The sequence below is a fragment of the Streptomyces sp. NPDC049687 genome (assembly GCF_044465285.1).
GTDB lineage: Bacteria > Actinomycetota > Actinomycetes > Streptomycetales > Streptomycetaceae > Streptomyces.
The window spans coordinates 632398-744270 of the sequence record NZ_JBITLN010000002.1; the positions used below are offsets into that span (position 1 = coordinate 632398).

Annotated in this window: 100 protein-coding genes and 1 pseudogene (1 of these 101 only partly in view); 41 read left to right on the top strand and 60 right to left on the bottom strand. The window is 72.2% G+C overall.

Features of this window, described 5'->3' with window-relative positions:
- Positions 1-93 precede the first annotated feature (93 nt).
- The 3 genes from ACIBVL_RS07955 to ACIBVL_RS07965 all read right to left on the bottom strand — a co-directional run bounded on the left by ACIBVL_RS07955 (position 94) and on the right by ACIBVL_RS07965 (position 3416).
- The gene (locus ACIBVL_RS07955; protein WP_399093608.1) at positions 94-1539 is read right to left on the bottom strand and encodes an aldehyde dehydrogenase family protein; all 1446 of its coding nucleotides are present in this window, start codon (positions 1537-1539) and stop codon (positions 94-96) included.
- Positions 1540-1648: 109 nt separating this feature from the next.
- The gene (locus tag ACIBVL_RS07960) at positions 1649-2698 is read right to left on the bottom strand and encodes a LacI family DNA-binding transcriptional regulator (RefSeq protein ID WP_399093611.1); all 1050 of its coding nucleotides are present in this window, start codon (positions 2696-2698) and stop codon (positions 1649-1651) included.
- 61 nt (positions 2699-2759) lie between these two features.
- Positions 2760-3416, bottom strand: a complete 657-nt coding sequence (locus ACIBVL_RS07965) for a TetR/AcrR family transcriptional regulator (protein ID WP_399093614.1) — start codon at positions 3414-3416, stop codon at positions 2760-2762.
- 118 nt (positions 3417-3534) lie between these two features.
- Between ACIBVL_RS07965 and ACIBVL_RS07970 the strand changes: the two genes are divergently transcribed.
- Complete coding sequence (locus ACIBVL_RS07970; RefSeq protein ID WP_399093617.1) at positions 3535-4095, top strand: NADPH-dependent FMN reductase; 561 nt, start codon at positions 3535-3537, stop codon at positions 4093-4095.
- Positions 4096-4168: 73 nt separating this feature from the next.
- Here ACIBVL_RS07970 and ACIBVL_RS07975 read toward each other — a convergent pair whose 3' ends face one another.
- Complete coding sequence (locus ACIBVL_RS07975; RefSeq protein ID WP_399093620.1) at positions 4169-5050, bottom strand: LLM class F420-dependent oxidoreductase; 882 nt, start codon at positions 5048-5050, stop codon at positions 4169-4171.
- Positions 5051-5223: 173 nt separating this feature from the next.
- Between ACIBVL_RS07975 and ACIBVL_RS07980 the strand changes: the two genes are divergently transcribed.
- Positions 5224-6228: an FkbM family methyltransferase gene (locus tag ACIBVL_RS07980; protein ID WP_399093623.1), complete on the top strand. Its 1005-nt coding sequence runs from the start codon at positions 5224-5226 to the stop codon at positions 6226-6228.
- Here ACIBVL_RS07980 and ACIBVL_RS07985 read toward each other — a convergent pair.
- A complete protein-coding gene (locus ACIBVL_RS07985; protein ID WP_399093626.1) occupies positions 6218-7189 on the bottom strand; it encodes a TerC family protein in 972 nt (323 codons plus the stop codon). The two genes, ACIBVL_RS07980 and ACIBVL_RS07985, sit on opposite strands and share 11 nt — an antisense overlap.
- 250 nt (positions 7190-7439) lie before the next feature.
- On the opposite strand from ACIBVL_RS07985, the gene ACIBVL_RS07990 reads away from it, so the two are divergent.
- From ACIBVL_RS07990 to ACIBVL_RS08010, 5 genes are all read left to right on the top strand, one after another.
- Positions 7440-8414, top strand: coding sequence for an alpha/beta hydrolase (locus ACIBVL_RS07990; RefSeq protein WP_399093629.1), 975 nt, complete (start codon positions 7440-7442; stop codon positions 8412-8414).
- A gap of 153 nt (positions 8415-8567) precedes the next feature.
- The gene (locus ACIBVL_RS07995) at positions 8568-9560 is read left to right on the top strand and encodes a helix-turn-helix domain-containing protein (RefSeq protein ID WP_399093632.1); all 993 of its coding nucleotides are present in this window, start codon (positions 8568-8570) and stop codon (positions 9558-9560) included.
- A gap of 172 nt (positions 9561-9732) precedes the next feature.
- Positions 9733-10881, top strand: coding sequence for an ABC transporter substrate-binding protein (locus ACIBVL_RS08000; RefSeq protein ID WP_399093635.1), 1149 nt, complete (start codon positions 9733-9735; stop codon positions 10879-10881).
- 87 nt (positions 10882-10968) lie between these two features.
- The gene (locus ACIBVL_RS08005) at positions 10969-12231 is read left to right on the top strand and encodes a sensor histidine kinase (protein WP_399093639.1); all 1263 of its coding nucleotides are present in this window, start codon (positions 10969-10971) and stop codon (positions 12229-12231) included.
- Positions 12228-12878, top strand: coding sequence for a response regulator (locus ACIBVL_RS08010; RefSeq protein ID WP_399093642.1), 651 nt, complete (start codon positions 12228-12230; stop codon positions 12876-12878). Before ACIBVL_RS08005 ends, ACIBVL_RS08010 begins: the two co-directional genes overlap by 4 nt.
- A gap of 51 nt (positions 12879-12929) precedes the next feature.
- On the opposite strand, the gene ACIBVL_RS08015 is transcribed toward ACIBVL_RS08010, so the two are convergent.
- Positions 12930-14426 carry an MFS transporter gene (locus ACIBVL_RS08015; RefSeq protein WP_399093645.1) on the bottom strand — a complete coding sequence of 499 codons (1497 nt, stop codon included), beginning with the start codon at positions 14424-14426 and terminating at the stop codon, positions 12930-12932.
- 65 nt (positions 14427-14491) lie between these two features.
- Here ACIBVL_RS08015 and ACIBVL_RS08020 point away from each other — a divergent pair, with 65 nt between their 5' ends.
- Both ACIBVL_RS08020 and ACIBVL_RS08025 read left to right on the top strand, forming a co-directional pair.
- A complete protein-coding gene (locus ACIBVL_RS08020; protein WP_399093648.1) occupies positions 14492-14947 on the top strand; it encodes a MarR family winged helix-turn-helix transcriptional regulator in 456 nt (151 codons plus the stop codon).
- Between the two features lie 187 nt (positions 14948-15134).
- Positions 15135-15704, top strand: a complete 570-nt coding sequence (locus tag ACIBVL_RS08025; RefSeq protein ID WP_399094833.1) for a hypothetical protein — start codon at positions 15135-15137, stop codon at positions 15702-15704.
- A 97-nt stretch (positions 15705-15801) separates the two neighbouring features.
- On the opposite strand, the gene ACIBVL_RS08030 is transcribed toward ACIBVL_RS08025, so the two are convergent.
- Positions 15802-17190: a glycoside hydrolase family 43 protein gene (locus tag ACIBVL_RS08030; protein WP_399093651.1), complete on the bottom strand. Its 1389-nt coding sequence runs from the start codon at positions 17188-17190 to the stop codon at positions 15802-15804.
- Between the two features lie 205 nt (positions 17191-17395).
- On the opposite strand from ACIBVL_RS08030, the gene ACIBVL_RS08035 reads away from it, so the two are divergent.
- The 4 genes from ACIBVL_RS08035 to ACIBVL_RS08050 all read left to right on the top strand — a co-directional run bounded on the left by ACIBVL_RS08035 (position 17396) and on the right by ACIBVL_RS08050 (position 21078).
- Positions 17396-18820 carry an amidase gene (locus ACIBVL_RS08035; protein ID WP_399093654.1) on the top strand — a complete coding sequence of 475 codons (1425 nt, stop codon included), beginning with the start codon at positions 17396-17398 and terminating at the stop codon, positions 18818-18820.
- A gap of 20 nt (positions 18821-18840) precedes the next feature.
- Positions 18841-19065 (top strand): hypothetical protein, encoded by a 225-nt coding sequence (locus ACIBVL_RS08040; RefSeq protein ID WP_399093657.1) that lies wholly within the window; start codon positions 18841-18843, stop codon positions 19063-19065.
- A gap of 137 nt (positions 19066-19202) precedes the next feature.
- Complete coding sequence (locus tag ACIBVL_RS08045) at positions 19203-20585, top strand: flotillin family protein (protein ID WP_399093660.1); 1383 nt, start codon at positions 19203-19205, stop codon at positions 20583-20585.
- A 46-nt stretch (positions 20586-20631) separates the two neighbouring features.
- Positions 20632-21078 (top strand): type II toxin-antitoxin system PemK/MazF family toxin, encoded by a 447-nt coding sequence (locus ACIBVL_RS08050; RefSeq protein WP_399093664.1) that lies wholly within the window; start codon positions 20632-20634, stop codon positions 21076-21078.
- On the opposite strand, the gene ACIBVL_RS08055 is transcribed toward ACIBVL_RS08050, so the two are convergent.
- The gene (locus tag ACIBVL_RS08055) at positions 21063-21899 is read right to left on the bottom strand and encodes a TIGR02452 family protein (protein WP_399093667.1); all 837 of its coding nucleotides are present in this window, start codon (positions 21897-21899) and stop codon (positions 21063-21065) included. The two genes, ACIBVL_RS08050 and ACIBVL_RS08055, sit on opposite strands and share 16 nt — an antisense overlap.
- A gap of 298 nt (positions 21900-22197) precedes the next feature.
- Here ACIBVL_RS08055 and egtA point away from each other — a divergent pair, with 298 nt between their 5' ends.
- Genes egtA through egtD form a run of 4 tightly spaced genes read left to right on the top strand, consistent with a single transcriptional unit; the run spans position 22198 to position 26577 of the window.
- A complete protein-coding gene (gene egtA, locus ACIBVL_RS08060) occupies positions 22198-23511 on the top strand; it encodes an ergothioneine biosynthesis glutamate--cysteine ligase EgtA (RefSeq protein ID WP_399093670.1) in 1314 nt (437 codons plus the stop codon).
- Positions 23508-24827: an ergothioneine biosynthesis protein EgtB gene (gene egtB / locus ACIBVL_RS08065; protein WP_399093673.1), complete on the top strand. Its 1320-nt coding sequence runs from the start codon at positions 23508-23510 to the stop codon at positions 24825-24827. The genes egtA and egtB overlap by 4 nt, the downstream gene beginning before the upstream one ends.
- Positions 24827-25618 carry an ergothioneine biosynthesis protein EgtC gene (gene egtC / locus ACIBVL_RS08070; RefSeq protein ID WP_399093676.1) on the top strand — a complete coding sequence of 264 codons (792 nt, stop codon included), beginning with the start codon at positions 24827-24829 and terminating at the stop codon, positions 25616-25618. The genes egtB and egtC overlap by 1 nt, the downstream gene beginning before the upstream one ends.
- Positions 25615-26577, top strand: a complete 963-nt coding sequence (gene egtD / locus ACIBVL_RS08075) for an L-histidine N(alpha)-methyltransferase (protein WP_399093679.1) — start codon at positions 25615-25617, stop codon at positions 26575-26577. Before egtC ends, egtD begins: the two co-directional genes overlap by 4 nt.
- Positions 26578-26581: 4 nt before the next feature.
- Here the strand turns inward: egtD and ACIBVL_RS08080 are convergent, their stop codons facing one another.
- Complete coding sequence (locus ACIBVL_RS08080; RefSeq protein ID WP_399093682.1) at positions 26582-28072, bottom strand: glycosyl hydrolase family 28-related protein; 1491 nt, start codon at positions 28070-28072, stop codon at positions 26582-26584.
- Between the two features lie 40 nt (positions 28073-28112).
- On the opposite strand from ACIBVL_RS08080, the gene ACIBVL_RS08085 reads away from it, so the two are divergent.
- On the top strand, positions 28113-28814 hold the full coding sequence (locus ACIBVL_RS08085; RefSeq protein ID WP_399093685.1) for a CDP-alcohol phosphatidyltransferase family protein: 702 nt from the start codon (positions 28113-28115) through the stop codon (positions 28812-28814).
- Between the two features lie 21 nt (positions 28815-28835).
- Here the strand turns inward: ACIBVL_RS08085 and ACIBVL_RS08090 are convergent.
- The 5 genes and pseudogenes from ACIBVL_RS08090 to ACIBVL_RS08110 all read right to left on the bottom strand — a co-directional run.
- Positions 28836-29252 (bottom strand): annotated as a pseudogene (locus ACIBVL_RS08090) (adenylyltransferase/cytidyltransferase family protein); the annotation flags it as partial.
- Complete coding sequence (locus ACIBVL_RS08095) at positions 29249-30832, bottom strand: fibronectin type III domain-containing protein (protein WP_399093688.1); 1584 nt, start codon at positions 30830-30832, stop codon at positions 29249-29251. The pseudogene ACIBVL_RS08090 and the gene ACIBVL_RS08095, both read right to left, overlap by 4 nt.
- Before the next feature lie 81 nt (positions 30833-30913).
- Complete coding sequence (locus ACIBVL_RS08100; protein ID WP_399093692.1) at positions 30914-32461, bottom strand: oligosaccharide flippase family protein; 1548 nt, start codon at positions 32459-32461, stop codon at positions 30914-30916.
- Positions 32458-34035 carry a hypothetical protein gene (locus ACIBVL_RS08105; RefSeq protein ID WP_399093695.1) on the bottom strand — a complete coding sequence of 526 codons (1578 nt, stop codon included), beginning with the start codon at positions 34033-34035 and terminating at the stop codon, positions 32458-32460. The genes ACIBVL_RS08100 and ACIBVL_RS08105 overlap by 4 nt, the downstream gene beginning before the upstream one ends.
- Positions 34032-35504 carry a hypothetical protein gene (locus ACIBVL_RS08110; RefSeq protein ID WP_399093698.1) on the bottom strand — a complete coding sequence of 491 codons (1473 nt, stop codon included), beginning with the start codon at positions 35502-35504 and terminating at the stop codon, positions 34032-34034. The genes ACIBVL_RS08105 and ACIBVL_RS08110 overlap by 4 nt, the downstream gene beginning before the upstream one ends.
- A gap of 187 nt (positions 35505-35691) precedes the next feature.
- Here ACIBVL_RS08110 and ACIBVL_RS08115 point away from each other — a divergent pair, with 187 nt between their 5' ends.
- Positions 35692-36672, top strand: a complete 981-nt coding sequence (locus ACIBVL_RS08115) for an NAD-dependent epimerase/dehydratase family protein (protein WP_399093701.1) — start codon at positions 35692-35694, stop codon at positions 36670-36672.
- 10 nt (positions 36673-36682) lie between these two features.
- Entirely contained in the window at positions 36683-37882 is a 1200-nt protein-coding gene (locus tag ACIBVL_RS08120; RefSeq protein WP_399093704.1) for a glycosyltransferase family 4 protein, read from the top strand.
- 40 nt (positions 37883-37922) lie between these two features.
- Here the strand turns inward: ACIBVL_RS08120 and ACIBVL_RS08125 are convergent, their stop codons facing one another.
- The 3 genes from ACIBVL_RS08125 to ACIBVL_RS08135 form a co-directional block, all read right to left on the bottom strand.
- The gene (locus tag ACIBVL_RS08125) at positions 37923-39059 is read right to left on the bottom strand and encodes a glycosyltransferase (protein ID WP_399093707.1); all 1137 of its coding nucleotides are present in this window, start codon (positions 39057-39059) and stop codon (positions 37923-37925) included.
- On the bottom strand, positions 39056-39622 hold the full coding sequence (locus ACIBVL_RS08130) for a putative colanic acid biosynthesis acetyltransferase (RefSeq protein WP_399093710.1): 567 nt from the start codon (positions 39620-39622) through the stop codon (positions 39056-39058). Before ACIBVL_RS08130 ends, ACIBVL_RS08125 begins: the two co-directional genes overlap by 4 nt.
- 133 nt (positions 39623-39755) lie before the next feature.
- Positions 39756-41117 carry a sugar transferase gene (locus tag ACIBVL_RS08135; RefSeq protein ID WP_399094836.1) on the bottom strand — a complete coding sequence of 454 codons (1362 nt, stop codon included), beginning with the start codon at positions 41115-41117 and terminating at the stop codon, positions 39756-39758.
- A gap of 299 nt (positions 41118-41416) precedes the next feature.
- Between ACIBVL_RS08135 and ACIBVL_RS08140 the strand changes: the two genes are divergently transcribed.
- Entirely contained in the window at positions 41417-41632 is a 216-nt protein-coding gene (locus tag ACIBVL_RS08140; protein ID WP_399093713.1) for a dodecin, read from the top strand.
- Between the two features lie 91 nt (positions 41633-41723).
- Here the strand turns inward: ACIBVL_RS08140 and ACIBVL_RS08145 are convergent, their stop codons facing one another.
- The gene (locus ACIBVL_RS08145; protein WP_399093716.1) at positions 41724-42215 is read right to left on the bottom strand and encodes a hypothetical protein; all 492 of its coding nucleotides are present in this window, start codon (positions 42213-42215) and stop codon (positions 41724-41726) included.
- Positions 42216-42286: 71 nt separating this feature from the next.
- Between ACIBVL_RS08145 and ACIBVL_RS08150 the strand changes: the two genes are divergently transcribed.
- Complete coding sequence (locus ACIBVL_RS08150; RefSeq protein WP_399093719.1) at positions 42287-43300, top strand: LLM class flavin-dependent oxidoreductase; 1014 nt, start codon at positions 42287-42289, stop codon at positions 43298-43300.
- Here ACIBVL_RS08150 and ACIBVL_RS08155 read toward each other — a convergent pair.
- From ACIBVL_RS08155 to ACIBVL_RS08185, 7 genes are all read right to left on the bottom strand, one after another.
- The gene (locus tag ACIBVL_RS08155; RefSeq protein ID WP_399093722.1) at positions 43252-44346 is read right to left on the bottom strand and encodes an NAD-dependent epimerase/dehydratase family protein; all 1095 of its coding nucleotides are present in this window, start codon (positions 44344-44346) and stop codon (positions 43252-43254) included. The two genes, ACIBVL_RS08150 and ACIBVL_RS08155, sit on opposite strands and share 49 nt — an antisense overlap.
- A 59-nt stretch (positions 44347-44405) precedes the next feature.
- Positions 44406-46592 carry a bifunctional polysaccharide deacetylase/glycosyltransferase family 2 protein gene (locus ACIBVL_RS08160; RefSeq protein ID WP_399093726.1) on the bottom strand — a complete coding sequence of 729 codons (2187 nt, stop codon included), beginning with the start codon at positions 46590-46592 and terminating at the stop codon, positions 44406-44408.
- 903 nt (positions 46593-47495) lie between these two features.
- A complete protein-coding gene (locus ACIBVL_RS08165; protein WP_399093729.1) occupies positions 47496-48359 on the bottom strand; it encodes a lysophospholipid acyltransferase family protein in 864 nt (287 codons plus the stop codon).
- Entirely contained in the window at positions 48356-49129 is a 774-nt protein-coding gene (locus ACIBVL_RS08170) for a GNAT family N-acetyltransferase (protein WP_399093732.1), read from the bottom strand. Before ACIBVL_RS08170 ends, ACIBVL_RS08165 begins: the two co-directional genes overlap by 4 nt.
- Positions 49130-49356: 227 nt before the next feature.
- A complete protein-coding gene (locus tag ACIBVL_RS08175) occupies positions 49357-50106 on the bottom strand; it encodes a succinate dehydrogenase/fumarate reductase iron-sulfur subunit (protein ID WP_399093735.1) in 750 nt (249 codons plus the stop codon).
- Positions 50103-52052, bottom strand: a complete 1950-nt coding sequence (locus tag ACIBVL_RS08180; RefSeq protein WP_399093738.1) for a fumarate reductase/succinate dehydrogenase flavoprotein subunit — start codon at positions 52050-52052, stop codon at positions 50103-50105. Before ACIBVL_RS08180 ends, ACIBVL_RS08175 begins: the two co-directional genes overlap by 4 nt.
- 1 nt (position 52053) lies before the next feature.
- Positions 52054-52725: a succinate dehydrogenase gene (locus ACIBVL_RS08185; protein ID WP_399094839.1), complete on the bottom strand. Its 672-nt coding sequence runs from the start codon at positions 52723-52725 to the stop codon at positions 52054-52056.
- A 120-nt stretch (positions 52726-52845) separates the two neighbouring features.
- Between ACIBVL_RS08185 and ACIBVL_RS08190 the strand changes: the two genes are divergently transcribed.
- On the top strand, positions 52846-53730 hold the full coding sequence (locus tag ACIBVL_RS08190; protein WP_399093741.1) for a LysR family transcriptional regulator: 885 nt from the start codon (positions 52846-52848) through the stop codon (positions 53728-53730).
- Positions 53731-53737: 7 nt separating this feature from the next.
- Here the strand turns inward: ACIBVL_RS08190 and ACIBVL_RS08195 are convergent, their stop codons facing one another.
- Complete coding sequence (locus tag ACIBVL_RS08195) at positions 53738-54631, bottom strand: NAD(P)H-binding protein (RefSeq protein WP_399093744.1); 894 nt, start codon at positions 54629-54631, stop codon at positions 53738-53740.
- A gap of 125 nt (positions 54632-54756) precedes the next feature.
- Between ACIBVL_RS08195 and ACIBVL_RS08200 the strand changes: the two genes are divergently transcribed.
- Entirely contained in the window at positions 54757-55602 is an 846-nt protein-coding gene (locus ACIBVL_RS08200) for a LysR family transcriptional regulator (protein ID WP_399093747.1), read from the top strand.
- 1 nt (position 55603) lies between these two features.
- Here the strand turns inward: ACIBVL_RS08200 and ACIBVL_RS08205 are convergent, their stop codons facing one another.
- From ACIBVL_RS08205 to ACIBVL_RS08220, 4 genes are all read right to left on the bottom strand, one after another.
- Positions 55604-56017: a DUF4440 domain-containing protein gene (locus ACIBVL_RS08205; RefSeq protein ID WP_399093750.1), complete on the bottom strand. Its 414-nt coding sequence runs from the start codon at positions 56015-56017 to the stop codon at positions 55604-55606.
- Positions 56014-58149 (bottom strand): putative bifunctional diguanylate cyclase/phosphodiesterase, encoded by a 2136-nt coding sequence (locus ACIBVL_RS08210; protein WP_399093753.1) that lies wholly within the window; start codon positions 58147-58149, stop codon positions 56014-56016. The genes ACIBVL_RS08205 and ACIBVL_RS08210 overlap by 4 nt, the downstream gene beginning before the upstream one ends.
- Positions 58146-58958, bottom strand: coding sequence for an SAM-dependent methyltransferase (locus tag ACIBVL_RS08215; protein ID WP_399093756.1), 813 nt, complete (start codon positions 58956-58958; stop codon positions 58146-58148). The genes ACIBVL_RS08210 and ACIBVL_RS08215 overlap by 4 nt, the downstream gene beginning before the upstream one ends.
- Before the next feature lie 326 nt (positions 58959-59284).
- Complete coding sequence (locus ACIBVL_RS08220; RefSeq protein ID WP_399093759.1) at positions 59285-60259, bottom strand: SCO0930 family lipoprotein; 975 nt, start codon at positions 60257-60259, stop codon at positions 59285-59287.
- A 432-nt stretch (positions 60260-60691) separates the two neighbouring features.
- On the opposite strand from ACIBVL_RS08220, the gene ACIBVL_RS08225 reads away from it, so the two are divergent.
- The 3 genes from ACIBVL_RS08225 to ACIBVL_RS08235 all read left to right on the top strand — a co-directional run bounded on the left by ACIBVL_RS08225 (position 60692) and on the right by ACIBVL_RS08235 (position 62779).
- Positions 60692-61165, top strand: coding sequence for a hypothetical protein (locus ACIBVL_RS08225; protein WP_399093762.1), 474 nt, complete (start codon positions 60692-60694; stop codon positions 61163-61165).
- A gap of 101 nt (positions 61166-61266) precedes the next feature.
- Complete coding sequence (locus tag ACIBVL_RS08230) at positions 61267-62031, top strand: hypothetical protein (protein WP_399093765.1); 765 nt, start codon at positions 61267-61269, stop codon at positions 62029-62031.
- A gap of 214 nt (positions 62032-62245) precedes the next feature.
- The gene (locus ACIBVL_RS08235) at positions 62246-62779 is read left to right on the top strand and encodes a hypothetical protein (RefSeq protein WP_399093768.1); all 534 of its coding nucleotides are present in this window, start codon (positions 62246-62248) and stop codon (positions 62777-62779) included.
- A gap of 90 nt (positions 62780-62869) precedes the next feature.
- On the opposite strand, the gene ACIBVL_RS08240 is transcribed toward ACIBVL_RS08235, so the two are convergent.
- Positions 62870-63376 carry a hypothetical protein gene (locus ACIBVL_RS08240; RefSeq protein ID WP_399093771.1) on the bottom strand — a complete coding sequence of 169 codons (507 nt, stop codon included), beginning with the start codon at positions 63374-63376 and terminating at the stop codon, positions 62870-62872.
- A 332-nt stretch (positions 63377-63708) separates the two neighbouring features.
- Between ACIBVL_RS08240 and ACIBVL_RS08245 the strand changes: the two genes are divergently transcribed.
- Positions 63709-64380: a class F sortase gene (locus tag ACIBVL_RS08245; protein WP_399093774.1), complete on the top strand. Its 672-nt coding sequence runs from the start codon at positions 63709-63711 to the stop codon at positions 64378-64380.
- Positions 64381-64414: 34 nt separating this feature from the next.
- On the opposite strand, the gene ACIBVL_RS08250 is transcribed toward ACIBVL_RS08245, so the two are convergent.
- Positions 64415-65257 carry a polysaccharide deacetylase family protein gene (locus ACIBVL_RS08250; protein ID WP_399093777.1) on the bottom strand — a complete coding sequence of 281 codons (843 nt, stop codon included), beginning with the start codon at positions 65255-65257 and terminating at the stop codon, positions 64415-64417.
- A 167-nt stretch (positions 65258-65424) separates the two neighbouring features.
- Between ACIBVL_RS08250 and ACIBVL_RS08255 the strand changes: the two genes are divergently transcribed.
- Positions 65425-65910, top strand: a complete 486-nt coding sequence (locus ACIBVL_RS08255) for a universal stress protein (RefSeq protein WP_399093780.1) — start codon at positions 65425-65427, stop codon at positions 65908-65910.
- A 37-nt stretch (positions 65911-65947) separates the two neighbouring features.
- Here the strand turns inward: ACIBVL_RS08255 and ACIBVL_RS08260 are convergent, their stop codons facing one another.
- A complete protein-coding gene (locus ACIBVL_RS08260; RefSeq protein WP_399093783.1) occupies positions 65948-66763 on the bottom strand; it encodes an alpha/beta fold hydrolase in 816 nt (271 codons plus the stop codon).
- 74 nt (positions 66764-66837) lie between these two features.
- Between ACIBVL_RS08260 and ACIBVL_RS08265 the strand changes: the two genes are divergently transcribed.
- A complete protein-coding gene (locus ACIBVL_RS08265; protein ID WP_399093786.1) occupies positions 66838-67329 on the top strand; it encodes a MarR family winged helix-turn-helix transcriptional regulator in 492 nt (163 codons plus the stop codon).
- A gap of 7 nt (positions 67330-67336) precedes the next feature.
- Here ACIBVL_RS08265 and ACIBVL_RS08270 read toward each other — a convergent pair whose 3' ends face one another.
- Positions 67337-68674 carry a CapA family protein gene (locus ACIBVL_RS08270; protein WP_399094842.1) on the bottom strand — a complete coding sequence of 446 codons (1338 nt, stop codon included), beginning with the start codon at positions 68672-68674 and terminating at the stop codon, positions 67337-67339.
- Positions 68675-68907: 233 nt separating this feature from the next.
- On the opposite strand from ACIBVL_RS08270, the gene ACIBVL_RS08275 reads away from it, so the two are divergent.
- The 3 genes from ACIBVL_RS08275 (at position 68908) to ACIBVL_RS08285 (ending at position 70926) form a co-directional block, all read left to right on the top strand.
- On the top strand, positions 68908-69456 hold the full coding sequence (locus tag ACIBVL_RS08275) for a sigma-70 family RNA polymerase sigma factor (RefSeq protein ID WP_399093789.1): 549 nt from the start codon (positions 68908-68910) through the stop codon (positions 69454-69456).
- 157 nt (positions 69457-69613) lie between these two features.
- Positions 69614-70126, top strand: a complete 513-nt coding sequence (locus ACIBVL_RS08280; RefSeq protein WP_399093792.1) for a hypothetical protein — start codon at positions 69614-69616, stop codon at positions 70124-70126.
- 140 nt (positions 70127-70266) lie between these two features.
- Positions 70267-70926: a zf-HC2 domain-containing protein gene (locus ACIBVL_RS08285; protein WP_399093795.1), complete on the top strand. Its 660-nt coding sequence runs from the start codon at positions 70267-70269 to the stop codon at positions 70924-70926.
- An 18-nt stretch (positions 70927-70944) separates the two neighbouring features.
- On the opposite strand, the gene ACIBVL_RS08290 is transcribed toward ACIBVL_RS08285, so the two are convergent.
- The 3 genes from ACIBVL_RS08290 to ACIBVL_RS08300 form a co-directional block, all read right to left on the bottom strand.
- On the bottom strand, positions 70945-71868 hold the full coding sequence (locus ACIBVL_RS08290; protein WP_399093798.1) for an endonuclease/exonuclease/phosphatase family protein: 924 nt from the start codon (positions 71866-71868) through the stop codon (positions 70945-70947).
- Positions 71869-72074: 206 nt separating this feature from the next.
- A complete protein-coding gene (locus ACIBVL_RS08295; RefSeq protein ID WP_399093801.1) occupies positions 72075-72938 on the bottom strand; it encodes an Fpg/Nei family DNA glycosylase in 864 nt (287 codons plus the stop codon).
- Between the two features lie 21 nt (positions 72939-72959).
- Positions 72960-75050, bottom strand: a complete 2091-nt coding sequence (locus ACIBVL_RS08300; RefSeq protein WP_399093804.1) for a SpoIIE family protein phosphatase — start codon at positions 75048-75050, stop codon at positions 72960-72962.
- 199 nt (positions 75051-75249) lie between these two features.
- On the opposite strand from ACIBVL_RS08300, the gene ACIBVL_RS08305 reads away from it, so the two are divergent.
- Positions 75250-76671 carry a lipase maturation factor family protein gene (locus ACIBVL_RS08305; RefSeq protein ID WP_399093807.1) on the top strand — a complete coding sequence of 474 codons (1422 nt, stop codon included), beginning with the start codon at positions 75250-75252 and terminating at the stop codon, positions 76669-76671.
- On the opposite strand, the gene ACIBVL_RS08310 is transcribed toward ACIBVL_RS08305, so the two are convergent.
- From ACIBVL_RS08310 to ACIBVL_RS08330, 5 genes are read right to left on the bottom strand one after another with little or no spacing between them, the layout of a single operon-like run.
- Positions 76659-77495, bottom strand: a complete 837-nt coding sequence (locus ACIBVL_RS08310) for an amidohydrolase family protein (protein ID WP_399093810.1) — start codon at positions 77493-77495, stop codon at positions 76659-76661. The two genes, ACIBVL_RS08305 and ACIBVL_RS08310, sit on opposite strands and share 13 nt — an antisense overlap.
- Positions 77480-77794 carry an L-rhamnose mutarotase gene (locus tag ACIBVL_RS08315; protein WP_399093813.1) on the bottom strand — a complete coding sequence of 105 codons (315 nt, stop codon included), beginning with the start codon at positions 77792-77794 and terminating at the stop codon, positions 77480-77482. The genes ACIBVL_RS08310 and ACIBVL_RS08315 overlap by 16 nt, the downstream gene beginning before the upstream one ends.
- Positions 77791-78759, bottom strand: a complete 969-nt coding sequence (locus ACIBVL_RS08320; protein WP_399093816.1) for an aldo/keto reductase — start codon at positions 78757-78759, stop codon at positions 77791-77793. Before ACIBVL_RS08320 ends, ACIBVL_RS08315 begins: the two co-directional genes overlap by 4 nt.
- A complete protein-coding gene (locus ACIBVL_RS08325) occupies positions 78756-79514 on the bottom strand; it encodes an SDR family NAD(P)-dependent oxidoreductase (protein WP_399093819.1) in 759 nt (252 codons plus the stop codon). Before ACIBVL_RS08325 ends, ACIBVL_RS08320 begins: the two co-directional genes overlap by 4 nt.
- Complete coding sequence (locus ACIBVL_RS08330) at positions 79511-79642, bottom strand: hypothetical protein (RefSeq protein ID WP_399093822.1); 132 nt, start codon at positions 79640-79642, stop codon at positions 79511-79513. Before ACIBVL_RS08330 ends, ACIBVL_RS08325 begins: the two co-directional genes overlap by 4 nt.
- 159 nt (positions 79643-79801) lie before the next feature.
- Here ACIBVL_RS08330 and ACIBVL_RS08335 point away from each other — a divergent pair, with 159 nt between their 5' ends.
- Positions 79802-80518, top strand: coding sequence for a FadR/GntR family transcriptional regulator (locus ACIBVL_RS08335; protein ID WP_399093825.1), 717 nt, complete (start codon positions 79802-79804; stop codon positions 80516-80518).
- An 86-nt stretch (positions 80519-80604) separates the two neighbouring features.
- Entirely contained in the window at positions 80605-81951 is a 1347-nt protein-coding gene (locus ACIBVL_RS08340; protein WP_399093828.1) for an amidase, read from the top strand.
- 5 nt (positions 81952-81956) lie between these two features.
- Here ACIBVL_RS08340 and ACIBVL_RS08345 read toward each other — a convergent pair whose 3' ends face one another.
- A complete protein-coding gene (locus ACIBVL_RS08345) occupies positions 81957-82130 on the bottom strand; it encodes a hypothetical protein (protein WP_399093831.1) in 174 nt (57 codons plus the stop codon).
- Between the two features lie 456 nt (positions 82131-82586).
- Here ACIBVL_RS08345 and ACIBVL_RS08350 point away from each other — a divergent pair, with 456 nt between their 5' ends.
- Positions 82587-83036: a hypothetical protein gene (locus ACIBVL_RS08350; RefSeq protein WP_399093834.1), complete on the top strand. Its 450-nt coding sequence runs from the start codon at positions 82587-82589 to the stop codon at positions 83034-83036.
- A 25-nt stretch (positions 83037-83061) separates the two neighbouring features.
- Positions 83062-83820 (top strand): SDR family oxidoreductase, encoded by a 759-nt coding sequence (locus ACIBVL_RS08355; RefSeq protein ID WP_399093837.1) that lies wholly within the window; start codon positions 83062-83064, stop codon positions 83818-83820.
- A gap of 3 nt (positions 83821-83823) precedes the next feature.
- On the opposite strand, the gene ACIBVL_RS08360 is transcribed toward ACIBVL_RS08355, so the two are convergent.
- The 5 genes from ACIBVL_RS08360 to ACIBVL_RS08380 form a co-directional block, all read right to left on the bottom strand.
- Entirely contained in the window at positions 83824-85320 is a 1497-nt protein-coding gene (locus ACIBVL_RS08360) for an SDR family NAD(P)-dependent oxidoreductase (RefSeq protein ID WP_399093840.1), read from the bottom strand.
- Positions 85321-85423: 103 nt separating this feature from the next.
- Positions 85424-86782, bottom strand: a complete 1359-nt coding sequence (locus tag ACIBVL_RS08365) for a wax ester/triacylglycerol synthase family O-acyltransferase (protein ID WP_399093843.1) — start codon at positions 86780-86782, stop codon at positions 85424-85426.
- 102 nt (positions 86783-86884) lie between these two features.
- Positions 86885-88105: a glucose-1-phosphate adenylyltransferase gene (gene glgC, locus ACIBVL_RS08370; RefSeq protein ID WP_399093846.1), complete on the bottom strand. Its 1221-nt coding sequence runs from the start codon at positions 88103-88105 to the stop codon at positions 86885-86887.
- A 53-nt stretch (positions 88106-88158) separates the two neighbouring features.
- On the bottom strand, positions 88159-89310 hold the full coding sequence (glgA, locus tag ACIBVL_RS08375; RefSeq protein ID WP_399093849.1) for a glycogen synthase: 1152 nt from the start codon (positions 89308-89310) through the stop codon (positions 88159-88161).
- A gap of 39 nt (positions 89311-89349) precedes the next feature.
- The gene (locus ACIBVL_RS08380) at positions 89350-90117 is read right to left on the bottom strand and encodes a (2Fe-2S)-binding protein (RefSeq protein ID WP_399094845.1); all 768 of its coding nucleotides are present in this window, start codon (positions 90115-90117) and stop codon (positions 89350-89352) included.
- A gap of 209 nt (positions 90118-90326) precedes the next feature.
- Between ACIBVL_RS08380 and ACIBVL_RS08385 the strand changes: the two genes are divergently transcribed.
- Entirely contained in the window at positions 90327-91481 is a 1155-nt protein-coding gene (locus ACIBVL_RS08385; protein ID WP_399093852.1) for a DMT family transporter, read from the top strand.
- Here ACIBVL_RS08385 and ACIBVL_RS08390 read toward each other — a convergent pair.
- Positions 91471-92634, bottom strand: a complete 1164-nt coding sequence (locus tag ACIBVL_RS08390) for a transglycosylase family protein (RefSeq protein WP_399093855.1) — start codon at positions 92632-92634, stop codon at positions 91471-91473. The two genes, ACIBVL_RS08385 and ACIBVL_RS08390, sit on opposite strands and share 11 nt — an antisense overlap.
- A gap of 163 nt (positions 92635-92797) precedes the next feature.
- On the opposite strand from ACIBVL_RS08390, the gene gndA reads away from it, so the two are divergent.
- Complete coding sequence (gene gndA / locus ACIBVL_RS08395) at positions 92798-94237, top strand: NADP-dependent phosphogluconate dehydrogenase (RefSeq protein WP_399093858.1); 1440 nt, start codon at positions 92798-92800, stop codon at positions 94235-94237.
- Positions 94238-94689: 452 nt separating this feature from the next.
- Here gndA and ACIBVL_RS08400 read toward each other — a convergent pair whose 3' ends face one another.
- The 6 genes from ACIBVL_RS08400 to ACIBVL_RS08425 all read right to left on the bottom strand — a co-directional run bounded on the left by ACIBVL_RS08400 (position 94690) and on the right by ACIBVL_RS08425 (position 104240).
- Positions 94690-95037 carry a GNAT family N-acetyltransferase gene (locus ACIBVL_RS08400; RefSeq protein ID WP_399093861.1) on the bottom strand — a complete coding sequence of 116 codons (348 nt, stop codon included), beginning with the start codon at positions 95035-95037 and terminating at the stop codon, positions 94690-94692.
- Between the two features lie 37 nt (positions 95038-95074).
- Positions 95075-95494 carry an aspartate 1-decarboxylase gene (gene panD / locus ACIBVL_RS08405; protein ID WP_399093864.1) on the bottom strand — a complete coding sequence of 140 codons (420 nt, stop codon included), beginning with the start codon at positions 95492-95494 and terminating at the stop codon, positions 95075-95077.
- 301 nt (positions 95495-95795) lie between these two features.
- Positions 95796-97094 carry a TIGR02679 family protein gene (locus ACIBVL_RS08410; RefSeq protein ID WP_399093867.1) on the bottom strand — a complete coding sequence of 433 codons (1299 nt, stop codon included), beginning with the start codon at positions 97092-97094 and terminating at the stop codon, positions 95796-95798.
- Positions 97091-101302 carry a TIGR02680 family protein gene (locus ACIBVL_RS08415; RefSeq protein WP_399093870.1) on the bottom strand — a complete coding sequence of 1404 codons (4212 nt, stop codon included), beginning with the start codon at positions 101300-101302 and terminating at the stop codon, positions 97091-97093. The genes ACIBVL_RS08410 and ACIBVL_RS08415 overlap by 4 nt, the downstream gene beginning before the upstream one ends.
- Positions 101299-102636 (bottom strand): TIGR02678 family protein, encoded by a 1338-nt coding sequence (locus ACIBVL_RS08420; protein WP_399093873.1) that lies wholly within the window; start codon positions 102634-102636, stop codon positions 101299-101301. Before ACIBVL_RS08420 ends, ACIBVL_RS08415 begins: the two co-directional genes overlap by 4 nt.
- Positions 102636-104240, bottom strand: a complete 1605-nt coding sequence (locus ACIBVL_RS08425) for a TIGR02677 family protein (protein ID WP_399093876.1) — start codon at positions 104238-104240, stop codon at positions 102636-102638. The genes ACIBVL_RS08420 and ACIBVL_RS08425 overlap by 1 nt, the downstream gene beginning before the upstream one ends.
- 259 nt (positions 104241-104499) lie before the next feature.
- On the opposite strand from ACIBVL_RS08425, the gene ACIBVL_RS08430 reads away from it, so the two are divergent.
- Positions 104500-105720 (top strand): metallophosphoesterase, encoded by a 1221-nt coding sequence (locus tag ACIBVL_RS08430; RefSeq protein ID WP_399093879.1) that lies wholly within the window; start codon positions 104500-104502, stop codon positions 105718-105720.
- Between the two features lie 100 nt (positions 105721-105820).
- Here the strand turns inward: ACIBVL_RS08430 and ACIBVL_RS08435 are convergent, their stop codons facing one another.
- The 5 genes from ACIBVL_RS08435 to ACIBVL_RS08455 form a co-directional block, all read right to left on the bottom strand.
- Positions 105821-106987: an NAD(P)/FAD-dependent oxidoreductase gene (locus tag ACIBVL_RS08435; RefSeq protein ID WP_399093882.1), complete on the bottom strand. Its 1167-nt coding sequence runs from the start codon at positions 106985-106987 to the stop codon at positions 105821-105823.
- Between the two features lie 36 nt (positions 106988-107023).
- Positions 107024-107737, bottom strand: coding sequence for a GntR family transcriptional regulator (locus ACIBVL_RS08440; RefSeq protein WP_399093885.1), 714 nt, complete (start codon positions 107735-107737; stop codon positions 107024-107026).
- Between the two features lie 566 nt (positions 107738-108303).
- Positions 108304-109179, bottom strand: a complete 876-nt coding sequence (locus ACIBVL_RS08445; protein ID WP_399093888.1) for a universal stress protein — start codon at positions 109177-109179, stop codon at positions 108304-108306.
- Between the two features lie 179 nt (positions 109180-109358).
- Positions 109359-111077, bottom strand: coding sequence for a GAF domain-containing protein (locus ACIBVL_RS08450; RefSeq protein ID WP_399093891.1), 1719 nt, complete (start codon positions 111075-111077; stop codon positions 109359-109361).
- Positions 111078-111206: 129 nt separating this feature from the next.
- A protein-coding gene (locus tag ACIBVL_RS08455) for a helix-turn-helix domain-containing protein (protein WP_399093894.1) crosses the window boundary here: on the bottom strand, positions 111207-111873 show its 3' portion. Its footprint extends 8 nt past the window's final position; only the last 667 of its 675 coding nucleotides appear in the window; its start codon lies off the right edge, out of view; the stop codon is at positions 111207-111209.

Below are 111873 nucleotides of genomic sequence, written 5' to 3' on the forward strand. Positions count from 1 at the left end.
CCATTCTTTGCGCGCCCGCCCCCCCCCCCCCCCCCCCGGGGGGGGGGGGGCCCCCCCCCCACCGCCGGGCAGGCGGGACTTTCACAACACGCCCTAGAAGGGGTACGGCGCGACGTCCCCGCGTACCGTCGTCCAGCGCACGTCGGTGAAGGCCTCCAGGTTGGCCTCGCCGCCGAAGCGGGCGCCGGTGCCGGAGGCGGCGACGCCTCCGAAGGGAGCGACGGCCTCGTCGTTCACCGTCTGGTCGTTGATGTGGACGATACCGGTGGGGATGCGTTCGGCGAGGTCCAGGCCGCGGGCGGAGTCGCGGGTGACGATGCCCAGGGAGAGGCCGTAGGCGCTGTGGGCGGCCAGGGCGGCGGCCTCGTCGGGGGTGCTGAAGGGGCGCACGGGGGCCACCGGGCCGAAGACCTCCTCGGCGTACGCGGGGGTGTCGTCGTCGACGCCCGCGAGGACGGTCGGCCGGTAGAAGAGGTTGTCGTGGTGCCCGCCCGCCGCGAGCTTGGCGCCGGCGGCCGTGCTGGCCTCGACCAGGCCGTGCACCTTGGCGAGCTGACCGCCGTCGATGAGCGGGCCGAGGTGGACCTGCGCGCGGTGCGGGTCGCCGACGGCGAGGGACTCCGCCTTGGCGGCGAGCCGCTCGACGTACTCCTCGTAGAGAGAGGCGTGCACCAGGTGGCGGCCGGTGGTCATGCAGATCTGGCCCTGGTGGAAGAACGAGCCCCAGGCGGCCGTGGAGATCACGGCGTCGAGGTCGGCGTCCTCCAGGACGATCAGGGCGGAGTTGCCGCCCAGTTCCAGGTGGGCGCGCTTGAGGTGGCGTCCGGCTGCCTCGCCGACCGCGCGCCCCGCGGCGGTGGAGCCGGTGAAGGAGATGACGGGGACGCGCGGGTCGGCCACGAGCGCGGCGCCCGTCTCAGCGCCGCCCGGCAGGACGTGCAGCAGCCCCTCGGGCAGTCCGGCCTCGGCGAAGACCGCGGCGAGGGAGAGACCGCCGCAGACCGCCGTGCGCGGGTCCGGCTTCAGGACGACCGCGTTGCCGAGCGCGAGGGCGGGCGCGACCGAGCGGATGGAGAGGATCAGCGGCGCGTTGAACGGGGAGATCACCCCGACCACCCCGACGGGGACCCGCCGGGTGTACGACAGCCGGGGCGCCTCGCTGGGCAGTACCTGGCCGGCCGGGCGGGAGGCGAGGGCGGCGGCCTCGTAGCACTCCTGGGCGGCGACGTGGAGTTCGAAGTCGGCCTTGCCCGGGATGGAGCCGGACTCGCGGACGATCCACTCGCGCAGCTCCTCGGCGTGCGCGGCGAACAGGTCACCGGCCTTGCGCAGCACCCCGGCGCGGACGAAGTGCGGGAGGCGGGCCCACTCGGCCTGCGCGGCCCGGGCGGCCTCGGCCGCCGGGGCCACGTCCTCGGCGGCGGCCAGGACGACCGTGCCGAGCGTCTCGCCGGTGGCGGGCTCGGTGACGGTGTGCTCCCCGCCCGTCAGGGCGCGGGACGGCGAGGTCTGCCAGGTCTGGGGGTCGAGCAGCGGCATGGATGGCTCTCCGATCGGTGACCCGCGGGACGCACGGCTCACAGGGGAGCAGAGGTCCCATCTGGTTGAGCATGCAACATCCTAGTCCTGTCAGATGACAAGCCCCTGGTCAACTCGATTCGCGGTGCACGATACTTGCTCCGTACAGGTCGTGCGACTCGGGCTCGGCGCTCGGGTTGCGCACCGCACGGTCGACGATGGAGGCCAGGTCGCGGCCCGAGGGCAGCGCTATGCGGACCGTGCTGAGCCGGGGCCGCAGCAGCCGGCCGAGCATCAGGTCGTCGGCGCCGATGACGGCCGTGTCCTCCGGGACGCGTATCCCCTCGTCCTGCAGGGCCCGCATCAGCAGCATGCCGTATTCGTCGTTGTAGGTGAACACGGCGTCCAGACCGAGATCCGTCCAGCGGGCGGCGAGGGCGGCCGCGGACTCCTCCGTGTAGGCCAGGGACAGCTCGGTGACGGCCGCGTCGGTGCCGTGCAGGGCCTCGCGGGCGCCGTTCAGGCGGGGCCCGGAAAAGATCTCCAGGCCGGGTTCCGCGGGCACGACGACGCCGATCCGGCGTCTGCCGCGGGCGTACAGGTGCTCGGCGGCGCTGCGGCCGACGCCCGCGTGGTCCAGGAGCAGCGCGTGGGCGCCCTCGACGGGCACGGCGCTGAGGGTCACCACGGCCCGGGCGCCGGACCGCTTGAGGACGGCGACCCCTTCGGGGCCGATGCCGGGGCCGGGCACCAGCACCGCCACGGGCCGCAGTTCGGCCCAGGCCCGGGCGGCGTCGTCGCCACGCAGACCGGTGGCGCCGTACTGGACGACGGTGTAGTCGAGGCGGCTGAGCGCGCCCTGGAAGTCGTGCACGAACTGGCTGTAGAGCGGGCCCGCCGGGACGGGCAGGGTGGGCATCAGGACCATACGGCTGTGTCCGGCGCGCAGGCTGCGGGCTGCCGCGTGCGGCACGTACCCGAGCTCCTTGGCGGCCTCGTGGACCCGGCGGCGGGTGGGCTCGCTGATGCGTACGGCGCTGGTGTTGTTCAAGACGTAGGAGACGGTCGCGCGCGAGACGCCGGCCAGGCGGGCCACGTCGGCGCTCGTGGGCACGGAGCGCGGCGCCGGCGACTTCGTCGGCGTGGGCGTGTTGGGTATCTGCACCATGACGTACGGCATCTTGGCAGAAGCTGTGAGTGGGGGCCGCGCGGGGGGCACGGGTCGGCGACCCCCGGCCGGCTCAGGGCCGAGGGGCCGTCACCCGGTCCACCAGGTCGCTCCAGCCGTCCTCCAGCCGCGCCAGGGGCACCCCGCGCTGCCGGGTCAGATGGTGGACCAGGGCCGGGTTGAGGTAGCCCATCAGCGTGTGGGCGAGGAGTTCGTGGTCCGCGCGGGGCAGCGCCTGGCGCAGGAGCAGCAGCAGGTGGCTGTGGTGGACGCGGTGGACGGGCAGCGAGTAGCGGCGGTCCGGGCCGGGCTCGGCCGCCAATTGCAGGTCCAGCTGGTCGACACAGCGCCGCAGCATGGCGGTGCCGAACGCCCGCAGCCGCTCCACGGGCGGCGCGCCCGGGCCCAGCGGCGGGGGGCCGCTCAGGAAGGCGGCCTGCATCTTCTGCTCGGAGTGGTCCAGAAGCGCCGTCAGCAGTCCGGTGCGGTCGCCGAAGCGGCGGAAGACCGTCCCCTTGCCCACGTTCGCCGCGGCCGCCACCGCCTCCATGGTGACCCCGGCCACGCCGTGCTCGGCGATCAGCCGGGCGGCGGCATCCAGCAGCCGGGCGCGGTTGCGGGCCGCGTCGGCCCGCAGGCACGGCTCGTCGCCGGTCGTCCCCAGCTGGAGCAGCTCGGGCTCACCGGTCCTCTCTTCGGGCTCCGGGCGTGGGGGCAGAAGCATGGACATGAACTCAGCGTAAAGCACTGGGAATGAAACTGGACCGCGGTCCGGTTAGGGTGCTAGAACATTAAACGGACCTCGGTCCGGATCGTAAACGCCGTGTTTCAGCTTCCTGGGAGTTCCCATGTCTGTCCGCATCCTCGCGCTCGTCGGCAGCCTCCGCGCCGGTTCGACCAACCGCCAGCTCGCCGAGGCTGCCGTCAAGGTCGCTCCCGAGGGCGCCGAGGTCGAGCTCTACGAGGGCCTGGCCGATGTCCCGTTCTACAACGAGGACATCGACGTCGAGGGCAGCGTCCCGGCCGCCGCCGCCAAGCTGCGCGAGGCCGCGCAGGCCGCCGACGCGTTCCTGCTCTTCTCCCCCGAGTACAACGGCACGATCCCGGCCGTCCTGAAGAACGCCATCGACTGGCTGTCCCGCCCGTACGGCGCCGGTGCCTTCGGCGGCAAGCCCGTCGCCGTGGTCGGCACCGCCTTCGGCCAGTTCGGCGGCGTGTGGGCCCAGGACGAGGCCCGCAAGTCCGTGGGCATCGCCGGCGGCAAGGTCATCGAGGACCTCAAGCTCTCCATCCCGGGCTCCCTGACCCGCTTCGCCGAGACCCACCCGGTCGACGACGCCGAGGTGGCCGCCCAGCTGACCGAGGTCGTGGCCCGTCTGCACGGCCACGCGAGCGAGGTCGCTGCCTGACGTCCGGGACGTCCCAAGGGGCCGTGGCGCAGCCGCCGCGGCCCCTTCGCCGTGTCCCGGTACGCGCCGCCCCTCAGTCCAGCTCGGCCAGCCGCTCCACGGCCGGGGCCACGAACCGCTCGATCCAGGCGGACGTCTCCCCCAGGCGGGGCGCGAGGATCACCGTGTCGATGCCGAGCTTCGTGTAGCCGGTCAGGTCGCGCAGGAAGGCGTCGAGGTCGCCCTCGGTGGCCGCCTCGCCGGAGTAGGTGATCGTCTTCAGTACGGTGTCGTAGTCCCGCCGCTCGGTCTCGCAGTGGCCGCGCAGGACGCCGAGCTTGTGCCGGACCTCCTCGGGCGAGGAGGCGAACAGGTTGCAGGCGTCCGCGTGCCGGGCGACCAGCCGCAGCGTCTTGCGCTCGCCCATGCCGCCGATCAGGATCTCCGGGCGCGGGGTACTGACGGGCGCCGGGACGCACAGGGTCTCCGCCAGCCGGTAGTGGCGGCCCTCGAAGGGCCCGTTGTCCGCCGGGTCCCACATCCGCAGACAGATCCGCAGGGTCTCCTCCAGCCGCTCGAACCGCTCGGCGAGCGGCGGGAACGGCACGCCGAGCCCCTCGTGCTCACGGTCGTACCAGGCCGCGCCCAGGCCCAGGGAGGCCCGTCCCCCGGAGAGCACGTCGAGCGTGGTGGCGATCTTGGCGAGCAGACCGGGGTGCCGGTAGGTGACGCCGGTGACCAGGGCGCCGAGCTTCACCGTGGAGGTGTGGGCCGCGAGGAAGGCCAGGGTCGTGTACGCCTCCGGCATGGGCTCCTCGGCGCCGCCGTTGAACTCCATCTGGAAGTAGTGGTCCATCACCGACAGCCGGCTCACCCCGGCGGCCTCGGCGGCCCGCCCGGCCGCGGCGAGCTCGGCCCCGAGCGCGGGCGCGCCCCCGGAGTTCCCGAACTGGTTGATGTGCACACCCACGCGCATGTCCGTCTCCACTCCCGCGGCGCCTTGACCGATCCTGGTGACGCTAGACCTTGGAGCGCTCTCGAAGTCAAGGCTGCCGGTCGGGGACGGCGCGCGTTTCCACTGGGTAACCAGTTGCCCAATGTCGTCCAAGGCGCAGACCGCGGCCCACCTCGTCTGATAAGGCTTGAGGGATGCAGACCCTTTATCGACGACTGCTCGAACTGATGCCCCGTATCGGCTTTCAGGTGACCGACCTCGGCCCGGGTACGGCGGTGGTGTCCCGGCGCGGCGGCCCCTACCAGGTGACCGACGTCGGCCAGGGGACGAAGGTGCTCTCCCGACGCGGCGGCCCGTACCGGGTGACCGGTGTGGACAAGGACACCTGGATCCTGCGGCGGACGCGCGACGGTGCCCGGAGCGAGGTGTCGAAGAAGGGCGTGGTTCCGCTCGGCGACACCGGTGCCGTGCTCCTCATGGAGGACCCGGAGCACCAGGACGAGCGCAAACTGCAGCTTTCCGCTGCCGAGTACCTGTGCGTCCAGCATGTCACCGCCATGCTCCAGCTGTACGGCGTCAACTGCGTCTTCGACGTCGGCGCCAACACCGGCCAGTACGCCAAGCGGCTGCGCAGGGCCGGGTACACCGGTCGGATCGTGTCCTTCGAGCCCACGTCCGAGACGTTCGCCAAGCTGGAGAAGGCCGCCGGGAACGACCCCGACTGGCGGGTGTACCAGTGCGGACTCGGCCGGGAGGAGACGACCGCCGAGATCCACAAGAGCTGGATGACGATGAATTCGCTGCTGCCGCCCAGCGACTACGGCAAGGACCGCTACAGCCGGTTCAAGAAGTCCGACACCGAGGAGATCCGCATCCGCCGCCTCGACGAGGTGATGGACGAGGCGCTGGACGGCCTCGCCGACCCCGTGCCGTATCTGAAGATGGACACCCAGGGCTACGACCTGGAGGTGTTCGCCGGGGCGGGCAAGCGCGTCGGGGAGTTCGTGGGCATGCAGTCCGAGGTCGCGTGTCTGCGGCTGTACGAGGGCAGCCCGGGAATGGCCGAGGCGGTCGCCGCGTACGAGGCGGAGGGCTTCGGCATCACCGGGATGTACCCGGTGACGCGCGAGGCGACCACCGGGCGCGTGATCGAGTTCGACTGCGTGATGATGCGGGCGGAGGCCGCGCCTAAGGCGTAGCGGCCGCCTGTGCCTCCTGTTCCCGCCGCTTGGCCGCCCGCAGGCTGGTGACCGTCGTGACCGCGAGGACCAGCACGATGAAGCCGAGCGAGACCGGGATGCCGATCTCGGGGACGTGGACGCCGGACTCGTGCAGCGCGTGCAGCAGCAGCTTGACGCCGATGAAGCCCAGGATGATCGACAGGCCGTGGCTGAGGTGCACCAGCTTCTCCAGCAGGCCGCCGATGAGGAAGTACAGCTGCCTGAGGCCCATCAGCGCGAAGGCGTTGGCGGTGAACACGATGTACGGGTCCTCGGTGAGCCCGTAGACGGCGGGGATGGAGTCGAGGGCGAAGAGCACGTCGGTGGAGCCGATCGCGAGCATCACGACGAGCATCGGGGTCATGACCCGCTTGCCGTCGCGCTCGATCCACAGCTTGGTGCCGTGGTAGCGGTCGGCCACACCGAAGCGCTTCTCCACCGCCTTGAGCAGCTTGTTCTCCTCGTACTCCTCCTCGTGCCCGCCCTTCCTGGCGTCCTGGACCAGCTTCCACGCGGTCCAGATCAGGAAGGCGCCGAAGAGGTAGAAGACCCAGGAGAACGTGGAGATGATCGCCGCGCCGGCGGCGATGAAGAGCGCGCGCAGTACCAGCGCCATCAGGACGCCCACGATCAGCACCCGCTGCTGGTACTGCGGGGGTACCGCGAACTTCCCCATGATCAGGACGAAGACGAAGAGGTTGTCCACGCTCAGCGACTTCTCCGTGATGTACCCGGCGAAGAACTCGCCCGTCGGCCTCCCGCCCCCGAAGAGGAACACCCCTAGCCCGAAGAGACAGGCCAGCACCACCCAGACGATCGTCCAGGTGCCGGCCTCCCTCACCGAGACCTCGTGGGGTTTGCGGCCGATGAGGAAGTCGACGGCGACGAGCGCGCAGAGGGCGGCCACGGTCAGCAGCCAGACGGTGAGGGAGACGTTCACTGGGTTACTCCTGATGCCTGTGTGGGGAGGGGAAATCGTTGTCACGACGGCCGCGCGTTTCCACCCCTCACAGGTGAACAAGAGGTCATGCCCAGGCAAGGTGCGGAGCCGAGTGGAGGGCGCGGGGAGGGCGCGGGGGGGCCACCCGCCATACGGCGGGCAGGTTCCGCCGGACGGCGGAGCTCCGACGGACGGCTGATGTGCGGATCATGGCCGCACGAGCCGCCGCGTTTCCACGTGAGGAGAAGCCATGACGCCCATTCCCCCGCCGTTCGATCCGGAACTCGCCGCCGCGCTGGAGCTGATCAAGGAGATGATCCAGCCGGGGATGGCCCCCGAGGACATCGAGACCGTCCGGCAGGGGCCGGGCATCGCGATGATGGCCGACCTGGACCTGACCGTGGGCGGTGCCTTCGAGGCCGAGGACCGGACGGTGCCGGGGCCCGCGGGCTCCCCCGACATCTCGCTGCTGATCTGCCGTCCCACCTCGCCGGCCCCCGACCGTCCCCGTCCGGTCGTCTACCACGTGCACGGCGGCGGCATGGTCATCGGCAACAACCGGGTCGGCGTGGACGTGCCCCTGGAGTGGGCGCGGGAACTGGACATGGTCGTGGTGTCCGTGGAGTACCGCCTCGCACCCGAGCACCCGCATCCGGCACCGGCCGAGGACGTGTACACCGGTCTGCTGTGGACGGCGGAGCACGCCAAGGAGCTGGGCGGGGACCCGGAGCGCATCCTGATCGCCGGTGCCAGCGCGGGCGGTGGACTCACCGCGGCGCTCGCCCTGCTGCTGCGCGACCGGGGCGGCCCGCAGCCGATCGGACAGATGCTGCTGTGCCCGATGCTTGACGACCGCAATGACACCGTCTCCTCCCACCAGATGGCGGGCATCGGCATCTGGGACCGCACCGCCAACGCGACCGGCTGGGGCGCGCTGCTCGGCGAGCGGCGCGGCGGCCCGGACGTCTCCCCCTACGCGGCGCCCGCCCGCGCCGAGGACCTCGCCGGGCTGCCCCCGGCCTTCCTCGACGTCGGCTCCGCCGAGACCTTCCGGGACGAGGTCGTCGCCTACGCCTCCCGGATCTGGCAGGCCGGCGGAGTCGCCGAGCTGCATGTCTGGCCGGGCGGCTTCCACGGCTTCGACGGGTTCGCCCCGCAGGCCACGCTGTCGAAGTCGGCGCGGGCGGCGCAGCTGGACTGGCTGCGACGGCTGCTCGCGGAGTAGGCCCCGGAGCGGGGTCAGCGGCAGGAGAACTCGACGGGACCGGCGTTCACCTCGACGGTCCCGTCCGGGTGCAGAACCGCCGGCGCTCGGTTGTCCGGTCCGGCTTCGACGGCGGGACTCCTCATCGACGTACGCGTGGCGCATGATGGCCGTATGAAAGAGCTGGCCGGGCGTCTGACCGCACTGGACCCCGACGCCGGTGCCGCCGTGCAGGTCATCGCCTACTTCGACCGGCTGGCCGAGGCGCGGGCCGGAGTGGAGGCGCTGGTGCGCGGGGCCGCCGTTCTGGCCGGGGTGCCCGCGCGGCTCGTCGACGCCGACCGGCGGGTGCGGGTCCGGGTGGAGGCCGACGGCGCCCGGCGGGACTCGGACCTGCCGCCGGACCCGGGGTGGCCGTCCGCCGCGCTGACGCCGGGCGGTGCGCCCGCGCTGTGGCTGGAACGCGCCGACGCCGCACCCAGCGTGGTCGACGCGGTGATCCTGGAACGGGCCGCCGGAGCGGCGCGCCTCGTCCTGGACCGCACACGCGGTCGGGCCCCGCTCGACGATCCCGCCCTGGTCGAGACCCTCCTGGACGCCACGGCCGCCGAACCGGCCCGTCTGCACGCGGCCCGGCGCCTCGGCCTCGACCCCCTCGCCCCCGCCCGGGCCGTCGCCACACCGGGCGGGCGGCCCCGGGTCGTCCCCTCGGAGCGGCCCGCCCCCGGGGCACCCGGCGTCCGGACCGGTGTCGGTCCCGCCGTGGCCGTCCTCGATCTGCCCCGTTCCTGGGACGCCGCCCGTACCGCGTTGCGGTTCACCGCCGAGGGGACCGCGCAGGACCCCGGGCCCCGGGTCGTGTACGCCGACGAGCTGGGCGGGATCGCCCTGCTGGCCGAGCTGGTCGTGCCGGGCGCCGAGCCGCCGCCGGACGTAACTGCGGTGGAGGCGGCCGCCGCGGACGCGCCCTGGCTGCTCGGCACGCTGTACGCCGTCACCGCGACGGCGAGTCTGCGGGCGGCGGCGGCCGAGGCCAATGTGCACCACTCCACGCTCCAGGACCGGCTGGCCCACGCCGAGCACCTGCTGGGCTGGCCGGTGCGTACCCCGCAGGGCCGGCTGCGGCTGCACCTCGCGCTGACCATGCGGCGGCTGGCACGGCCGTAGAGCCGTGCCCCGCAGGGGGTGTTCAACCGTTCGGTTGAACGGGGATTCCACCGGACGCCTGTCATCCGGTCCGTCCGGACGACGCGCGGCACAGCTCGGGCACAGCAGAATCGGCAGCGACCGCGGCGCCCGGTCCCCCACCCCCCTCAGAGATCAGAGAGGTCTCCGCACCATGCCCAGCTCTCCCAGCAGAAGGCGTGTCCTCGCGACCGGCGCGGGTGCCGCCCTCGGCCTCGGCGCCCTCGGCACGCCCCCCGCCTCGGCGTCCCCGGCAGCCGCGAAGCCGGCGTCCTCCCGGCACGCCTCCGGTGCCGAGGAGACCCGGTCGCTCGACGAGCTGTACCAGGCCGCCCTCGCGGAAGGGGGCAAGCTCGTCATCTACGCCGGAGGGGACACCCCGACCCAGCAGGACGGCACCAGGGCGGCCTTCCTCAAGGCCTTCCCGGACATCGACCTCACGCTGATCGTGGACTACAGCAAGTACCACGACGTGCGCGTCGACAACCAGTTCGCCACCGGCACCCTCGTCCCCGACGTCGTCCAGCTGCAGACCTTGCAGGACTTCGTCCGCTGGAAGTCCCAGGGCCGGCTGCTGCCCTACAAGCCCGCCGGGTTCTCCAAGGTGTACGACGCCTTCAAGGACCCGCAGGGCGCCTGGGTCGCGATCGGCGCGATCGCCTTCAGCTTCATGTACGGGACGGCCGCGGTCGGTTCGGACGCGCCGCGCACCCCGCTGGACCTCGTCGACCCCAAGTGGAAGGGGAAGATCGCCTCGTCCTACCCGCACGACGACGACGCGGTCCTGTTCCTGTACTCGCTGTACGTCAAGCACTACGGCTGGGACTGGGTGGCGAAGCTGGCCGCGCAGGACGTGCGGTTCGCGCGCGGCAGCAACTCCCCCGGTGAAGCCGTGCGCGCCGGCACCCACGCCATCGGTGTCGGCGGCTCCGGGGCTCCCCTGGCGACCGGACCGGTGAAGTTCGTCCTGCCGGACGGCGCCCCCTTCATGGCCTGGGGCCAGCGGGCGGCGATCCTCAAGGCGGCGAGGAACAGCACGGCCGCCAAGCTGTACCTCAACTGGCAGCTGTCCACGGCCACCCAGCGCAACTCCTTCAGCGGCTGGTCGGTACGGACCGACATCACTCCCCCGACCGGGCTGAAGCCGGTCTGGGAGTACCCCAACGCCAACGTCGACGGCTTCCCCCGCTTCATGTCGGACCGTGCCGAGGTGGAGCGCCTGAAGCAGACCTTCGCCCTGTACTTCGGCGAGGTGAAGGGCGACCCGACACCGGGCTTCCTCGGGCTGCACCCGGGCGCCTAGGACCGGAGGCGGACGGTATTCACACCGTCCCTCGACGGATAGACTCGGACCCCCTGTTCGAACAGATCATCGTCCAAGGGGTCCGTCGTGTCCGATCGCGCTCCCGTCCGTACCCTTGCGAGGGCCGTCCGCGGGAGCCGGCCGACGCCCGCCCTCCTCGCCCATGTGACGTTCTTCGTCGTGGTCGGCGCCGGGCTGGTCCGGCTCGTGCAGCTGAGGATCGGGCTGTGCTTGGAGATCGTCACCGTCAGCGGGCTGCTGGCGCTGGTGTACGCGGGCGGGCTCGCCGCCGGGACGCGGCTGGGGCGGATCGGCGGGCATCTGTGGGTCGCGGCGCTGCTGGGGCTGTGGACCACGCTGGTCCTCCTCGCTCCCTACTCCCTCACGGGCGCCTATGTGTGGGGCGCCCTGCCGCTGGCCTGTGCGGCGCTGCGGGTGCTCGAGAGGCGGGCGGCCGGGGTGACGGTGGCCGCCCTCACGGTCGTACTCGCCGGGCAGCTCGTCCGCAGCGCCGGGCGGTTCGATCCGGAGATCGTCCTGATCCCGGTGGCGGCCGTGTGGGGCACGGTCGCCCTCTACCGCTCCCAGCAGCGTGACTCCGCCGAACGGCTGCGTCTGGTCGAGGAGTTGCGCGGGACACGCGATGTCCTGGCCCGGCAGCAGCGGCAGGCCGGGATGCTGGCCGAGCGGGCCCGGATCGCCCGGGACCTGCACGACACGCTGGCCCAGGAACTCTCCGGCGGCGTCATGCTGTTGCAAGCGGCCGACCGGGACTGGGACGCGCGCCCGGAGGTGGCGCGCGCCCGGATGCGGGCCGTCGCCGACGGGCTGCACGCCAATCTCGCCGAGACCCGCAGGATCATCCGCGACCTGACACCGTCCGCCGTGGACGAGGCCGGTCTCGAGGGAGCGCTGCGGCTGCTGTGCGCCCGGGCCGAGGCGGAGGGCGCGGCGGCCCGGGTCCGGTTCAGCACCGTCGGTGCGCGGCAGCCGGCTCTCGACGCGCGTGCGGCGGCGACCCTGTTCCGGGTCGCGCAGAGCACGCTGGCCAATGTGCGCGAACACGCGCGCGCGGTGAACGTACAGGTCACCCTGCAGGCCCAGGCGGACCGGGTGGAGCTCGAAGTGCGGGACGACGGCGCGGGGTTCGAGGCCGGCCGCACGGGCATCCCGTCCCAGGCCGCCCGGGGTCTCGGACTGCCCGCCGCCCGGGCGCGGCTGCGCGAGTGCGGGGGCGACCTCGACGTCGGCAGCTCGCCGGGTCGCGGGACGTGTGTGCGGGCGACGGTGCCGACCCGGTCGGAGAGCCGCCCGGGCGCCCGCCCGGCCGTCCGAGCGGCCGCCCGGTGAGCGGCCCTCCGTTGCGTCTGCTGGTCGCGGACGACCACGCCGTCGTACGGGCCGGGCTGCGCGCGCTGCTGGAGGGGGCACCGGACCTGGAGGTGGTCGCCGAGGCGGGGTCCGGGGAGGAGGCCGTACGGCTCGCGGTACGGCTGGCGCCGGACGTGGTGCTGATGGATCTGCGGTTCGGCGGCGGGGGCGGGCCCGGGATCGACGGGATCGAGGCGGTGCGCAGGCTCGCGGCCGAGGCGCCGGGGATCCCGGTGGTGATGCTGACGAGTTACTCGGGCCGGGCCGACGTCGTGCGCGCGCTGGAGGCGGGGGCCCGGGGGTATGTGCTGAAGGCGGGTCCGCCGGATGAGCTGTTCCGGGCGGTACGGGGTGCCGCCGCCGGTGCGCTCGGACTCGCGTCGGAGGTCGTGGGCGAGCTCGTGGCTCAAGCCCCGTCGCCCGAGCGGGAGTTGAGCGGGCGGGAGGTCGAGGTGGTGCGGCTGCTGGCGGAGGGGCTGAGCAACCGGGCGATCGCCGAGGCGCTGTTCCTGAGCGAGGCGACGGTCAAGACGCATCTGGTGCGCGTGTACCGCAAGCTCGGCGCGGACAACCGGGCGGCGGCGGTGTCGGAGGCGGTGCGCAGGGGGTTGCTGGACCTCGCGTGACACGGCGCGGGGGGGGCGTCCGTTGGTGCGGACGCCCCCCCGCGCGGTGTCTCAGACCTTGGCCTGCTCGGGTTCGGCGGCCGGGTCCGTCTCGTCCTTGCCCGCCGCGACGGCGCGGGCGGCCGGGATGACGGCCGCGATGGCCGCGGAGACCAGGGCGAGGGCGCCACCGACGAGGAGCGCGGTGCGGAAGCCGTCCTCGGAGGCGAAGGTGTAGCCGCCCATGGTCGTGGTCATCTGCGAGAGGATCACGCCGATGACGGCGGAGCCGATCGAGGTGCCCAGCGAGCGCATGAGGGTGTTGAAGGCGTTGGCGGCGGCGGTCTCGGTCAGCGGCACCGAGCTCATGATCAGGGCGGGCATGGCGCCGTAGGCGAGGCCCACGCCGCCGCTGGTGATGAGCGTGACCAGCATGACGCCCCAGGCGGAGCCCATCAGGGCCAGGGAGACGAAGTAGCCGGCGGCCAGCACCAGGGCCCCGCAGACCAGCGTGAACTTCGGGCCGCGGGCGTTGGTGAGCTTCCCGCCGAGCGGTGAGACCAGCATCATCATCAGGCCGCCCGGGGCCATCCACAGACCGGCCGCGAGCATCGACTGGCCGAGGCCGTAGCCGGTGGCCTCCGGGAACTGCAGCAGCTGCGGCATCACCAGCATGCTCGCGTACATGCCGAAGCCGATGAAGACCGAGGCGAGGTTGGTGAGGAGCACCCGGGGGCGGGCCGTGGTGCGCAGGTCGATCAGCGGGTCGGTGGTGCGCACCTCCCACACGCCCCAGCCGACGAGCGCCACGACGGCGCCGGCGAACAGGCCGAGCGTGGTGCCGTCGGCCCAGCCCCAGTCGGCGCCCTTGGAGACACCGAGCAGCAGACAGACCAGGCCGACGCCGAGGCCGATCGCGCCGGGCAGGTCGAAGCGCTGGCCCTTGGCGCCGGCGGGGACGTCCGGGACGAGCGTGAAGATCAGCACCGCGACCACGGCGGCCAGGGCGGCGGAGCCCCAGAACAGCACGCGCCAGTTCGCGTACTGGGCGACCGCGGCGGCCAGCGGCAGGCCGATGGCACCGCCGATGCCCATGGAGGCGCTGACCAGCGCGATGGAACCGCTGAGCTTCTCGGCCGGTACGACGTCCCGCAGCAGGGCGATGCCGAGGGGAACCATGCCCATGCCCATGCCCTGCAGACCGCGGCCCACGATCATCGTCACGACGTCGGAGGCGAGGGCGCACACCACCGAACCCACGACGAGCGGCACCGAGCAGGCGAGCAACATCCGGCGCTTGCCCACCAGGTCGCCGAGACGGCCGACGACCGGTACGCAGACGGCCGCCACCAGCAGGGTGACGGTGATCACCCAGGCCGCGTTCGAGGAGGAGGTGTCCAGGATCTGCGGCAGCTCGGCTATGAGGGGCGTGACCAGCGTCTGCATGATCGCCGCCGTGGTGCCGGCGAAGGCCAGTGTGGCGATCACGGCACCTGAGCGGGCCGGGGGCTGGGGAGCGGGGGCGTCCAAGGGGGACTCCTCGATGAAGTGTGCAGGAAGGATGTGCATCGTACATGCCGTGTGTATCAAGCACATGATGTGGTCCCTGCACACCCGTATGCCAGGATGACCCCATGGAGACGCCCACCCATGAGGTCGAGTACGAGCAGATGCTGCTCAGCCGTCACACGTTCCTGAACCAGCGGGGCGGCCGCCGCAAGAACAGCCTCATGGAGCGCAGCGCCTACATCCTGCTGAGCCGGATCAGGGTCCAGGGGCCGATGTCGATCGGGGAGCTCAGCGAGGCCTTCGGCCTGGACGCCTCCACCCTGAACCGGCAGACCGCGGCGGCGATGCGGGCCGGCTTCATCGAGCGCATCCCCGATCCCGAGGGCGGGGTGGCCCGCAAGTTCCGGCTCACCGACGAGGGCATGCGACTGCTGGACGCGGAGCGGGAGGGGATCGTCGAGATCCTGGACCAGGTGATGAACGACTGGTCGGACGACGACATCGCCGCCTTCGCCGGCTACCTGCGGCGCTTCAACAACGGCATCGAGGCCATCGGCGGCCGCCCCTGGCCGCGCCCGTAGCGGCGTACGTCGGCTCGGGCGGGCGTGAGTTCCCCGGCCCGATGCGCCGGGTGGAGCGCCGTTCACGGGCGGGCGGGCCGGGGCATGCTCGCTGCCGGGGCACTCGTCACCGCACGGCGCCCCGCAGGGTGTCCGGGGGAACCCGGGCCGACCGGACCTGACGCAGGGGGGAAGATCCGTGGGGTGGATGACCGAGCAGTTCGGGGAGTCACACGAAGGGATCGCGGGCGCGGTTCTCGCCGGGGGCGACGAACCCAAGCCGGTGTACCTGGGCTTCGGCGGCGGCACGGACAGCGGTGTCGAGACCGGCGAATGGTGGGCCTACGACGGTCTCTCGAACCGGCCGAGGGCCGCGGCCTTTCGCGCGGCGTGCGCGTGCGGCTGGCGGGGCGAGTCGTATCCGATCGACTGGGAGGAGCCGGCGGACGGCCCCCGGCCCGACGTGGACACCGGTGACGCGTACCGCGACTGGAGTGAGCACATCCGTGCCGTGGAACGCCGGACCGTCCCCCTTCCCGACGAACTCACCCAGCTGATGGACCAGTTGGAGGACCTGCTGGCCGCACTGGCGGAACAGGCCCCGGTCGCCGCCCTCAAGGCCGCGACCGCCCTGGAACGCCTCACCGCCGACATCGCCCAGGAGGCGGCCTACGCGATCCAGGAGGACGAGGTGCCGTGGGAGAGGATCGGCACGGCCCTGGGCCTGAGCCCGGACCGGGCCGAGTCACTGCTCACGCACTACCTGCTGCGCCCGTAGGGCGGCGGTCACTTGCCCGGGAACGCCAGGGGCGCGGTGTTGACCTCCTCGGCGCGGGTCCGCGGCGGGCCGTGCGGCCCGGGCACCTGGTGATCCGTCACGCCCAGGCGGTCACCGGCACGAACGAGCTGTCCTGGCGGAAGAGATCCGTCCCGTCCGAGCGCTCCACGCGCAGTTGGTAGTTGTAGTGCCGCAGGTAGTAGCCCGGATAGTTGTACGACTCGAAGCGCACCGCTCCGCTCGTCGTGCCGGTGCGGGCGACGAAGGTGGCGTCCTTGGCGAACGTGGAGGTGCCGTCGTTCGCGTCGAAGCGGGCGCGGAAGTCGTAGTGGCGCAGGTAGTTGCCGGCCGCGTCGCGGAAGGAGTAGCCGTTGGAGTCGGCAAGGCCCGCGACGACCGTGAAGGTGGAGGCCTGCTTCTCGGCGGTGGTGCTGGAGCCGGTGACCACCGGGAGGTTGAGGAGGGAGGACTGCTCCTGCCAGTAACGGGTGGAGTAGTTGGCCGACCGGAAGGAGCGGGTGGCGTTCTTGGTGATGCTCGGGCCGCCGGACACCGTCTCCTTGACGACGGTGAAGTGGCGGGCCGTGCCCGAGATCGCCGGCAGGGCCTTGGGCGCGCTCCAGGTGGCGAAGGTGTCGTAGCTGTCGCTGTAGTAGTAGTTGCCGTCGCCGTAGCCGTCGAAGAAGATCCGCCACGCGCCGTTGTCGAGCTGGATCACCGAGGGGCCTTCGCGGTAGCTGCCCCAGCCGGCCCAGTCGCCGGTCCTGGAGATCGTGTAGGGGCCGGTGAGGCTGGACGCGGTGGCGTACTCGATGTACTTCGCCGTCTCGTTCTTGGTGAAGGCGTGGTACGTCGAGCCGGTCTTCACGATGTACGTGTCGATGTGATTGGAGCCGATGCCCGAGAGGGCGACCGGCGAACTCCACGCCGTGAGAGTGGAGTTGGTGGCCTTCAGCAGATACGGCGTGAAGATCCACTCGTCGCTCGTCACCGAGCAGGACACGATGATGTTGACGCTGCCGTCGCTGTCGACGAACCACTCCGGCGCCCAGGCACGGGAGAGGCTGGCGATCGGGACGGTGTAGTCGTACAGGAAGGTCCAGTTGACCCGGTCGGAGCTGCGGGCGAAGCCGATCGTGGTGCTGACGTCCTGCCAGGTGTGGGTGGTGTAGGTGAGGTAGTAGTAGCCGTTGGTGTGCTTGAAGACGCTCGCGTCACGGATGCGGTTGGCGGGCGGGGTGTACGCGGAGGACTGCACCAGCCGGAAGTCGGTCGCGTCGTCGGACTGGTAGACGTTCACCGTGCCGTCGTTGCTGTTGAGGAACGGCACGATCGTGTACCGGGTGGCGGAGCCGCTCGGGGGTGCGGCCGCGGCGGCCGTGCCGAGAAGCCCGGGCAGCTCGCCCAGGGCGAGGGCCGAGACGGGAAGGGCGGCCATCGCCCGGAGCAGGGCGCGGCGCGAGGGCGCGGGGGGACGTGTGGTCACGGGCGGCTCTCCCTGGGACTCGTGCATTATTCGTACGTCCGACATGTCGAACAAGGTTCGAGAAGTCGTGCAGAAGGTAGAGGCGAGGCAGGTGCACGTCAATGGTTTCAACACGCCCGGACGCCACCTGTGCGAAACCTGTCCGGCTCCGCCCGTTCGGGAGTTACTCTCCGGTAGACGCCATGCACCCGGAGGTGATCCCGCCATGACGCTCGACCGTGCCCAGGGCCTGGCCGAGTCCGCCCGCGCCCTGTCCGCCGGGGAGGTGACCTCCCGTCTGCTCGTCGAGCAGACGCTCGCCCGCATCGCGGCCACCCAGGACACCCTCAACGCCTTCCGGATCGTCCGGACCGAGGCCGCGCTCGCCGAAGCCGAGGCCGCGGACCGGGAACTGGCGGCGGGCGTGCGCAAGCCCCTGCTGGGTGTGCCCGTCGCCGTCAAGGACGACATGGACGTGGCCGGTGAGCCGACCGCCTTCGGCTGCGCGGGCACGCACCCGGCGGTCGCCGCGGACGGGGAGGCGGTACGGCGGCTGCGCGCGGCCGGAGCCGTCATCGTGGGCAAGACCAACACCTGTGAGCTCGGTCAGTGGCCGTTCACCGAGGGTCCGGCCTTCGGCGCGACCCGCAATCCGTGGAACACCGAGCACACCCCCGGCGGCTCCTCCGGCGGCTCGGCGGCCGCGGTGGCGGCGGGCCTGGTGCCGGCCGCGCTGGGCTCGGACGGCGCCGGTTCGGTCCGTATCCCGGCCTCCTGGACGCATCTCGTCGGCGTGAAGCCGCAGCGCGGCCGGATCTCCACCTGGCCGCGCGGCGAGTCCTTCCAGGGCATCACCGTCAACGGCACGCTCGCCCGCACGGTCGCCGACGCCGCGCTGCTCCTCGACGCGGCGAGCGGCAACCACGACCTCGACCCGCACCGGCCGCCCGCGATCGACGCCTCGGCGGCGGTGGGCCGCGACCCCGGCCGGCTGCGGATCGCGCTCTCGCTGACGCCGCCGTTCACCGCGGTGTCCGCGCGGCTCGCGCCGGAGGTGCGGGTGCGGGTCGTCGAGCTCGCCGCGCGCCTCGCCGACCTGGGACACGAGGTCGAGGAGGCCGACCCGCCGTACGGGCGGATCGGACTCACCTTCGTGCCCCGGGCGACCGCGGGGATCGCCGAGTGGGTGGCCGAGGCACCCTTCCCCGACCTCCTCGACCCGCGCACCCGGGGCGCCGCCCGGCTGGGCCGGCTGCTCGCCGGGGCACCCCTGCGGGCGGCGCGGCGCGCCGAGGAGGTCCTCCACCGCCGTATCGGCGCGTTCTTCACGTCGTACGACGTCGTCCTCGCGCCGACCACGGCCACTCCCCCGCCGCGCATCGGGGCCATGATGCACCTGGGCGGATTCGCCACCGACCGCGCGATCATCGCCGCCTGCCCCTACGCCTGGCCGTGGAACGTGCTGGGCTGGCCCGGCGTCAACGTCCCCGCCGGCTTCACGCCGGCCGGCCTGCCGGTCGGGGCGCAGTTGCTCGGCCCCGCCCACAGCGAGCCGCTGCTGCTGTCGCTCGCGGCGCAGCTGGAGGCGGAGCTGCGCTGGCACGAGAGCCGGCCGCCGGAGACGGCGACCGCGGAAACCCCGGCGGTGTGACGGCGTTCGGCCCCTACTCTGTGACCATGGACGATACGTCGATGGTCGGGCTCATGGGGCGGGTCACCGGAACGGTCGGGCCCGGGCTCGTCGGCGAGGTGATCGTCCGCGTGCGCGGCGGCGCCGAGCACTTTCTCGCCTATCCCGCTTCCGGCACGGACCGCATCGAGCGCGGGACGATGGTCACGGTGGTGGAGTACCTGCCGCCGCGGACCGTCTACGTCTCGGCGATGTACGGCGGTTGAAGCCGTGTGTGCCGGTTCGGCACCGTGTGTACCAAGCGGGCAACAGCGGTTCACCGTGTCTGTACACGGCTCGTGCGCGGGCTCACACTCCCGTTTACGTTCGGTGCCCCGAGGGGCACCCCGCACTGGGGGAGTGCATGCTCATGGAAGTCGGATTCATCGTCGGGGCGGCGGTCGCCGCCGTCCTCGTCGTGATCGGCGCCTTCAAGTCGATGTGGCGTGTCGCGGAGCCCAACGAGGCGCTCATCATCTCCGGTTCGAAGCACAAGCTGGAAGGCCTCGAGGAGGGGATGGGATTCCGCATCGTCACCGGGCGGGGCACGCTGGTGACGCCCGGTATGCAGGCGGTCCGCAAACTCTCGCTCGACCTCAACCAGACGGAACTGCACGTCGACTGCGTGACCCACCAGGGAATTCCGCTCAAGGTGCGGGGCGTGGTCATCTTCAAGGTGGGCGACGACTTCGTGTCGATCGCCAACGCGGCCCGCCGGTTCCTCGACCAGCAGAAGCTGATGGCGGAGCGCGTGCACACCGTGTTCGCCGGTCATCTGCGGGCCATCGTGGGCGGGTTGACGGTCGAGGACATGATCCGCGACCGGGAGAAGCTGACCGGGCAGGCCCGTGCCGCGTGCGGCACGGAGATGGAGAAGCTGGGCCTGATCGTGGACTCGCTGCAGATCCACGAGATCGAGGACCCGACCGGGTACATCAAGAACCTGTCCGCCCCGCACCTGGCGGCCGTGCGGCGGGACGCTCGTATCGCTCAGGCGGAGGCCGACCGGCTCGCCACCGAGGCCGAGCAGCTGGCCTTCGGCCGGATGGCGGAGGCCACCCGGGACAGCGAGATCCTCAAGGCCGGATACCAGGCCGAACAGGACAAGGCCGCGGCCAAGGCCCGGCAGGCCGGGCCGCTCGCCGACGCCGCGGCCCGCCAGGAGGTCGTGGTCGAGGAGACGCGGGTCGCCGAACTCGAGGCGCGCCGGCGCGAACAGCAGCTCCAGGCGGACGTCCGCAAGCCGGCCGACGCCAAGGCCTACGAGAAGCGGACACTGGCCGAGGCCGAACGCGACGCCCTGATCTCGGTCGCCGAGGCCAAGGCGGCGGAGACCCGGGCCACCGGTGAGGCGGAGGCCGCCGCCACCCAGGCGAAGGGCCTCGCGCAGGCCGAGGCGAACCGGGCCAAGGGGCTCGCCGAGGCCGAGGCCATCAAGGCCCGTGCCGCCGCCCTCGCCGAGAACCAGGAGGCCGTCGTCGCCCAGCAACTCGCCGAGAAGTGGCCGGAGATCGTCCAGGCGGGCGCCTCCGCGTTCGGCAACGTCGACAACATGGTGCTGCTCAACGGCGCCGACGGCATGGCCGATCTGTTCGCCAAGGCACTCACCATGGGCGGGACGGGGCTGGGTCTCGCACGCCAGCTGCTGGCGTCCATGAACCAGAACGGGCAGGCGCCGGGCGGGACTTCGCCCCTCAACGGGGTCGCCGTCCCGCCGTCGCAGAAGGTGCCGGTCGAAGGGGAGTGACCCACTGGTGAGAGGTGCTCACGAGGGCAGCCCGTAAGGTGCCCCCGTGAGCACCTCTACCGATGGATACGTCCCGGGCCGCTTCGGCCCCACCGCCACCACCGAGGCCGACCCGCGCCAGGTGGGCCGCGTCCGTACGGAGTACTCGCCCGCCCACGACGGCGACCCCGACCCCGGTGAGATCGTCTGGACCTGGGTGCCCTTCGAGGAGAACGACGGCCGGGGCAAGGACCGTCCGGTGCTCGTCGTAGCCCGTGAGGCGGGCGGCACCTTCCTCGCCGTACAGCTCTCCAGCAAGCGCCACGACGGCGACCGGGAGTGGGTCTCGATCGGCAGCGGGCCCTGGGACACCTCCGGGCGGGACTCCTGGGTGGACGTCGACCGCGTGCTGCGACTGCACGAGGACGGTATGCGCCGCGAGGCCTGCGCGCTGGACCGTATGCGCTTCAACCTCGTACGCCATCGGCTGCACGAGCGTTACGGCTGGACCTGAGCCGACCTGTCCTCGAACGCCTTCTCGAAGGCGCCCCGCACCACACCGCCCGGCGTACGGTCCAGCACCCCGAACACCACGTGCTCGAACGTGCGCCCGAACCGTCCGCCGGGAGCGAGGAGCGCCCGGAACGCCTCCGCCACCTGCGCGGGGTCGTTGCGGAACACCCCGCAGCCCCAGGCGCCCAGCACCAGCCGCCGGTAGCCCTGCGCGGCGGCCGTCTCCAGGACCCGCTCGGCACGGACGGCGAGGGCGCGGGGCAGTTCGGGCGCACGCTCGGGCGCCCTGCGAAGCACCACGCCCGCGTTCGGCGCGGCGGCGGTCAGGAAGCCGGCGGTGTACGGCTCGTCCAGTAGTCGGCCCCGGTCGTCACGGAAGACGGGCACGGCCGGTGAGTGGATGACCCGATCGGTGTAGAACGGGTCGCGGTGGGCGCGGTGATGGTCGTAGAACTCCCGGGCCTCCAGGAGGCAGGCGTACAGCGCGGAGGCGCGGCACAGTGCCTCCTCCTGTGCCTGCGCGCCGTTCAGAAAGCCGCCGCCGGGGTTGCGGGCGGAGGCGAAGTTCAGGACGGCGACCGGGACGTCCGCGAGCCGGCGGGCGGCCTCCAGGCTGCTCTCGCCGGTGACCTCGACGGCCGTGGCCTCGACGGCGGGGGCGTCCGGCACCCGGACCGGTTCCGGCCCCACCATCCTTGTCCCCGCCCGGGCCGCCCGGACGGCCTCCGTGAGGGGCACCTCGCGCCCGTGGGACGCGCGGTAGCCGCCGGCCGCGACGATCTCCTCCGTCTCGCGGGCGATCCCCCGCAGCCGGGCGCTCATGGCGCCACCCCCGTGGACTCCGTGACGGTGCGGATCTCCCCCGTTGTCGTACTCATGCACGCATCGTGAGCGCTGACGGACAGGCGGTGCAACGCGTTTTCCCAGGGCCGGAACGCGCGGGGAACGCCCAGGGAACAGCGTGCAACCAGCACGGATTCGAAGCTCCACGGACCTTTGTGCACCGATTTGTACCCTTGTGTGTTTTGGGTCGAGGGTCTTGGGTGGGACAGATGTGATGCCTGCCCGGCGGCCCCGAAGCCGGTCCGGTGGCATGGTGGAACCTCAGGAGGATCCCGATATGTCCGATTCGGTCAGCGACTGTCCCGACAGTCCCGGCGACTGTATGGAGCACCGCGACACCCTTTCCGAAGCCGAGGTCGAGGCCCTGGTCAGGGGCATCTGCTTCAAGACCGGTCCGCCCCGGACGCTCGGCGTCGAACTCGAATGGCTCATCCACGAGCTGCACGGTCCGCGGCTCCCGGTGACCCCCGAACGGCTCGAAGCGGCCTACGCCGCTCTGCGGACCGTGCCCCTGGAGTCGGCGCTCACCGTCGAACCCGGCGGCCAGCTGGAGCTCAGCTCGCCGCCCGCCGCCTCCCTGACGGAGTGCGTGGGCACCCTCTCCGCCGACCTGGACGCCGTCCGCGCCGTCCTGCGCGAGCACGACCTCGTCCTCGCCGGCTTCGGCACGGACCCCTGGCAGCCCCCCCGCCGGTTCCTGCGCGAGCCGCGCTACGACGCCATGGAGACCTGCCTCGACCGCACCGGCCCCGCCGGCCGCGCCATGATGTGCACCTCGGCCTCCGTCCAGGTCTGCCTGGACGCCGGGTACGAGGAGCCCGGCCCGCTGGGGCACGGGCGGCGCTGGTGGCTGGCGCACACGCTGGGCGCCGTCCTGGTGGCGGCCTTCGCCAACTCCCCGCTCCTCCACGGCGAGCCCACCGGCTGGCAGTCCACCCGGCAGCTGCTGTGGATGGAGATCGGAGCGGGCCGCGCGGGCGCCCCCGCCCTGGACGGCGAGCCACGCGACGCCTGGGCCCGGCATGTGCTGGACGCACCGGTGATGTGCGTACGGCGCGGCAGCGGGCCCTGGGACGTGCCCGAGCGGCTGACGTTCCGCGAGTGGACCCGGACGGGCGAGCCGACCCGGGCGGACCTCGACTACCACCTGACCACGCTGTTCCCGCCGGTCAGACCGCGCGGGCACCTCGAACTGCGCATGATCGACGCGCAGCCCGGCGACGACGGCTGGATCGTGCCGGTGGCGGTGGCGACGGCGCTCTTCGACGATCCGGAGGCCGCCGAGTGCGCCTACCGCGCCGTGAAGCCCCTGGCCGAGCGGGCCCGGCCGCAGCCCGCCCCGCACAACCCGCTCTGGTCCGACGCGGCCAGATACGGCCTGGCCGACCCGGAACTGCACGAGACCGCCGTCGCCTGTTTCACGACGGCCCTCGGGGCCCTGCCCCGCCTCGGCGCCACCGACGCCGTCGTGGAAGCCGTCGCCGCCTACCGGGACCGCTATGTGCTCAAGGGCCGCACGCCCGCCGACGACCAGCTCGACCGCCTGCGGGGCACGGACACCCGCGCGTACGGGAAGGACCTCCGCCGATGACCACCGAGCCCACCCTGGACGCCGACACGCTGCGCGAGCGCGCGCTGACCACCCTGACCACCGCCCGCGCGCGCACCACGCTCCTGACGACCTGCGTCGAGGACCCCGACCTGACCGCCCAGCACTCCCCCCTGATGTCCCCGCTGGTGTGGGACCTCGCGCACATCGGCAACCAGGAGGAGCTGTGGCTGCTGCGCACGGTGGCCGGCCGTGAGGCGATGCGTCCCGAGATAGACGGCCTCTACGACGCCTTCGAGCACCCGCGTTCCGAGCGGCCCTCGCTGCCGCTGCTGCCGCCCGCGGAGGCCCGCCGGTACGCGGCGGAGGTGCGCGGCCGGGTGATGGACGTGCTGGAGTCGGCCGACTTCCACGGCACCCGGCTCACCGAGGCCGGCTTCGCCTTCGGAATGATCGCCCAGCACGAACAGCAGCACGACGAGACGATGCTGATCACCCATCAGCTCCGCACGGGCCCGCAGGCCCTCACCGCCCCGGACCCACAACCCGCCCCGTTGTTCACCGGACCGGCGGAAGTCCTGGTCCCCGGCGGCCCGTTCACCATGGGCACCTCCACCGAGCCCTGGGCGCTGGACAACGAACGCCCCGCGCACCAGCGCGAGGTGGCGCCCTTCCACATCGACACCACCCCCGTCACGAACGCCGCGTACCAGGCGTTCATCGACGAGGGCGGCTACGAGGACGAACGCTGGTGGACCAGGGAGGGCTGGGCGCACATCCGCCGGCACGGCGTCCACGCCCCGCTGTTCTGGCACCGTGACGGCGGGCAGTGGCTGCGCCGGCGGTTCGGAATCACCGAGGTCGTGCCGCCCGACGAGCCGGTGCTGCACGTGTGCTGGTACGAGGCCGACGCCTACGCCCGCTGGGCCGGGCGCCGGCTGCCCACCGAGACCGAGTGGGAGAAGGCGGCCCGCTTCGACCCGGCGACCGGCGGCTCGATGCGCTACCCGTGGGGCGACGCCGATCCCGCGCCCGAACACGCCAACCTGGGCCAGCGCCATCTGCGGCCCGCCCCCGCCGGAAGCTACCCAGCCGGTGAATCCCCTCTCGGGGTACGCCAGTTGATCGGCGACGTGTGGGAGTGGACGGCCAGCGACTTCACGCCCTACCCCGGGTTCCGGGCGTTCCCGTACAAGGAGTACTCGGAGGTGTTCTTCGGCCCCGAGTACAAGGTGCTGCGCGGCGGTTCGTTCGCGGTGGACCCGGTGGCCTGCCGGGGCACGTTCCGCAACTGGGACTACCCGATCCGGCGGCAGATCTTCTCCGGCTTCCGCACCGCCCGCTCGGAGACGGTCTGATGTGCCGCCATATCGCCTGCGTAGGACCCGCAGAGCCGCTCGGCCGGGTCCTCGTGGAGCCCCCGCACAGTCTGTACCGCCAGTCGTGGGAGCCCCGTCGGCAGCGGTACGGGACGGTCAACGCCGATGGTTTCGGGGTGGGTTGGTACGCCGAGGGCGACCCGTTGCCGGCCCGGTACCGCCGCGCCGGACCCATCTGGGCGGACCTGTCCTTCGCCGACCTGGCGCGGGTCGTGCGCTCCGGGGCGCTGCTGGCCGCCGTACGGGACGCGACCCTCGCCGGGGCCGACGCGGAGGCGGCCGCGGCCCCGTTCGCCGCCGGGACCTGGCTGTTCAGCCACAACGGGGCGGTGCCGGGCTGGCCGGACCGTCTGGCCTCCCTGGCCCGCTCCCTGCCCGCGGCCGACCTGCTGTCGATGGAGGCCCGCAACGACTCCGCGTTCGTGTGGGCCCTGGTCCTGGCCCGGCTGCGGGCCGGGGACACCGAGGGCCAGGCGCTGGCCGACACCGTGCTGGAGGTCGCGGCGGCGGCTCCCGGCTCCCGGCTCAACCTGCTGCTCACCAACGGCGAGTCGATCACCGCGACCGCCTGGGGCGACACCCTCTGGTACCTGACGGAGCCCGGCGGCCGCACGGTCGTGGCCTCCGAACCGTACGACGACGATCCGCGCTGGCGGGAGGTCCCCGACCGCACCCTCCTCGCGGCGAGCCGCAGCGAGGTCCTGCTCACCCCGCTGAAGGATCCGACCACGGACGCGGCACCCGTACCCCCCAAGGAGACCCGCACGTGAGCCCGTTCCAGATCACCCGCACCCTCCCCGAGGACGCCACGGACGCCGCCCTGCGCGCCGACGTCGGCAAGGGCCTCACCACCACCCCGAAGACCCTCCCGCCAAAGTGGTTCTACGACGCCCACGGCAGCGAGCTCTTCGAACAGATCACCGAGCTGCCCGAGTACTACCCGACGCGCGCCGAGCGCGAGATCCTCGTGGACCGCGCCGGCGAGATCGCCGCCGCCTCCCGCGCCCGCACGCTCGTCGAACTCGGCTCGGGCTCCTCGGAGAAGACCCGCTATCTCATCGACGCGCTGACCGGCCTGCACACGTACGTGCCCGTCGACGTCAGCGACAGCGCCCTCACCCAGGCCGGGCTCGCCCTGATCGCCGAGCGGCCCGGGCTGAACGTCCATGCCCTCATCGCCGACTTCACCAGGGAAGTGGCCCTGCCCGACACACCGGGCCCGCGCCTGCTGGCGTTCCTCGGCGGCACCATCGGCAACCTGCTGCCGGCCGAGCGCGCGGTGTTCCTGGCCTCGCTGCGCGCCCTGCTGGCCCCGGGCGACGCGCTGCTGCTCGGCACGGACCTCGTCAAGGACGAGGGGGTGCTGGTGCGGGCGTACGACGACGCGGCCGGGGTGACGGCCGCGTTCAACAAGAACGTCCTGGCCGTCGTCAACCGCGAGCTGGGCGCCGACTTCGATCCCGGCGCCTTCGACCACGTGGCGCTCTGGGACGCGCGTCACGAGTGGATCGAGATGCGGCTTCGCTCGCGCACCGAGCAGACCGTGAAGATCCCCGCGCTGGACCTGGCGGTGGACTTCACGGCCGGCGAGGAACTGCGCACGGAGGTGTCGGCGAAGTTCCGGGAGGACGGAGTGCGGGCCGAACTCGGTGGTGCGGGACTGGAGTTGACCCATTGGTGGACGGATCGTGAGGGCCGTTTCGCGCTGTCGCTGAGCACCGTCCGCTGAAGCGTCAGCCCGGCGGGGGGCTCGTCGCGGGCGGTGCCGTCCGGGCGGGCGCCGGCGCCGGGCTCGCGGACGTCACCGGACCGGCGGACGGGGGCTGCGCGCCCGACGGGGTCTGCGGACCGCGGGCCGCCGTTTCGGGGGCCGCGGGCGCGTCGGGCACGACCGCGTCGGACCCGTCCAGGCAGTCGACGAAGCTGACGAAACCGGGCCGGCCGCCGCCGTCGGTGACGGCGAACTCCTCCGACGGGTGGCTGCGCAGCAGACACATGTCGTAGCGGGCGACGGTCGGCAGGGAGTCCCGCCGGCCGTCCGTCCGGTACTCGTGACGGCCCATCAGCTGGCAGGAGTCGTAACGGACCAGCGGTCCCTTGGGCCCGACGACATAGCGGTGAGGCCGGGCTTCGGGTGCGAAGTTCTTGAAGGCGAGTCCGGTGTCGTCGCAGTCGCTGAAGTGGATGGTGCCGCTGCGCCACACGGAGTCGATGATCCGCGCGTCCGGGTTGCGCACCTCGAAGCGGATGTCCTGGGCGTGGAACCGCTGCACCGAGTCGTGGTGCTGGGCGACGGGGAAGCGGAAGAAGGTGCTCGTGGTGCCGTACTCCGGACTCTGCGGGCGGGTGCCGGTGATGATGTAGGAGCCGCCCCGGCAGGTGATGGAGCCGCCGTAGGGGAACTCCAGGAAGTTGCCCCACTCGTACTCGACCTTCATGTCGTTGAACCAGTAGTTGAGGAACTGATCCTGGTCGTTGGGCTCCTGCCGGCGGCCCGTGAGGCCGGAGTACAGGAACGCCCTGCGGTAGGCGCCGCCGACCCGGCACGCCTCCCAGCGCATCTCGGAGTTGGTGTCCGTGCCGTCCAGGGAGATGCCGTACTCCCACTCCCCCATCCACTCGCACTCCGAGAACCGGTAGTCCTGCGCCTGCCCGGTGGAGTAGGAGCTGAGGAAGGAGGCGCCCGGAGTGGCCGAGCGGAACTGGATGCGTTCGAAGGAGAGGTTGGACCAGATGTCCTCGTTGCGGCAGAGGTAGGAGCCCGGTCCGACGGGCGGGCGGAACACCAGGGTGGTCATGCGTTTGCCCGCGCCGCAGAAGCGCAGCCCGTTGACCGGACGCAGCGGGGCGGCTCCGTCCAGCAGGGCGCGGGGGCGGGTGATGAGGAACTCGCCGGGCGGGATCTCGATCACCGTGCGGCCGACCCCGCGGGAGGCCCGGGCGGCGGCGAGCGTGTAGGCGTATGCGAACGCCGCGCTGTCGTCGGTGCGTCCGTCGCCCACCGCGCCGAGGTCGCCGACGTTGATCACGCGTGACAGCAGGCCGACCGCCGGACGCCCCTGTCCGGGACCGTCGGGGGCGACCGGGGCGACGGGGCCGCCTCCGGGTCCCGACGCGGCCGACGCGCTGTGGGCGGTGAGGACCGTCGCGCCCAGCAGTGTCACTCCGCCACGCAGAAGCTGCCGACGGCTGACAGGGGACATCCCGCCTCGCCGTTCTGCCATAATTGCCTTCTTTCCAGCGGTTTTTTAATAAAGGAGGGAAATGGCCGAGTTTGTCGCGGTGCTCAGACATCTGTCGGCGGCGCAGAAGCCCGCCAAGGGGGTCTCGCTCTACACGCGGTTCGTCAACCGGCCGGCCGGCCGGGTCCTGGCGGCGCTGGCCTACCAGATGGGGGCGACGCCGAATCAGCTGACGGTGCTCGGCGCCCTGTTCACCTTTCCGGCCCTGACCGCGGTGGCCCTGCTGCCGCCCACGCCGACGATGGCGGTCTGCGTGGGCGCGGCCCTGGCGGTGGGGTTCGCGCTGGACTCGGCGGACGGTCAGCTGGCGCGCGGGCAGCGCTCGGGGAGTCCGTCGGGCGAGTGGCTCGACCATGTCCTGGACTGCGTCAAGATCGCCGCCCTCCACCTGGTGGTGCTGGTGTCGTTCTACCGGTTCTTCACCCTGCCCGGCCCGGTGTGGCTGCTCGCGCCGATGGTCTTCCAGCTCGCCGCCGTGGTGATCTTCTTCGCCGGGATCCTGACGGAGAAGCTCAAGGGGCGGACGCCGGGCGGTGTGCCGCCCGGCTCGCCCCCGGCGCTGCGTGCCGTGCTGCTGCTGCCGGTCGACTACGGCCTGACCTGCCTCAGCTTCCTATTCCTGGGCAGTCAGGACGTCTTCCTTGTGGTGTACTGCGCGCTGCTGCTGGCACACGTCCTGTTCATGGCCGCCTTCCTGGTGAAGTGGTTCCGCGAGCTGCGCTGACGGGATGGCCGGCGGCTCGTGCGCGGCCAGCATCCGCAGGGCACTGCGCAGCAGGGTGCTGGAGGTGTGCATGGTGTAAGGGAAGTAGACGACCTCGACGCCGACCTCCCCGAACCGCCGCTCGTACTCCTGCCACTTGGGCGTCCCGCGCCAGTCGTCGCCCTTGAAGATGACGTGGAACCCGACGCGCTTCCAGACGTTCAGCTTGTCGAGCTCCGTCTCCACGATGGCGTCGTCGACGCACCGCAGACCGCGGACGATCTCGAGGCGCTCGGCGAGCGGTACGACCGGGACCTTGCCCTTCAGCCGCGCCGTCAGCTCGTCGGAGGAGACCCCCGCGACGAGCCGGTCGCAGTGCCGGCGCGCCTCACGCAGGATGTTGAGGTGGCCGATATGGAACAGGTCGTAGACGCCGGGCGCGAATCCGATGCGGGTCACCGCGCGTCACCCGTCCCTCGTCGCGCCGCCTGCGACGGTCCGTCCGCGCTCTGCTGCGCGGTCCTCTTCGGCACGTTCACGCTCAGGGAGCGGGACTTGCGCGAGGTGTTCGAGCCGTCCGTCACCTCGATGGCGTACCGGTGGCTCGAACCGGCGGCCACCGAGTCCTTGTAGGTCATCTTCGGGCGGTCCCAGTAGGTGGACGACTTCGTCTGCCGCGCGACCAGCTTCCCGTCGCGGTAGATCCGGTACGTCAGTGAGGCGTCGTCGCGGTCCCAGGCGGCACGCCAGGTGAGGGTGACCTGGCCGGGCTGGGACGCCGCCAGGGAGAGGGAGGGCACCTCGGGCGCCCCGGTGTCCTTGTCCCCGAAGCGCGTGAGGCCCTGCTGGGGCTTGTCGTTGACCTCGGTGAACTCGCCGCCCGCCCACAGGACGCCCTTCGACACCACCAGGGCGCGCGGGCCGACCTCTTCGCCGAGGCCGCCGTCGGTGTCGGGGAACCAGTGCAGGATCCTGCGGTCCTCGACGGACTGGGCCAGGAAGTGCTGCCGGTCGCCCCGCTCGGGGAACCCGCCGGGCGTCTCGTTGCAGTTGTGCGAGTGGGAGGCGCTGTACAGGACGCCCTTGAAGGGCACGACGGACTGGGTGGCACCGAAGCAGGTGTCCTTCCACACCATGGTGCCGTTGGCGAGCCGGCCCGCGATACGGCCGTCGTAGATGCCCGGCCCGTGGCCCTCGGCGCCCACGAAGAAACGGGTCTTGTCACGGGCGATCGTCTTCACCGACGACTGGGTCGGGAACCAGCCCGGGTAGGTGAGCACCGTCGCACCGGTGGTGGGGTTGAGAGCCACCAGGGAGCGGGCGCGCTGTCCGTTGACCGTCTCGAAGTCGCCGCCGACGAAGAGCCGTCCGTGCGAGGTCGCGGCCGACAGGGCACGCACCGGCTGGTCGATGTCCGCCTTGAAGGGCAGCAGGGCGGCGCCCTTCGGGGAGACGGCGGCGATGTGGTTTCTGCTCTGGCCGCCGACGCGGCCGAAGTCACCGCCGAGGTAGACCGTCCGGTCCGTCGCCTCGATGGCGCGGACGGTGGCCGACACGGCCGGCTTGAAGTCCTTGCGCACGGAGCAGTCGGCGGTGTTGACGGCGACCATGTTGGCGGCCTTCTCGGATCCGACGCCGTCGAAGGAACCGCCGACGTACAGCACCCGCCCGTCCGGCGAGGCCTTCATGGCCCGCACGGTGTGGTTGTGCCCGGTGAACGTCGGGGCGCAGGGCAGGAGTTTGCCGGTCACCGCGTCGAACGCGGCGAAGTTCTTGCGCGCTGACTGGCGTTGGCCGGGCGCGGCACCCGGCGGGCGGACCGTGTCGAAGGATCCTCCGACGTAGACGACGCCGTTCGCGGCGGCCAGCGACCAGACGATGCCGTCGGTCTGCCAGGTCGGCAGCGCGTCGGCGGCGAGCGTCTTCGGGTCGCCTTCGGCCGCCGCGGCGAGGGAGGCGTCGAGCAGGGCGGTGGTGCACACGAGGGCGGTGACGGCGACCCTGGTGACCGGCTTCGTACGGAGCTTTCTCAGGTGCAAGGGAACCCCGGGTGGCAGTGGTGGGAGTGGTGCGAGACGGGACGTCGGCCGAGAGGCCGGGACGCTGCGGCCGGGCCGGTCTCATGCGGCGCGGCGGCGCAGCACTCCGACCAGCTCGCTCACCCTCAGCGATGTCCGATATCGCCACAAACTAATAGCAAATACACACATTCCCAAGGCCATCCCCACGGCGAGTCCTGACGGAGTGTCACCCTCCCTCGTACGGGCGGCACCCAGCACCACGGAGACGGTCAGTCCGACGGCGACGGCGGTCGTGTAGCCGCGGTCCACGGTGGTGAAGCCGAGGCGCAGCCGGATGAGCAGGGCCGCGGCGAGGTTCTCCACGACGATGGCCGCGCCCCAGGACACGGCGGCACCGAGCACGCCCCAGACCGGGACCGCGAGCGCCCCGACGGTCAGCTGCACCGTGAACGCGACTGCAGTGATGGCCAGATGCCATGAACTCCTGCCCGCCATGAGCAGTACCGTCTGGGCGTTGCCGACGGCGACGTTGACCATGGAGGCGGCGCACAGCACCACGAGTGCCGGCGCGCCCTGGACGAACTCCGGTCCGAAGGCGGCCAGGAAGGTCTCGGGGAAGGCCGCGACGAGGACGAACAGCGGCCAGGAGAAGAGCACGATCCAGCAGGTCGACACGCGGTGCAGGGAATGTGCCTCGGTGTCCTCGCCGAGGGCGAGCAGCCGGCTGATCTCCGGTGCGACGGCGAGCCGGACGGCGAGCTGGAGCAGGGTGCCCGCGGTGACGATCCGGCCGATCGCCGTGTAGACACCCGCGTCCCCGGCCGTGGCCAGGGCCGACAGCAGGATGACACCGACCCAGGCCGCGCTGATGTCGAAGACGGAGGAGACCGCGCGGGGCGCGGCGAAGGACCAGAACGTCCGCCAGGACACGGCCCCGCCTCCGGCGGAGCGGGAGTACCTCGCGCCCCGGCCGGCGCGGCAGCGGCGCAGGGCGAACCAGGCGGCCGCGGAACCGGCCAGCGCGGGCAGCAGCCACGCCGAGGCGAGGGCCGGCAGGCTGGGCAGGTAGCAGGCCACGGGGAGGGCGATCAGCAGGCGCAGCAGCGGCTTGCCGACCTGCTCCACGCCGACGAACGGCACGACCGTGCCGTATGCCCGGGTGGCGCCGAGCAGGACCATGCCCACGGTGGCGACGGGCAGGAAGAGCCCGAAGAGCCGGACCAGCGCCACGGCGTCCGCCTGGGGCAGCTGGGGCAGGAGCAGGGTGGCCACCGTGGGTGACAGCAGCAGGGGCGCGGCGGCCACGATGGAGGCGGCGGCCGCCGGCAGGACGGCCATGCGCAGCAGCACGCCGACCGAGCTGCCGTCGTGGAGGGCGAGGTCCCGGGGGACGAAACGAATGAGCCCGGCGTCGGCGCCGAGCTTGCAGGTGTTGCTGAGGATGGTGAACAGGGCGACACCGGTGAAGACCACGCCCGACCCGTCCGCTCCCACGGCGCGGGTGACCAGGCCGACCAGAAGGAAGGAGAAGACGGCGTTCGCGGCGGAACCCGCCATCCCCCACCACCCTCCCCGGGCGACCGCCGCCACCGCGCCCGGGGCGGGGGCCCCGGCGCGGATGGGAGCGGTCGCTTGGGGTGCGGTCACCGGCGGGAGACCGAGAGGGTGCCGTCCTGAGCGGGAAGTTCCATCGGCGCGGGGGCGTGCAGCGCCGGACGGTACTTCGGACGGCGGCGCGGCAGACCCAGGCGCCGGCGGGTGCGTCCGGCGTCGAGCACGGCGCCGAGGAGGCGGCCGCCGGAGCAGTCGATCAGTTCCTGCACCTGCCGGAGCTCCTCCTGCCGGGTGGTGCCCAGTCCGGCGACCAGGACGACACCGTCGACGCGCTGGGCGACGGCGAGCGCGTCGGCGTTTCCGAGGAACGGCCCGGCGACGACGACGGTGGACGAGTCGGCGCCCGGCAGCATCCGGTTGACCTCGGCGGGAAGGGCCCGTCGGGCGTGCGGGCCGGCGCCGCCACCGGAGCTGAAGGCGAACCGCCCGGCCACGTCGGCGTCGACGAGGACGCTCCCGCTGGGCAGGAACGCCTCCTCCAGGGTGGGCGCCTCGTACGGCATCAGCGGCAGCCGGTGGGCGAGTTCCGAGGTGTCGGGGGCGGCGTCGACCAGCACCACCTCGCCCCCGTACTCGGCGAGCGCGGCGGCCAGGTTGGCGGCGACCTCCTCGGCGGCGTCGGCATTGCGGGGGGCGACGACGAGGACGTGTCCGGTGCCGTCCGGGCTCCCGGTCTTGCGCAGCCGGAAGGCCAGGGCCCGGAACGCCTCGGCGCGGGCGCCGCCGGTGCGGCCGACCTTCAGCAGCTCCTCGCCCGTCTCGTCGTCGGGCAGGACGCCGAGCACCTGCGCGCGCAGGGCGGCCCGCACATCGCCGACCGACCGGACGCGGGTGTCCAGGGCGGAGCGCAGCCAGGCCAGCACCACGCCGATGAGCAGGCCGCACACCAGACCGAGGCCGAGCAGGGTCCGCAGTCCCGGTCCCACCGGCAGGCCGGGGGCGGTGGCCCGGCGGACGACGTCACCGGCGTCGGTGTCCCGGGACTTGATGTCCAGGACGCGCTTCTGCAGGTTGTACAGCTGGCTCTGCGCGGCGGTCTTGGTGTCCGGCCGCTCCAGCTTCTCCTGGGCCAGCTGCTGGTTGAGCACCTGGATCTGCTGGTCGAGGGCGCCGGTCGCGCGCCGTACCGCGGACTCGTTGCGGGCCTTTCGGTCGGCGAGGTAGGCCTGCGCGAAGGCGTTGGCGCCGCGGGCCGCGCGCCGGGGCGCGTCGGCGGTGAACTCGAAGCGCAGCACCCGGGACTTCATCGGATTGGTGACCCGCAGCCGGGCCGCGAGCGTGCCCGCCTGGCTGTCGGGCCGGCCCAGGATGTGGGCCGTGCGCCGGGCGACCTCCTCGCTGGTGGCGATCTGCTGTTCCGTGGTCATGCTGACCTGGTTGTCGGCGGAGACGCCGACGGCGCCGAACGGGTCGGCGGTGGAACGCACCAGGACCTCGCTGGTGGCGGAGAAGGTGTGCGCGCGGTGCTGGGCCAGGGCCAGACCGCCGAGCAGTCCCAGGAGGAGGCCCAGCGCGATCAGGGCGCGGTGGCGCAGGATGCGGCGCAGTTGGTCGCGTAGTTGGTCCGGCTCGTCGTACCGGTCGTCGAGGTGGATGGGGCCGGTCACGGGTGCCCTCCTGTTCCGGGGATCGATGCGTGACGGGTGGGTGCGGTCGGCATCGCCGACGAGGCGAACCGGGATGCCCGGGCAATGGGGCTGCTGATGAGCAGCGGGACGGCCACCAGCAGGGTCAGCGGGCCCGCGATGGCGAGCAGACTGCCGCGCAGGAAGACCATCTGGTAGAAGGCGAAGGCCGGGACGAGCAGGGCCGCGAGGGCGCCCGGACTCTCGCGCAGCCGGTGGCGGACGTCGTCCACCCGTCGGCCGAACGCGCCCAGCAGGCAGAACACGACGATCACCGCGAAGGGGCCTGCCCACAGGTAACTCTCGATCCACAGGGGCGCGGAGAGGTTGTGGAACTCGTATCCGGCGTACTCGGCCAGGGCGATGCCGGTGTCCGAGGGTTTCTCCGGCCAGATCGAGCGCGGCACCATGAACAGCGGGGGGCCGAGCAGGTTCTGCGGGGCGAAACCGTTGTCGTGCGCGAAGTCGACGCCGGTCTGCACCTGCTGGAAGGCGTCGTAGTCGCCGTTGGTGGTGAACTGGTCGGAGAGGGAGACGACGGCGAGGGCCTCCCGGTCGCTGTAGCGGAAGTAGTCGCTGTACGGGAAGACGAACAGCAGCGCCCCGAGGAGCCCGGCCGCCGTGACCCGGAAGGCACGGAGCCGGCACAGCCGGGGCACGGAGAACAGCAGGGTCAGCAGGACCATGCCGGCCCAGAACCGCGGCTTGCTGATGGGGTTGTTGACGACGACGTTGAGCGCCAGCAGCACCGGCAGCAGCAGCCAGCGCACCCCGCGCAGCCAGCGGTCGCCGCCGGGCAGGCGCGGCACCCGCAGCAGGCCCAGCAGCGCCCAGAACGCGGGCACCGACAGCGACCAGCTGAGCAGGGACCGCAGCGAGGAGTCCTCGCCGCCGGCCTCGGTGATGGCCTGGCGGCTGGTGAAGTAGGCGCCGAGACGGCCGGGTTGGGTGGAGATCAGGAGCGCCGCGAGGGCGAGCGCGAGTCCGCACAGGGCCAGCAGGCGCCAGGGCGCGAGCCGGCGGGAGAGGACACGTTCCAGGAGACCCGGCGGGGCGGTGTCCGCCCGGGTGCGTTCCCGGCGGTCGGCGAGGGCCGTTCCGGCGCTGTAGGCGAGGAGCCCTAGTTCGACGACGGCCACGGCCCCGAGGGCGGTCACCTCGTCGGTCCGGTACGGCCACGGGTACACGTCGGCGGCGAGCATCGCCAGGGGTGCCAGGCCCAGCCAGATGTAGGCGAAGACCCAGAAGCCCAGGGCGACGAACCGCACCCGGGACGCGGTGAGCACCCGGGCGAGCGCACCACCGGCGTGTGCCACGACGACACCTTGCAGGGCGAGGGCGGCCGACACGTGCACACCGGGCGACTGGAGGATCAGCCCCGGCAGCAGGACGGTCAGCACCACGGCCCAGAGGGAGACCGCAGCCACACTGCGGACGCGCGCGTCCTGCATCCCGGCCTCTCCGTCGAGCGAATTTTTAGGCTGAAACATCACTGAAAGATATATAGCGCTTACATCGCGCTAATCAGCCCAGGCGCGCACAAATCGCGAAATTCTCGGCGTGCCAATTACCCCAAATCATGACAAGTCTGCATAGCTTATCGGCCATCAGATCTCCCGATTCGCAGAGGAGTTGTGCATGAGCCAGCAGGTAGACGTCGTCGTCGCCGGGGGCGGGGGATTCATCGGCGGTCATCTGGTGGGCGACCTGCTCGCCCAGGGCCTGACCGTCCGCTCCCTCGACATCAAGCCGCGGCAGGAGTGGTACCAGGTCCACCCGGACGCCGAGAACGTGGTCGCCGACCTCTCGCTCCTGGACAGCGCCCGCGCGGGCGTCCGGGGCGCGCGGCAGGTGTACATGCTGGCCGCCGACATGGGCGGCATGGGCTTCATCGAGAACAACAAGGCCGCCTGCATGATGTCGGTGCTGACCAGCACCCACATGCTGCAGGCCGCCCACGAGGCCGGTGTGGAGCGCTACTTCTACTCCTCGTCCGCCTGCGTGTACGCCGCCGGCAAGCAGACCGACCCGAACCTCACCGCACTCAAGGAGGAGGACGCCTACCCGGCCCAGCCGGAGGACGGCTACGGGTGGGAGAAGCTCTTCTCCGAGCGCATGTGCCGGCACTACGCGGAGGACTACGGCTTCGTCACCCGCGTCGCCCGCTACCACAACGTGTACGGCCCGCACGGCACCTGGAACGGCGGCCGGGAGAAGGCGCCGGCCGCGGTGTGCCGGAAGGTGGCCGAGGCGGTCCTCAGCGGCGACCACCGGATCGAGATCTGGGGCGACGGACTGCAGAGCCGTTCCTTCATGTACATCGACGACTGCCTGCACGGCAGCCAGATGATCATGAACGGGGACAGCGGTGTCCCGGTGAACCTCGGCTCGTCGGAGCTGGTCACCATCAACCGGCTGGTCGACATCGTCGAGGAGATCGCCGGTGTCCGCTGCGAGCGCGCCTACCGCCTCGACGCCCCGCAGGGCGTGCGCGGCCGCAACTCCGACAACACCCTGATCCGCGAGATCCACGGCTGGGAACCGTCGGTGACCCTGGCCGACGGCCTGGAGAAGACCTACGCCTGGGTCTACGACCAGGTCAAGCGCGCCCAGCAGTGAGGGACATCCGATGAGGATCCTCGTCCACGACTACAGCGGCCATCCCTTCCAGGCCCAGCTCAGCCGCGAATTGGCGCGCCGCGGCCATGACGTCGTCCACTCGACCTGCACGGCCTACGTCTCCGGCAAGGGCAGGCTCACCGGGGACACCCCCGGTCTGCGCTTCGCCACCATCGGGGACGGCACCGCGCTGAAGAAGGACGCCTACTTCCGCCGGCTGCGCCAGGAGACCCTCCTCGGCCTCGAACTGGCCCGGCAGGTACGGCGGGAGAGGCCCGACGTGGCCCTGCTGTCCAACCTGCCGATCCCGGTGCTGGTGGTGGCGGCGGGCGTGCTGCGGCGGCTGGGCATCCCCTGGGTGCTGTGGCACCAGGACGTGACCGCCGTGGCGCTGAAGAGCTTCGCCGCCGAGGGCGTGGCGAAGTCCATGGGCGTCGCCGCCAAGGTCTTCGGTGCCGGCGAGAAATGGTCGGCGCGGCAGGCCTCGGCCGTCGTGGTGATCGCCGAGTCGTTCCTGCGCGTTCACCGCGAGTGGGGCACCGCCGGCAAGGTCACCGTCATTCCCAACTGGGCGCCGCTGGACGAGATCCTGCCGGTCGACCGGGCCAACGCCTGGTCGGCCGAGCAGGGTCTGGACGGCGTGCGGACCGTGCTGTACTCCGGCACGCTGGGCCTGAAGCACAACCCGGCCCTGCTGGTCCAGCTCGCCGAGCGGCTGCGCGAGCGGGGCACCCCGGTGCGCCTGGTCGTCGTCAACGACGGCCCGGCCGTGCCCGTGCTGAGGGAGGCGGCGGCCGCGCGGGGCGTCGAGCTGACCCTGTTGCCCTTCCAGCCCTACGAACGGCTGCCCGAGGTACTGGGTTCGGGCGACCTCCTCGTGGTGCTGCTGGGCGCGGACGCCGGGGAGTTCTCGGTGCCGTCCAAGACCCTGTCGTACCTGTGTGCCGGGCGCCCGGTGCTCGGGCTGATGCCGGCCGGCAACCTGGCCGCGCAACTGCTGCGCCGGGCGGGGTCGGCGGTGTTCGCGCCGGAGGAGTCCGCGCTCGACGAGGCGGCCGCCTGGGCGGGGGAGATCCTTTCCGACCCGGTGCGCGCCGAGTCGCTGGGGAAGGAGAGCCGCGCCCTGGCGGAGCGGGAGTTCGCCCTGCAGGACTGTGCCTCGCGTTTCGAGGACATCCTCCGTACGGCGAGCAGCGCCCCGCCGCGCTGAACCGGCGGTTCGGCCGCGCGCGGCGGCCGAACCGCTTGCCTCATCGTCGTCCCGGCCGGTCCCGGTAGAGGTCCTCCAGACGGTCCACGACCGCGCGGATGGAGAAGACCTCGTCGATCGCGCGCCGGCCGGCCTCGGCCATCCGGCCGCGCAGGTCCGGGTCGGCGAGCAGCCGGCCCACCGCGTCGGCGAGCGCCTCCGGGCTGCCGTCGGTCACCAACGCCGCCTCCCTCTCGGCCAGTTCGGCCGCGATGCCGTTGCTGTCCGTGCACACGACAGGGGTTCCCTCGGCCAGCGCCTCCAGGACCGTCATCGGGAACGGCTCCAGCACGCTGGGCAGGACGTACACCGCGGCCTTCCGGTAGGCCTCCAGGGCGGCGGAGTGGTCCAGCGCGCCGCCGTAGGAGACCACGTCGCCGATCCCCCGGTCACCGATGAGCCGCCGCACTCCGGGGAGGGATCCCTCGTCGGCTCCGTAGAGCGTGAAGCGCGCCTCGGGGTTCTCCTTGTGGACCAGGGCCGCCATCTCGACGAAGGCCTCGGGGCGTTTGCGCGGGTGCAGCCGGGCCAGGAAGAGCACCTCGTGGTCGCCGCGTGTCCCGGCGCCGGTGCCGTGGGCGGACAGGCGCAGGCCGTTGGGCAGGTGGATCAGCGGTGGCCCGTCGGGGCCCAGCACCGCGGACAGTTCGCGCCGCTCCCGGTCGGTGAGGACGAGACAGGCACGCGCCCGGCGCAGCAGGGGCACGAACAGCCGGTCGAAGATCCGCGCCACGGGGGTCGTACGGGGCTCGACCATGCCGTGGGTCTGCGTGACGAAGTCCTTGCCCCGCAGCCGCGCCACGGTGAGCCCGGCGAGGGAGACGAGGTCGCGGCCCGCGTGAAGGTGGACGGCGTCGGCGCGGCCCATGGCCCGCCACAGGTCCCACAGCAGCAGGGGATGCATGAGCCCGAGGCAGCCCCGTCCCGGGACGACGCGCCGGGCCGGACGGGAGACGAAGGGGACGTCTCCGACGCGTTCTGGGGCCCGTGCCGTGCCTTTGGCGCCTCGCCACAGCGACACCAGCGTCACGTCGTGACCGCGTGCCGCGCACTCCTCCAACTGGGCGGCCGCCACGCTCGTGGGGCCGCCGAAGGCCCCGTCGTCGCTGACGAGCGTGACCACGTGGACCAGCCTCATGCGGTACCTCCCGTCGTCAGGACCGAACCCGACGGCACGTCCTGGTGGGCGACGGCGCCGGCGCCCACCACGGCGCCCGGGCCGACGGTGACCCCGCGCAGCACGACCGCGCGGGCCGCGACCCAGCTGCCCGGCTCCAGCCGGATGGGGCCGTTGTCGAACTCGAAGGTGACGGAACGGCGGCGGTGGCTGCCGGTGCACAGCAGCGCGCTCTGCGAGACGCAGCAGTCGTGGCCGATGGTGACGGGCTCGAGGTTGAGGATCCAGGCGTCCTCGCCGATCCACACGTCGTCGCCGACGTCCAGTTTCCAGGGCCAGTGGACGCGCACCCCGCGCCGGATCAGCACCCGCTGTCCGACGCGGGCGCCGAAGGCGCGCAGCAGCGGCGGCCGCCAGCGGGCCGGGAACCACCACTTGACGAACAGCAGATGGAGCACGGCGAACCAGGCGGCCTGCGTCAGCACAGGGCGCCCCTTGTCGTATCCGGCGCCGGTGAAGCCGCGCAGGTGCCGTGCCACGAGGGGCGGGTGTGTCGCGTCCCTGACGGATGTGGTCTGTACCATGACGCGATCCTTCACGCCCGGAGGGACGGATCCCCCGCGATGACGCCGTGTTGGCGGCAGACCTGCCCGGATGGCGGATGCGGCCCCCGGGGCCCGGGCCGGCGGGGCCGGGCCCCGGGGGCCGCATCCGTCCTCAGTACGCTCCCTGGCCGTCCAGCACCGCACGTACGGTGCGGGCCATGACGTGCACGTCCCCGGACAGCGACCAGTTGTCGACGTAGCGCAGGTCGAGCGCGACCGTCTCGCGCCAGGACAGGTCCGAGCGTCCGCTCACCTGCCACAGGCCGGTCAGGCCCGGCCTGACGTTGAGCCGGCGCATCTCGACGCCGTTGTACTTGACGACCTCCTCGGGCAGCGGCGGGCGCGGCCCCACCAGGGACATGTGGCCGAAGAGGATGTTGAACAACTGGGGCAGCTCGTCCAGCGAGTAGCGGCGCAGGATCCGCCCGACGGGGGTGACCCGGGGGTCCCGGCGCATCTTGAACATGTGTCCGTCGTTCTCGTTCTGCGCCTCCAGACCGCTCTTGAGCCGGTCCGCGTCGACCACCATGGTGCGGAACTTCCACATGGCGAACCGCATGCCGTGCCGGCCGACCCGGGTCTGCCGGTACAGGACCGGGCCCGGTGAGCCGAGCCGGACTGCCAACGCCAGCAGGAGCAGCAGCGGTGAGAGCAGGAGGATCAGCAGCAGGGCGCCCGCCCGGTCCACCACCGACTTCGCGACGGTGTGCGCACCACGCTGCAGGGGCGGGGCGATGTGCAGCAGGGTGAGTCCGGCCGCCGAGGTCAGCCGCACCCGCCGACGTGCCACGTCGGTGATGCCGGGCAGCACCATGAGCGAGCGGCCCCGGTCGTACAGCGCCCAGGACAGCCGGCGCATCCGCTCTCCCGACAGGTACGGTCCCGGCGCCACGAAGACCAGGTCGGCCCCGAGTTCGTCGGCCGCGCCGAGGACGACGGCGGCGTCGGTCTCGGGGGTCTCGGGCGTCTCGCAGGGCAGCCGTACGCACACCGGTACCCCGGAGTTCAGCTCGCCCTCGCCCACCGGGCAGGCGCCGACGATGACGTACTCGTGGTCGGTGCGCTGGGCGAGCTGCCCGACCACCGCGTCGAGTGCCGAGGCCTCGCCGACGACCAGGACGTGGCGCAGGGAGCGCGCGTTGCGGCGGGCGGCCAGCAGATGACGGTGGATCGCCTTCTGGCAGACGCCCGTGCACACCAGGGCGGGGATGAGCGCCGTGAACGCCTCGGCGGGCACACTGTTCAGTCCGCAGACCACGCGCAGCGTCGCCAGGGCGCCGACCAGGACCAGCCAGTCCCGTACGACGGCCCGCAGACCGCCTCCGTCGCCCCAGGCCAGGGGTGTGTAACGCTTGCTCACCACCCCGATCAGCGGCCACAGCAGGGCAGCGGCGGCCGCCAGGCGCAGGGGATGGGGCTCATGGACCTCCACGATCGTCGCCGTGACCGGCAGGGCCGCGGCCAGCAGGTCCACACAGACGGAGAAGGGGCCGTACCAGTGGGCCCGGGTCTTCTCACGGTGGATGGGGTGACGCGCCACGGGAATCGGCGCCTGTCGGGACATCGCGATCCTGAACCGCCGCATGGTCTCCTTCAAACCCCCAGTCGCAGATCAGATTCCTCACATGATCCTTATATCACTGCATGGGTAAGAAAATAGTCTTTTATGGCGGTGCGTGGCACCGTGTGGCATGGCGACGCGGCGCGGGTTGGGGCACGGTGGAGTGACGTGTGACGACGTGACGACGCCGTCACGGCTGAGAGGAGCACCTGATGTCGAACCACACCTACCGGGTCACGGAGATCGTCGGCACCTCGCCGGAGGGCGTCGACCAGGCCGTCCGCAACGGCATAGGCCGCGCCTCGCAGACGCTGCGCAACCTGGACTGGTTCGAGGTGACGCAGGTGCGCGGGCAGATCGAGAACGGCGACATCGCACACTGGCAGGTGGGCCTGAAGGTGGGCTTCCGCCTGGACGAGACGGACTGACCACCGAGGCCCGCCGGGTACCCGCCCGGCTGGGCCCGAGGTGTGTTTCGAAAGTCCCGCGTCCGGCCCGCGACGCCGCTTTCGAAGCGCCTCAGGTACGGCCCTCCCGCTCCTGCGCCTCGCGCAGTTCCGGCGACGGCGCCGTCCAGCGCGCCCGCACGACCGTGAACCCCGCCCGTTCGGCGTCCTCGCACACCAGCACGTCGTCGTCCACCAGGACCCGCACCTCCCGGTCCCGGGCGAGCCGGCGCAGGATCTCCAGCTTGGTGCGCCGGGCGGGCCGGCGGTCGTCGTCGCGCCGCATGTACACGCGCCCCTCGGGCAGTCCGTGCGCGGCGAGCCACTCCTTCGTGTCGCGCCGGCAGCGCTCGGGCCGTCCGGTCAGGTAGACGATCTCGCACTCCTCGGCGCTCTCCAGCACCAGCGCGATGCCCTGCGGAATCGGCGGGTCCTGGGGCGCGGCGGCGAAGAACGCGTCCCAGTCGCGCGGCCTGCGCTCCAGGAACCGCTGCCGATGGGCCGTGTCGGCGAGGGTGTTGTCCAGATCGAACACGGCGAGCGGCCGCCTGCTGCTGTCGGTCACGCCCTCCACCCTAAACAGGGAGCCGAGCGGCCCGCGAGGAATCCCGTGGGCCGTCAGGTGTTGAACCTCGTATGAGCTCCGCGATCGCCTCTGCCCGCTTCTCCGTCCTCGACCGCTCCCGCATCCGCGAGGGCCACACCGGCGCGCAGGCGCTGCGGGACACCGTGGCGCTGGCGCGGGAGGCCGAGCGGCTCGGCTATCACCGGTTCTGGGTCTCGGAGCACCACGGTGTGCCCGGCGTCGCGGGTTCCGCGCCCACCGTCCTCGCGGCCGCCGCGGCGGGGGCGACACGCACGATCCGGGTCGGCACCGGCGGGGTGATGCTGCCCAACCACCGGCCGCTGGTCGTGGCCGAGCAGTTCGGCGTGCTGGAGTCCCTCTTCCCGGGACGGATCGACATGGGTCTGGGTCGCTCGGTGGGCTTCACCGACGGTGTGCGCAGGGCGCTCGGCCGGGACAAGGACGACGCCGACGACTTCGCGGCCCAGCTGGAGGAGTTGCTGGGCTGGTTCCGGGGCACCTCCCCGAGCCGGGTGCACGCGTACCCGGCGGAGGGGCTGAGCGTTCCCCCGTTCGTGCTGGCCATGGGCGAGGGCACGCTGATCGCGGCCCGTGCGGGCCTGCCGATGGTCATCGGCGACCTCCGCGACCGGGAGCGGATGCGCCAGGGCGTCGACCGCTACCGCACCCACTTCCGCCCCTCCCCCTGGGCGTCGGAGCCCTACGTCGTCGTCTCGGGCACGGTCGCGGTGGCCGCCACGCCCGAGGAGGCCCGCCGGCTCCTGTTGCCGGAGGCCTGGTCGATGGCGTACTCGCGGACCCACGGCACCTTCCCGCCGCTGCCGCCCGCCGAGCGGGTCGAGGGGCGGCCCATGACCGCGAAGGAGCGCGGCTTCTACGAGTCCGGTCTGAGCGGCCACATCGCGGGCACCGAGGAGCAGGTGGCCGACGAGCTGGAGAGGGTGCTGAAGGACACCGGTGCCCAGGAGATCCTCGTCACGACCAGCACGTACGACCGCGAGGCGCTGCTGGACTCCTACCGGCGGCTGGCCGGGATCGTCAACGGGGAGAACCGCACCGGGTGACGCTGCTCGCGCCAGGACCGGTAGTGGTCGATCAGGGTTTCCTCGACGGGGCGGTAGCTGAGGCCCAGTTCGTCGATGCTGCGGCTGTTGTCCACACGGAAGCGGATGCCGAGGTGTTTGCGGATGTAGTCCTGGGTGAGCCCGAAGGCCGGGCCGAGAAGGCGAACGGGCCAGTGCGGGAGGGCTGTCCGGGGCAGGCGGAGGTTTCGCGGGTGGTGCTCGAGCAGGATGCGGGACATCTGGTGGAAGGACGTCATCTCCTCAGCCGCCACGATGTAACGGCCGTGCGCTTCGGGGCGTTCCGCCGCCTCGATGTGGGCCAGGGCGACGTCCCGTACGTCCGCCGTGGTGAAGCTGAAGTCCGGGGCGCCGTAGAAGAAGTAGCCCTTGAGGAGCTCGTCCAGCAGGAAGAGGCTGCCCGAGTCGGAGGCGGGGGTGAGGGAAGGGCCCAGGATCAGGCCCGGGTTGACGGAGACCATGCGCCAGCGGTCCTGGGCCGCCTCCGCCTCCCACGCGGCTCGCTCCGCCACCGTCTTGGCGTAGTGGTACGGGTTGTTCTCGACGGTGCTCGTGGAGTTGAAGTACTTCTCCGACAGGACCCGCCCGTCCATGTCCAGCACGTCGACGTAGTCGCCGAAGACCGCGCCCACGGTGGACGTGAAGACCACTCGGCCGACCGTCTCCGTCCGCTCCACGCTCGCGAGCACGTTGCGGGTGCCCAGCAGCGCGGGCTCCACCACGTCCCTGCGGCCGTCCTTGATCTTCTCCGGCATGAGAAAGGGCGACGCCACGTGGAAGACGACCGCACAGCCCTTCATCGCCTCGTCGAAGGAGCCCTCCCGCAGCAGGTCCGCCTCGAAGATCTCCAGGCGGCCGGGGTGCGCCCGGCCCATCGCCCGCAGCGGGTCCACCTTCGCCGCGTTCGCCGTGCCGCGCACGGTGGTGTGCACCCGGTAGCCGCGCTCCAGGAGCTGTCGCACCAGATGGGCGGCGACGAAGCCGCTGCCCCCTGTCACCAGGACCGTCTCGCTCGAACTCTCTCTCACGCGCGCTCCCCTCAGGACGTCGGGCCTGTCATGATCCCACCACGACGCTCAGCGGACGCTCAGGGCTCCCGGATTGACGGCTGGGCAGGCAGCATCACCTCTCCGCTGCGCTTGAGTCGCTGCCAGGGCAGGCGGTAGCCGTTGATCGCGGTGAGGCACGCCTGGAGCAGAACCAGGTACATCAGCTGACGGTAGAGGACCTGCTGCAGCGGAAGCGCCCAGAGCGGCCGGAGCCTTTCGCCGTCGAGGTGGAACGCGTAGACGGCGCAGACGGCCTGCACCGCCAGCACCCCGGTCCAGGCCAGCATCGTGCCGAGCCGGTTGCCGAACACCAGCCCGTAGACGGTCAGGATGTCGATCAGCGGGGCGAGGAGAGGGGTGAGGATCTGGAAGACGGCCAGCAACGGCAGGCCGACGCGGCCGAAGTGGCCCGCATGGCCGCGTTCGAGCAGCGCGTGACGGTGCTTCCACGCGGCCTGCATGGTGCCGTAGCTCCATCGGTACCGCTGGCGCCACAGCTCCCGCGGCGAGGCCGGCGCCTCGGTCCAGGCGAGGGCGTCCTCCGCGTAACGGATCTCCCACCCGGCCCGGTGGAAGGCCATGGTGATGTCGGTGTCCTCGGCGAGGGTGTCCCCGCTCATCATCCCGGCGTCGCGCAGCGCCGCGGCGCGGAACGCCCCGACGGCACCGGGAATGGTGGGCAGACAGCGCAGCAGGTCGTACGCGCGGCGGTCGAGGTTGAAGCCCATGACGTACTCGATGTGCTGCCACCGGCCGAGCAGGCGCCGGCGGTTGCCCACCTTGGCGTTCCCGGCGACGGCGCCGACGCCGGGGTCGGCGAACGGCTGCACCAGGCGGTGCACGGTCGAGGGGGCGAACACCGTGTCGGCGTCCAGCATGACGACGAGGTCGTGGGAGGCCCGCAGGATGCCGGTGTTGAGGGCGGACGACTTGCCGCCGTTCGGCCGGCGGATGACGGTGACGCCCTCGAGGGCCAGGGATTCCGCGAGGTCCGCGGTGCCGTCGTCGGAGCCGTCGTCCACGACGATGATCTCGACGGGGTGATCACCGGCCGCGAGGGAGCGGAGCGTCTTGGCGATGCAGGGCCTCTCGTTGTAGGCGGGGACGACCACGCTGACCGGCCGGGTGACGGGCTCGCCCCGGCCGTCACGCAGGCGCCGGGTCCTGCGGGCATGGTGACGGGCCAGTACGAGCAGCAGCGCACACCGGGCGAGGACGAGTGAGCCGACCACCAGCAGCAGCACACCGGCGACCGACACCACCGTCCTGGACACGGTCACAGCGGCGACGAAGATCCGCCCCTGCCACAGGTCCGCCGTGTCGACGCGGCCGGTGAGACGGGCGGCGCCGAGGGCGTCCGCGAGAGTGGTGAAGCGGTAGCCCTGCGCCTCGAGCCGGGGGATCAGGGTCTTGAGCGCCTCGACGGTCTGTGATCTGTCTCCTCCCGCGTCATGGAGGAGGACGACCGCGCCCCGGCCCGGCGTCCTCGGGGTGGCCGCTTCCACGATCGCCCTGGCGCCCGGCCGCCGCCAGTCGTTGGTGTCCTGGTCGATGAACGCCAGGATGTACCCCTTGTCGCCGAGCCGCCGGGCCATGGACCATGCCGGGCCGTCCAGGGCGGAGGGGACCGAGGAGTAGGGCATCCGCAGCAGCGAGCTGTTGATGCCCGCGGCCCCCGCGAGGGCGAGCTGGGTCAGCGCCAGCTCACGGTCGACCTCGCTCGCGGACAGGGTGGTCAGGTCCCGGTGCGAGAAGGTGTGTACGCCGATCTCGTGGCCGGAGCGGATGAGCCGGCGCAGGACCCCGGGGTGGCGGGCGACCTGCTGCCCGGTGACGAAGAAGGTGCCGGGCGTGCCGTAGTGGTCGAGAACGGCCCGTACACGAGGCGTCCAGGTGGGGTCGGGGCCGTCGTCGAAGGTCAGGACCACCGTCTTGTCCGGAGCGCGGTAGGTGCGCGGATGATCACGGGTGGTGTCGACGATCGGGCCGCCCTCGGTGACCTCCCGGGGGACGCCGGCGGCCGATCGTGCGCCGCGCCCCACGTGGTCACCGGCGAAGCCCCGGGTGGTGTACGCCTCGACCAGGAGTACCGAGACGAGGAAGGCCAGCAGGACGAGCGGTACGACGATGCGGAAGCGATGCCGGGACGGCAGCCGCGCTCGGCTCCGCCTCGGACCGGATGACGTCGGTGCGCGGCGGACCGGCCGGTGGAGGCGCGGACGCATCAGGGAGCCTCGGCGACCGGTGTGCCGGCGGGCGGAGACGTGCTCGGGTCTTCGGACGGGGCGGAGGGGCCGGTCGACTGCGGGGTCGGCTCCGGCGTGGGCGCGGGTGGAGCGGGCGCCGGTGGAGCGGGGGACTCGGGTGACGGTGGGGCGGACGGGTCACTGGTTTCCGGTGCGGGCTCGGGCGACGGCGGGGGTGAGGCGGGAGTGCCGCCGGTGCCGGGTTCCGGTGCGGGAGCGGGCGACGGTGGCGGTGAGGCGGGAGTGCCGCCGGTGCCGGGTTCCGGCGCGGGAGCGGGCGGATCGCCGGCCGGGGTCGTGGGTTGCTCCGGCGAGGGTGGCACCGGGGTCGTCGGTGTCTCCGGTCCGGCGCCGGCCGGAGGTGCCGGCGCGATGGTGAGCGGGGGGCTTCCGGACGGCGGAGCACCGGGCGGGGCGGGTGGCGCGAGCTGCGGGACGAGGAGGGTGCCCGGACCGGCTGCCGTCCCGGGGCCGTACGGCCCCGGGCGTACCGGCGCGGACGGGTCGCCGCGCGCTGAGGGCGCTCGGACCGGGGGGTGCCGTTCCGGTGCGGCGGGCCCCGCCGCACCGGGGACGGGGACCGGCAGGATCGTCTGCGGCGCGAAGGGCGTTGCTCCCATCAGGCTCAGCCCCAGCACCGCCATGTACGCGGCTGCCAACCCGGCCAGCCCGTATCCGGTACGCCGGAGTATCAGCGCACGTCGGCCCGAGGAGTCGACGAACACGGGGACATGGTCACCGGTCGACGACTCTGTCCCCATATGTTCTGACTTGGCATGATGAAGCACCATAAAGTCAGCGTACGTCCGCGCAGGGCGTGCCCAGCAGGGGGTCCCTCCACCGGCGACCGGGGCCGGACACCACGATCGACGGCCGGGCCGATCACGCCGGTCCCGCCGCGAGCCCCGGCACCGCCAGGCCGCCGTGCGGCACGTCACGGCGCCCGTCGAGGTGTCCGCCCGGCCGCGTCCGGCCCAGTGAGCGGGCCTCGGCGGCACGGGCGAGTGTCCTGCGGTCGGTGTGGTGCTCCGTGCCGAGCGGGGGCGGGACCTCGACCTCGGCCGTGAGTCCGCGTGCCGCGACCACCCGCCACACCGAGGCGAGCAGCGAGTCGTCACCGACGAACGCGGGCGCCGTGGTGGCCGCTCCCCCGGTGAGCCGGTAGCGGATCCGGACCGGCTGGACCGGGACCCCGGCGTCGAGGGCGGCCTGGAAGGCGGCCCGGCGGAAGCGGCCCTGGGCGCGACCGCACCAGGTGCTGCCCTCGGGGAACACCGCGACGGCCTGTCCGTCCCGCAGCGCACCCGTGAGGCGCGCGACCGTGGCGGGGAGCGCGCGCAGCCGGTCGCGGTCGATGAACAGCACACCGCCGCGCGCGGCCAGCGCGCCCGCCACGGGCCACTGCCGGATCTCGGCCTTGGCGAGCATCCGGGCCGGGCGGACGGCGGCGAGCAGCGGGACGTCCAGCCAGGAGATGTGGTTGGCGACCAGCAGCAGTCCGCCGGTGGGCGCGGCGGCGCCGGTGAGGTGGATCCGGACGCCCGCGGCCCGCACGATCCACCGGCTCCACCGCCTCACCAGCCCGTCGGGGACCCTCCCGCCGAGCGGCAACAGCGCGATCCCGGCGAGGATCAGCGCCACGACCGCCGCGAGCCGCAGTACGGCGCGCGGTACGGCCGCGGCGGACACCGACGCCTCCACGCACGCCCGCGGGGTGCAGGGCGCGCCGGGCAGCCAGACGCTCATGAGGCCGGGACGAGGGAGAGGAAGTGCCGCAGGTAGCGCGGGTTGACCCGGCGCATCGACAGCAGCACGTACAGGTCGGCCACCCCGAAGTCCGGGTCGTGCGCGGGCTCCCCGCACACCCAGGCGCCCAGGCGCACATAGCCGCGCAGCAGGGCGGGCAGCTCGGCGCGGCCGGCCGGCGGCGCGACCTGCGGCACCCACGGCAGCAGCGGTCGTACGCGGTACTCCTCGGGCGCGAGGTTCCTCTCCCGCACCCGGTCCCAGGTGCCGGCCGCCAGGGCGCCGCCGTCGGCGAGCGGGATCGAGCAGCAGCCGGCCAGCCACTCGTGGCCGCGGTCCACCATGTAGCGGGCGATGCCGGCCCAGATGAGGCCGATGACGGCGCCGTCGCGGTGGTCGGGGTGCACGCAGGAGCGGCCGACCTCGACCAGGCCGGGCCGGATCGCGTCGAGCGGGGTCAGGTCGAACTCGCCCTCCGAATAGAGACGGCCGGCGACCGCGGCCCGCTCCGGCGGCAGCAGCCGGTACGTTCCGACGACCTGTCCGGTCTCCGTGTCGCGCACCAGCAGGTGGTCGCAGTAGGCGTCGAAGGGGTCGACGTCGAGGCCCGGCTGCGGGGAGGACAGCAGGGCGCCCATCTCGCCGGCGAACACGTCGTGCCGCAGCCGCTGCGCGGCCCGTACGTCGTCCTCGTCGCGGGCCAGGGTGACGGTGTAGCGGACGGGTGCCGTGGACTGCTGGGGACGGTCGAGCGTGGAAACGCCGGTCATGGCTGACTCCTGGACACGGGCCACATCGGGGACGGTGGCGCTCCCCCTGTTTCTCCCGACCCCGGTTGGCGTGTACGTGACCGGTGCCGAGAGCGGGGATGTGGGAATGTTGAATGCCAGGCGCTCGTGCGGTCGCCGGAAAGCCAGACGGGACCGGGGATGAGCACCACTCCCGGCCCCGCCCGTCCGCACTGTTCGGCGAACGTCTCTTCGCTGTTCGGGTGGCCCTACCTCTTCGCCACCTTCCGCGTGGCCCGCAGCCACTCCTTGTTCATGCTCGTGATGGACACCAGCGGAATGCCCTTGGGGCAGGCGGTCGCGCACTCGCCCGTCAGCGTGCAGCCGCCGAACCCCTCCTCGTCCATCTGGGCCACTATGTCCAGGACCCGGGTCTCGCGCTCGGGCGCACCCTGCGGCAGGACGTTCAAGTGGTTGATCTTCGCCGAGGTGAACAGCATCGCGGCGCCGTTCGGACACGCCGCCACGCAGGCGCCGCACCCGATGCACTCCGCGTGCTCGAACGCGAAGTCCGCGTCCGGTTTGGGCACCGGCGTCGCATGTGCCTCCGGCGCGGCGCCGGTCGGGGCGGTGATGTAGCCGCCGGACTGGATGATCCGGTCGAACGCCGACCGGTCCACCACCAGATCCTTGATCACGGGGAAGGCCGAGGCCCGCCACGGCTCGACGTCGATCGTGTCGCCGTCCGCGAAGGACCGCATGTGCAGCTGGCAGGTGGTCGTGCGCTCGGGTCCGTGCGCGTCCCCGTTGATGACGAGGGAACACGCCCCGCAGATCCCCTCCCGGCAGTCGTGGTCGAAGGCGACGGGGTCCTCGCCCTTGAGGATGAGCTCCTCGTTGAGCGTGTCGAGCATCTCCAGGAAGGACATGTCGGGGGAGATGCCGTCCACCTCGTAGGTGGACATGGCGCCGTCGGCGTCGGCGCCGCGCTGCCGCCAGACGCGCAGGGTGAGCTTCATGCGTAGCTCCGCTGGGTGGGATGGACGTACTCGAAGACCAGGTCTTCCTTGTGCAGGGTGGGCGCCTCGCCGGTGCCGGTGAACTCCCAGGCGGCCGCGTAGGCGAAGGTGTCGTCCTTGCGGGCGGCCTCGCCCTCCGGGGTCTGCGACTCCTCGCGGAAGTGGCCGCCGCAGGACTCGGCGCGGTGCAGCGCGTCGAGGCACATCAACTCGGCGAGCTCCAGGTAGTCGACGATCCGGTTGGCCTTCTCCAGCGACTGGTTGAACTCCTCACCGGTGCCGGGGACCTTGACGCGCCGCCAGAACTCCTCGCGGATCTGCGGGATGCGCTCGAGCGCCTTGCGCAGCCCGGCGTCCGTGCGGGCCATGCCGCAGAACTCCCACATCAGCTCACCGACCTCGCGGTGGAAGGAGTCGGGGGTGCGGTCGCCGTCGACGGACAGCAGCAGGTTGAGCCGGTCCTGGGTCTCGGCCAGCACCTCCTGGACGACGGGGTGTTCGTCGGTCACCGCGCCCTGGTGCGGGTTGCGGGCGAGGTAGTCGTTGATGGTCGCCGGCAGCACGAAGTAGCCGTCGGCCAGGCCCTGCATCAGCGCGGAGGCGCCGAGCCGGTTGGCGCCGTGGTCGGAGAAGTTGGCCTCGCCGATCGCGAACAGGCCGGGGATCGTGGTCTGGAGGTCGTAGTCGACCCACAGCCCGCCCATCGTGTAGTGCACGGCCGGGTAGATCCGCATCGGCACCTCGTACGGATCCTCGTCGGTGATCCGCTGGTACATGTCGAAGAGGTTGCCGTACTTGGCCTCGACGGCCTCGCGGCCCATCCGCTCGACGGCGTCGGCGAAGTCCAGGTACACGCCCTGCCCGCCGGGCCCCACGCCCCTGCCCTCGTCGCACACGTTCTTCGCGGCGCGGGAGGCGATGTCGCGCGGGACCAGGTTGCCGAAGGACGGATAGACGCGCTCCAGGTAGTAGTCGCGCTCGTCCTCGGGGATCTTGTTCGGCGGCCGGTCGTCACCCTTCGCCCGGGGCACCCAGATCCGGCCGTCGTTGCGCAGCGACTCGCTCATCAGCGTCAGCTTCGACTGGTGGTCGCCGGTGCGCGGAATGCAGGTGGGGTGGATCTGTGTGAAGCAGGGGTTGGCGAAGTACGCGCCACGCCGGTGCGCCCGCCAGACGGCGGTGGCGTTGGAGTTCATGGCGTTCGTCGACAGGTAGAAGACGTTGCCGTAACCGCCGCTGGCGAGGACGACGGCGTCTGCGAAGTACGTGTCGATCCTGCCGGTGATCAGGTCCCGGGCCACGATCCCGCGCGCCCGCCCGTCGATCACGATCAGGTCCAGCATCTCGGTCCGCGGGTGCATCTCGACGTTCCCCGCGGCGATCTGCCTCGACAGGGCCTGGTACGCGCCCAGCAGCAGTTGCTGGCCGGTCTGACCGCGGGCGTAGAACGTCCGGGACACCTGTACGCCGCCGAAGGAACGTGTGTCGAGCAGTCCGCCGTACTCCCGCGCGAACGGCACGCCCTGCGCCACGCACTGGTCGATGATCTCGACGGAGATCTGTGCCAGCCGGTGCACGTTGGACTCGCGGGCCCGGAAGTCGCCGCCCTTGACGGTGTCGTAGAACAGCCGGTGGACGGAGTCGCCGTCGTTGCGGTAGTTCTTCGCCGCGTTGATGCCGCCCTGGGCGGCGATCGAGTGGGCGCGGCGCGGGGAGTCCTGGTAGCAGAACTGGACGACGCGGTAACCCTGTTCGGCGAGCGTGGCCCCGGCGGAGCCACCCGCGAGGCCGGTGCCGACGACGATCACCGTGTGCTTGCGCCGGTTGGCCGGGTTGACCAGCCTGGCCTCGAAACGGCGCCTGTCCCAGCGCTCGTCGACGGGACCCGAGGGCGCCTTGCCGTCGACGAGGGGCTCGCCGGTCGCGTACTCCACGAAGGTTGTCATGTCAGTTCACCACTCCGGTCATGACGCCCACGGGTACGGCGACGAAGCCGGCCGTGAGCAGCAGCGCGAGGACGTCGGCGACGGTCTTCAGGGCGCGGTCGCGGGTGCGGCTGCCGACGCCGAGGGTCTGGGCGGCGCTCCAGAAGCCGTGCCGGACGTGCAGGCCGAGCGCGAGCATCGCGACGATGTAGATGACGTTGCCGTACCAGGTGGAGAAGGTGTCCACGACGTTCTGGTACGGGTGGCCCTCCTGGAAGCCGCCGCTGTGCACGGTGCCGGTCGTCAGGTCGAGGATGTGCCAGACGATGAACAGGGCGAGGATGATCCCGCCCCAGCGCATGGTGCGGGTGGCGTAGCTCGCCCTCGGCTTCTTGTGGACGTACGGGGTGGGCCGTGCCCTGATGTCGCGGCGGCTGAGCTGGTACGCGGAGGTGGCGTGGGCGACCACGGCCACGACCAGCACGCCGCGGACCAGCCAGAGCGTCCACTCGTAGTGCATGAACGGTTCGCCGACCGTGCGCAGCCAGTGCGCGTAGTGGTTGAACTCCTCCGGGCCGAAGAAGATCTTCAGATTGCCGATGACGTGGGCGACCAGGTACAGCAGCATGATCACGCCGCTGACGGCCATCACCGTCTTCTTGCCGACGGAGGAGTCCCACACGGTACGCGCCATGGACGGCCGTCGGTCCGTCCGCGTTGCCAGAGCCATGTCCCAAGACGCTAGGGCCGTTCGGCCCCATCGGTCCAAGACATGGTCCGGCTCGTTTCCATAGCCTGTGCCTATCCTGGCTGGATGCAGTTCCAGCAGCTCCAGTACTTCGTGGCGGTCGCCGAGACCCGGCACTTCACCCGGGCCGCCGAGCTGGTGCATGTCGCCCAGCCGTCGCTGTCTCAGCAGATCAGAGCCCTGGAGCGGGAGCTCGGGGCGGACCTGTTCCAGCGGGCGCGCGGCAACATCACGCTCACCGACGCGGGTGAGGCGCTGCTGCCGCTGGCCCGGCGGATCCTCGCGGACACCGAGACGGCCCGATACGAGGTGCAGGAGCTGGTGCAGCTGCGCAGCGGGCGGGTGCGGCTGGGGGCGACGCCCAGTCTGTGCACCGGTCTGCTGCCGGACGTGCTGCGCGCCTTCCACGACCGCTACCCCGGCATCCGGCTGCTGATCGAGGAAGGCGGCTCGCACGACCTCGTACGGCAGCTGGCCCGGGGTGCCCTGGACCTCGCCCTGGTGGTGCTGCCGCTGCCGACGCCGTCCCCCGCGCTGACGACGGTGGAGCTGTTGCGCGAGGACCTGGTGGTCGTGTCCTCGCCCGAGGCCTCAAAGCCGGGCGAGGGACGGCGTACGGTCCGGATCGCCGATCTGGAGGGCGAGCGGCTCGTGATGTTCCGGCACGGCTACGACCTGCGCGAACTCACCGTGGCCGCGTGCCGGGCGGAGGGGTTCGAGCCGGACTTCGCGGTCGAGGGCGGGGAGATGGACGCGGTGCTCGGGTTCGTCCGGGCCGGGCTCGGGGTGGCCGTCGTGCCCCGGATGGTGGCCGCCCGGTCGGGCCGGGGCCTCAGGGTCATCCCCCTCGCCCGGCCCGGTCTTTACCGGACGATCGCCCTCGCCCACCGCAGCGACGTGGCACCGCCGCGGGCGGCGCGGGAGCTGCAGCGGATGCTGCTGGAGCGTTGAACGCGGTTCAGCGCCGGAGAGCCGCCGGTTTGAACACCTCCTCGCACCACTGGCGGAAGGTGGTGGGCGCGAGATCGGGGGTGGTCGGCTGGGCGGAGCCGTAGAAGCCCTGGGCGTTCTGGGCGTCCGCCATGTCGGCCAGCGACTGCGCCCATGCCTGGCTCGCCCCGAAACGGATCACCCGCGCCTTGAGCTCCGCGGTGGTGACCAACTCCGCGCGGACGGGACGGTCCAGCACCTCGGAGAGGACGGCGGCCATGCCCTCGGGGGTCAGGTCGTCAGGACCGACCACCGCGACGTCCTCCTGCCCGCTCCAGGAGTCGTCGAGGAGCAGGCGGGCGGCCACGGCGGCGACATCGCGGGTGGCGCACAGGCGCAGCACGCGGTCGGGGACGAGCGGCGCGGAGAACACGCCCGCGTCGCGGATCGAGGCGATCTGGCGGAGCTCGTTCTCCATCAGGGAGGGCGGGCACACAGCCCGGTAGTGGACGCCGGTGGCGGCGATCGCCTCGTCCATGGCCAGGGAGGCCGAGATGGGCCCGGCGTTCCTCGCGACGCCCCGGCCGAGGGTCGAGACGGCCACGACGCGTTCGACGCCCTGGGCACCCGTCACCTCGATCAGGGCATCGGTGAAGGCCCGGAAGTGCCCCTCGACGCTCTCGGCGCGAGGGTTCGGCGGGACCAGCCAGAAGACGCGGTCGGCGCCCTGACAGGCCTCTTTCAGTACGGCGGGGTCGGCGTGCGACCCCTGGACGACCTCCACGCGCTCGCGGACCTGCGGGGCGAGGGCGGCGGGGTCGCGGACGATCACCCGGACCGGCACGGAGTTCTCGCGGGCGTCGAGGAGGCGGGCGACGACCTCACGGCCGATCTGGCCGGTCGGGGTGGTGACGACAATCATGAACTGCTCCTGGAACAGGACTGGCTGGGATGACCAAGAGCCTGGTGCAGGGCCGTCCCGAACTGAAGGACCGGTCGGCTCACGCTTGTTACCCTCAGAGCAATACCGAGGGAAGGGGCAGGCCGATGGAGTCCCGTCCGCTGCGTTACTTCGTCGCCGTCGCCGAGGAACTCAACTTCGCCCGTGCCGCGGAGCGGTTGGGCATCTCGCCGCCGCCGCTGTCCCGGGCGATCCGCCGGCTGGAGTCGGAGCTGGGCGCGGTGCTCTTCGAGCGGACCACCCACAGCGTGGCGCTGACCCCGGCGGGCGAAGTCCTCCTGGCGGAGGCCCGGTTCGCGCTGGAGGCGTTGGAGGCATCCGGCCGGCGGGCGCGCCGGGCGGCCGCCGCCGAACCGAAGCTGGTGCTGGCCGTGAAGGCCGACGGGGACGCGGGGCTGCTGGAGGCCGTCCTGGCGCGGTACGCGGCGGACCCGGCGGCGCTGCCGGTCACCGTCCGCCTGTGCGCGTGGCACGAGCAGTCCCGGTTGCTGCGCCAGGGTGAGGCCGATGTCGCCCTGGTCTACGAGCCGTACGACCGGACCGGCCTCGACGCGGAAACCCTGGGCGCCGAACCGCGCGTCGCCGCCCTCGCCGCGGGCCATCCCCTCGCGGCCCGGGCCGGGCTGTGCCTCGCCGACCTGGGCCTGCGGCCGGACGAAGTGCAACGCTACATCGACGAGGTCCGCGGCAAGGGCCATGACCTCGCCCAGCTCCTCACCCTCGTCGGCCTGAGCGACCTCGTCGCGCTGCTCCCCGCGTCCGTCGCCGACCGCTATCCCCGACCGGGCGTCGCCTACCGCCCCGTCAGGGACGCGCCGCCCGCCGTCCTGGCCGTCGCCTGGCCGCAGCAGTCCCGCTCGAGAGCGACGGCGGCCCTGGTACGGGCGGCGGTCGCCGTGGCCGACGACCTGCGGGAGCGGGAGGCGGTCTGAGCTACGCCACGCCGGGCGGTACCGGTGTCGCCTGGTGGTAGTACATCCGCCAGCCCGTCTCCTCGTTCTGCTTGCGCCAGAGGGAACCGCGGCGGGCCCGGCGGCCCTCGAAGTCCGTCTCGTAGGTGAGGTGGACCAGACCGGGGGCCAGGAGGACACCCGTGATGGCCGAGGGCTCGAGGCGTGGGCCGCCCCGCGAGCCGCCCGCGTGCTCGGGCAGCCAGACGAGCATCTCCTCGTACGTGTAGCGCCGGCCCGAGGTGCCGACCTCCACGAACTCGGGGTCGAGCAGTCGCTCGAAGGCGTCGCGGGAGGCGCGGACGGCGGGGTCCGTGAGGGCCAGCTCGCCGGCGATCGCCTCGTTCACGTCGTCCGACGCGTGGAAGTGCCGGGTCACCCGGGCCTGGCCACTCACCCCGCGGCGTCCACCAGTGCCAGCTCGTGCAGCCGCTCCGGCGGGCCCGGACGGGCGTAGTACCAGCCCTGGGCGGTGTCGCAGCCCAGTATCCGCAACTGCTCGGCCTGGGCGCCGGTCTCCACGCCCTCCACCGTCACCGCCAGGTCCAGGCTGTGGGCGAGCGAGACGATCCCCTCGACGATCTTCAGGTCGACCGGGTCCGCCGGGAACTGCTGCATGCCCTGGGTGAAGGAGCGGTCCAGCTTGAGGACGCTCACCGGCAGACGGCGCAGGTTGGCGAGGTTGGAGTAGCCGGTGCCGAAGTCGTCCAGGGCGATGTCCACGCCCATCTCGGCGAGCCGGCGCAGGGGCTTGAGCAGATCGTCGTCGGCGCCGATCAGGGCCGACTCCGTCACCTCCAGGCAGAGGGCCTGCGGTTCGACGCCCGCGCGTTCCAGGATGTCGACCGTGTCCTGGACCAGGCCCGAGTGGGTGAGCTGGCACGGCGAGAGATTGACGTTGATGCGCAGGGGATCGGTGTCCCCGCCTCGTTCCCGCCACTCGCGGGCCTGCCGGACGGACTGTTCGAGGACCCAGCGGCCCAGCGGAACGATCAGCCCGGTGTGTTCGGCGAGCGGGATGAACCGGTCGGGGCCGAGCACCCCGTGCTGCGGATGCAGCCAGCGGACGAGGGCCTCGGCGCCACGCACGCTGCCGTCGCCGAGGTGGACCAGGGGCTGGTACTCGATGAAGAACTCACCGCGCTCCAGAGCCGCCGGGAGGGCGGTGGTGAGACCGTGCCGGGTGATCGCGCGGGCGTCGGCCTCGGGGTCGGCGAGCTCGAAACGGTTGCCGCCCGCCGACTTGGCCCGGTACATGGTGATGTCGGCGCTGCGCAGCACCTCCGCGGCGCTGCGCTCCCCGGCCGCCCCCTCCACGATGCCGATGCTGCCGCGCACGGTCAGCTCACGGCCGTCGATGCGCACGGGCGCGATCAGCGCGTTCTGGATGCGCGCGGCGAGGTCGTCGACCTCGCGATGGCTCTCGGAGCCCGTGGTCAGTGCCACGAACTCGTCGCCGCCGAGGCGGGCCACCATCTCGCCGGGCGCGGTCGCGCAGGACTGCAGCCGGTCGGCGACCTCCACCAGCAGCCGGTCGCCGGCCGCGTGACCGAGGCTGTCGTTGATGGTCTTGAAGCCGTCCAGATCCAGGTAGCACAGGCCGAAGCGCTGGTGTTCGCCGGCGCCCAGCACCTTCTCCAGGCGCTCGAAGAACAGGGTGCGGTTGGGCAGGCCGGTGAGCGCGTCGTGGGTGGCCTCGTAGCGGAGCCGGAGGTTGAGCAGCCGGCGCTCGGTGGTGTCCTCCATCAGGGCCAGCTGGTACTGCGGGTTGCCGTCGGCGTCACGCAGCAGGGAGACCGTCAGATTGGTCCACAGGACCGTTCCGTCAGGTCGGGAGAACGCCTTCTCCAGGTGGTAGTGCTCGCGTTCGCCGCGCACGAGTTCGTCGTAGAGCTTCCACGTCTGGGGCGCGTCCTCGGGGTGCGTCCACTCCACGACGTTGCGGCCGTGCATGGTCTGCTCCGAGACGCCGAACATCCTGAGCAGCGCGCCGTTGACCTGGAGGATGTTGCCCTCGAGGTCGGCCATGCCGATCCCTATGGCGGCGCCTTCGAAGACCGCGCGGAAGCGGGCCTCGCTGGCGTGCAACGCCTGCGCCACCACGCCCTGGGCCCGCAACGCGGCCTGCGCGATGGCCTCCTGCTCGGCGAGGGTGCGCTCGCGCAGGGCATGCGCGTATCCGGCGGCGATGGCGTGCTGCAGCCGGGAGGCACGCGCGCGGAGGTCCTCCTGCGGGCCGTCCTCGCCGCAGTAGAGCACCAGGTAGGCGTCGACGCAGTCGAGGGCGCGGCTGAGCGCCTCGGGGTCGGTGCAGTGTGCCCCGACCAGGGCCGCGCCGACCGCCCGTCCGGCGTCCGCGTCGAAGGTCCTGGCCAGCAGCGCCTCGCGCAACCGCCGGGCCGAGGGCAGGAGTTGCTCCTCGAACTCCGGCCGGGTCAGCGATGTCGAGGTCACCGGGAACACGGCCCGGCTCCAGATCGTCGCGAACCGGCGCAGTCTGTCCTCCGGCCCGTCCGGTGCGGCGGTCACGCGGAACGCCCCACGCCGGCGAACCCGGAGAAGGCATACGGATCCTCGTCCTCCGGCGCGGTCTCCGGCCGCCAGTCCGGCATCGGCACCAGTCCCGGTTCCACCATGTCGTACCCCTCGAAGAACCGTGCGATCTCGTCCCGCGAGCGCATGATCAGCGGGTTGCGGATGTCCTTGTACACGTTCACCGCGCCCTCGGCCCGCTCCTGGGACAGCGGAATTCCCTCGTACGAGGCATGCGTGAGGATGAGCACGCTGCCGGGCGCGAGCGCGGCGCCCAGCTCGGCCACCGCCGTGTACGGGTCGTCCGCGTCCTCCACGAAGTGCAGTATGGCAACGAGCAGCAGCGCCACGGGCCGGTCCAGGTCGATCAGCCCGCGCACCTGGGGGCTGCTCAGGATCTCCTGCGGCTTGCGCAGATCGGCGGCCACCACGTCGGCGTGCTCGTTGCCGGCCAGCACGGCCTGGCTGTGCGCGACGGCCACCGGGTCGTGGTCGACGTAGACCACCCGGGCGTCAGGGCTCGCCGCCCGGGCGACCTCGTGGACGTTGCCGAAGGTGGGTATCCCTGAACCGACGTCGAGGAACTGGGTGATGCCCTCACCGGCCGCCCACCGCACCGCGCGGCGCATGAACGCCCGGTTCGCCTGCATGATCTTGGGGAGTCCCGGCATGAACTCCATGGCCTTGCGGGCCGCTTCCCGGTCGACCTCGAAGTTGTACGAACCGCCCAGGAAGTAGTCGTAGATCCGCGAGACGCTCGGCACCGAGATGTCGATGCTCCGAGGGGCCCAGGCGGGACGCTCCATCTATCTCTCCAAGGCGTAGGCGATCCGGTGTTCGAGCTGAGGCTACTGATCGGCCGCCAAAAGGACGAGCGGAAACGGAAATTGACCGTCCGTTCCCGGTCACTGCCTGCGGCACGTGCCGAATCGACATCCCCGAAGGGCCCGGGAAAAGCGCCCGAGGCGTTCCGGAGAGTCCCGAAACGGCCCGAAGGGCGGCGAAAGTCTACGCATACGCGGCATGAACGGGAAAACGCCGGTCCGCCCCCTCCGTGCGGCGTGGAGGGGGCGGACCGGGGGTCGGACGCGCTCGTTCAGCAGGTGCGGGATCAGCCCTGGGGAGGTGATCGCTACTGCTTGGGCGCGCCGACCAGCTCTCCCTTGGGGGACACGGCGTACCACTGTCCGCCGACGCCCTGCCCGTTGATGTCCCCGGGGGCCTTGTCACCGGAGAAGGTGTAGATCGGGAAGCAGTTGATCGTCTGCTGCTTGTCACCGTCGGACCGGGTGAAGTTCATGTAGCCCTTCTCCTGAATCCCCTTGGTGTCGGCGAAGTCGACCGGGTCGACGACCGGCCACTTCTCACGGCAGGCGTCGTTGCAGTTCGACACCGGCTTCGGCCACGCCTTGTCCTTGAGGAAGCGGTAGACCGTCATGCCGTTCTTGTCGACGACGATCTGGCCGAGGTTGGGGTCGTTGCGCACGGACAGCCCCGTCGAGGCGGACTCCGCCTTGGCCTTCTTGCCGTCGGGCGCCAGCGCGAACCACTTGTTGCCCACGCCCTGGCCGGTGGTGTCACCGGGGTTGGCGTCCTTGGCGTAGTAGTACGCGGGCCAGCCGTCCACGGTGAGCTGCTTGGTGCCGTCGGAGCGGGTGACCTCACCGAGCAGCGACTTGTCGATGCCGTCGCCGGCGCTGACGTCGTCGGCGGACACCGGCGGCCAGGTGGTCGCGCAGTCGCCGTCGCAGTTCGACTTGGGCGGCTCGGCGGTGTCCTGGTCGAAGCGGTAGAGCGTCATGCCCTTCGCGTCGGTCAGGATGTTGCCGAGTTCCGTGTTGGTGGAGATGGCCAGCTCGCCCGCGACACTGCCCTGGGCGCCGGCGCCGGCCTCAGCGGTCGGGCTCGCGCTGGTACCGGTGCCGGTACCGACGCCGCCGGTGTATCCGGTGCCGCTGCCGACACCGCCGATGCTGCCGGCCTGGGCCGTGGCGCCCACGTTCTGGCTCGAGGCCGACGTGCCGCTTTCCTGACCGCACGCCGTCGTCAGCGCCAGCACACCCACAGCGCTCGCCACGAGTGAGGCGCTCCGCCAGGAGGTCTTCATCGTCAACAACTCCCCGATAGTCCAAAGGGTGTTGCAGCGCCCTGCTGCGCCGCCCCACGGCATTGGGTACGCATGGGGGTGGTCGTTGTGTTCAAACGCGCCACACATTTCTTTCGGCCGCCTGTGATTCCGGCTGCGACGCGAGCTCCACCGGACGGCTTCCGGACACCCGCCGACGACTGTCTCGCGGCTCGTGCACCCGTGCCCGGAGGCCAAGCGCGAACATCCGCCCGCCAAACCCGCGGGCCCGGACATCCCCCGTTCGGGGCAATCCCGTCGGGCGGGCGCGCACGGCGGTGTGGGAGGCCGCATGATCTCGATCGTGCATGGATCCGAACCGACCCGATCCGCCCTTGGCGTCAGGGCGTTGTCCCTGGTGACCGCGGCCTGGATCCTCACGGCCGCGCCGGCCGGGGTGGCCGCGGCCGACGCGTGCGCATACGCCTCGACGGGCCCGGACGGCACCGCGGCGGTGGCGGTCGCGGGGAGCCGTTCCTGGCCCACGCCGCCGGCTTACTCGACACCGCCGAAGTCACCGATGCCGCCGATGCCCACGGTGTGCCCGGTCCCGACACCGACACCCACGCCTCCCCCACCACCCCCGCCTCCTCCACCGCCGAAGCCGAAGCCCACCCCCACGCCGAAACCCACGCCCGAGCCGACGCCTCCCCCGAAGCCCAGCCCCAGGCCGACACCCAGACCCACGCCGACGCCCCCGCCCCCACCCGCACCCGCACCCGCACCCGCACCCGCGGCACCGCTCCCCCGCCCGACCCCCACCCCCACCACCCCACCCCCGGGGCCGAAGCCGACCCCCACGCCGCCCAAGCCCACTGCGCGCCCCTCGGCCGGCCCCGTGAGCTACCCGGCCTACCACTCCAGGCCGCGCCCGCGGCCGGCCCGTGACAGCACACCGCCGGTCACCTACGTCCTGCTCATCACCGTGCCCGCGCTGGCCGCCGTCGCCGCGCTGCGGCCGCGCTAGCGCCGATCCAGGGAGGCACCTCTTGCCGGAATGGCTTGTTCTCACCCTCGCGATGCTCGCCGCCTGCGTGGTGGTGGTCGCCGTGACCCTCGTACGGCACCGCACGGCGGCCGACGACGAGGACCCGTCCGAGACCCCGGACGTCATCGAGTACATGACGATGTGGATCGGCGTGGTGTACGCCATCGTCCTGGGCCTGGCCATCGCCGGCGTCTGGGACGCCCGGGGCAGCGCCGAGGACCACGTCCAGGCGGAGGCGCAGGCGCTGCACGAGATCTCGGAGCGGGTACGGGTGTACCCGGCCGACGTCCGAGACCGCATTCGTGGGGATGTCAACGCCTATGTCGGACACGTCGTCACCACCGAGTGGAAGGCGATGGCCGACGGGGGCGAGGTGACCGAGCGCGGAAACGCACTGCTCGAGCGGGTCCGCGCGGACGTCACCGACTACGAGCCCGAGAACGACTTCCAGGCGCAGGCCTACCAGCCGCTCCTGGACCAGATGGCCGCCGCGGACCAGGCGCGCAACGCCCGGGCCGGCGCGACGGGGGCGACCATGCCGGGGGTGGTGTGGTTCGGACTGCTCGCCGGGGGCGTGATCACCATCGGCATGGTCTTCGCGCTGCAGATCCGGCGGACGCCCCGTGAGCTGATCCTGGCCGGACTGTTCTCCGCCCTGATCGCCTTCCTGCTGTTCCTCATCTGGGACTTCGACGCGCCCTACAGCCGGGGCATCACCGCCTCCGCCGAACCCTTCCTGGACCTGTTCCCGGGCATCAGGGGCTGAGGCACCGTCGGGAGCGCGGGGGCGGTCGCCACGCCGCCGCCGTCCCCCGGTCGCGGGAACGCACGTCCCCTGAGCGGCCCACACGCATGCCCCATTCGCGCGAACTGCGATCGCGCGGGCGCACACCTGTTCCTAGCGTTTCGGTCATCGAGGTGCATTTCTGGCGCGAGCGGAACAGGTCCGCAGCTGCTCCTCGGGGACCGGAGGATCCACCATGCGCGCGATACGCGTCGCTTCGGCCGCACTGCTGGGCATGACGGCCCTGACCTTGTCCGCACCGGCCGCCGTCGCGAGCGGCGGTGACGACCACTACGTCATGTCGAACGGTTACGGCGTGCTGCCCGCCACCGTCGCGGCGGGCGGCCAGGTGACGCTCCAGGTGGACCGTGTCGTCAGCGGCTGCAGAGGCTCCGTGACGGTGTCGTCGGGGGCGTTCGACACGGTCACCGTTCCCAGGGGGTCGTCGTCGGCGGTGGCGCTGGTCGACCGGTACGCGAAGCCCGGGGCGATGTACCGGGTGACGTTCAGCTGCGGCGGCCTCGGCGCCGTCAAGGATCTGACCATCGCCGCGGTCCCCCCGCCCGTCCCTGAGCCCTACCCGGTCCCGCAGGGGGTGCGCGCCGGTGAGGGCGGCACCGTCGCCGGGTTCGACCTCCAGGAGATCGGACTGGGCGCCGCGCTGATCGCGGGCTCGCTGGCGGCGGCGTACCACTTCGCGCGACGGCGCGGCGGTGCGGACGCCGCCTGACGGCGGCAGCGCGTGAGGAGGCCTTCGCCCCGGTCCCTGCCGGGGACCGGGGCGAAGGCCCTTCCGTGCGGTCTCGCCAGGAGACACTCCTCAGGTGCGGCGTTCGGAACGGCGGCGCATCCAGAACAGTCCGCCGCCGGCGACGGCCGCGGCGACGAGCCCGCCGCCGATGGCGATGTCGGTCGGCGTGGCCCCGCTGGAGCTGCCGCCGCCGAGACCACCGCGGACACCGCCGAGGACGGTGAAGGCGCGGGGGCTGGTCAGGGTGCGGCCCGAGCAGTTGACGGTGATGTCGTAGGTGCCGGGGCGGGCGTTGTTGCTGATGGTGGCCGTGCCCCTGGCGGCCTGGTTGGCACCGTTGATCGCGGTCAGGGTGGCCGTCCCGAAGGCGTCCGAGGTCATGGTGCCGCCCGCCGGGCAGCCGTCGACGGTGACCGTGATCTGGCCACCCCTGGCGATGACACTGGGCAGGACGACGATGTTGCTCGGGTTGACGTTCATGCCGTCGCGGGCGTCGGCCGCCGGGGCGGCGAGGCCGAGGGCGGCGACCGCCGCGGCCGAGACCGCCGAGGCCGTCAGGAGACGAGTGGTGCGCATGTGATCCTCCGCGGAAGGCGCCCGGGGACCCGTCCCCGGTCTGTCGGCGAGAGAACGCCTCCCGAAAAGACCCTCAGATGCCCTGCACGCGCCCGCATTTCGGGAATGGTCCGTCCTGGTGAGAGGACACGCCGGGGAAAAGCACGCAGGGGGATATCGCCGCAGGTCACGGACCGTCAGAAAATTCCTCGCGATGGCGACTCGGATGGCGCACCAAAAGGCGCGGCGGCCACCCGTTCGCACCTGAGCCGTCGCCGGTTTCCGGTACGGGACTTAGCGTTCTGGTATGCGCGAAGGGACGTGGCGACGGCCGCGTCGAAAGGGGATGCCGCATGTCTGGGTACGGACTGTCCGAGGTGGCGGAAGAGGAGGAGCGGCAGAAGAAGCGTGCCCCTTGGGGGGTGATAGCGCTTGTTCTGCTGACCGGTCTCGCGCTCATCCGGAATGGTTCGGGGGAGTTCGACATCGGCCCGCCGCAGCCCGCGTCGGCGGCGGCCGCGGACAGCCGCAGCGTGCCGGGTGCCTTCGGGCAGACCCCGGACCCGCTGCCGTACGCCCTGCCCGACCGGGTGATGATTCCCGCCATCCAGGTGAACGCCCCTGTCATGCCGGTCGGTCTGGACGCGGACGGCTGGGTGGGGGCGCCGCCGCCGGAGGACCCGAATCTGGCCGGCTGGTTCACCGGTGGTGTGTCGCCCGGTGAAAAGGGAACGGCGGTCGTGGTCGGCCATGTGGACAACAAACTGGGCCCGGCCGTCTTCTACGGACTCGGGGCCCTGAAGAAGGGAAATCGCGTCGAGGTGACGCGCAAGGACGGAAAGACCGCGGTGTTCGAGATCTACGGCATCGAGGTCTTCGCGAAGAACAACTTCCCCGGTGACCGCGTGTACGCCTCCAAGGGGGCGCCCGAGCTGCGGGTCATCACCTGCGGCGGCGGTTTCTCCAAGGCGAACGGCTACGACGGGAATGTCGTCGCCTTCGCCCGCCTGGTCGAGGTCCGCTGAGCGGTTCCCGGCCGGGCGGGCGGGGCGGCCCCCTTCAGGTGTACTGCCGTTGCGGGACGGTGATGCGGTAGCCGGAGTCCAGCAGGTGGGGCAGGTAGCGGCGGAGGGCCTTCACGCTCTGGGTGCGGTCGCCGCCGGCGTCGTGCGAGAGGACCACGACGCCCGGGGCGGCGCCGTTCTCGACCCGGTCGACGATGGTGCGGGTGCCGGGAGTGGTCCAGTCGAGGGAGTCGATGGTCCAGGCGAGGGGTTCCATGCCGAGTTCGGCGCCGAGCTGGAAGGCGGCGCGGTTCCAGGCGCCGTAGGGGGCGCGGAACCAGCGGGGGCGCTCCCCGTAGCCGTTTTCGATCACCTTGCTGGTGCGGGTCATCTGGGAGCGGATCTGGCGGCGGGTGAGGGTGGTGAGCAGGGGGTGGGACCAGGTGTGGTTGCCGACGACGTGCCCCTCGTCGGCCATGCGTCCCAGCAGCTTCTGATGGTCGACGGCCATCTCGCCGCACACGAAGAACATGGCGCGGACGTCGTACTCGCGGAGGGTGTCGAGGATATGGGGGGTGTAGCGGGGGTCGGGGCCGTCGTCGAAGGTCAGCACCATGGTGCGGTCTCGGCCGGACATCTTCAGCAGCGGTTGGCGACGGACCGGGGTTCGGCCGTGCGCGGCGCGTGGGGGGCCGTATCCGGTGAGCGGCTGGAGGCGGTAGGCGGAGGGCTTCAGCGGAAGCCGGCGCGCCGGGGCGCCGGGGGCGGGGCCGGCCTCGTCGCCCGGCGTCCCGCCCGTCCCCCACCCGAGCAGCCCGGCCGTACCGGCGGCCCCTGCGGCAGCGGTGGCGCCGACGAGCAACGCCCGGCGCCGCGTGAACAACTGATCCTTCTTCATGCAGTCATCAGTCGCCCGCCCGGCCCCCGCCGCACCGCACCGGTCACACGATTCCACCCACCGGCGCAGCACCGGGACAGCGGGGAAGGCATGGCGGCTACCGGGCCGGCGGGTGGTGGCCCTGGGGCTTCCGACAGCCTCGGAGATGTGACGGTAGCCTCGGAGATGTGACGGAACAGCACTCGCAGCAGCCTTCGCAGGAGCCCTCGGAGCGGTTCGAGCGGGGCACGGACGGCCCGAAGGTCATCCTGGTCGGCGTCGACGGCTCCGACTCCTCGCTGCGCGCCGCGGCCTACGCGGGTGGCCTGGCCCGCCGCCAGCACGCGCTGCTCGCGGTGGTGTACGTGCAGCCGGTGATGGCGGCGGGTGCGGCCTTCGGGGTGCCGGTGGCGGAGACGACCGGGCAGATCGCCGAGGACATCGCGGCGCAGATCCGGGACACCGCCCAGCGGCTCAAGGGGATATTCGACGTGCGCTGGGAGTTCCACACGTTCCACGGCGACCCCTACGGCGGTCTGGTGAAGGCCGCGGACGAACTGAAGGCCGACGCGGTCGTGGTGGGCGCCTCCGAGCAGGCCGGTCACCGGATCGTGGGCTCGGTCGCGGTACGGCTGGTGAAGGCGGGGCGGTGGCCGGTGACGGTGGTGCCGTAAGCCTCACTGCTCGGGGACGCCGTGGCGCCGTGGCGCGTCAGAGGGTGCCGAGGAACTCGCGGATCACCGCGGTGAACTCCTCCGGCTTCTCCATGTTCGGGTAGTGCCCGGTGCCCTCGATGAGGACGGCGCGCCCGTTCTGGACCGTGTCGGCCAGCCGCTGGGCCGCGGCGATGACGTCGGCGGTGTCGAGGGCGCCGTTGACGGTGAGCACCGGGACCTCGACCTTCGGCAGACGGGGCCAGGTGTCGGTCACGGGGACGTGCCAGTTCGTCTCGCCGACGGTGTGCTTGGAGACGGTGTTCAGGGCCATCTCCCGCAGGCGGCGCGGGATGTCCGGGTCGAGGTCGTCGAGGGTGCGGTGCGGGCCGGGCACGTAGCTCAGGAACGCCTTCAGCCAGCCTTCGACGTCACCGGAGGCCAGGGCGCGGGCGGTCGCGGCCTGGATCTCCCGGTGCCAGGGGTCCGAGTCCTGGAACTCGCCGGTCGAGGCGCCGCAGACGACCGCCGCGCGGACCAGCTCGGGGTGTTCCAGCAGGGTGTCGCCGACGATGACGCCGCCCATCGAGACGCCGACGAGTACGGCGGGACCGGCGTCGAGGTGGCGCAGCAGGTCGGCGAGGTCGTCGGCCCAGCGGAACGGCTTGGTCGCGTTGGCGGAGGCGCCATGACCTCGCACGTCCGCCGCGACCACCCGATGGGTGCCGGCGAGCGCCGGTATCTGGGCGTCGAAGACGCGGTGGTCCACGTATCCGGAGTGGAGCAGGACCACGAGGTCCCCGGCGCCGGCCTCGCGGTAGGCGAGGTCGCCGTCGGAGGAGGCGAAGTACTTCAGTTCCGAAGCAGCAGTCATGACAACCAAGGTGTCATTCTGGGCGGATTTTGGCAACCTGGTTGTCATGACGCGCGGGAGTGCATGATGTGGGGGTGAACGACACCGACAGCCCTCTCGATCCGCAGGCCCCCCTCCCTCCCGACGAACTCGGCCGGCGTCTCACCGAGGTCTTCGACCTCGTCGGTCCGCTCTACCGGCGCGCGTTGCGCAAGGTGGAGCAGGGGGAGGAGGTCGAGGGGGCCTCGGTGGGCGTGCGCTCCGTGCTGGACCTGCTGCGCAGGAAGGGGGAGATGACGGTGCCGCAGATGGGCCGCGTCATGGCGCTGAGCCGGCAGTTCGTGCAGCGCATGGTCAACGACGCGGCGGCGCAGGGGTGGGTGGAGAGCGTCCCGAACCCCGCGCACCAGCGCTCGTCGCTGATCCGGCTCACCGAGGAGGGCCGGACGCTCGTCACCGCCGTCCTCGACCGCGAGCACACCCTGAACCGCCAGGTCGGCGGCGGCCTCACCGACGCCGAGGTACGGGCCTGTGTGCGGGTGCTGACGGAGATGCTGAAGACGTTCGACCACGTCGACGTCGAGTGACCACCGGTCACTCCCCCATCACCAGCCCGTCCTTGGCCGCGCCCCGGCCGAGGACGACGTCCCGGATCCGGTCGCGCACGCCCTGGACGCCGGCGCCCCGGGCGAGGGCCTGGTTGAGGTTGACGACCCGGCCCGCGTCGACGTCGTACATCTGCGGCACGAACTCGGCCTTCCGCACCTCCCAGCGGCCGCCGGGCCTGGCGGGCGGGGCGAAGGTGAAGCGGGCGACGGTGGACTCGTTGCCGCGCGGGTCCTGGACGCCCTGCTGGTTGAACATCTCACCGGCGATCTGGTCGCCCAGGCCGTAGACGACCCAGGTGCCGTTGACCTTCTCGTACGCCTGCGGGACATGGGTGTGGGTGCCGAGGATCAGGTCGACGTCCGGGCGGCCGTTGGTACGGGAGGCGGTGAGGGTTCGGGCGAGGGCGAGCTGGCGGTCGTCCGGCGCCTCCTGCCATTCCGAGCCCCAGTGCAGGGATACGACCACCACGTCGGCGCCCGCCTTCCGGGCGGCCCTGGCGTCGGCGAGGATGCGGCGCTCGTCGACGAGGTTGACGGTCCAGGGCTGCCCCGGGGGAAGGGGGGAGCCATTGGTGTCGTAGGTGTAGGCGAGGTGGGCGACCCTGGCGGGGCCCGCGTGCAGAAGGTCGACCGCGTCGGCCTCGGCCTCGGTCCGGGCGGTACCGGCATGCCGTACGCCCGCGCCGTCGAGAGCGTCCAGGGTGCGCTGAACGCCGGCGGCGCCGTCGTCGAGGCTGTGGTGGGAGGCGGTGGAACAGCCGTCGTAGCCGGTGGCGGCCAGGGCCGGGGCGATCTCGGAGGGGGACCTGAAGGCGGGGTGACCGGGGTTCGGGCCACCGGCGCCGGGCACGGCGTCACTCACACCGGGCACGGCGCCCCCGGCACCGGGCGCGACAGCGCCCGCCCCGGGCACGGCACCACTCGCGTCCGGCACGGAAGCGCCCGTACCCGGCGGGGCCGCGCCGGGCTGGGCGGGGCTGGTACCGGCCACGGCACCACCCGCATCCGCCAGGGCACCGCTCGTGCCGGCCACGGTGTCCAGGTGGCACAGGGCCAGGTCGGCGCGGGAGATGACGGGTTTGACGTCCTCGAGCATCGGGCGGAAGTCGTAGCCCGTGCCGCCGGCGTCGAACTGCGCGCGGTCGACGACCGAGTCGTACGGGAGGATGTCGCCGGACGCCACGAGAGTGAAGCCCGTGGTGGCGGCGGAGGCCGCCGGGGGGCCCGGCCTCTGGGGCGGTCGCCGCGCATCGGCCTGGCAGGCGGCGGCCGCGGCGAGGACGGCCGTCAGGACCAGGGCCACCTGATGTCTGCGTGCGACGATCACCGGATCACCCCATTTCTGCCGAATCTACTTGTTTGTCATACATATGCATGTATTACTCCTAGCCCATACCCCCGAACAGTCCGGCCCGCCGCTCCCGTCGGCCCGCCCGATGCGCGCGATCGGCGTAGCCGCGACCGTTCGTCGAACCGTTCGTCGACGCGATCGACCGTCCGTCGCAGAGGCGTGTACGGGCCCTGTCCTGAAACGGTCGCTTGCGGTGCCATACGCCCATGACCGTCGGAACCACCCTCACCGCCAGGACGACGACCGCCGACCACGAACTCGCCGCAGTGCAGCGCGAGCACGGCCGGCCGCTCTTCGCGCTGCTGCTGAGGCTCTGCGACGGCGACCGCCAGCGCGCCGAGGACCTCGTCCAGGAGACCCTCGTCCGCGCCTGGCAGCATCCCGAGGCACTGCGGGCCGACGCCTTCGAGTCCGTTCGGCCCTGGCTGATGACCGTCGGCCGGCGGCTCGCGATCGACGCGCGGCGGGCCCGTCAGGCACGGCCGGCCGAGGTCGGGGACGCGGTCCTGGAGAACGCGCCCGCCTGCGCCGACCACGCCGAACGGGCGGCCGCCACCCTCGATGTGCGGGAGGCTGTGAAGACACTCACTCCCGAGCACCGTGAAGTCCTGGTGCTGGTGTATTTCCAGGGGGCGAGTGTGGCGGAGGCCGCCGAAACGCTCGGGATTCCGCCCGGTACCGTGAAGTCCCGCGCGTACTACGCGCTGCGCGCCCTGCGCCGGGTGCTTCCCGGATACGCGCCCGACCTGGGCTGAAACCCACGGTCGAGTCAAGCCTTCGCAAAGCGCCTTGCCGAGGACCCCGGTTGGGTAATCGGGTGTCCTTATCCGTGTTCCGGATGGGGCCCGGTCGCTGTGCTCCAGGAGCCCGGGCGACGGGCGACGCGCACGCACCGGAGGAAGGCAGGAAGGGATGCTGCACAGAGGTCACCAGAGCACGGACGGCGCCGACGGCGGGGAACTCACCGTCCCCATGGCCTGGTTGTACGCCGAGTACATCGCCGACGAACTGTTGCGGACCGGCGACCTGATGCCGCCGACGTCCTTCGAGTTCCGCGCCGGGCGCGACGCCCTGGCGCTCACCATCTTCCTGTCCGACACCGACGGCGAGCTGCCCGGCATCCGGGTCGTGACCCAGCTGGAGACCTGGCTTTCGCTCACGGCGTACGACCAGCCGTGGCAGGACTGGGTCGCCGAACGTATGGAACAACTGACGGCACAGGCCGCCGAGTCGGAGGGACCCGCTCCCGATCTGGAGCTGGCCGCGGCGGCCTGGCGATGGCTGGAGGAGACCGAGCTGCTCGCCCCCGATCTCAACGCGGTGCCGGGCGGCGCACCGGTCGGCGAGGACGAGGGACCCAAGGTCTGGACGCCCGCCTGGCAGCTCGGACTGCCCCTCGGTCATCTCGCCATCCATCTTTTTTAGATTGGGACCAATCCGGGGGCCCGACGGCTCCGAACACTTGGGTCACGATTCGGTACGCGCCTGAGTGATTCACGTGCCTGGTCCGTACCGGTGGGAGCAAGGAGTAACCCCACTGGCACTCAACGGCACGAGGTTTCGGCATGAGGTCCCTGGAGAGGCATCGCGACGTCGGCGCGTACGCGCTCGGCGTGCTGGACGAGGCGGAGGCCTTCCGCTTCGAGGACCACCTCATGGAGTGTCCTCAATGCGCGGCGCAGGTCACCGAGTTCGGGCCCACCGCACGACAGATGATGCTCTACCGGCGGGCCACTCCGCGCACCGTACACCCGTTCGCGGGGCCGGGACCGCGGATGCTGGACAAACTGCTCGCCGAGGTGGCCGTACGACACCGGGCCGCCCGTCGGCGGGTGATGTTCGCCCTGGCGGCCTCCGTGGTGATCGCGCTGGTCGGCCCCGCGGTCGCGATGATGGCGGGCGGCGGTGGCGGCGGCGACGACGCCGTACGGGTCACCGCCACCGACGAGAAGTCGGGGGTGTGGGCGCAGGTGACCATCGAGGAAGAGGCGTGGGGCAGCGACGTCGAGCTGAAGGTGAAGGACGGGGCGGGCCCCCGGGACTGCCGGCTGATCGCCGTCGGCCACGACGGCTCCGAGCAGACCGTCACCAGCTGGAACGTTCCCCTGCACGACGCCCGCCCCAACACGATGCGCGGCGCCACCGCCTACCACCCCGAGGAGGTCGTCCGCTACGAGCTGCGGACGGCCGAGGGCGAGCACCTGGTCACGCTGCCCTCCCGATGACGCCGGTCCGGAGTGAGTTCAGGTCACTTCGATGTCGACGTACACGGGGCAGTGGTCGGACGCCTTGGGCTTGTTCTTCCCGACGCCCGGGAAGTGGTCGCCCTTGTAGCGGTCGGCCCGCAGCGGCAGCCCCTTGCGGAAGATCACGGGCGAGTTCGGGACGCGCGTGGCGAGGGAGGTCGACGGCAGCAGGTAGTCCAGCTGGCGGTACTCCTCCTTCTTCGCGTAGTAGTGCGTCCACTGGTCGGTCTCCGGCAGGATCCGCTCCACCACGTTCTCGACCTGGTCCCAGTGGGCGAGGGCGTCTATGCCGGAGTCGTCGTCCAGGTAGTCGTTGAGGTCCCCGAGGACGACGAAGGGCCGGTCCGCGGGCTGGGGACCGAAGCGGTCGGTGACGATGGTCATCACCTGGGCGGCCTGGCGCACCCGCTTGCCCTGGGTCTCCGGGCGACCGCCCATCATGGACTTGAAGTGGTTGACGAAGAGCGTGATCGTCTCGGTGTCCGACACCTGCACGTCGACTTCCAGGCAGTCCCGGGAGAAGAGCTGCTTCGTGGGCTCCGCGGGGTCTCTCAGGTGCTGGTAGGAACGGATGTGGGTGAGCGGCCGCTTGGAGAGCACGGCGACGTCGATGAGCCGTGGGTCGTTGCCGTCCACGCCCGCGACATAGGGGTACCTGCCGTTCCCGCCGAGGAACTGTGTGCGGAAGTGCTTGAGCGTGTCGATGTTCTCGACTTCCTGCAGGGCGATCACGTCCGCGTCGAGTTCACGCACCGCCGCACCGGTGATGGCCTTGCTCTCGACGCCGAGTTCCTGGAATTTGGTCTGGTCGACGACCCAGCCGCGGGTGTTGGCCTCGGTCGGGTCGACGTCGTCCCTGAAGCGCCAACGCGCGAAGAGGTTCTCGCAGTTGAACGTGGCAAGGCGGAGTGTGCTGGACATGGGCCCCTCCACGGGGCAGCGGCAGCGGTCGTCGGCCGGGACGTTCGGGCGGAAGGCAGTTCGGCGACATGACCCTGTCGCCGCCGCGGTGATGTGAGTTCCGGCGAACGTGCCCGAACGCCAATTCCAGCGTGTTTCCCCCGGGACGAATGCGCAAGCCGGGCAAGGAGTCGGCAAGTTGAACGCAACACCATCACCGAGTGGCGCTACTTCAGCAGCCGGGACATCCGCCGGTCGGCGAGCGGTTTGCCGCCCGTCTGGCAGGTGGGGCAGTACTGGAGCGCGGAGTCGCTGAAGGAGACCTCGCGGATGGTGTCGCCGCAGACCGGACAGGGCTCGCCGGTGCGGCCGTGGACCCGCAGGCCGCTCTTCTTCTCCGCCTTCAGCCGCCCGGCGGCCAGGCCGCGGGAGCGCTCGACCGCCTCGGTGAGCGTGGTGCGCAGAGCCTCGTAGAGGATGTGGGTCTCCTGCGGGGTCAGCGAGGCAGCGAGCTTGAACGGGGACATCTTCGCCGCGTGCAGGATCTCGTCGCTGTAGGCGTTGCCGACGCCCGCGATGAGGCTCTGGTCGCGCAACGCGCCCTTGAGCTGACGGCGTTCGCCCGCCAGGAGCTCGGCGAGGCGCGGTTCGTCGAAGTCGGCGGCGAGGGGGTCGGGGCCGAGGCGGGCCAGGCCGGGAACGTCCTGCGGGTCGTGGACGACGTACACCGCGAGCCGCTTCTGGGTTCCTGCCTCGGTCAGGTCGAAGCCCTCGCCGGTCTCCAGGGCGACCCGCAGGGCGAGGGGGCCCTTGCCGGGACGGGGCGGCCCGTCGGGCAGGCGGTCCTTCCACTGCAGCCAACCCGCGCGGGCGAGGTGGGTGACGAGGTGCGGACCGTCGCCGGTCTGCAGACCGAGGAACTTGCCGTACCGGCGCACCGCGGTGACCTCGTGACCCTCCACGGCGCTGACGGGAGGGTCGTACGTCTTCAGGACACTGATCGCCACCGGCAGCACGCGCACGATCTCATGGCCGACGACGTGCTCGGTCAGGAAGTCCTTCAGCGCCTCGACCTCGGGAAGTTCCGGCATACGTCCAGAGTGCCACGAGAGTCACCGGTCCTCGTGCGCGGCGAACTCGCACCACACGCACTTTCCGCCGCCCCGTGCCTCCACGCCCCACGCGTCCGCGAGCAGGTCCACCAGGAGCAGGCCCCGGCCGGAGACGCCCGACTCGCCGGCCTCGCGGCGGCGCGGGAGGGCGCTGGAGGAGTCCTCGACCTCGACGCGCAGGCGCCGGTCGCCGGCGCCGGTCAGGACCCGCAGGGTGACGATCGCGGCGCCCTCGGTGTGCATGAGGGCGTTGGTGATCAGTTCGTCGGCGACCAGTTCGATCTCGTCGGCGCGGTCGCGGGCGCCCCAGGCGCGGACGGCGGCCGTGATCATGTGCCGGGCGGCGGTGAGCGCCTCGGGGTCGCCGGGGGCGACGTGCTGCTGGAGCCGGCCGCCGGTCCGCGGGGTGTCCAGGCCGCGCCGCCGCAGCAGGAGCAGGGCGACGTCGTCGTCCCCGCCGCGTTCCTCGGCGAGGTCGATCAGCCGGTCGGAGAGGCGGCGTACGTCGTCGGGGCCGGCGGCGACGAGAGCGGCGAGGTTGCGCATCCCGTCGTCGAGATCGGCGCCGGGCTGCTCGACCAGACCGTCGGTGGCCAGCAGCAGGGTGTGACCCGGGTCGAGCTCGATGGTGCCGACCGGGTACTCCAGGCTGCCGAACTCGGCGGACAGGCCGAGCGGCAGCCCGCCCGGGACGGGGACGCGACGGCAGCTGCCGTCGGGGCCGCGCAGCAGCGGGTCGATGTGCCCGGCGCGGACCACCTGGACGACCCCGGTGGACAGGTCCGCCTCGGCGTAGAGGCAGGTGGCGAAGCGGTCGGTGTCGAGTTCGTGGAGGAAGACCGAGGCACGGGCCATCACCGTGGCCGGGGTGTGGCCCTCGGCGGCGTAGGCCTTCAGGACGATGCGCAGCTGGCCCATGACGGCGGCGGCGTGCGTGTCGTGGCCCTGGACGTCGCCGATGACGGCGCCGACGCGGCCGCCGGGCAGCGGGATCAGGTCGTACCAGTCGCCGCCGATGTCCCGGCCGTGGGTGCCGCCGATGGTGGCGGCGCGGTAGCGGACGGCGACGTCGGCGCCCGGCACGCTGGGGATGGTGCGCGGCAGCATGGCCTGCTGGAGGCCCTGGGCGATGTCCTTCTCCTGCTCGTAGAACATGGCCCGCTGCAGGCTCTGCGCGATGCTGCTGCCGAGGGCGACGAGGATGTTGCGCTCCTCCTGGCTGAAGCCCTGCCGGTTGCTGTAGAGCAGGCCCATCGCGCCGATCGGGCGGGCCTGGACGATCAGGGGCAGATAGGCCGCCGCGGTGATCCTGAGGTCGGTGATGTGCGGCCACAGCACCGGGTAGCCGGCCGCGAACTCCTCCGGCGACTCGATGAAACGGGGGGTGAGGGTGCGCACGACCTCGCTCATCGGGTACGGCTCGTCGATCCGGGTGACGAGGGTGCCGGGGACGAAGCTGCCCTCGGGGCCCTCGGCGACCAGCCGGATGCGGCCGGCCTCGACCAGGCCCATGACGAGGCTGGTCGCGCCGAGGTGGGTGAGGCCGTGGGTGTCCTTGAGGACGTCGATGACGTCCTGCACCGTCCGGGCGTGCGCCAGCGCGGCCGTGGTGAGCTGTACGACGTTGGTCTGCTCGCGGCGGGCGTCGTCGAGGTCGGCCGCCTCACGGCGTTCGGCGAGGTCGCTGAGCTCGTCGGTGGCGTCGCGGACGATGCCGACGATCCGGCGGGGGCGGCCGGTGCCGTCGCGGCGGATGTAGCCCTGGGTGTGGGTCCAGCGCAGGGTGCCGTCGCGCAGCCGCATGCGGAAGTAGGCGCCGTAGTTCTCGCTGCCGTCCTTGATGGCCTGGGCGACCAGTTCGTCCAGGCGGATGCCCTCGGCCGGCGGGACGCGTACGGCGAGGGAGGCGGGGTTGCCGTCGTACTCGTCGGGCCGCAGGTCGAAGATCTCGTGGGCCCGGGCGTCCATGTGGAACAGCCCCGTGTCCAGGTCCCAGTCGAAGCTGCCCATGCGGTTGAGCGCCAGGATCGGATCCGGGTGGGCGGGCCAGTCGTCCGGGAGTGACAGCGCCCTCGCTCCCCGATCAACCATGGGGCTACCTTGCCAGGATTTGTCCGATTCTTCGACCCGGAGCCCTCACCCTCCGAGAGGGCACGGACGGTGAGAGGCGCCATGGGTACTCGCACCACTGCCTCCCGAACGACACGGGCACTCGCCCGGGACACGCAAGCCGAGGCAGGGGACACACAGCGTCACGATGGTCGGAACGGAATGAACGGAGCGCACGGCCGTGGACTGGTTCACCGCATCCGAGTACTGGCTCAGCCGGCTCGTCTTCCAGCGGGCGCTGGCCGGTGTGTACCTGGTCGCGTTCCTGACGGCGGCCCTGCAGTTCCGTGCGCTGCTGGGAGAACGCGGGATGCTTCCGGTCCCGCGCTATGTCGAACAGGTGCCGTTCCGGCGCGCGCCGAGCCTCTTCCAGTGGCGGTACTCCGACCGTCTGTTCGCGGGCTGCGCGTGGACGGGGTGCGCGGTGTCGGTGGCCCTGCTGGCGGGGCTGGACAACCTACTCCCCCTGTGGGCGGGGATGTTGCTGTGGCTGGTGCCGTGGGCGCTGTACCTGTCGATCGTGAACGTCGGCCAGACCTGGTACTCGTTCGGATGGGAGTCCCTGCTGCTGGAGACCGGCTTCCTCGCGGTGTTCCTCGGCAACGACGAGGTGGCCCCGCCGGTCGTCGTGCTCTTCCTGGTGCGCTGGCTGCTGTTCCGGGTGGAGTTCGGCGCCGGACTGATCAAGATGCGCGGCGACGCCTGCTGGCGGAAGCTGACCTGCCTGTACCACCACCATGAGACCCAGCCGATGCCCGGCCCGCTGAGCTGGTTCTTCCACCATCTGCCGAAGCCGCTGCACAAGGTGGAGGTGGCCGCCAACCACGTCACCCAGCTCGTCGTGCCGTTCCTTCTGTTCACCCCGCAGCCGGTCGCGACGGCGGCCGCCTCGCTGATGATCCTCACCCAGCTGTGGCTGGTCCTGTCGGGCAACTTCTCCTGGCTGAACTGGATCACCGTCGTCCTGGCCCTGCCCGCGCTGGCACTGCCCTCCGACCACCGGTCCGTCCCCGGCCCGCCCGTGTGGTTCGAGGCGGTGGTCCTCGCCGCGGCGGCACTGATCGTCTTCCTCAGCTACCGCCCCGTGGTCAACATGCTCTCCCGCCGCCAGGTCATGAACCGCTCCTTCGACCCGCTGCACCTGGTCAACACCTACGGCGCGTTCGGCAGCGTGAGCCGGATCCGGTACGAGGTGGTGGTCGAGGGCACGCTCGACGACGTACCGCGCGAGGACTCCGAATGGCGGGAGTACACGTTCAAGGGCAAGCCGAGCGATCCCCGGCGCTGGCCGCGCCAGTTCGCCCCCTATCACCTCCGCCTGGACTGGCTGATGTGGTTCGCGGCGCTCTCCCCCGCCTACGCCGGGTCGTGGTTCGGCGCGCTGGTGGAGCGGCTGCTGGAGAACGACCGCGACACCCTGAAGCTGCTGCGCCGCTCCCCCTTCCCGCCCGACGAGCCGCCGCGTTACGTCCGCGCCCGTCTCTTCCGCTACCGGTACACCACCTGGCGGGAGTTGCGGGAGACGGGCGCGTGCTGGGAGCGGACGTATGTGCGGGAGTATCTGCCGCCGACGCGGCTGACGGCGGTGGCTCAGAGGTCGTAGACGCGGACGGCGGTCGTGTCGAGGACGGCCGCGTGTTCGGAGGGGCTCAACAGCCGGGCGGTGGTGTCGACCACTTCGCCGTAGGCCGCGGCGAGCGTGCACACCGGCCAGTCCGAGCCGAACATCAGGCGGTCCGGGCCGAAGGCCTCCAGGACGGTGTCGGCGTACGGGCGCAGGTCCTCGACGGTCCAGGAGGCGGGGTCGGCCTCGGTGAGCATGCCGGAGAGCTTGCAGACGGTGTTGGGGAGGGCTGCGAGGGCCCGGACGTCGGACGCCCAGGGTTCCAGGGCGCCGGAGGCGATGGGAGGTTTTCCCAGGTGGTCGAGGACGAAGGTGAGTCCCGGCAGTGCGGCGGCGGCCCTCGTGCAGGCGGCCAACTGGTGCGGGACGACGACCAGGTCGTAGACCAGGCCCGCGTCGGCGACGGCGGCGAGACCCCGGCGTACGTCCTGGCGCAGCAGCCACTCGGGGTCGGGCTCGCTCTGGACCTGGTGGCGGACGCTCTTGAGGTACCGGCCGCCGGGAAGCGCGCGCAGCCGGGCGAGTTCGTCGGCGACGTCCGGGCGGGTCAGGTCGGTCCAGCCGACGACGCCCGCGATCAGCTCGTGCTCGGCGGCGAGGGCAAGGAACTCGGGGGTCTCCTCGGCCACGGTGACCGTCTGCACGAGGACCGTGCGGTCGACTCCGGCCGCGCGCGCCTGCGGGGCGAGGTCGTCCATCGTGAAGTCCCGGCGGAGCGGACTGCCGGCGGCGATCCAGTCCTGGTCCCGGACGGACAGGTCCCAGACGTGGTGGTGGGCGTCGACGGTCACGGCAGTTCCCATACGACGGGCAGGCCGGCGTCGGCGCCCTCGCCGGAGTAGTCGTGCACCACGTCGAGGAGCTCGGCCATGCGGGCCTGCCAGGCCACGTTCACCGGCAGCTTCTCCAGCTCGGCGAGGAGCCGGGCGTAGTCCTCGCACTCCAGGACGTGGAAGAGGTCGGTGCCGCTGCGCCAGATGGTCCAGGAGGTGGCCCCGACGGCGCTGATGGCGTCCGTGAGTTCCTTCGGGACCTCGCGGTGCGCGGCCTCGTACTCGGTGATACGGTCGGCGCGGACCTTGGTGTGCAGGGCGACCCTCATGACGCTTCCTTCGAAGGCAGAAGTCCGGTGTCCCTCAGTTCCTCCCACAGCGCTGCGGGAACGGGCGCGGCGAACTGTTCGGCGCAGTCCTCGGCCTCGGCCGGCGAACGGGCGCCGACCAGGACACTCGCGACGGCCGGATGGGCCGCGCAGAAGGCCAGCGCGGCGGCGCGCAGAGTCGTGCCGTGGCGTTCGGCGACCTCCTTCATGCGCAGGGCCCTCTCCAGCAACTCGGCCGGTGCCCGCGCGTAGTCGTACGTCGCCTCCGGCCGGGGGTCGGCCAGCAGTCCGGAGTTGAAGGCACCGCCCACGACGACGGAGACACCCCGTTCGACGGCCGCGGGCAGCAGTCCGGCGTCGGCACTCTGGTCGAGCAGGGTGTAACGGCCCGCGCACAGCACCACGTCCACGTCCGTCTCGCGGACGAACCGGGTGAGCATCTCGGCCTGGTTCATACCGGCGCCGATCGCGCCGACCACCCCCTCGGAGCGCAGCTCCTCCAGGGCGGGGTAGGCCTCGCTGAAGGCCTGCTCGGCGTGGTCGTCCGGGTCGTGGAGGTAGACGACGTCGACGTGGTCGAGACCGAGCCGTTCGAGGGAGGCCTCCAGCGAGCGCCGTACGCCGTCGGCGCTGAAGTCCCACACCCGCCGGTGCGTGGCGGGGACGGCGAAGCCGTTGGCGAGGTCGTCGCCGCCGGCCGAGGAGGGTTCGAGCCGGCGGCCCACCTTCGTCGACACCGTGTACGCGGTGCGCGGGTGCTCGCGCAGGGCCGCGCCGAGGCGCCGCTCGGACAGGCCGAGACCGTAGTGCGGCGCGGTGTCGAAGTAGCGCACGCCGTGTCGCCAGGCGGCGGCCACGGTGTCGTACGCCTGTTCCTCGGTGACCTCGGTGTAGAGGTTGGCGAGGGGGGCCGCCCCCAGGGCCAGGCCGGTGACCTGGACGCGGCTGCGGCCGAGGGGGGTCATCGGGTGGCCGCCGGGCGCAGTCGCAGGCCCTGCATGCCGCCGTCGACGGCGAGCGAGGTGCCGGTGGTGGCACCGGACAGGGGGCTCGCCAGATAGGCGATGGCGCCCGCGACCTCGGCGGGGCTGACCAGGCGGCCGGTGGGCTGGCGGGCCTCCAGGGCGGCGCGTTCGGCGGCCGGGTCGTCGGCGACGTCGAGGAGCCGGGAGACCCAGGGCGTGGCGGCGGTGCCGGGGTTGACGCAGTTGACGCGGATGCCCTCACGGACGTGGTCGGCGGCCATGGCCAGGGTCAGCGAGTACACCGCGCCCTTGGTCGCGCTGTACAGCGCCCGCTGCGGCAGGCCCGCGGTGGCGGCGATGGAGCAGGTGTTGACGATCGCCGCGTGGGCGGAGGCCCGCAGATGCGGCAGGGCCGCCCGGGCCACGCGGACCATGCCGACCACGTTGACGTCGAGCACGCGGTGCCATTCGGTGTCGTCGTTGTCCTCGACGGTGCCCTGGGCGCCGATGCCCGCGTTGTTGATCAGTACGTCCAGGCCGCCGAGGTCGGCGACGGCCGCCGCGACCGCCTCGCGTACGGAGGTGTCGTCGGCGACGTCGGCGCGATAGCCGAGGAGGGGTTTGTCGACGCCGGAGAGGTCCAGGTCGAGGACGGCGACCCGGGCGCCGCGCTCGGCCAGCAGCTCGGCGGTGGCCCGGCCGATGCCGGACGCGCCGCCGGTCACCAGGGCGCCCAGCCCTTCGAAGTCGCTCACGCCGCCTTCTCCTTCCGTTCCGCGAGGTCGGCGGCCCAGGAGGTGCCGCCCGGACAGATGTACCGCGCGCTCGAGCGGATGTCGTGGGTGCCGACCGCGCTGACGCGGGCGGTGGTCGGCTGCGTCATCGGTCGGCTCCTCTGTCTGCGCGCTCATGCGACAGCCGCATATTTATCAGACCACTTGCGTCTCACAACACCCCCGCGGGAAGGTTTCGGCGCACTGTTGGAGCAAGTGGTCGGACCACCGCGGTGGCCAGACTGCGCACCGGCGACGGGAGAGAGCACGTGGAAGAGCCGCGGCAGGGCGGGGGCGCCGCCCCCAGGGCGACGGTGACGCAGCGCGCCATCGAGCGGATCAAGGCGATGATCGGCGAGGGTCTGCTGGAGCCGGGCCAGCGGCTGCCGACCGAGCGGGATCTCGCGGCTCAACTGGGCATCTCCCGCAGTTCGATGCGCGAGGCGATCCGGGCGCTGACCGTGCTGGGCGTGCTGGAGGCCCGGCACGGCTCCGGCATCTACGTCACCCAGCTCCAGGCCGGCGATCTGCTGGAGACGTTCGGGGTCGTCGCCGACCTCTCGCGCGGACCCCGTCTCGTGGAACTGCTGGAGGTCCGGCGCATCCTGGAGTCGACGGCGACCGCGCTGGCCGCCGCCCGCATCACTCCCGGGGAGCTGGCCGCCGTGGAGGCCCACTTGGCCGCGATGAACGCCACGGACGACCCGGAGGAGATCCTCGCCCACGACCTCTCCTTCCACCGCGCGATCGCGGCCGCCGCCGGCAACGAGACGATGGCCGCGATCCTGGAGGGCCTGTCCTCCCGCACCTTCCGGGCCCGGGTCTGGCGCGGCTACCGCGAGGAGGGCGCCTTCGACCGCACCCGCCGTGAACACGCGGCGATCCACCGCGCCCTGGCCGCCCGTGACCCGGAGGCGGCCCGCGCGGCGGCGGCCGCGCACGTGGGCGAGGTGGAGGAATGGCTCAGAGCGCGGGTGGGCCCCTGAGGCCCGTCCGGGCGGCCTCTCGACGCGGGACGCCCGGCGGGGCACAGTTCTCCCTACATACTCACGAGTAGTGCGAAGGAGCCGCCGTGACCACGTGGGTCGGCCGGACCGCCGTCGAGATCGCCGCCGCCGTGCGGGAGAAGCGGACCACGCCCCGTGAGGTGGTGGCCGAGCACCTCGCGCGGATCGAGCGGCTGGACGGGCGGATCGGGGCGTTCCGGGTGGTGCGGGCCGAGGCCGCGCCGGCCGAGGCCGACGAGGTCGCCGCCCGGGCCGACCTGGCCGGACTGCCGCTGGCCGGAGTGCCGGTGGCGGTCAAGGACAACCTGGCCGTGCGGGGCGAGTCCACCCGGGCCGGCTCGGCCGCGACGCCGGACACTCCGGCCGGCGCCGACCATGTCACCGTGGCCCGGCTGCGGGCGGCCGGCGCGGTGGTCGTGGGCCTGACGAACGTGCCGGAACTGTGCGTCTTCGGCACCACCGAGGGCGTGCACGGCACCGCCCGCAATCCGTGGGACCCCTCGCGCACGGCGGGCGGCTCGTCCGGGGGCAGCGCGGCCGCGGTGGCCGCCGGGATGGTTCCGGTCGCGCTGGGCAACGACGGCATGGGCTCCCTGCGCATCCCGGCGGCCAACTGCGGTCTGGTGACCGTCAAGCCGGGCCACGGCGTGGTGCCCGCGGGCATCGGTGACGGCGACTGGTTCGGGATGTCGGAGAACGGCCCGCTGGCCACGACCGTCGAGGACGCCCGGCTGATGCTGTCGGTCCTCGCCGACACCGAGTACATACGGCCGGACGGTGAGTCCGGCGCGCTGAGGATCGCCGTGTCGGTGCGCAGTCCGCTGGCCGGGGTCACGGTGAGCGCCCCGTACGCGGGCGCGGCACGGGATGCGGCGGGGGTGCTGATGAGGGCGGGCCACCAGGTACGGCGTGCCGACCCGCCCTACCCCCTGTCCCTGGGCGTCACCTCGCTCGCCCACTGGACGGCCGGCACGGCCGTGGACGCGGCGAGTCTCGACACACGGCTGCTGACCCGCCGCACCCGGGTGCACGCCGCCCTCGGCCGGCGCTTCCTGAACGGGGTGCGGGGCGGCTCGGCGCGGGAGGACCTGCGCCGGCGGCTGGCGCCTTTCTTCGAGGAGTACGACGTCCTGCTCACGCCAGCGCTGGCGCGGCGCTCGCCGCGGTCGGAGCCGTGGCACGAGCGGGGCTGGCTGCGCAACGTGCTGGTGAACACGAACTACTCGCCGCTGACCCCGCCGTGGAACCTGACGGGCTGGCCGGCGATGGCGGTGCCGTTCGGCACGCTGCCGTCCGGTGCGCCGGCCGCCGTACAGCTGGTGGGACGGCCAGGGACGGAGGCGGAACTGCTGCGGGTGGCGGGGCAGTTGGAGAGCCTGCGTCCCTGGCGGCGGACGGCACCGCTGGGCTGAGGAGCTCAGTCCACGCTGGGCAGGATGTGGTCCTCGGCGAGGTCCTCCTCGTAGCCCGCCAGGCGGATCGGGGCGGAGCGCGCCCACACGTCGAGGCTGCCGATGTCGCCGGGCCGGCGGCCGGCACGCTCCGGTCGATCCTTGGGGCGTTGCTCGCGATTCGTCTTCTCCGGTGTCACCGCGCACTCCTTATGTGTCGGGTCACCCTCGGGGCGTGCCGGCCAGTCTGCGGTCCGGCGCTCAACGCCCCCTCGGGTCGGGCTGAAGTCGGTGGCGACGCGGTGGTGCCGGTGACTCCGAGGAGAGCTGGCCGTTGTGAACCGGCGTGTCCCAGACGGACGGTGGGTGTGGGTGGCACTCCGTCCTGCTGTCCGTCCGATACAGACTAACCAAATGAGCAGGGTGCCGCTCGATAGGGCTGAAAATTTGGGGTAACCATGTCGCGTCACCCGCATGTCCTTGCAGATGAATTGGGCTCCTTTCGTCGCCTTTGCACCCACTGAGTTCACCCGTCCGGCGGACATCGGCGAACGCGTCTGCTCGTCCGTCGCGCCGTTCAGATCCCGTTCGCCCGGCCGCAAGCAGGCCATGATCTGCTGACGTACCGAACGGCTGTCTCGCGGGAGGACTGACGCATGGAGCTGCGCAGCGTCGAGGAGCTGATGGACCTGCTGTACGCGTGCCGGGGCGTACGGGAGACCCCGGGCGGTGCGGCCCCCGGGATCGATCTTCACGAGCACGCGCTGCAGACGGCGGCGCTGCTGCGCCGCGGCCGGCCCGCCGACAAGGAGCTGCAGCTGACCGGGCTGGTCCACCCCGTCGGACAGCTCCTGTGCCCCACCGACCCCACGGGCCGCGCGGAAAGCGCCGCCCACGCCGTACGGCCTCTGCTCGGTCCCCGGGTCGCCGATCTGGTCCGCCTGCACCCCTGGCTCGGCAGCCCCGCCGACGACGACCTGCTCCGCCTGCGCCAGGCCGACGAGGACGGCCTGGCGGGCACCTTCGACGCGGGTGTCCTCGAGGACTGGCGGACGGTGCTGGAACTGGTCGCCGAGCGCAACTCCCGTCTCGGGGCTGTCGACTGACGGCCCGTCGTGAGACCGTACGCCGATGACGTCGTCGTACGGATTACGCGGCAGGGCGGCCGTCGTCACGGGGGCCACACGAGGCATCGGGTGGGCGGTGGCACGGGAACTCGCCGACGCCGGGGCACGGGTGTGCGTGAGCGCGCGCAACGCCGACGAGGTACGGCGCGCCGCCACCGAACTGGGCGGCGTCGGACTGGCCGGGGGCGTCGCGGACGCCGGCCACCCCGAGGCACTCACCGACCTGTGTCTGCGCGCGTTCGGCCGCCTGGACATCCTGGTCAACAACGCGGCCACGAACCAGCCGTACGGCCCCCTCATGGACGCCGACCCGGAGGCCTGGCGGGAGGCCTTCACGGTGAACGTCGAGGCACCGCTACGGCTGGTGCAGTGCGCCTGGCACGGCTGGATGCGCGAGCACGGCGGAGCGGTGATCAACATCTGCACGGAGGGCGCCACCCACACCGGCCCCGGCGTCGGCGCCTACGGCACCAGCAAGGCGGCCCTCCTCCACCTCACCCGGCAACTCGCGGGGGAGCTGGGCCCGGGGGTGAGGGTCAACTCGGTCTCCCCCGGCCTGGTACGCACGGAGCTGGCACGGTTCGTATGGGAGCCGGGTGAGGCGGAGATCGCGTCGGGCCTGCCGCTGGGCCGCATCGGAGAGCCGCAGGACGTGGCACGGGCGGTGCTCTGGCTGTGCTCGGACGCGGCGGACTGGATCACAGGGGCGGATCTCCTGGTCGATGGCGGTACGCAGGTGAGAAGGGCGCGCCTCGCCACCTGACCACTACCACTTGCCGGGCGCGTAGTCCTTCAGGAAGATCCCGTACAAGTCCTCACCGGCCTCGCCCCGCACGACCGGGTCATAGACCCGAGCCGCCCCGTCGACGAGGTCGAGCGGCGCGTGGAACCCCTCCTCCGCCAGCCGCAGCTTGTCGTAGTGCGGCCGCTCGTCGGTGATCCACCCGGTGTCGACGGACGTCATGAGGATGCCGTCGGTCTGGAACATCTCCTGTGCGCTGGTCCGTGTGACCATGTTCATCGCCGCCTTCGCGGCGTTGGTGTTCGGGTGCCCCGCGCCCTTGTAGCCGCGGCCGAAGACACCCTCCATCGCCGAGACGTTCACGACGTACGCCCGCCCGCTCGTCGCCCGCCGGGCGGCCTCCGCCATGGCCGGACGCAGCTTGCTGATCAGGATGAATGGCGCCGTGTAGTTGCACAGCTGGGTCTCGAGCAGCTCCACCGGGGAGATCTGCTCGATGGTCTGCACCCAGGTGTTGGTGTCGACGACGTCCGGTACCAGGCCGCCCGCGTCGATGGCGGTGCCGTCGAGATGCCGGGCGACGCTGGCGTTGCCGGCGACCAGGGCGAGGTCGGCGATCTGCTGGGCGTCCAGGTTGCTGATGCCGGCGGGCAGTGCGGCGAGACCGTCGACCGCGCCGGAGTTGAAGGCGCCGATGACATGGTGGGCGGGCAGCTCACCGGCGGGCAGCGGGGCGCTCTCGCCGTCGACCAGGGCGGCGTAGGCCGAGGGCAGACGGCGTACGGTCTGCGTCGCGTTGTTGATGAGGATGTCGAGCGGGCCCGCCCCGGCGACCTGGTCGGCGAGGGCCACGGCCTGCGCCGGGTCGCGCAGGTCGATGCCGACGACCTCCAGGCGGTGCATCCAGTCCGCCGAGTCGTCCATGGCCTTGAAGCGGCGGATGGCGTCCTTGGGGAAGCGCGTGGTGATCGTGGTGTGCGCGCCGTCGCGCAGCAGCCGCAGCGCGATGTACATGCCGATCTTGGCGCGGCCGCCGGTGAGCAGGGCGCGCTTGCCGGTGAGGTCGGCGCGGACGTCGCGCTTGGCGCGGTTCAGGCCGGCGCAGTCCGGACAGAGCTGGTGGTAGAAGTAGTCGACTTCCACGTACCGGGTCTTGCAGGTGTAGCAGGAGCGGGGCCGCTGGAGTATCCCCGCGATCTTCCCCGCCTCGGTGACCGAGGACGGGAGGATGCCCTCGGTCTCGTCGTCGATGCGCTGGGCGGAGCCGGTCGCCGTGGCCTCGGTGACGGCCTTGTCGTGGGCGGTCTTGGCGGCCCGGCGCTCCTGGCGGCGGCGCTGCTTGACCGTGCGGTAGACGCCGGCGGTGGCCCGGCGGACGGCGATCGCGTCGGGGTGGTCCACCTCCAGCTTGTCGAGCTCCTCGAGCACGCTGAGGCAGACGGCGAGCCGCTCCGGGTCGATGCCGGGCCCGTAGACCATCTCGTCCATGGACGCCGCCGAGCCGTCCTCTGTCACCGTCATCGCGCTGCCGCTTCCCTGATCACCCGTGCGGCGCTCCGACCGCGCCCGCCTTCGAACGGGGAATTTTACGGAGCGCCCGGCCCCTCCTCCAAACCCGTTCCCGTCAAGAGCCGCAGGCCGTGATGAGTGTCTCCACCTCGTCGGTCAGGGCGCGGGCGAACCGGTCGAGGTCCGGTACGGCCTCGGCGTCGGCGACGAGCCCGTAGTGGACGCGCCCTCGGTAGGTGGAGACGGCGACCGCCAGGGACTGGCCACGGGCGAGCGGGGCGTACGGGTAGACCTCCGTGACCGGGTTCCCGCCCAGCTTCAGACCGAGGCTGGGCAGCGGGACGCTGGTGACGAGGATGTCGAACCAGAGCCGCGCGGCCTGGCTGACCAGCGGTCCGCCGAGCCGGTGGCCGAGCGCCGGGACATGGTCGGCGAGCAGCGCGACGGCGCCCGCGCCCCGGCCGGGTCCGGCGTTCTTGTTGGCGTCCATGGCGGTGCGGACGTGCGCCAGGCGGGCGAGCGGGTCGGGGTCGTTGACCGGAAGCCGCATCAAGTACCCGGAGAGCCGGTTGCCCTGTGGGTGCGCGGTGCGCGGGCGGCGCTTGGAGACGGGGATCAGCGCGCGCGGCCGTACGCCCTCGCTGCCGTCGCCGCGCTCGTCCAGCCAGCGGCGCAGCGCCCCGGCGACGACCGCGATCAGGACGTCGTTCACGGTGCCGCCGACGACCTTGCGGACGCGGTGCACATCGTCGAGGTCCAGGACCACGCCGGCGGTGCGGCGGGTGCCGGTGGGCTCGGCGGCGAGCGCGGGGGTGGACCGTACGCCCAGGGTCGACACGGCGACGGAGGCGCCGATGTCGAGGGCGCGCCCCACGTCGGAGACGGCACCGCGCAGCAGCCCGGGCAGCTTGCGCACATCGGGGACCAGACCGCGCGGGGGCTCCGCCGGACGGGGCCGGGGCGCGGGCATGTCCATGGGGTCCAGGACGGCGGCGGCCAGCGTCAGGGCGCGCAGTCCGTCGGCGAGTGCGTGGTGGAACTTGAACAGGACGGCGAAGGACAGGCCGTCCTCGCCGGGCAGCACATGCGCCTCCCACGGTGGGCGGCCGCGCTCCAGCGGGCGCTCCATCAGCCGGCCGGCCTCGGCCTGGAAGTCGGCGGCGGGGACGTGCAGGCGGACGTGGTGCAGGGGGTCGAAGTCCGGGTCCGGTTCGCGCACCGCGCCGCCGAAGGCGAGCGGCCGGCGCAGGTCGAGCGGCAGCGCGGTGTCGAAGGGCCGCCACACGTCCCGGATCCGCATGCGCAGCCCCGGGACGGCCGCCGCACGGGCGGCGAGCAGGTCCGCCGCGTGGGCACCGGCGGTGGGCGACGGCGCGGCGAAGACCCCGAGCGCCCCGAGATGCATCGGGTGCTCGGGGGACTCGATGTTCCAGAACGCCAGGTCGAGGGGTGCCAGCAGATCATCAGCAGTCACGGGCTTGCCTCGCGTCGACGAAGGGTGAGGCAGCAGTCAACCCCCTGCACATGATTACGGTCAAGCACCTCAAGGCTACGTACAGTTAACAGCCGATTAAGTTCACGACACCCGCTGCCCCTTGCCCAGGGCGATGACACCGGCCTTCGACACGGAGTACAGCTCCGTGTCCCGCTCCGGGTTGACGCCGATCGTGGCGCCCGGCGGGACCTCGACGTTCTTGTCGAGGACCGCCCCGCGTACCACCGCGCCCCGGCCGATGTGGACGTTGTCGTGCAGGATCGACCCCTGCACGACCGCCCCCGGGTCGACCACCACGCCCGGCGACAGCACGGACCGGGTGACCTGCCCCCGGATGAGGCAGCCCGCACTGATGATCGACTCACTGGCCATGCCGCCCGCGCTGAAGCGGGCCGGGGAGAGCTGGTAGGAGTGGGTGTAGATGGGCCAGCTGCGGTTGAACAGGTTGAAGGCGGGACGCTCGGCGATCAGGTCCATATGGGCGTCGTAGTACGAGTCGAGCGTGCCGACGTCCCGCCAGTAGCCCTGGTCGCGGGTGGTCTCGCCGGGGACGTGGTTGTCGCTGAAGTCGTACAGCTGGGCCTCGCCGCGCCCGGTGAGCTGGGGCAGGATCGAGCCACCCATGTCGTGCACGGACTCCTCGTCCTCGGCGTCCCGCTGGAGGGCCTCGATGAGCGCCTTGGTCGTGAAGATGTAGTTGCCCATGGAGGCGAACACGCTCTCCGGGTCGTCCGCGAGGCCGGGCGGGTCGACCGGCTTCTCCAGGAACCGCTCGACCGTCTGGCCGTCCGAGCCCGGCGTGATCACCCCGAAGGAGGAGGACTCTCCGCGCGGGACGCGGATCCCGGCCACGGTCACGCCCGCGCCGCTGTCGATGTGCTGCGCGAGCATCTGGCGCGGATCCATGCGGTAGACGTGGTCGGCACCGAACACGGCGACGTACTCGGGCCGTTCGTCGTAGACGAGGTTCAGCGACTGCAGGATGGCGTCGGCGCTGCCCAGGTACCAGCGCTTGCCGAGGCGCTGCTGGGCCGGGACGGGCGTGATGTAGTTGCCGAGCAGGCTGGACATCCGCCAGGTGGTGGTGATGTGCCGGTCCAGCGAATGCGACTTGTACTGCGTGAGCACGCAGATGCGCAGGATGTCGGCGTTGACGAGGTTGGACAGGACGAAATCGACGAGCCGGTAGGTGCCGCCGAAGGTGACCGCCGGTTTGGCGCGGTCCGCGGTCAGGGGCATCAGGCGTTTGCCCTCACCGCCCGCCAGCACGATGCCGAGCACCGAAGGTCCACCACGACGCATGGCCGCTCCCCTCACCCTGATTGATACCCATGGCTGCCCCGGCTCGGGGCTCCCTACGCCTGTTTGAGGATCTCCTCGTACAGCCGGACCGTCCGCCGGGCCACCGCGTCCCAGCCGAACTCGGCCACCGCCCGGGCCCGTCCCGCCTCGCCCATGCGGTGCCCGGCCTCCGGATCGCCGAGGACCGAGTCCAGGGCTCGCGTGAGGCCCGCCTCGAAGTCGTCGTCGGTCGGGACCAGCAGTCCGGTCACCCCGTCCTCGACGACCTCCGGGATCCCACCGACCCGGGAGGCCACGACGGGAGTCCCGCAGGCCATCGCCTCCAGGTTGACGATGCCGAGCGGCTCGTAGACGGACGGGCAGACGAACACGGCGGCGTGCGTGAGGAGTTGGATCACCTCGGGGCGCGGCAGCATCCGCGGGATCCAGTGCACACCGTCGCGGGCCCGGCTGAGTTCGGCGAAGAGGTCGCGGAACTCCTGGTCGATCTCCGGGGTGTCGGGCGCGCCCGCGCACAGCACGACCTGTGCCGCGGGGTCGATGTGCCGTACGGCGCGCAGCAGATGGGGCACGCCCTTCTGACGGGTGATGCGGCCGACGAACAGCACGAACGGGCGGTCCGGGTCCAGTCCGACGCGGGTGAGGGCGTCGGTGCCGTGGTCGGGCCGGTAGAGGTTGGTGTCGATGCCGTTGTGCACGACGTGCACCCGGTCCGGGGCGAGCGCCGGATAGCAGGTGAGGATGTCCTCGCGCATCGCGCCGGAGACCGCGATCACCGCGTCCGCCGCCTCCACGGCGGTGCGCTCGGCCCAGCTCGACAGGGCGTAGCCGCCGCCGAGTTGCTCGGCCTTCCAGGGGCGCAGCGGCTCCAGCGAGTGGGCGGTGACGACGTGCGGGACGCCGTACAGCTCCTTGGCGAGATGGCCGCCGAGGTTGGCGTACCAGGTGTGCGAGTGGACGAGCTCGCGGCCTTCGAGGGCGGCGGCCATGGCGAGGTCCACGGAGAAGGTGCGCAACGCGTCGTTGGCGCCGTCCAGGGCGGACCAGGGGCGGTGGCGGACCACGCCTTCGGTGCGGCCCTCGCCCCAGCAGTGCACGTCCAGGTCGACCAGCCGGCGCAACTCCCGGGCGAGGAACTCCACATGGACGCCCGCGCCGCCGTACACGTCCGGGGGGTACTCCCGGGTCAGCAGTCCCACTCGCACCCGGAAACCCCCATTCTCTGCGGCTGGTTCCCTTCATGGTCACCCAGACGGGGCCCGCGGGGAAGAGCGCGGGGGTCGTGTGAAGCAACAGTCACCGCAGACGCCCCCGCCGGGGACCCGGTAGTAGAGGCAGCAGCTGCGGCGGCGGAAGGCGGTGCCGGCCGGGGTGCGGGTGCGCGCGCCGGTGTCCGCGAGGAGGGGGTGGGCGAGGAGTTCGGCGGTGAGGGCACGCGCGCGGGCGGCGGCCTCGGGGCGGCCGTGCGTGCGCGCCCACTGCTCCAGCTGCCGGGCGGCTCCCGCCAGGGCGGAGGCGGCGTTGCCCCGCAGCAGGCCGGGGGCGACCGGGTGGCTGGCGCGCAGGGCCGCCGAGAGGGGTTCGAGGTGACCGTGGAGCACGGTCCGGGTCAGCGTCCCCGCGTCGCCGGGCAGCGCCCTGACCTCGGTGAGCCACAGGTCGTCGGGGGCGCTGCCGTCCGGGTCCCAGCGCAGCAGCCGGGGATCCAGGTCGGGGATGCCGCCGTACAGGGCCGCGCAGCCGAGCGCCGCCGACCAGAGGCGGGCGGCGAGTCCCTGCTGCGCCACGGAGGCACCGATCCGGGTCTCCGGCGCCCGCAGCGTCCGGTTGACCTTGCGGACCCGAAAAGTCAGAGGATTTCCGTAAACATCCGACAACTGGTTCTCGTAGGTCTGCGCGAGGGTGGGCAGAGGCCCCGGCGGCTCTCCGGCGACCCGTAGCAGGAAGAAGCCGCCGAGCGGTGCCAGGGCGGCGAGTTCGGGGTCGAGGTCCACGACGTGCAGTAGTACCAGGGGCCCCGGAGTGCGTGATCAGGGGGATCCCCTACCCGTCACCCGTCTGAGGGAGGACAGCGGCCCCGCAGTACTCCATCGGCAGTAGGACCCATTGCGTGCTCAGGTACGACGACGGGAACAGATCGACAAGGCATCGTGTTGGTTATGGAAGCCGACCGTTCGCCGCGCCGGGCCCCGAGCCCCGGCCTCACGCAGAGGAGCAGCTCATGAGCGCCCTCGCGTTGTCCGTGGTCCTGTCACTGGTCTCCGCCGTCGCGTACGCGTCCGGGGCGATCGTGCAGGAGCAGGTCGCGGTGTCCTCGCCCGGCGAGGAGTACGCGCCGCTGCGCCGCCCCGGCTGGTGGGCGGCGGTCGCGCTGAACGGCCTCGGCGGGCTTCTGCACGTGGTGGCGCTCGCCTACGGCCCCCTCAGCCTGGTCCAGCCGCTGGGCGCGCTGACCATCGTGTTCGCGCTCCCCATGGCCGCGCTGTTCGTCGGCCGCAGGGCCGGGGCGACTGCCTGGCGGGGCGCCATCATGGCAACGGTGGGTCTGGCCGGTCTGCTGTCCCTGGTCGGCGCCTCCGAGGCGCAGTCGCTAAGCACCCCGCAGCGGGTGAGCGTGGCCGTGGTCACCGCCGGTGCGGTGGTGGCCCTGATGGTCGCCGGGCGTGCCGCGCACCGGCACCCGGCGGTGCGCAGCACGCTGCTGGCGACCGCCTCCGGTATCGCCTTCGGCATGTCGTCGGTGTTCACCAAGACCGTCGCGGTCGACTGGACCGGCGGCGTCTCGGCGGCCGACATACCCTCCCTCGCCGTGATCGGCGTGCTGGCCACGGCCGGCATGCTGCTGTCCCAGGCCTCGTACCGGGGCGCCGGCCTCGCGGCCCCGCTGGCCACGCTGACCGTGGTCAACCCGGTGGTGGCGGCCGCGGTCGGCATCACGATGTTCGGCGAGACCTTCCGCTACGGCACCACCGGCACCGCGCTCGCCCTGAGCTGCGGTGTGGTGGCGGCGGGCGGCCTGATCCTGCTGACCACAGAGCGTCTTCAAGGCGGATCCACTGTGGCCGGGGTTCCGGCCGCGCGGGCGGAAGCGGCGTTGACGGCCGCCGTCGACCTGTCGGAGGACGAGGCGGCTTCCAAGGCTTCCAAGACTTTGGACACTCACGAGGCTTCTGAGGCTCCGGAGGTCTCCGAGGAGAAGGTACTCGTGTCGGCCCAGGCAGCACTGGTACCGGCCCAGGCCGGGGAACCTCCCTACGGGGACGACCCGGCCGACCCCGCCGGCCGGCCGCCGGTCTTCTTCCACAGCCCGCTCTACAGCGCCACGTACGTCCCGGTGCCGACCGTCGACCGGCACCGGGTGCGGATCAAATCCTGACGCCGCCGGCCCGCAGATAGGCCAGCGGGTCGACATCCGTACCGAATCCGGGCCCCGTCCGCACCTCGAAGTGCAGATGCGGGCCCGTGCTGTTGCCGGTGGAGCCGGAACGCCCGATGCGCTGGCCGCCGCCCACCGACTGCCCGTCCCGGACCGAGATCGCGGAGAGGTGGGCGTACTGGGTGTACCGGCCGTCGGCGTGCCGGATGACCACCTGGTAGCCGAACGACCCGCCCCAGCCCGCGCTGACCACCGTGCCCGCCGCCACCGCCTTCACGGAGGTGCCGGTGGGGACCGGGAAGTCGACGCCGGTGTGGTAGCCCTTCGACCAGGAGGAGCCGGTCGCGTGGTACGGCGTCCCGGTGGCCGCGGCGACCGGGGCCACGAGGGAATGGCCGGTCTGCGCCTTGTCGTCGGCGTCGGAGTCCTTTTCGGTGCGGGGCCTCGCGGTGCTCGGGTGCGTCGTGGACGGCGACGTACCGGCCGGGGCGCGCAGTTTCAGCCGCTGCCCCGGCAGGATCAGGTCGGGATCGGCGCCGATGGTGGACCGGTTGGCGGAATACAGCCGCCGCCAACCGCCCTTGACGTCCTGGGTGTCGGCGATGCCGGAGAGGGTGTCGCCGTGGACGACGGTGTACATCTCGGCGGTGCCCGCCCGGGACTGGGGCGTCGACTGCGGCTGTACGTCCTTCAGTGACGTCTTCGCGGACTTCGTCGACGTGCCGCTGGACGTTGCGCCCGACGTACCGCTCGGATGGATGTCCGGGGTGTCGCCGCCCCTCGTCAGTCCCGCCCGTACCGAGCAGACCGGCCAGGCGCCGGGACCCTGTCCCTCCAGCACCTTCTCCGCGACGGCGATCTGCTGGTCCCTGGTGGCCAGGTCCGCGCGCTGCGCGTACCGCTTGCCGCCGTAGGCCTCCCAGGTCGACTGGGTGAACTGCAGTCCGCCGTAGTAGCCGTTGCCGGTGTTGATGTGCCAGTTGTTGGTGGACTCGCACGCGGCGACCTTGTTCCAGGTGTCCACGTCGGCCGCCTGGGCGACGCCGGCGCCTATGAGCGGTATCGCCATGCCGGCGCCGCCCGCGGTGACCGTGAGTGAGGCCCGGTTGATCCTGTTCGGCTGGTACCGGCGGTGCCGGCCGCGTACGGCCATGGAGATCCCCCTCGACATGCGTCAGGAGCGGCAAAAGTAAGGGTTGATAACTGGCCGTGACAAGGCGGCAATCAGCCGCTCTGGCTCCCCCACGAACGACGCGAAACCCGTCAGGATGGCCCCAGGACGAAACTGTCGGGCACCACCCCTAGGAGCCAGCCCAATGAGCACTACAGCGCAGATCGGCGTGACGGGACTCGCGGTCATGGGCCGCAACCTCGCCCGCAACTTCGCGCGCAACGGTTACACCGTGGCGCTGCACAACCGCACGGCGGCCCGTACGCACGCGCTGGTCGAGGAGTTCGGGCACGAGGGCACGTTCGTGCCGGCGGAGACCGCCAAGGACTTCGTGGCGGCGCTGGAACGGCCCCGCCGCCTGGTGATCATGGTGAAGGCCGGTGAGCCGACCGACGCCGTGATCCAGGAGTTCGCCCCGCTCCTCGAACCGGGCGACATGATCATCGACGGCGGCAACGCGCACTTCGCCGACACCCGGCGCCGCGAGCGCGAACTGCGAGAGCAGGGCCTCCACTTCGTCGGCACCGGCATCTCCGGCGGCGAGGAGGGCGCGCTGCACGGGCCGAGCATCATGCCGGGCGGCTCGACGGAGTCGTACGGCTCACTCGGCCCGATGCTGGAGAAGATCTCCGCGAAGGCGGCGGACGGGGCGCCCTGCGTGACGCACGTCGGTCCGGACGGCGCAGGGCACTTCGTGAAGATGGTCCACAACGGCATCGAGTACGCCGACATGCAGCTGATCGGCGAGGCGTACCAGTTGCTGCGCGATGTCGCCGGGTACGAGCCGGCGCAGATCGCGGAGATCTTCCGGACCTGGAACACGGGCCGGCTGGACTCCTACCTGATCGAGATCACGGCGGAGGTCCTGTCCCACGTGGACGAGGCGACCGGGAAGCCGTTCGTGGACGTGGTCGTGGACGAGGCGGAACAGAAGGGCACGGGCCGCTGGACGGTGCAGATCGCCCTCGACCTGGGCGTGCCGGTGTCGGGCATCGCGGAGGCGGTGTTCGCCCGCTCGCTCTCCGGCCACGCGGCGCTGCGGAAGGCCTCGCGGGGGCTGGCCGGGCCGAAGGCGGCCGCGCTGGACGAGGCGGAGGCGGCGGCGTTCGCCGACCGGGTGGAGCAGGCCCTGTACGCCTCGAAGATCGTGTCGTACACCCAGGGCTTCCACGAGATCGCCGCGGGCAGCGAGGAGTACGGCTGGGACATCGACCTCGGTGCCGTCTCCGCGATCTGGCGCGGCGGCTGCATCATCCGGGCGGCGTTCCTCGACCGGATCCGTGCGGCGTACGACGCGCGGGCGGATCTGCCGAGCCTGCTGTCGGACGAGACGTTCGCCTCCGAGATCGCCGCCGCGCAGGACGACTGGCGTGAGGTGCTGGTCGCGGCGACCCGGCAGGGGGTGCCGACGCCGGGGTTCGCGGCGGCGCTGGCGTATTACGACGCGCTGCGTGCGGAGCGGTTGCCCGCGGCGCTCACGCAGGGGCAGCGGGACTTCTTCGGGGCGCACACGTACCGGCGGGTCGACCGGGAGGGTTCGTTCCACACGCTGTGGGGCGGGGACCGGTCCGAAGTGGGTGCGTAGCACCTGCTGAGGGGGCGGTTCCCCGGCCGGGCGAGTGCGGGCCGGTCGCGCCCACGCGGCGAAGCCGCACATCGACAGCGCCACGTCCCCTCGGGCGGGAGCCGGTGGGCGGTGTTCTCGAGGACGCCGCCCACCGGCCCTACGTCAGGGGTGGGCCCGGTTCCGGGTTCGGGACCGGCTCCGGGCCCGGCGGGATCGGGTCCGGGGAAGGCTCCGGAGGGGGTCCCGGGGCCGGAGGCGGCTGCGGGAGCGGCTCGGGGCCGGGGGGTGGTTCGGGGGGCGGTACCGGGCTGGGGAAGGGATCCGGGGGGCCTGGGGGCGGGGTGGGCGGGACGGGGTCGGGACGCGGGGTGGTCATGGTGTCCTCCGGCCAGTCGTGTCGCTTGGCTCTGGACTACTCCCCGCCTACCCGGCGCCGCCCCGGACACTCACCCGCGTGGGCCCGGCGGCGGTCAGAACCGGTCGGGGTGGGCGCGCAGCCAGTCCTTGGCTGCGGACAGCAGTTCCGGATCGGCCGCCGGGGCCTCCTCGGGGTGGCGGGCGGCCCACTTCACGACGTACGGGCAGAGCGGAGCGACCGGGATCCCCTCGCGCGCGGCCATCGTGTACAGCTCGCGCGCCAGGGAGCCCGCGATGCCCTTGCCCTCGTGGGCGGGCTCGACGATGGTGTGCACCGGGACGAGGGCCGGGGCGGGCGACTCCAGGACGAAGTACTGGATGTGGCCGACGACCTCGCCGCCGTCACCGACGGCTTCGAGGCAGCCCGCCTGCCGGTCGTCGCGGATCTCGATGTCGCTCATGGACACTCCCGGTGCGATGGTGCGATGGGTGCTGGGGTCACACCGACACCGCGTGCGGGCTGCGCCGCTGCTCGGAGTCCGGTACCGGCTCCGAGGCGTCGGCCCCCAGGGCCACGATCCGGTTGTCGCGGTCCACGTGCACGACCCGCGGCGTCAGCGCCCGCGCCTCGGCGTCGGTGACCTGAGCGTAACTGATGATGATCACCAGGTCTCCGGGATGGACGAGGTGGGCGGCGGCACCGTTGATCCCGACCACACCCGTGCCGCGCTCGCCCTCGATGACGTACGTCTCCAGCCGCGCGCCGTTGGTGATGTCGACGATGTGCACGAGTTCGCCGGGCAGCAGGTCGGCGGCGTCGAGGAGGTCCGCGTCGATGGTCACCGATCCCACGTAGTGCAGGTCGGCCTGGGTGACGGTGGCTCGGTGGATCTTGGACTTGAACATGGTACGAAACATGAAGAGACTCCCGATTCGTCTGCTCCCTGCCTGCCTGTGCAGGTCAAGGGCGTTGTCCGGAGATTACATCGAGTCGCATGTTCGGTCTGCTGCCCTCGGGTGTTTCAGGGCTCACACCGACCCGTTGCTTGAGTTTCCACACGAATCATCAGGTTGCGGGCCTCCATGTGCGGGACCGAAGGACCCAGGGTACGTAGGCGCGCCTGCCGTCGGGGCGCTGACCGCGAGCGAACCAAGGCGGAGCGCCCGGTGTGACCGCCTCCGGCCCGGTCGGCGCCAAGCCGCCGTGCGCATCGGGCCATCACCCGAGGTCCTCCAGCAGCAGATCCAGCGCCGCCTCCTCGTGCAGGGCGAAGCCCAGGGCGTTCATGGCGGGGGCCAGTTCCGTGTCCCACACGGCCTCGGCCGGTGGTCCGGCGAGGGCGATCTGCGGTGTGCCGCGCACCTGCGCGCGGGTCGCGAGGTACTCGTAGTCGGCCGCTCGCATACGCCACGGCTCGGCTCCGTACCGACGCATGATCCGGTTGGCCAGCGTGATGCCGGGCCAGTCGAAGTCCCCGTGGTAGGCGAAGGTGCAACCGGACGCCGCCAACGCGTCCAGGAGGGTGAGAACGACCGTCGTGGCGCTCCCCGACGTGCAGACCAGGGGTGCCGTACGGCCGGTGTCGGCCGCGGCCTCGACCACGCGTGGGTTCTCGCAGACGTGGACGTGGGTGCCAGGCGGCATCTGCGGCCTCAGTGTGCGCAGCTCGCGCAGGGTCACATGGGTTTCCATGTGGTGGTCGGCTCGCTCGCGCAGGGCCGCCTCCCGCCACGTGCCGCCGGTGGGGCGCAGGCCGTACGTGAGCACCGTGCTGGACACCTCGTCCGGGGTGACCGAGGCCGTGCGCCACAGGGCCCGGCGCGCGGGCGCGTCTGCGGGGAACTCGGCACCGTGCGCCAGCGCGATGCCGCGGAGGACGAGCCGGGACAGCAGCGTGCCGTCGTCCAGGCCGTGGGCGGAGCCGGTGGCGCGGGTGGCCAGTTCACCGCGGCCCCAGGTGGCCGGGGTGGAGCGTGGGGCCGTGCCGGGGAAGAGCGTCGCCAGGATCTGGACGGCCTGGGTGATGACGGTGGCCGCGGTCTTCGGATCCTGACGGGCGAGTGTGCCGCCGCGTCGTATCTCCTCCAGCCACTGTGCTGCCCAGGGCTGGGCGGACAGCGAGGTGGCTTCCACCTCCGTCTGAGCCGATGACCACAGGCGGGCTCGTTCCGCCGCCGCCGCGTCGCGGGCCGCTCGGCGGTTGGTCAGGGACGGTCCCAGTTCCTCCAGTGTCGAGGCCAGGCCCCGTCCGACCGCGCTGGTGCGCAGGCGGGTGTCCAGTTCCGGCAGGCGGATCGTGGTGGTGGGGCCGGTGACCGGTCGAGCCAGGAGGAGGGACAGTGCCTCACGCTCCTGTGCGTCCAGGTGCTCGAGTCTGATGGTTCCGGCCGGTTGGAGGCCGTTGCGTTCGAGCCGGGTCCGTGCCGCCGTCCAGAGGCGGGTGAGGCCCGGCCGGGTGAGAAACGCGAGGGCCTCGGGGGCCGGAGGACGTTCGTCGGCTCCTTCACGTCCTGTCATACCGACATCAGCCTCCGCTGCCGCCCGTTCCACGTGTAGTGGAGCGTGGCCACGCCCCGCGCATGCGGGTCCCGCAGGCACTCGTAGATGTGGAGGGACGGCACGTCGGGCCAGTTGCCGATCAGGCGTTCGCTGGTGAGGACGAAGTCGAGGTCGAGGTCGACCAGGATGCGGCCGAGGCGGGCGTGCGTGGGTTCGTCCACCTTGGCGAACGCGTCGTCGAGGAGGATCAGGCGTGGTGTGTGCGGGGCGGTGTCGGCGAGGCCGGTGAAGTGCGCTGCCGCCGCGGCGAAGAGGACCAGGTAGGAGAGGACCCGCTGTTCGCCTTGGCTCAGGCCCGTGCGGCCGGTGAGTTTACGGCGGCTGCCCGGTGCCGCGTCGTTGACCACCCAGGGGGTGAAGGCGAACCAGCCGCGGTAGTCAAGGGCGGTGCGCAGGTGGGCCGCATAGCCGGCGGCCGGGTCGGCACGGCGGGCGTCCTCGATACGGCGCTGGAGGACGTCGCGGAGTTGCTCGGACTGTTCACGGGTGCGCAGCCCGGAGGGGCTGCGCAGGAGGTCGACGGCCGCCTTGACGTCGGCTTCGACACCGTCCGCCAGCTTCCAGTCGAGGGTGACGCCCAGGCCGTGTGAGGTACGAACCGTGGCGAGGGTGCCGTTGAGGGCGGCGACCAGGGCGCCCGCGGCCAGCACCTGCGAGGACAGGTGGTCACCCAGCTCTCCCGTCAGGAAGCGCTGGAAGACCTCGCGTTCGCGCTCCGTCAGACGGTCACGTGCCTCGGCGGCCTCGGCCGCGATGCGCTCGCCGACCACGGCGATGTCGTGCGGGCCGTGGTCGTCGACGAGCCGGCACAGCTTGATGCCGTCGTGTTCCTCGAGCGTCGCGTCGTAGCCGCCGGAGAGCTGGTCGCGCAGGTCGGTGTGGCGGTTGAGGAGGGTGGTGTCCGAGATGTCGTGGCGTTCCGCGTCCAGGCCGCGACGCACGGCGTCTCCCAGCAGGCGCAGCGCTGCGATGCGTTCCCGGACCTCGTGGTGGACGGGGTCCGGGGACTTCAGGGCCCCGTCGTCCGCCTCGGGGTCGAGACCCGCTCCTCTCAGCACTCCCGGCAGCGAGAGGGCCATACGCAGTCTCCTGCCGCAGGCCAGCACCTCGGCTTCCTGGCCGGCGAGTGTCTCGCGCCGCGCCCTCTCGTCCTCTTCCGCCCGTACGCGCAGGTCGTGTACCTGGGCCAGATCCCTTCGCGTGTGCGGGAGTTGGCGTCTCACGGCCTCCAGACGGCGCGTCGCCGCGGCCTCCCGGGCGAGGATCTCCTGCTCCGTGGCTCCGAGGGCCTCTTCCAGGGCCTGGACGGTTCGGCGGGCTGTCTCCAGGCGGCCGAGCGGCTCGGCGTAGTCCGACTCGGCCTCGCGGCGGGCGGACTCGGCGCGCTCGTAGTCCGTCCGGCCGCCCCGGTGGTCGTCGGCCGCGGACAGGACCGAGCGCACGCGCCGACGGAGCCGCTGCGTACCCTGCCCGAGGCGGTCGAGGGCCAGACGGACCCTTTCCAGGGCGGCCGGGTCCGCGGGGAGATCCTGGGCACTGGCCGTCGCCTCGGTCTCGCGCCGGGCGGCGACCGCGCGGGCACGTGCCTGCTCCGCTTCGCGGGCGGCCGCGGACGCCTGCGAGGCGAGGGATTCCGCGGTGCGCTCGGCCTCGGCCGCACGGGCCCACGCATCCGTCAGCCCACGTGCCGAGGGCGGCCGGCGCAGGGTGTCGCCGATCCGGTCGCGGTGCTCGGTGAGGATCCGCAGGGCATGCCGGCGTTGCGTCAACTCGCCTTCCAGCGCGGCCAGTCCGCGGTCGAGTTCCGCCAGCGCCCGGCGGCGGGTCTCCGCCCGCACCTCCGCGCCGACGTACTCGGCGGCCTCCTTGGTGTGGCGGCCGTGGGCGATGCCGAGCCTCCAGGAGCCGTCGGTACCGATCACGGTGGGCGGCCCCGCCTCTGCCGCCTCGTCCACTGGCCCGGCATCGCTGATGCGGACCCCGGCCCCGGCCAGAGCCACTGCCCCGAGCACGCGCTCGATCTGCTCCGCCGTCACTCCGCTGTCGGGGGCGGCGACCGCCCGCAGCACCCGAGCGAGGGTCAGCCCGGCCACGGGTGCCCCCGGAACCAGGAGGGTGTCATGGGTGGTCGGGTCGAGGACCGCGCCGTCTGCACGCACCCAGGCGTCGAGGAGGCCGCTCGCTTCCAGCGCGGCCTCCAGGCCTGCCCGCGCGTGCGGCTCCAGGTCGTGGGCGAAGTCCACCAGCCGGTACAGGGGCGCTCCAGTGCCGGACGCGCGGGGGGCCGTGCGGTGGGGCGGGGGCGGAGGCTCGGGGTCAGTGCGGCGTTCCCATTCCTCGCGCCGGCGCCGGAGGCGGTCCCGTTCTGCCTCCAGTTCACGGACGGCCAGGGCGGCGGCGTCGCGCTCCGCGCCCAGTTCCGCCAACCACGGGTCTACGGCCGACCGGGCTGCTTCGGCCACCTCGTCCGGGGTCCGCGCGGGCAGCGGACCGTCGGCCGGGTCCTGCGCGACAAGGGCGTGCACGGCGTCCAGGGACACCCCGGTGGAGGTCCCCAGCCGCTCGCTCCAGTCTCTGGCCTCGATGGCGTACGCCTCCGACTCACGCGCGGTTTCCTGTCGGCGACCGTCGGCCCGGTCCCGCGCATGATCCGCCTGTTCCTCCAGACGTTCACGGGCGGCGTCGGCCTCGTCCGCCTGTCTCTGAGCCTCACTCGACCGCTCGATGAGAGCGCCCAGTTCCGTGACGAACCTGACGCGGTTCCTGATCAGCGGCTGGGCGGCATCGAGTCGGGTGTCCCAGTCCTGCAGCGCGGTCGTGCAGGTCTCGGTGTCGACCGCCAGCACCTCGCTGTGTCGTACCAGGTGGAAGTCGCCTTCGGGTGCGGTCAGTTCGGCTGTGGTGGCGGGCGTGACCGGTGTGACGGGCGTCGCCACGGGCTCCCCCAGGTGCACGGGGTCGATGCCGGACCGCTCGGCTTCGCGGACCAACTCGCCGTGTGTGGTGCCCAGTTCGACCAGCTCTTCACCGAGTCGTCGGGCTTCGGCGGTGAGCCGCCGCCCCGCCTCCTCCTGGTTGGCGTGCGCCTGGCGGACGGCCTTGAAGGCGGTGGCGGCCGCGCTGTGCAGGGCGGTGACCGTGGTGCGTTTCTCCCCGAGCTCCTGCAGGCTGCGGTATCCGGCCCCGGCGCGCAGGGCGGCCAGGTCCGTCTCAGCGGCACTCGACTCGCTCTTCAGGGTTTCGACGCGAGCGTCGAGTTCCTGCTCGCGCTCGCGGAGCCCCTCCGCCCTGCGCGCCGCGTCACCCGCGGACCTGCGGTGTTCCATCAGTTGCTCCAGCTCGCCGGTCACCTGGTCCGTGCGGCGGCGCAGGGCGCCGTGCAGGTAGCCGCGGTAGTTGGTGAGGAAGGTGCGCAGCGCCTGGTCGGTGCGTTCGAGGCGTCCGAGGTAGGCCCTCACGGAGTCCAGGTCGTCCAGACTGCGGGCCACCTTCTCCACGACCTCGTCGTCGAGGGCGGGCAGGGTTTCGGCGAGGACCGAGACCAGTCCGCCGGAGTCGATGCGGTCGCCGATCGTGGGACGGCGCAGACGGTGCAGCAGGTGGAGCAGGTTGCGGTAGCGCGCCGGGTCGGTGAGGCCGAACAGTTCGCGGGCGACCGTGGCCCGGTGTTCGACGGCGCGGTCGGTGACGTTCTCCGAGCCGACGAGCGACTTGAGCTGGTCGATCGGAAGGGGGCGGCCGGCGGGGGCAGGATCGAGGTCCTCACCGATTCGCAGTCGAGTGGTGAAGAAGAACGGCTTCGCCGTCTTGGTCGACTGGGACGCGCGGATGGCCGCGCCGACGGTCAGATGGTGGTCGTGCCCGTGCTCGTCCGTCCGCACGAACTCCAGCCACAGATAGCCCAGCCGGTTGGTCTGCTCGAAACCGTCGAGCATCAGCCAGGCCAGCGTGGTGCGTCCGGTTCCCGTGGCGTCCAGCGCGCGGGCGTCGCCGTCGAGGAGGTAGGGCAGCAGCATCTCCAGGGCCTTGGACTTGCCGGCGCCGTTCTTGCCGCGCAGCAGCAGGCGGCCCTCGCCGAAGGCGAACTCCTGCTCGTCGTATTGCCAGACGTTCCGGATGCCCGCGCGGTGCAGTCGGTAGCGGTGCGGGGTCGGCGGGCGGTTCATCGGGGCGACTCCTCGGTGACGTCGTCCGCCGGGGACCGGTCGGTACGGGGCTTGACCGCCACCGTGGTGGCGTACCGGGCGGCTGCGGCAAGCAGAATCCAGCCTCCGTCCGGACGGTCCTGGCCCCGCGCCTGAGAGACATCGGTGACGGAGCGCCCGTCGGCCACCGTCTGCTCGTATCCCTCGGGGAGGCCGTGACCGTCCGCGCGCACGGGCCCGGCGGGAGCCATCAGACGCATTCGGACGAGGAGGTCGAGTACGGCAGCGAGGAATCCGTCCCGGTCCTCCAGGTGACCGCGCTGCCAGTTGGCGCGTCTGCCGTACTCCTCGATCAGTTCGTCGAGCAGGTCGGGGAGCAGCCCGTCCGGGACGGGTACGCCGATGACCAGCCGTCCGCCGATCGCCGGGTGGCCCGGGTCTTCGGGACGCAGTCGGGCGACCAGCCGCTCGACGAGGAGCAGCGCGGCTTGAGCCACCGTGCCCGTGCCCGGCAGGTGCAGGTCGGTGAGTTCGTCCTCGGTGTCGACCAGGGCGATGCCCTCGGCCCGAATCTCGGCCTCCAGGCCGAGCAGTTCGGAGAACGCCTGCGCCTCGCGTCGCTGCCGGGTGCGCAGCCATTCGCGCTCGGCGTCCGTGAGGTCGTCGAGGTGGACGACGGGGGTTTCGACGAGACGTCTGCGAACGTACGTACGCGGCCCGCCGAAACCGGGGTCGGCGGCGCGGCGCACGAGGTCCGCGCCGTCGCGGCTCTGGGCGAGCGGGCCGGCGACGACGGCTCGCGCGATCTCGCGGTCCACGGTCAGCAACGCCTCACCGGCCCGCTCCTCGGCGACGGCCCCGACATGCCCCTCGGTCTCGACCAGAACGCCCCAGTCGACGAGTTGCCGCAGGGCGGCCGCGAGGGTCCGCCGCTCGGCCTGTCGACCGGTGTCGGTGACCTCGATGCCGGCGTCGACGGCCGCGGCCCGCAGGTCGGCGACGAGTTGGGAGAGCAAGAGCTGTTCCGGTGCGGTGACGAGGACCGACAGTGCGAGGGTGAGGTAGGCGTAGGTGCGTGGGCTGAACGGCGTTCCGGTCGACGGTCGTTCCAGACGGTGACCCGAGCCCGGGCCGAGGCCCGCCTTGAACAGCCGGGCGTAGGAGGCCTCCACCAGCAGGCGGTATCCGAACACCTGCTGGAAGCGCTGGGCCAGCCAGTCCGCGTGGCGCCGGATCAGCGGAAAGGTGTCGCTGTGCGGTCCGGCGCTGGTGACCAGAGGGTGGGCCAACAGGAGCCGGGCGGCGGTGCGGCGCTCGGCCGCGAGGGCGACGTCGTGCGCGGAGGGCAGGGGCATCAGGCGCTCGCCTCCCCCATCGCCGGTGCGGATGTGCTCCCGGCGGCAAGGCTCTCGACGGCCAGCGTGAGATCGTCCGCCGTCAGGTCGCCGTCCACCGACCGCAGGACGGTGGACCGGCCGGGGGTGCGCCACGCGGTCAGCCGGATGCCGAGGTCCATGTCGTCCGCCTGCGCGCCGTCGAGGAGGAAGTCGCGGGCGTCCTCGCTCAGCCGGGCGTTGCCGAGGGCGGTCGTCAGGAGCTCCAGGAGCAGCCGCATGGCCGGGCCGCCGAGGCGCACCTGATCGAACCTGCCCGATGCGCTGCGCAGTTCGTCGGCGGCCACCTGCCGGGCCTCGGCCTGCTGCCGCGCCTGCTCCATCAAGTGGCGCTTCTGCTCGGAGTGGTCCTCGGCGGCCGCGGCCCGTCCGCGCGGAGCCCTGCTGCCGCGCTCGCGCAGCGCCACCGGCACCTCCACCACGGGTCCTGTCCACCAGCTCACATACGCCGGCACGGACCGGTCGGGGTCCGGTGCCACCCCCAGGTGACGCGCGCCGTAGAGCCCGAAGGCGGCGACCGCCAGGTCGTGGGCCTCTTCCGGCTCCGCCGCGTCGAACCAGGCCGCGAGCCGCAGCAGGTCCTTGCGACGGGACATCTCACCGGACGCCGAACGCAGCATCCGCTTGGCGTTGGCGAGCAGCGACTGCAGAGCCCGCAGGGTGGCGTCCCGGAGCTGATCCACCTGGCTGGAGTGGCCTCCGGTGTCGGTGAACCATTCTCGCAGCCCCTCCCAGTCCGCGATGTCCCGTCCGCGGCTGCGCTGCACCCGCGTCTCGGGCAGCCCGTCGGCGAGTGCTCCCATGCCCGCCGCGTGTGCGTCGATCCGGGCGAGCAGGCCGGGCAGGTGAGGCCGGACGGCGTCCAGGTGAGCCGCGATGCGCGGGGCCCGGAAGGAGATGTCCTCGGTGATGGCCTCCACGTAGTCGAGCAGCAGTTCCTTGAACCCCTGGTACTCGGCCGAGTCGAGGTCGTAGCGTGCCAGCACCTGGCCCAGGTAGGCGTAGAAGTCCCGGACGGACTCGGCGAATTCGGCGAACTGCACGAAGAGCGTGCTGATCCGCTCCAGCGCCTGTTGCGGATCGGCACCACCCGGCGCCGCGGCCATGGCGGCGATCTCCCGCAGTCCGCGGTCGACGAGGACCAGCAGTTCACTGCTCACCTCGCGGGCCGCGTCCGCCCCGGCCAGTACCTCGTCCACGCCCCGCTGCACGCGCTCCCCCAGCTTCGACAGCTGGTAGCGGGACCGTGAGCGCTGGTACTCGCTGATGCTGGTCGCTTTGACGGTGTGCGTGCTGCGCAGCAGATTGCCCCAGCGCACGAGCTCTTCGAGCCTGCGGGTGAGCGTTTCCGCGTCCAGCGCCGCACCCGGGACGTCCTTCTCGGCCAGCTTGGCGAGGAGGTCCGGTACGGACAGGTCGGCGAGCAGCGTGCCGCAGAACACCCGCATCACCGCGACGTACTCCAGGCGCTCGGGCGCGCTGAGGTACGCGTACGCATTCAGCCGCTGCCAGGCCTCGGCGTCGGATTCCTCCGTGTGCGGGAGTTTCCGCTCGTTCCCCTCCATGCCGTCGAGGGTACGGACCGCCACTGACACCCCGGAGGAGTGTTGCGGAAAACCGGCCGTTCACGTATCGAAGCTGCTGCACCGCCACGTGGGCCGAGCCCGCATGAACAGCGCGCCCGCGGACGGCGCCCCGATGGCGGCTCATGCCGAGGGAGGTGTCCGCGGTGGAGCCTGGCCGTCCCGCAGGGAACCCTTCGCGCCGGCCCGAGGGCGACCGGATACAGTGCGCGAGAGGGCAGTGTGGTCAGGGAGGGGAAGCGTGACCGACACCAGCGACACCCGACCCGTCGACAGCGAGGCGCAGGCGCCGCGGCGGAGCCGACTGCTCCGCCTGATGCGCTACATCCCCATGATCGCCCCCGTCCTGTTGTGGGCGGTGCCTTGCTGGGTGCTCCTGTACACCGGCCAGCACTGGCCGCTGCCCGTCACGCCGGCCGGCACCCTCCTGTTCGTCCTCGGCCTCATATGCATGCCGCTCGCGATGGTGCGCGGCCACGGCCGGCGCCAGCAGGACCGGGCGGCGATCATCGGTGACACCCTGCTGGGCAGCAGCTGGGTCCTGTTCACCTGGTCCGTTCTGCTCGGCGTCTTCCTGCGGCTCGCGCTGACGGTGGCCGGCGTCGGCGAGAGTGAGGACCGGGCCCGAATCGTCACGTGGGCCGTCCTCGGCGTCACCGCCGTACTGCTCGCCTGGGGGTACGCCGAGGCCCGCCGCGTGCCACGCGTGCGCCGACTCGAGGTGCGACTCCCCCGGCTGGGTGCCGGGCTGGACGGCACCCGCGTCGTCCTGATCACCGACACCCACTACGGCCCACTCGATCGCGCCCGCTGGTCGGCACGGGTGTGCGAGACGGTGAACACCCTGGAAGCCGACCTGGTCTGCCACACCGGCGACATCGCCGACGGCACGGCCGAACGCCGCCGCGCCCAGGCCGCCCCGCTCGCAACCGTGCGGGCCACCCGGGCCCGTGTCTACGTCACGGGCAACCACGAGTACTACAGCGAGGCCCAGGGCTGGGTCGACCTGATGGACGAGCTGGGCTGGGAGCCGCTGCGCAACCGCCATCTGCTGCTCGAACGCGGAGGCGACACCCTCGTGGTCGCCGGCGTGGACGACGTCACCGCCGAGTCCTCCGGCCTGGCGGGCCACCGCGCCCACCTCGCCGGAGCCCTGAACGGCGCCGACCCCGACCTGCCCGTCCTGCTCCTGGCACACCAGCCCAAGTTCGTCGACCGGGCGGCAGCCGCCGGCATCGACCTCCAGCTCTCCGGCCACACCCACGGCGGCCAGATCTGGCCCTTCCACCACCTGGTCCGCGTCGACCAGCCCGCCCTCGCCGGCCTCAGCCGGCACGGCCCCCGCACCCTCCTCTACACCAGCCGCGGCACCGGCTTCTGGGGCCCGCCGTTCCGCGTCTTCGCCCCCAGCGAGATCACCCTGCTCGTGCTCCGCTCCCCGCACCCGCCCGCCTCGCCGTAGCAGGGCGCGGACCGGCACATCCGCTTGGAGCTGTCCACCGGCCGAGGGCTCCGACGCCGGCGCGCGGGACCGCCGCCGGCCGTGATCGCGGGGTCAGGGGCTACTGGTCACCCAGACCGGTGGCACGTTGATCCACCTCGATGTCCGAGCGCCGGCCGCCGGCGAAGCGTGTGGGCCGGAAGGCCCGGAGCAGCTCCTGTTCCTGATCGGTGGTGATCTCGGTCGCGACCAGGCGTCCCAGGATCGGCGCCAAGGTGACCCCGCTGTGCGAGACGAGGCAGTAGACACGGGACCGCGCGGAGGCGTAGCCGGCGATGGTGTGGCCGTCTGCGGGCAGGGACCGGAAGCCGACGCGCAGGTCGATCTCCGGTGCCCGGTTCGGGTCGGTCAGCAGTGCGGAGAACCGCCGGGTGAGGGTGCTCGCGAGGGGCCCGTCCGCGGACGGGGGGTCGTCCGGATCGACGTCGGCGTTCAGATCGAGCGCCTGCAGGACGGTACGCCCGCCTGCCGCGGGGCGGAGGTTGAGGCCGGGGCTGTGGATCACACAGCGCAGGCCGAGTTCCGGGGATCTGGCGTACCCGAGCAGTCCGACGGTCGGCGCCCCGCGACCGGCGTCCGTCACCATGGGAACGTCGATCCCGGCCCGTGCGGCGAGCCGTTCCGTCCAGCGGCCTGCCGCCAGGACGACTCGATCGCCCCTGCGGACCTCGCCTCCGGCCAGGGTGACGGACACTCCATCGGGCCCCTCGTCGATGGCCACGACCTCGCCGATCGCGCACGTGGCTCCGTGCCGCTCGGCGTCCGCCAGTAAGTTGCCCACGTAGAGATCCGGCAGTACGTATCCCTCGCTGGGGAAGTGCGCGATGGACGTGATGGTCGCCGGGATCCGGAGGTCGCCCGCGATCCGGGTCGCTTCGTCGGGCGTGACCCAGTGAGCGGGGTAGCCGAGGGACTGCAGCCGTTCCACGTTGCCGGCGAGCCGCTGCTCGTTCGCGGCGTCCGCCCACTGCAGTGCCCCGCTGGGGAAGTACGCGGGCGCGCCGCGCAGTTGCCCGGCGAGCCTGCGGTGCTCCTCCATGCCCGCGAGGTTCAGCCGGTGGTAGTCCGGGTCGGGCTTCCGGCTGGAGTTGGTCCAGGCGAAGGTGGTGGCGCTCGTACCGGTGCCGGGTCCGCTGCGATCGAGCAGGAGAACCTCCTCGCCGGCGACGGCGAGCTGCCTCGCGGCGCTCACACCCAGCACACCCGCACCGATGATGATGACCTTCATTGTGTGCCTACTTCCTTTCCGGCAGCGACACGCTGCTCACATGGCAGGAACGGGAAGCTCCAGGAAGAACTCGGCGGTCCCCGGACGGACGAGGGTCGTGACCACCTCGACGGTGCTGCCGTCGTCGGCCCGCAACTCCCTGCGCCTCATCAGCGCGGGCGTTCCGATCTCGCTGTGCAGCAACGTGGCGTTCTGCTCATCGAGGGTCACCGGGTCGAGGTAGAGCCGGATCGCGTCGATCGGCACTCCCCTGCGCTGGAGATACGGGAGGGTGACGAGGTCTTCGAGGTTCTCGTCGAGCAGGTCGGGGGCGACTGCGAAGAGGACGACGTGCCGCTCGACGGACTGCGGCTCCTCGCGTACGTCCAGCTTGCGGCGGACCAGTTCCACCACCGCCGTGTCGGCCGAGGCGCCGGGGAGCGTCAGGACGGCGTCGGCGGCCCTGACGATCCGCGCGGAGACGACTTCGTGTCTGCCCGGTACGCCCTTCGCGGCCGCCGCGGGGGTGACGAAGTTGAGCAGATTGATCTGCCGCGTCACGTCCGCGACGAACGTTCCATGGCGCCGTCGGCGGATCGCCAGTCCCGCCTCCGCCAGGTCGTTGAGGACCCGTTGGGCCGTGGCGCGGCTGACGCCGTACTGGGTGGAGAGGTCCTTCTCGGTCGGCAGCCGCGCGCCGGGGGGCAGGCCCCCGGCCCGGATCTTCGCTTCGAGCTCTCGCCTGATCTGTACGTACAGCGGCACGGTCATGTTGAGACCGTACATTCGGTCTATTGACCGGTGACAGCGATCCGACCAGCCAGGTCGTCGGCCTCCGCGCCTCATGGGCGGGGCGCCGCCCCGGTTGCCGCCCCGGTTGCCGGGCCGGTTCACGGGTGAGCCGGGGGCCGGCCCACGAGGGCGCGGGCTCCCGCGGAGCGTTCCGCGACGCCGCTGACAGGCGCTGGTCCCCTCCTGCGCCGAACCGACGGTGGAGGTCTTTTCAGCCGTTGGCCGAGCGCCCGTGGGCTCGGTCACTGCCTGATTCGTCATGCCGGTCTCCCGCCTGACTGCACGGCGAGAAGCGCCGGCCCTTAGACCGTACAATCACCCAATTGACCGGTCAATAGCCTTCCGTCAAGGATCTCGGCTCGGCGTCGGTGTCCGGGTGGCGTCTGCGCCGGGCGGCGTCGGTGTCGGGGCAGCGTCTGCGTCGGCGTCTGCGTCGGCGTCGGCGGCTGGTGATCGCTCAGGCGCTGGGCCACCTCCGAAGTCACCCGACCTGTCCGGTGGCTGCGGCCGGGAGTGCTTCCGGAGCCACCCTGGTGGCCCCGGCGTCACACCGCCTGCGGTACGACCGCCACCGGGCAGGCCGCGTGGTGGAGGAGGGTGTGGCTCACCCTGCCGAGCTGGAGGCCGAGGTGGCCGTGCCTGCGGCGGGCCCCGACGACCACCAGGTCGGCGGCGGCCGAGCGGTGGACGAGGACGCCGTGGGCCGGCCCCTCGACGGTGACCCTTCGCACCCGGACCGCCGGATGGTCGGTCACGGCGTCCCGCAGCAGGTCGTCGAGCAGGGCCGAGGCCCGCTCCTCGTGCCGGCGCGCCGGGGCGTCCGCGAGCGCGGGATCGCCGGCGCTCTCGTGTGCCGGGCAGCGCCAGGCGCGTACGACGTCGAGCGTGCAGCCGCGTGCCTCGGCCTCCCGCAGGGCGAAGCGCACGGCGTCGGCACCGCTCACGGGTTCGCCCGCGCCCAGCAGGATCCGCTCGTGGGAGCCGGCCAGGCCTGCCTTGTCGCCCCGGACCACGATCACCGGGCAGTGCGCGCGGGCCGCCACGGCCAGGCCGACCGAGCCGAGGAGCAGGCCCTTCAACTCACCGCGGCCGCGCGATCCGACCACCAGGGCGAAGGCGTGGCTCGCCTCGCGCAGGAGGGTGTCCACCGCGTCCTCGGGGACGATGTCGGTGGCGACCTTCACCTCGGAGTTCCGCTTTTCGGCACGCTCGGCCGCGGAGGCGACGAGGTTCTCCGCGAGCACCCGCTCGGTCGGACGGGTGAGGCGGCCGGACGGTACGACGTGCTCATAGCGCTCCCAGAGGGAGGCGTGCACCAGGCGCAGCGGGAGACCGTGCCGGGCGGCCTCGTCCACCGCCCAGTCGACCGCCAGCAGGCTCGCATCGGATCCGTCGATGCCGACGACCAGGGGAAGTGTCATGGTCCCCACCGCCTTCCGTACACCACAGGGGTCCCACTCCACGGTCGCACCCTTCGGGCAGCCGTACGAGGGGCCGGTCGGCCCCTCGGCGGGGACGTTCGGCCCGGACGCCGAGGCGGTACGGAAAGCGGAGGGCACCCGCGTGGCCGTCCTGCGCGGGTGCCCTGTTCCTGCGGCTCCTACGGCTTCTTCAAGGGCACGCGCCACATCAGAGCGGTGCCGCCCGCGTCGGGGGTCTGCAGTTCCAGTCCGCCGCCCAGTTGCTCGGCCCGCTCGGCCATGTTGCGCAGTCCGCTCCGGCGGCCGTCGGCCGGGATGCCCACCCCGTTGTCGGTGACCGACAGCCGTACCTGCCTCCCGTCCGTGGCCAGGAGCACGTCGGCCCGCTCCGCGTGGGCGTGGCGGGCGATGTTGGTCAGGGCCTCGGAGAGGACGGCCACCACGTGGTCGGCGATCTCCTTGGGCACGTCGGTGTCCAGCAGACCCTCCATGCGCACACTGGGGGCGAAGCCCAGGACCGGCGCGGCCTGCCCGACCACCCGTACGGCACGCGCCCGCAGCCCGGCCTCCCCGGCGCCCTCGCGGGTGCGCAGGCCGAAGATCGTCGAGCGGATGATCTTGATGGTCTCGTCCAGGTCGTCCACCGCGCGCACCACCCGCTCGGCGGCCTCCTCGTGCTCGATGAAGCGGCCCGCGCTCTGCAGTGTCATGCCGGTGGCGAACAGCCGCTGGATCGCCAGGTCGTGCAGGTCGCGTGCGATGCGGTCGCGGTCCTTGAGCACCGCGACCTCCTCGGCGTCGTGGCGGCGTTCCGCCAGCTCCATCGCGATGGCCGCCTGTGCCGCGAAGGCCTGCAGCGGCTCGGTCTCCGCCGCCGAGAACACCGGCTGACCCGACTTGCGCGCCAGCAGGACCACGCCGCGTGGACCCGCCTCGCCCGTGCCGATGGGCACGGCCACCGCGGGGCCGAGTCCGCCGAACCGCGGGGGCTCAGCGGAGACGCGGTCGTCATGGGCGACGTCCGCGCTGGTGACCGGGGCCGCACCGGAGAAGGCCAGCCCCATCAGGCTGCTGTCGAGGGGCAGCACGAGGCCCCGGTGGGCGTCGGCGTCCATTCCGACGGCGATCTCGACCGCGAGCGACCCGGTGTCCTCCATGGGCAGCCCGACGACCGCCAGCGCCGATCCGGTGATCTCGCCGGACCGCTCGGCAATCAGCGTGAGGACCTCGGCGCGCTCACCGCCGGACATCAGGCTGTGGGTGATCTCCGCGTTCGCCCGCAGCCAGCGCTCCCGCAGCCGGGACTCCTCGTACAGGCGGGCGTTGTCGATCGCCACGCCGGCCGCCACGGCCAGCGTCAGCGTGACCGAGACGTCCTCCTCGTCGAACTGGCCCCCGCCCCGCTTCTCGGTCAGATACAGGTTCCCGAAGATCTGCTCACGCACCCGGATCGGGACGCCGAGGAAGGTGTTCATCGGCGGATGGTGGGGCGGGAACCCGTACGAGGCGGGATGCTCGGAGAGCTTCGCCAGCCGCAGCGGCTCGGGATGACGGATCAGCTCGCCCAGGATGCCGTGGCCCTCCGGGAACGGGCCGATCCGGGCGATCTCCTCCTCGCTCACCCCCACCGTGTGGAAGGCCGACAGCCGCCTGCCGTCCGGGCCGATCACGCCGAGCGCCGCGTACTCCGCGTCGACCAGCACCGCGGCGGCCTCCACGATGCTGCGCAGGGCCTGCTCCAGATCCAGCTCCCGGCCGACCGAGAGCACCGCCTCCAGCAGGCTGTGCACGCGGTCGCGGGTCCCGCGTGCCGCGTCCAGTCGTGCCTGCAATTCCTCCAGCAGCTCGTCCAGCCGCAGTTGAGGCAGCCGTACCCGGGCCTCCTCGGGGCTTCCCACCTGCGCTCCTCCGGATCCACACGGACACCCACCGGTCCGATCATGTGCCACGGTAATCGTCGGCCGGAGGCCGCGGTAGCCGATCGGACCGAGTCCCTCGCGCGGAAAGCGTCTCCTCCCTCACCCTGTTCAGGCCACGATCCGGCGTCCTGTGACGGCATACGGCTCGATGCGCACCCATACGTCACGGCGGCCCCCGGTCCACGGGGTGCTGTAGGCCTGTTCCGCGAGCCGGCGTTCCTCGCCGATGTCCGTCACCGTGCGCGCGTGTCCGCGCACCAGGACGCTCCAGCCCTGGCTGAAGGTGTCGTCGATACGGTCGACCTCGAAGGCGACCGGGCAGCCGGACGCCAGGGACGGCGTCGCGCCGTGGGCGGTCCTGAAGACGATCGTGTCCTCGACGACGCTGTAGTTGACAGGGACGATCACCGGACCGAGCGCGGTGGACACCGCGAGCCTTCCGACACCGTGCGTCGACAGCAGGTGGGCGCACTCGGTCCTGTTCAGCTCGGTGAACTCGGGTGCGCGCGCCGCCTGTTCACGGCCGGGTGGCAGATCGGCGTCGCCTCCGGTGAGTGCGGAGACCGTGGTCCGCAGCGCTGCCGCCAGCGTGAGCAGGGTGCCCCGGCCGGGCGCGGCGTCAGGATGCTCCTCCAGGTGCGCCACATAGCTGGGGGCCATGCCCGCCCGGGCGGCCGTCTCCTCGCGGGTCAGCCCGAGTTGGAGGCGGCGTGCCGCGAGTCTGCGGCCCAGGTCGCCCGAGGGCGTGCCCTCCGTCACGTGTGCCCGTATCCGT

What these genes read in the sequence shown, in the direction of transcription:
- ACIBVL_RS07955 (WP_399093608.1), bottom strand. Translation starts at nt 1,539, where the DNA reads ATGCCGCTGCTCGACCCCCAGACCTGGCAGACCTCGCCGTCCCGCGCC.
- ACIBVL_RS07960 (WP_399093611.1), bottom strand. Translation starts at nt 2,698, where the DNA reads ATGCCGTACGTCATGGTGCAGATACCCAACACGCCCACGCCGACGAAG.
- ACIBVL_RS07965 (WP_399093614.1), bottom strand. Translation starts at nt 3,416, where the DNA reads ATGTCCATGCTTCTGCCCCCACGCCCGGAGCCCGAAGAGAGGACCGGT.
- ACIBVL_RS07970 (WP_399093617.1), top strand. Translation starts at nt 3,535, where the DNA reads ATGTCTGTCCGCATCCTCGCGCTCGTCGGCAGCCTCCGCGCCGGTTCG.
- ACIBVL_RS07975 (WP_399093620.1), bottom strand. Translation starts at nt 5,050, where the DNA reads ATGCGCGTGGGTGTGCACATCAACCAGTTCGGGAACTCCGGGGGCGCG.
- ACIBVL_RS07980 (WP_399093623.1), top strand. Translation starts at nt 5,224, where the DNA reads ATGCAGACCCTTTATCGACGACTGCTCGAACTGATGCCCCGTATCGGC.
- ACIBVL_RS07990 (WP_399093629.1), top strand. Translation starts at nt 7,440, where the DNA reads ATGACGCCCATTCCCCCGCCGTTCGATCCGGAACTCGCCGCCGCGCTG.
- ACIBVL_RS07995 (WP_399093632.1), top strand. Translation starts at nt 8,568, where the DNA reads ATGAAAGAGCTGGCCGGGCGTCTGACCGCACTGGACCCCGACGCCGGT.
- ACIBVL_RS08000 (WP_399093635.1), top strand. Translation starts at nt 9,733, where the DNA reads ATGCCCAGCTCTCCCAGCAGAAGGCGTGTCCTCGCGACCGGCGCGGGT.
- ACIBVL_RS08015 (WP_399093645.1), bottom strand. Translation starts at nt 14,426, where the DNA reads ATGCACATCCTTCCTGCACACTTCATCGAGGAGTCCCCCTTGGACGCC.
- ACIBVL_RS08020 (WP_399093648.1), top strand. Translation starts at nt 14,492, where the DNA reads ATGGAGACGCCCACCCATGAGGTCGAGTACGAGCAGATGCTGCTCAGC.
- ACIBVL_RS08025 (WP_399094833.1), top strand. Translation starts at nt 15,135, where the DNA reads ATGACCGAGCAGTTCGGGGAGTCACACGAAGGGATCGCGGGCGCGGTT.
- ACIBVL_RS08035 (WP_399093654.1), top strand. Translation starts at nt 17,396, where the DNA reads ATGACGCTCGACCGTGCCCAGGGCCTGGCCGAGTCCGCCCGCGCCCTG.
- ACIBVL_RS08045 (WP_399093660.1), top strand. Translation starts at nt 19,203, where the DNA reads ATGCTCATGGAAGTCGGATTCATCGTCGGGGCGGCGGTCGCCGCCGTC.
- ACIBVL_RS08055 (WP_399093667.1), bottom strand. Translation starts at nt 21,899, where the DNA reads ATGAGCGCCCGGCTGCGGGGGATCGCCCGCGAGACGGAGGAGATCGTC.
- egtA (WP_399093670.1), top strand. Translation starts at nt 22,198, where the DNA reads ATGTCCGATTCGGTCAGCGACTGTCCCGACAGTCCCGGCGACTGTATG.
- egtB (WP_399093673.1), top strand. Translation starts at nt 23,508, where the DNA reads ATGACCACCGAGCCCACCCTGGACGCCGACACGCTGCGCGAGCGCGCG.
- egtC (WP_399093676.1), top strand. Translation starts at nt 24,827, where the DNA reads ATGTGCCGCCATATCGCCTGCGTAGGACCCGCAGAGCCGCTCGGCCGG.
- ACIBVL_RS08080 (WP_399093682.1), bottom strand. Translation starts at nt 28,072, where the DNA reads ATGGCAGAACGGCGAGGCGGGATGTCCCCTGTCAGCCGTCGGCAGCTT.
- ACIBVL_RS08085 (WP_399093685.1), top strand. Translation starts at nt 28,113, where the DNA reads ATGGCCGAGTTTGTCGCGGTGCTCAGACATCTGTCGGCGGCGCAGAAG.
- ACIBVL_RS08110 (WP_399093698.1), bottom strand. Translation starts at nt 35,504, where the DNA reads ATGCAGGACGCGCGCGTCCGCAGTGTGGCTGCGGTCTCCCTCTGGGCC.
- ACIBVL_RS08115 (WP_399093701.1), top strand. Translation starts at nt 35,692, where the DNA reads ATGAGCCAGCAGGTAGACGTCGTCGTCGCCGGGGGCGGGGGATTCATC.
- ACIBVL_RS08120 (WP_399093704.1), top strand. Translation starts at nt 36,683, where the DNA reads ATGAGGATCCTCGTCCACGACTACAGCGGCCATCCCTTCCAGGCCCAG.
- ACIBVL_RS08125 (WP_399093707.1), bottom strand. Translation starts at nt 39,059, where the DNA reads ATGAGGCTGGTCCACGTGGTCACGCTCGTCAGCGACGACGGGGCCTTC.
- ACIBVL_RS08130 (WP_399093710.1), bottom strand. Translation starts at nt 39,622, where the DNA reads ATGGTACAGACCACATCCGTCAGGGACGCGACACACCCGCCCCTCGTG.
- ACIBVL_RS08140 (WP_399093713.1), top strand. Translation starts at nt 41,417, where the DNA reads ATGTCGAACCACACCTACCGGGTCACGGAGATCGTCGGCACCTCGCCG.
- ACIBVL_RS08150 (WP_399093719.1), top strand. Translation starts at nt 42,287, where the DNA reads ATGAGCTCCGCGATCGCCTCTGCCCGCTTCTCCGTCCTCGACCGCTCC.
- ACIBVL_RS08160 (WP_399093726.1), bottom strand. Translation starts at nt 46,592, where the DNA reads ATGCGTCCGCGCCTCCACCGGCCGGTCCGCCGCGCACCGACGTCATCC.
- ACIBVL_RS08165 (WP_399093729.1), bottom strand. Translation starts at nt 48,359, where the DNA reads ATGAGCGTCTGGCTGCCCGGCGCGCCCTGCACCCCGCGGGCGTGCGTG.
- ACIBVL_RS08170 (WP_399093732.1), bottom strand. Translation starts at nt 49,129, where the DNA reads ATGACCGGCGTTTCCACGCTCGACCGTCCCCAGCAGTCCACGGCACCC.
- ACIBVL_RS08175 (WP_399093735.1), bottom strand. Translation starts at nt 50,106, where the DNA reads ATGAAGCTCACCCTGCGCGTCTGGCGGCAGCGCGGCGCCGACGCCGAC.
- ACIBVL_RS08180 (WP_399093738.1), bottom strand. Translation starts at nt 52,052, where the DNA reads ATGACAACCTTCGTGGAGTACGCGACCGGCGAGCCCCTCGTCGACGGC.
- ACIBVL_RS08185 (WP_399094839.1), bottom strand. Translation starts at nt 52,725, where the DNA reads ATGGCGCGTACCGTGTGGGACTCCTCCGTCGGCAAGAAGACGGTGATG.
- ACIBVL_RS08190 (WP_399093741.1), top strand. Translation starts at nt 52,846, where the DNA reads ATGCAGTTCCAGCAGCTCCAGTACTTCGTGGCGGTCGCCGAGACCCGG.
- ACIBVL_RS08195 (WP_399093744.1), bottom strand. Translation starts at nt 54,631, where the DNA reads ATGATTGTCGTCACCACCCCGACCGGCCAGATCGGCCGTGAGGTCGTC.
- ACIBVL_RS08200 (WP_399093747.1), top strand. Translation starts at nt 54,757, where the DNA reads ATGGAGTCCCGTCCGCTGCGTTACTTCGTCGCCGTCGCCGAGGAACTC.
- ACIBVL_RS08215 (WP_399093756.1), bottom strand. Translation starts at nt 58,958, where the DNA reads ATGGAGCGTCCCGCCTGGGCCCCTCGGAGCATCGACATCTCGGTGCCG.
- ACIBVL_RS08220 (WP_399093759.1), bottom strand. Translation starts at nt 60,259, where the DNA reads ATGAAGACCTCCTGGCGGAGCGCCTCACTCGTGGCGAGCGCTGTGGGT.
- ACIBVL_RS08235 (WP_399093768.1), top strand. Translation starts at nt 62,246, where the DNA reads ATGCGCGCGATACGCGTCGCTTCGGCCGCACTGCTGGGCATGACGGCC.
- ACIBVL_RS08240 (WP_399093771.1), bottom strand. Translation starts at nt 63,376, where the DNA reads ATGCGCACCACTCGTCTCCTGACGGCCTCGGCGGTCTCGGCCGCGGCG.
- ACIBVL_RS08245 (WP_399093774.1), top strand. Translation starts at nt 63,709, where the DNA reads ATGTCTGGGTACGGACTGTCCGAGGTGGCGGAAGAGGAGGAGCGGCAG.
- ACIBVL_RS08250 (WP_399093777.1), bottom strand. Translation starts at nt 65,257, where the DNA reads ATGAAGAAGGATCAGTTGTTCACGCGGCGCCGGGCGTTGCTCGTCGGC.
- ACIBVL_RS08260 (WP_399093783.1), bottom strand. Translation starts at nt 66,763, where the DNA reads ATGACTGCTGCTTCGGAACTGAAGTACTTCGCCTCCTCCGACGGCGAC.
- ACIBVL_RS08275 (WP_399093789.1), top strand. Translation starts at nt 68,908, where the DNA reads ATGACCGTCGGAACCACCCTCACCGCCAGGACGACGACCGCCGACCAC.
- ACIBVL_RS08280 (WP_399093792.1), top strand. Translation starts at nt 69,614, where the DNA reads ATGCTGCACAGAGGTCACCAGAGCACGGACGGCGCCGACGGCGGGGAA.
- ACIBVL_RS08285 (WP_399093795.1), top strand. Translation starts at nt 70,267, where the DNA reads ATGAGGTCCCTGGAGAGGCATCGCGACGTCGGCGCGTACGCGCTCGGC.
- ACIBVL_RS08290 (WP_399093798.1), bottom strand. Translation starts at nt 71,868, where the DNA reads ATGTCCAGCACACTCCGCCTTGCCACGTTCAACTGCGAGAACCTCTTC.
- ACIBVL_RS08295 (WP_399093801.1), bottom strand. Translation starts at nt 72,938, where the DNA reads ATGCCGGAACTTCCCGAGGTCGAGGCGCTGAAGGACTTCCTGACCGAG.
- ACIBVL_RS08300 (WP_399093804.1), bottom strand. Translation starts at nt 75,050, where the DNA reads ATGGTTGATCGGGGAGCGAGGGCGCTGTCACTCCCGGACGACTGGCCC.
- ACIBVL_RS08310 (WP_399093810.1), bottom strand. Translation starts at nt 77,495, where the DNA reads ATGGGAACTGCCGTGACCGTCGACGCCCACCACCACGTCTGGGACCTG.
- ACIBVL_RS08315 (WP_399093813.1), bottom strand. Translation starts at nt 77,794, where the DNA reads ATGAGGGTCGCCCTGCACACCAAGGTCCGCGCCGACCGTATCACCGAG.
- ACIBVL_RS08320 (WP_399093816.1), bottom strand. Translation starts at nt 78,759, where the DNA reads ATGACCCCCCTCGGCCGCAGCCGCGTCCAGGTCACCGGCCTGGCCCTG.
- ACIBVL_RS08330 (WP_399093822.1), bottom strand. Translation starts at nt 79,642, where the DNA reads ATGACGCAGCCGACCACCGCCCGCGTCAGCGCGGTCGGCACCCACGAC.
- ACIBVL_RS08350 (WP_399093834.1), top strand. Translation starts at nt 82,587, where the DNA reads ATGGAGCTGCGCAGCGTCGAGGAGCTGATGGACCTGCTGTACGCGTGC.
- ACIBVL_RS08355 (WP_399093837.1), top strand. Translation starts at nt 83,062, where the DNA reads ATGACGTCGTCGTACGGATTACGCGGCAGGGCGGCCGTCGTCACGGGG.
- ACIBVL_RS08360 (WP_399093840.1), bottom strand. Translation starts at nt 85,320, where the DNA reads ATGACGGTGACAGAGGACGGCTCGGCGGCGTCCATGGACGAGATGGTC.
- glgC (WP_399093846.1), bottom strand. Translation starts at nt 88,105, where the DNA reads ATGCGTCGTGGTGGACCTTCGGTGCTCGGCATCGTGCTGGCGGGCGGT.
- ACIBVL_RS08385 (WP_399093852.1), top strand. Translation starts at nt 90,327, where the DNA reads ATGAGCGCCCTCGCGTTGTCCGTGGTCCTGTCACTGGTCTCCGCCGTC.
- ACIBVL_RS08390 (WP_399093855.1), bottom strand. Translation starts at nt 92,634, where the DNA reads ATGGCCGTACGCGGCCGGCACCGCCGGTACCAGCCGAACAGGATCAAC.
- gndA (WP_399093858.1), top strand. Translation starts at nt 92,798, where the DNA reads ATGAGCACTACAGCGCAGATCGGCGTGACGGGACTCGCGGTCATGGGC.
- ACIBVL_RS08400 (WP_399093861.1), bottom strand. Translation starts at nt 95,037, where the DNA reads ATGAGCGACATCGAGATCCGCGACGACCGGCAGGCGGGCTGCCTCGAA.
- panD (WP_399093864.1), bottom strand. Translation starts at nt 95,494, where the DNA reads ATGTTTCGTACCATGTTCAAGTCCAAGATCCACCGAGCCACCGTCACC.
- ACIBVL_RS08410 (WP_399093867.1), bottom strand. Translation starts at nt 97,094, where the DNA reads ATGACAGGACGTGAAGGAGCCGACGAACGTCCTCCGGCCCCCGAGGCC.
- ACIBVL_RS08415 (WP_399093870.1), bottom strand. Translation starts at nt 101,302, where the DNA reads ATGAACCGCCCGCCGACCCCGCACCGCTACCGACTGCACCGCGCGGGC.
- ACIBVL_RS08420 (WP_399093873.1), bottom strand. Translation starts at nt 102,636, where the DNA reads ATGCCCCTGCCCTCCGCGCACGACGTCGCCCTCGCGGCCGAGCGCCGC.
- ACIBVL_RS08425 (WP_399093876.1), bottom strand. Translation starts at nt 104,240, where the DNA reads ATGGAGGGGAACGAGCGGAAACTCCCGCACACGGAGGAATCCGACGCC.
- ACIBVL_RS08435 (WP_399093882.1), bottom strand. Translation starts at nt 106,987, where the DNA reads ATGAAGGTCATCATCATCGGTGCGGGTGTGCTGGGTGTGAGCGCCGCG.
- ACIBVL_RS08440 (WP_399093885.1), bottom strand. Translation starts at nt 107,737, where the DNA reads ATGACCGTGCCGCTGTACGTACAGATCAGGCGAGAGCTCGAAGCGAAG.
- ACIBVL_RS08445 (WP_399093888.1), bottom strand. Translation starts at nt 109,179, where the DNA reads ATGACACTTCCCCTGGTCGTCGGCATCGACGGATCCGATGCGAGCCTG.